Origin of the sequence: Arthrobacter sp. HS15c (genome assembly GCF_040812005.1) — a bacterium.
Classification (GTDB): Bacteria; Actinomycetota; Actinomycetes; order Actinomycetales; family Micrococcaceae; genus Arthrobacter.
The window spans coordinates 287,229-401,861 of record NZ_JBFOHM010000001.1; the positions used below are offsets into that span (position 1 = coordinate 287,229).

A 114,633-nucleotide genomic window follows, 5' to 3' on the forward strand; every position below is an offset into this window, starting at 1 on the left:
CGGCCGGCAGGAACACGGGTGCGTTGAGGTTCCCGGCACTTTCGTCGGTGCTCTTGCCTACGGGCCCGGCCGTTGGTATGCGTGCACAGCCGGAGACCACCAGTGCGAGAAGCACCAGCAGCACGGCTGCCTTTTGGCGCCAGCGCCGCTGCGGTCCTGTCATGACGGCTCCTTGGGCGGCACGTGCACCGCGGTCTTCGACGATGGGGACACTTCGCTGCGAATTTTTCCGGCCGTGGCGGGCTGGGCGGCAGGGCCCGGGTCGAGGACCAGGACATTCCGTTCTTCCGGTACCCCCGGCAGCACGATGTCCTCCGGTTCAAGCTGGACGGGAGACCTATCGATCTCGTCGCCCTGCCGGAGGGGGACGGTCAGCCGGAAGTTGGCTCCGCTCCCCTTGTTTCCCCACGCCTGCAGCCAGCCGTTGTGAAGTTTGGTGTCCTCCATGGCAATGGACAACCCCAGGCCGCTGCCGCCCGTGGTCCGCGCACGGGCGGGGTCTGCGCGCCAGAACCTGTCGAAAACACGCGCGGCTTCCGCCGGCGTCATGCCGATGCCCTGGTCCCTGACAGCAATCCCGACGGCGGTCTGGTTGGCAGCCACCGTAATGGTCACCGGCTTTCCCTCCCCGTGTTCCACTGCGTTGAGGATCAGGTTACGAAGGATCCTGTCGATCCGGCGGGAATCCATCTCCACCACAATCCCGCCTGCCGGTCCCCGCAGGATGATGTCGGACCCGTACTCGGCGGCCACGGGAGCCGCGCCTTCGATGACGTGGGCGATAACCTGCATGATGTCCTCCGGCTCCGCGTCGAGCATGGCAACCCCGGCATCAAAACGGGAAATCTCCAGGAGGTCGGACAGCAGGGACTGGAACCGCTCCACCTGGTTGTAGAGAAGTTCAGCGGAGCGCTTGTTGATGGGATCGAAGTCGTGGCGTGCGTCGAACAGCACTTCGGCAGCCATCCGGACGGTGGTCAGCGGCGTCCGCAGTTCGTGGGAAACGTCCGAGACGAACCGTTGCTGCATCTGGGAAAGGGTGGCCAGCTGGGTGATCTGTTCCTGCAGGCTGGCTGCCATGTGGTTGAAGGACGCGCCAAGGCGTGCCACCTCGTCCTCACCTTTAACCACCATGCGCTCCTGCAGCTGGCCCGCGGCCAGTTTTTCCGAGACGACGGCGGCATGGCTGACCGGGCTGACAACGTTGCGGGTGACGTACCAGGCGATGGCGCCGATCATCAAGACCAGGACGGCGCCGCCGGCCCAGAGCACGCTTTGGATTTCGTCGAGGGTCTGCTGCGCGGTGTTCAGGTCGTAGATCAGGTAGAGCTCATACACCGTTCCGTTAAAGGTCACTTTGTTGCCGACGGCGATGCCGGGCCGGTCTTCGGTTCCCACCGGAATGACCGTTGAAGCCCAGTACTGGTCCTTGCCGGACTCCTGGACCGCTTTGCGCAGGTCCGGCGGGATGACACTGACGGTCAGTTGGTCGGACGCCCGGGATTCCACCCAGCGGTTGCGGGGTTTGGTCTGCTGCGGCATGGCCTCAAAAACATACCGCCGCTGGATCACCGATCCCCTGCCCTCCACGGCGTTGAGGGTGTCGTAGACCAGGGTGATGACGCTGGACTGGTCCGTGACCTGGGCGCCGTCGAAAGTGTCCTGGACCTGCTTGACGTTGTAGCGGGTCTCGGATTCTGCCTGCGTCAGGCGTTCCTGGAACAGGTTGTTGGCAATCTGGTTCGAGAGGTATGCGCCCACCACGGCGAACGACGTCACGGCGAGCAGCAGGGTTGTCAGTACCGTCCGGAACTGCAGCGACCGGCGCCACCGGCGGTGAAGTGATTGCGCGATGTAGCGCAGTGCGGGGAAAAACCTGCGGACTCCGGTGCTGACCAGGCGTGCAACACGCAGACTGACAATAACTGCCCTGCGCTTCCAGATGCGGGCCCGGAAGGGCAGCTGCTCCAGGCTTGCTGCCAGGGCGTCCGTATGCTCCGGGGCAACGTGATGTTCCTCCGGACGTGCAGCGTGTTCCGCTGCGGGTCCATCCGGAGCACGCCCGCCGTCTGCTCCTGAGGGGTCAGGAACCTGCTTTGTAGCCGACACCACGAACCGTCAATACTACTTCCGGGGCTTCCGGATCCCGTTCGATCTTGGACCGGAGGCGCTGCACATGGACGTTCACGAGCCTTGTGTCCGCCGCGTGGCGGTAGCCCCAGACCTGCTCAAGCAGCAGCTCGCGGGTAAATACCTGCCACGGTTTCCGCGCAAGGGCAACGAGCAGGTCGAACTCCAGCGGCGTCAGGGAGATGCGTTCGTTTCCGCGGCTCACTGTGTGGCCGGCCACGTCAATGGTGACATCGGCGATCCGGAGCGTTTCCGGCGCCTTCTGGTCGCCCGGCCTCAGCCGCGCCCGGACCCGCGCCACCAGCTCGGCCGGCTTGAACGGTTTGGGGACGTAATCGTCGGCGCCGGACTCAAGCCCGCGGACGACGTCGGAAGTGTCCGACTTGGCGGTGAGCATCACGATGGGAACGTCCGATTCGGAACGGATCTGCCGGCAGACTTCAATGCCATCCACGCCGGGAAGCATCAGGTCGAGCAGCACGAGGTCCGGCTTCGATGAACGGAACACATCCAGCGCCTGGCCGCCGTCTGCGCAGAAGACCGGCTCGAAGCCGTCATTGCGCAGAACAATTCCGATCATTTCGGCCAGCGCTTCGTCATCGTCAACTACCAGAATGCGTGCCTTCATAGTTATATATTCCCTTATTGCCCACCCTTTGTCCTGTTGATCGCCGCCACGGCATGGCGCAGCGCTATGACGCCCGACGCCTGAACTATAGGCTGGGAGCGTGCCGGCCTTGCCGGACGCCCTCGCCGCTGAACTGCGGCAATGGCGCCCGACTGCAAGCGTCCGGTTCCATCCGGGGGAAGGAACAGGTTGTCACAACAGGATCCGAACATGCAGCGGCCGCCCGACGGCGGCGGGCCGTCATGGCAGCCACAGCCTGGTTCCGGCCAGCCCCAGTGGGGCGCCCAGCCCGTATGGGGTCCGCCCGCCGGCCCGGCGCATCAGCAGCCGTGGGGACAGCCGCCCTACAACCCGTACGGCGGTCCGCCACCCTACCGGCAGCCGCAATACGTTGCCCCGCCCAAGCCCGGCATCATTCCCTTGCGGCCGTTGATGTTCGGCGAAATCATCGACGGCTCCTTCCAGACCATCAGGCGCAACGCCCGCGCAATGTTGGGAGCGGCGCTGCTGGCGCAGTCCCTGGCGGTAGTCCTTACGGCCGTCCTCACCGCAGGTTCCGTCGCCTCGGCGGCTTCCCTGGAAACCTGGATCGAAAGCCTCAACGAACAGGACATGGTCTCCGTGGGTTTCACCGTCCTTGCCGCAGTCCTTCTGGTGGCGGTGCTGACCGTGTTCCTTGCGGCAGTCCTGCAGGGCGCCATGGTGGTGCCGGTGGCCCGTTCTGTACTGAACCGCACTACAGGCTTCCGGCAGATGTGGGCGCTGGCCCGGTCACGTGCCGGTGCCCTGGTCAGGCTGGCCTGCCTGATGGTCCTGGGCTGGCTCGTAGGCGTGGCCCTGTTTGTGGGCCTGATGGTCCTCGTCATCGCTGCCTTGGGCGGAACCGGCGCCCTGATCCTAATCCCGCTCGGCCTTGGCGGCATCGCCCTGGCCGTTTGGATCTACATCAAGATCCTGGTGGCCCCCGCCGCGGTGGTGATCGAGGAGCTGGGCGCCGTGGACGGACTCCGCAGGTCGTGGCAGCTGACGCGGGGCAACTGGTGGCGGATCCTGGGAATCACCCTGGTGGTTTCAATCATGGTCGCCATCATCGCGCAGGTGGTGACCATCCCCGTAAGCCTGCTTCCGGCGTTCTATACATCCGTAGTTTCACCCCACGGCGGCCCCGACGAGGCAATCGCGGCAGGAGTGGCCATCGCCCTCGCAACCGCGGTCATCAGCGCCCTTGTCGGCGCCGTCGGTTATGCCTTCCAGACAGCGGTGATGGCATTGCTGTACCTGGACCTGCGGATGAGGAAGGACGGTCTGGACATCGCGCTCCTGCGCCTGATGGAATCCGGAACCGACCCCGACGGGGTTCCCGGCCGGGGCATTCCGGTATACGGCGGGCCTGCACAGGGCGGCCCGGCCCACAGCGCCGGCCCCGCTTACCGTGCCTGGCCCGATGTCCGCTGAACCTCCTGTCCTGCCCGACGCCGACGAAGCCCGCCGCTGGGCCGCCGAAGAGTTGGCCAAGCCCGAGTACCAAAGCGCCGGGCCTGGCTGGGTGGATGAACTCTGGCGCGGCTTCCTGGACTGGCTGGCCTCACTGGAAGGCCCGACCGGTGTTGAAGGAAATGTGGCAGCGCCGCTGACCGGGATGGTCATCGCCGTGCTGATCGCCGCCGCCATCATCGTGGCCCGTCCCCGCCTGAACGCCCGGACGAAGAATGCGGCAGAGGTGTTCGACGACGACACATCCGTGAGTGCCGCGGACTACCGGGGAAGCGCCGCAGCCGCAGCGGACCGGGGAGACTGGGGCACCGCCGTCGTGCACTGCTTCCGCGCGCTGGTCCGCGCGGCCGAGGACCGGAACATCCTGGACGTCCGGCCGGGCAGGACTGCGGATGAAGTGGCCCGCGAACTTGCCGGCGTTTTTGTTCCCGAGGCCCGGCGGCTGGACCGGGCCGCCAGGACGTTCGACCGGATCCGCTACGGGCACGGCACGGCCGGTCGCGCCGACTACGACGCCATGACGGCTCTCGATGCTTCGCTGCAGTCCCTTAAACCCGGCAGCGCCCCGGCCCACCCAGCGGTCGCCCCATGACGACGGGCCTCGGTACCGCGTCCGGTGATGCGCCCACAGCGCCACTGCCCGCCAGGCCGTCGGGCTGGCTCCGGCGCCACCGCGGCCCGGCAGTGGCGGCAGCCGTGTTCGCAGTCGCCATGGCGGTCACCATCTTTACCCAGCTGGCCCCTAAAGGTGATTCGGTTCCGCTGTCCGTCCGCAATGCAGGGCCCGATGGCGGCAGGGCGGTGAGCGAGATCCTGGGCCGGCACGGGGTGAAGGTGGACAGCGCCGATTCGTTTGGTGCCGCACTTGCTGCCCTCCAGGCCAGCCGCGATTCAACGCTGCTGCTGTACGACCGGAACGGCTTCCTCGACGTGTCCCAGCTGGAACGGTTGGCCGTCGAGGCCACACGTGTAGTGCTGGTCACGCCGCGGCTCAACACCCTCAGAGCGCTGGACGCCGGAATCAGCCAGGCAGGCGTCGTGCCGGAGACGTCCCCAACCCTGGAGCCGGGCTGTTGGAACGACGATGCCGAAACAGCCGGAACAGTTTCCGGGGAGTCCGGATTCCTGTACGGCGACGAGGGCGATGGGACCGTTTGCTACCGGCCACCAGGTTCAGAAGCCGGCCTGCTTGCGTCCACCGAAGACGGCACACTGACAGTCCTGGGAAGCACTGCACTGATCAGCAATGCCGGACTCGCCGAGCATGGACATTCAGCCCTTGTGCTCCGGACGTTGGGCGGTTCCGGGGACCTGGTCTGGTACCTGCCCGGCCTCGGCGACGTAAATGGTGCCGGGTCCCCGCAAACGCTCAGCGAACTCGCTCCCGGCTGGGTGCCGTTCCTCGGACCGTGGTTGGTGTTCGTCGCCGTCCTGGCCATGGTCTGGCGCGGCCGCCGCTTTGGTCCACTGGTCTTTGAACCGCTGCCCGTGGTGGTCAAGGCCGCGGAAACGGCCGAGGGCCGGGCACGGCTCTACCACGATTCCCACGCGGTGGACCGGGCCCGGGACAACCTCCGGGCAGGCACCCTGGTCAGACTGGCGAAGGAACTCAGGCTGGGACCTGACGCATCCGCCGACGACGTTGCCCGGGCCGTGGCGCGCCTTGTGAACCGGCCGGAGGACAGCATCGGGGAACTGATCAATGAACGGCCCCCGAACGAAGCCAGGCTCGTGCGATGGTCCCAGGAGCTGGACGAACTAGAGAATGAGGTAAGGACCCGATGAACGAACAGCTCCGCGACCCGCAGATCCTGGAACCCATGCACCACGATCCCGCACGGCAGGCTCTCCTCGATGTCCGGAACGAAGTGGCCAAGGCGGTGGTTGGCCAAGACGCCACCGTCACCGGGATGCTGATAGCCCTGCTCGCCCAGGGACATGTGCTGCTCGAGGGTGTGCCGGGTGTGGCCAAAACGCTGCTGGTGCGTGCCCTCTCCGCATCGCTGAGCCTGGACACCAAACGGGTGCAGTTCACACCTGACCTGATGCCCGGCGATGTCACCGGATCGCTGGTGTATGACTCGCACACCTCCGGGTTCAGCTTCCGCGAAGGGCCGGTCTTTACCAATATCCTGCTCGCGGACGAAATCAACCGCACACCCCCCAAAACGCAGGCGTCGCTGCTGGAAGCCATGGAAGAGCGGCAGGTCTCGGTGGACGGAGTGTCACGGCCGCTACCCGCACCGTTCATGGTGGCGGCAACTCAGAATCCGGTGGAATACGAGGGAACGTACCCGCTCCCTGAAGCCCAGCTGGACCGCTTCCTGCTCAAGCTCACCATGCCTCTTCCGAACCGTACGGAGGAGATGGAGGTCATCCGCCGGCACGCAACAGGGTTCAGCCCCCGGGACCTGGCCGGCGCCGGTGTCCGGGCAGTCGCCGGCGCGCAGGACCTTGAGCGAGCGCGGCAGGCCGTCGCCAACGTTGCCGTCGAACCCGAAATCATCGGCTACATTGTGGACCTCGTCCGTGCCACCAGGTCTGCGCCTTCATTCCAGCTGGGCGTATCTCCCCGTGGTGCCACAGCCCTCCTGAACACTTCGCGGGCCTGGGCCTGGCTTTCCGGCCGGAGCTTCATCACCCCGGACGACGTCAAGGCACTGGCGTTGCCCTGCCTGCGGCACCGGGTGGCACTGCATCCTGAAGCCCAGATGGACGGCGTCCGGGCGGATGACGTCCTGACCAGCATCCTGGCCTCAGTGCCCGTCCCCCGCTGACCGGGATGGCACTGTCCGGGCGTTTTGTGGTCTTGGCCCTGCTGGGGCTGGTGCCGGTGCTGCTGCTGCCCGCGTGGTGGACAGTACTGGGCGTCATCGCGGTGCTGGCGGCGCTTTTGGGCATCGAACTCGGCCTGGCGGCATCCCTGCGCACCATCGAGGTCCAGCGCGCGGATCCTGGCCATGTGGCCCTCAACGGCACAGCCCACTCGGTCCTGACGGTCAGCAACCAGGGCGGGCGCCGGCTCCGCGGGCTCATCCGGGATGCCTGGCAGCCCTCGGCCGGGGCGCAGAACGTTGTCCGGCCGTTGGACATCCCGGCCGGCGAGCGCCGCCGCGCGGACGTGACACTCCGCCCGGTCCGGCGGGGCGATTTGAAGGCCCCGCACGTCACGCTCCGTTCCTACGGGCCGCTGCGGCTCGCGGCCCGCCAGCGCACGGTACCGTGCCCGGGCACCCTCCGCGTCCTGCCCCCGTTCCACTCCCGCCGGCACCTGCCGTCCAAACTGCGGAAACTGCGGGAACTCGACGGCAAAGCGGCCGTACAGATCCGGGGCGCAGGCACCGAGTTCGATTCGCTTCGGGACTATGTCCGCGGTGACGACGTCCGCTCGATTGACTGGCGGGCAACCGCCCGGCGTTCCGCCGTCGTGGTCCGGACCTGGCGGCCGGAACGCGACCGGCGCGTGGTCATTGTGCTGGACACGTCGCGCACTTCGGCGGCACGGATCGACGACGAGCCACGCCTGGACACCGGGATGGAGGCCGCCCTGCTGCTGGCCGTCCTGGCCGAACGCGGCGGTGACCGGGTTGATTTCCTGGCCTTCGACCGGCGCCCCCGGGCGCGGGCGGGATCGGCTGCGTCGGGGAACCTCCTGAGCCAGCTGGTGCAGGCGATGGCCCCGCTCGAAGCCGAACTGATCGAAATGGACTGGCAGGGCATCCCGGGCCAGGTCAGGGCCGTCTCGGCGCACCGGTCGCTGGTGGTCCTGCTGACGTCCCTCGACGGCGGCGCCCCGGAGGAAGGGCTTATCCCCGTGGCCACCCGGCTGGCCCGCCAGCACGTTGTGGTGGTGGCAGCTGTGCGTGATCCGCTGCTGGCACAAATGCTCACGGAACGGGATACCGCCGCCGGGGTGTTCCGGGCCGCTGCCGCCGAACGGGCCCTGCTGGAGCGCGAAGCCATCAGCGTCCAGCTCCGCCAGCACGGCGTGGAAGTGGTGGACGCGGAACCGCTGCAGCTGCCGCCGCGGCTGGCGGACATGTACATCCGGCTGAAGGCTGCAGGTAGATTATGAGATCACGCGGACAGCGCCGGCGCCCGTCCAGCCATCAGGAGGTCAGGATGAATGTTCCCATCTACCGGCAGGCCCTGGGTGCGGATTTCGAACGGCTGCAGCCTGAACTCCAGGACTACTTTTCCCTGGTGCCCGGGTCTGGGCAGTACGGCATCGGGGAAGGCGTGTTCGACGTCGTCGGCTGCAGGCAGCGCTGGCTGCAGCCGCTGCTGAAACTGACTTCCGGGGAGGAAGCGTTCTTCCCCGAGTACGGCGAGCGCGTTCCGTTCCGGATCGAAAACCATGCCCACGAGGATCCCTTCGGGCGCTCCAGCCTGACGGCCCGGCGCGAGATCCGATTCCCTGGCCGGACCCGGATCTTCCAGGACACCACCAGCGTGGCCGATACAACGGACGGCCCCCGACTGGTGGACTACGTGGGCAGGTTCCGCAGGCTGGTGACCGACCTGAACCTCAGCGTCACGCCGGCGGGCAGGCTCAGGGGTGTCTCTGAAGCCTCCCGGCTGTTCCTCGGCGCGCTCCGGATCCCGCTTCCCGAGGCACTCGACGCCAAGGCGTACGCCGAACAGTGGTGGGACCCGGCGGGCGGGGAACACGGCAAGCACCGGATCCAGGTGAAAGTCATCCAGCCGCAGATCGGCCTGGTCCTGGTGTACGCGGGCAGCTTCGACTACCGGCTGCGCCCCTACTCAGGCGGCAGCTCCGCGCGGAGCTTCCTGCCCCGCTACGCTCACCCTGAGCGCTGGGAGGCCCGGACCTGACAGGCGGGCCGTCCGTCAGACGCCGGCCTGTTGCCTAGCCCAGCGCCAGCTGGTTCAGCCCGTCGGCCACCTGGGTAAGGCGGGTGAGCACGGCGGTGGCAGACGCCGGAGATTGTCCGGCGAGGCCAGTGGATGGCGTGACCCGCAAGGTGCGCAAGGACGACGCCGGCAGGCCCAGTTGGTGCCACGGCCTCGAAACGGATTCGACGACGTCGGCAACACGGGGCAGGGTGCCGCGGCTGATGTCCAAGGCGCCGGCCCAAAGACGTTTGCCGCCCTCAACGGCGCCGGCGAGCTGCTCCCACTGGCGCGATGTCAGGGCTTTGAGGGGCACGGCAATGCCGTCCGCGCCGGCGGCGAGGATCCGGTCGAACGGGGCTTCAATCTCCGGTACGGCCACAATGATCTCCGCGGCACCGGCTTCCCGAAGGGCAGAAACCACCAGGCCCCACGACTCCGTGGCCTCCCGCCCGGCCACTGCACGCAGGGTGCGGTAGCCGCTGGAGGTCGGAATGGTGCCGGCCAGCACGGCAGCGATGTCGGGCTCGTCGAGCTGGACCACCAGCCGGGCCCCGGGCACGGCCGAGGAAACCCGGGACAGGTAGCTTCCCACCCCGGCGGCCAGGGAGGCTGCCACATCGCGGCGGGCGCCGTAGTCAAGGAGTGCGCGTTCGCCGTTATGCAGGTGGATGCCTGCTGCGAGCGTCATCGGCCCCACCAGCTGTACCTTCAGCTCACCGGCCGGGGTGTCTTCAGCCCCGGCGACGTCCGCAAGGACATTGATATCCGTGGACAGCGCTGACGCGGCCCGCCGGAAGTCCTTGCCGGGACGGTCCACCAGCCGCCAGCCGAAGGGCTGGACATCCACGGCCATCTCTACCAGGAGCGAGGCCGTCCGGCCCAGCGCATCGGAGCCCACCCCGCGGTCCGGGAGTTCGGCGAGGAACGGAAGGTGCGGGCTGCCGAGTTCCCCGCGGATGATGCGCGCGGCCTCGGCAGGGTCCTCTCCCGGCCAGGCACCCAGCCCGGTAGCCGTGACCTCCGTCGGTCCCGCGTCCGCGGGGTTCGGATCCGGTTCGTTCGGGCTTGGTTCCTGCCGGCTGGTTACCCTCACGCTACGACGGAAGCCTGGGGCCCGGACGGGATGCCGGCCTGACGGGAGGCCTGAGGTGCCGGATCGGCTTCCTGGTTTCCGGCGGCTGCCTGGTGGTCCTCGGCGATGGCTTCGTGGTGGCGGATGACTTCGCCGATGATGAAGTTCAGGAACTTCTCTGCGAAGGCCGGATCGAGGTGGGCGTCCTCGGCCAGGCGCCGCAGCCGGGAAATCTGGGCCGTTTCCCGGCCGGGATCGCCTGCGGGGAGGCGGTGGGCGGCCTTCAGGAAACCAACTTTCTGGGTGGCCTTGAACCGCTCCGCGAGCAGGTAGACCAGGGTGGCATCGATGTTGTCGATGCTGGAGCGGATGGACAGCAGTTCCGCCATCACCGAGTTGTCCACCTGTCCGGCCAGCGAGCTGGCGGCGGCGTCGTAGGTTTCGGAATCAGGAACGTCGTGGTTGTGCTGCGTCATGGTCCAAGTCTATGGGCAGGCGCGGAAAACCCCTGCGGTGTTAAGCACCCGCCGCAGCCATCCCGCCGTCGGCCTTCCGTGCGGCGGACGGACACCCCGGCATTCCCCCGGCCGGGTGTCCGTCCGCGTCCGCGGATTGTCAGATTCCGAGAAGTGCCCTGTGTTCTTCGCGTCGCCGGGCCTGCTCGTCCGGGTCAGGGACCGGAAGGGACGCGATGAGCCGTTTGGTGTAATCGTGCTGCGGCGCCCCCATGATCTGGCCGCCGATCCCCTGTTCCACGAGTTTGCCTTTGTACAAGACACCCACCCAATGGGACAGGATGTCCACGACGGCAAGATCGTGGCTGATGAAGAGCGCCGCGAAGCCGAATTCCGCCTGGATTTCCTTGAACAGTTCCAGGACCTTGGCCTGCACCGAGACGTCCAGGGCCGACGTCGGTTCGTCCGCGATCAGCAGCTTGGGGTTCAGGATGAGCGCCCGCGCGAGGGAGGCCCGCTGGCGCTGGCCGCCTGAGAGCTCATGCGGATACCTTGCCGCGTACGACGCCGGCAACTGGACTGACTCGAGCAGCTCAGCGACGCGTTTGCGCGCCTGCGCGGGACTCGGGCTTGTGTGGATGATCATCGGTTCCGCCACACAGTCGCCGATGGTCAACTGGGGGTTAAAGGACGCGGCAGGATCCTGGAAAACGAAGCCGATATCCTTCCGCAGCGGCTTGAACGTACGCTCCTTCAGATTCAGCATTTCGTAACCCAGCACCTTCAGGCTGCCGCCCGTGGTCCGGTTCAGCCCCGCAATGGCCCGGCCGATGGTGGTTTTTCCGGAACCCGACTCGCCCACAAGCCCGAAAACTTCGCCTTCGGACACGGTGAAGCTGACGCTGTCAACGGCTTTGAAGGAGGGAGTCCCCAGCCGGCCCGGGTACTCGATGGTCAGGTCCTTCGCCTCCACCAGGACCTTGGCTTTTTGGTGGGCGCGTTCCGTCATGCCTTCCGACGCGGAGTTGCGTCCCAGGTGGGGCACCGCCGCCAGCAACTTCCTGGTGTAATCCTGCTTGGGCTCGGCAAACAGCACGCGGGCCGGCGCCTCCTCCACGACGTCACCCTGGTACATCACCACGACGCGGTCGGCCAGGTCAGCCACCACACCCATGTTGTGCGTGATCAGCACAATGGAGGTCCCGTACTTGTCCCGCAGGTCCCGCAGCAACTGCAGGATCTCTGCCTGGACGGTAACGTCCAGGGCAGTGGTGGGTTCGTCGGCCACAATCAGCCCCGGGTTCAGTGCAAGCGCGGCGGCGATCACGACGCGCTGCTTCTGGCCACCGGAGAACTGGTGGGGATAGTAGTTCACCCTGTGCTCAGGATCCGGGATCCCCACTTTGCGCAGCGCCTCGATGGCACGGGCCTTCGCCTCTTTGCCGGAGACGCGCTTCCCGCCGTGGCCGCCAGCGTGGGCACGGATGCCCTCGGCAATCTGCCAGCCCACGGTGAATACGGGGTTCAGTGCCGTTGACGGTTCCTGGAACACCATGGCCACATCGCGGCCCCGGATCTGCCGCAGCTTGGCTGCGCTGACGCTGATGACGTTGTTGCCGTTGATCAGGACGGCGCCGCCGCTGGTGGCAGTTTCGGGGAGCAGCCCAAGAATGGTTTTCGCGGTCACCGTCTTGCCGGAGCCTGATTCACCGACGATGGCCAGCACTTCACCGGCATTCACTTGCAGGCTGACGTCCTTGACGGCATGGACATCGCCCCCGTCCGTAGCGAAAGTTACTTTGAGGTGGTCTATTTCCAGGACGGGCTGGCCCGCCGGGCTGCGCCTGTCCCCTACGGAACCAAGATTGATGGTCAAAATCCTCTCACTTCCACTTCGATGGCGGCCTGCGCACCTGGGGTCGAGTCCGGGCTGCCCTTGCCGCCGGCGGCTTTCCGTCCGCGAAGTCGGGGGTCGTTCAGGTCATTAATGCTTTCTCCCACCAGGGTCAGGCCAACGACTGTCAGGACGATGGCGAGGCCCGGGAAGAGGCCTGTCCACCAGATCCCCGACGTGGTGTCTGCCAGTGCCTTGTTGAGGTCATAACCCCATTCGGCAGCGGAGCTCGGTTCGATGCCGAAGCCCAGGAAGCCGAGCGCGGCCAGGGTGAGGATGGCTTCGGAGGCGTTGAGGGTGAAGATCAGCGGGAGCGTGCGGGTGGCGTTTTTGTAGATGTGCCGGCCCATGATGCGGATGTTGGATGCCCCCACTACTTTGGCGGACTCGACGAAAGGCTCGGCTTTCAGCCTGACTGCCTCGGCCCGGATCACTCGAAAGTACTGCGGAATGAAGACCATCGTGATGGCGGTTCCGGCAGCGAAGATGCCGCCGATCAGGCTGGATTGTCCGCCACTGATGACGATGGCCATCACAATGGCGACCAGGAGCGACGGAAAAGCGTAGACGGCGTCGGCGATGACGACGAGGATCCGGTCCAGCCAGCCGCCGAGGTACCCACTGACGAGTCCAAGGACCACACCGATGACAATGGACATCAGGACCGCCACCACAATCACCAGGACGGCGGTCTGGGCCCCCCAAACTACCCGGGAGAAAACGTCATATCCTCCCACCGTTGTGCCCAGCAGATGCTGGCCGCCAGGGGCTTGCTGGGTGGAGAAATTGCCGGCCTCATCCGAGAGCTGTGAATAGCCGAAGGGAGCAATCAGCGGTGCGAACAGGGCTGTGAGCAGGAACAGGCCCGTCAGGACCAGGCCGGCCACCAGCATCCCGCGCTGCAGGCCGACGCTTTTGTTGAAGTGGGAAATAACGGGAAGCCGTTTGTAGAACGCCGCCCGGGGGTTGACGAGGGGCTCGGGCCCTGGTGTGACGCTCATGTCAGTACCTCACGCGGGGGTCGATCAGCGCGGCCACAATGTCCACGATGAAGTTGGTGATGGCGACGATGATTGCCAGCAGGACCACGATGGCCTGCACGGCGACGAAGTCGCGGGCTGTCAGGTAGTTGGCCAGCTGGAATCCGAGGCCCTTCCATTCAAAGGTCTTTTCTGTCAGCACTGCTCCGCCGAGCATCACGGCGATTTGCAGGCCCATCACCGTGATGATGGGAATCAGCGCCGGCTTGTACGCGTGCTTCGTGACGAGCCGGAATTCACTCACTCCGCGTGAGCGGCCGGCCTCGACGTAGTCTTTGCCCAGGGTCCCGATCACATTGGTGCGGACCAGTCTCAGGAAGATGCCTGCGGTCAACAGACCCAGCGCCACGGCAGGCAGGACGGCGTGGGCGGCCACATCTCCGAGTGCTGCCATGTTTCCGCTCCGCAGCGCATCCAGCCAGTAGATTCCAGTGGGTGCCTGAAGGGACGTCAGGGCCAGCTCGCTGGACGTCTTTGCCCTGCCGGCGACCGGCAGCCAGCCAAGCCAGACGGAAAAAGTGAGCTTGAGCAACATGCCGGCGAAGAAGACCGGTGTTGCATAGCAGAGGATCGCGAAGACCCGCAGGACCGCGTCGGGTGCGTGGTCACGCCGGTGCGCTGCAATCATGCCGAGCGGGATTCCCACCAGCAGCGCGATCAACAGGGCGTTGATGGACAGCTCGAGGGTTGCCGATCCATAGGTTGTCAGCATTTCCGATACGGCGCGGTTGTCACTGAGGGTCCGGCCGAAGTTGCCGGTGGCGATCTGCCCGAGATATTCGAAGTACTGGACCAGGATCGGACGGTCGTAGCCGGCGTTGTGGATCCGTTCCTGGAGCTGGTCTTCCGGAAGCCGTCCGCCCATGGCTGTGGTAATCGGGTCACCGGTGATCCGCATCAGGAAGAACACCATGGTGACCAGGATGAAGATGGTGGGAAAGATCAGCAGGAACCGGATCAGGATGTATTGCCCGAGCCCCCCGCCTGAGGACTTCTTGGTGGACGGCAGGATGCCGTCTGCGTCGCTGGGCGGCGCGTCAATCAAAGTTGTCATTGGTACCTAAATTTGTGGTGGCCTGGGCCGGCAGCTCCCCCAGTGGCGCTGGCCTTGACCAGCAAGGAGGCGGGACGCCGGCAGGCGCCCCGCCTTTTGCATGTCAGAGCCGGGTGGCTTGGGGACCTACTTGGACATCACGCCAAGCCGGGTCTTGAACGAGGCGTCCAGCGTCTTCTCAACGCCCTTGACGTCCGTTCCGGCGACCATTACTTGGGCGCCCTGCAGCAAAGGCAGCGTGGAGAGGTCCTTGGCAATGGCTTCCTGGGCTTCGCCCAGCAGCTTGCTGCGTTCGGTCTTGTCCGCTGTGACCAGCTGCTTGTTCACAATCTCGGTGACCTTGGAGTTTTCGTAGTGGTTGCCGAGGAAGTTGCCCGGGATGAAGAAGGGCGTGAGGTAGTTGTCGGCGTCGGAGTAGTCCGGGAACCAGCCGAGCTGGTAGACGGGGTAGGCGTCCGCCCGGCGTTCCTTGGTGTAGGTGGTCCACTCGGTGGACTTGAGGTCCACGGTGAACAGCCCCGACTTCTCAAGCTGTCCCTTGACCAGGGCGTATTCGTCCGCAGCGGACGTGCCGTAGCGGTCGGTGTACTGCAGCTTCAGGTCCACTGCCGACGTGATGCCGGCATCCGCAAGCACCTTCTTTGCCTTGTCCAGGCTGGGCTTGCCGCTGCCGTCGCCATAGAGGCTCTTCAAGGGCTCTGTGGCCCCTTCAAATTCCTTCGGCACGTAGGAGTACACGGGGGTGTAGGTGTTCTTGAAGACCTGTGAGGCGATGACATCCCGGTCCACGAGGTGCGCGATGGCCTGGCGCACAGCCAGGGACTTCGCCGGATTGGCGTCGGGGGTTTTTGCCCCGAACGGCATGGTGTCGAAGTTGAAGACCATGTACCGCAGTTCGCCGCCGGGCCCCTTATGGACCTTGACCTTGGAGTCCTTCTCGAGGTCAGCGATGTCGGTGGCCGTCAGGATCCTGCCTGCGACGTCAATGTTGCCCTGCTGGACGTCAAGCTTGAGGTTGTTGGCGTCGGCGTAGTGCTTGAGCGTCGCGCCGTCGTTGGCCGCCTTGCCCAGCATGCCCTGGTAGCCGGCGTTGGGTTTGAAGCTGACGAGCTCGTTCTTTTTGTAGCTTTCGATCGTGTACTGGCCGGCGAACGGCTTCGCGGCGACGATCGCGTCGTCGTCCATCACCTTGTCGGCCGGGAACACCTGCTCGTCTACGATCGGTCCCGGGTTGGAGGCGAGCACACCCGGAAAGACCTGGTCGTTGGCGGCCTTGAGGGTGAACACCACGGTGTCGGGATCTTTCGCTTCGACCTTCTCCATGTTCGCCAGCAGGGAGGCAGGACCGTTGGGATCGTCGATTTTCCTGACCCGATTGAACGAAAACACGACGTCGGACGAGTCGAGAGTATTGCCGTTCGCGAATTTCAGGCCGGACTTCAGCTTCACGGTGTATTCCGTGGGGCTGGTGAAGGAAGCCGATTCCGCGATGTCGGGGCTGGCTTCGGCTGTGCCGGGCTTGTAATTGAGCAGGAACGGATAGATCTGGTTCATCACCATAAAGGATCCGCCGTCGTAGGAACCGGCGGGATCGAGCGTGACCACTTTGTCAGTCGTTCCGTAGGTGATGGCGCCGCCACCGGCACTCTCGGTGGACGTTCCGCCGCCACCTGATGGGCCCGTGCAGGCAGTCAGTGCGAAGGCGGAGATGCCTGCCAGCGCGATAGCGCCGTGCAGGGTTTTGGTGCTCTTAGTCATCTGTGAACTTTCTGTTCGATGAGTACGCGCCTGCCGCCCGCTTAGGGGTGTATTGGCTGAGCGGGCAGCGCGCTGTCCTGATGCCTCGATTCAATCAGACCAAAATACGGTGAATCGTTTCATCCTGTGAGTTGAGACACAAAATTTACCTGATTGGGTTGCTGCTCTCACTTTTGTGCCGCAGCCGGAGGGCAGGGCCACACAAAAACGGCGCGAGCGAACAGTTGAGGCCCCAACCGACGGGACGGTTTGAGGCCTCAACTGTACGTTCGCGCTGTCTGCAGGGCACCAGGGACGGGCTGTTAAAGCTCCGCGCGCTGCAGGGAACGGGCGGCGTCTATGGTGGCCTGGCCAAGCACGCGGCTGCCTTGGTACAGGACCACGGTCTGGCCCGGGGCGACGCCGCGGAGCGGGTCGGTCAGCGTCACCACCAGCTGGCCGGCAGCACCATCCGCCGACGGGGTTTCCATCCGTGCCGTCGCGGGGACGGGGTCGCCGTGCGCGCGGACCTGGGCGTAGCAGTCGAAGTCCTCTCCCGTGGCGATTTCGGCGATGGGAAGGCCGGCCCACGACACCTTGATGCCGCGGATTTCGTCAATGGCCAGCAGGGCCTCCGGACCCACCACCACCTTGTTTTCCTTCGGCCGGATTTCCAGCACAAAGCGGGGCTTTCCATCCGCCGCGGGGGTGCCCAGCTTCAGTCCCCTGCGCTGTCCCACCGTAAAAGCGTTGGCACCGGGGTGCTCCCCCACTTTGGTTCCGGTTTCATCGACAATGTCGCCGGTGGTCATATCGATCTTCTCGGCCAGCCAGCCGGCGGTGTCGCCGTCCGGGATGAAGCAGATGTCGTGGCTGTCCGGCTTGTTCGCCACGGACAGCCCGCGGCGTTCGGCTTCCGCGCGGACTTCGGCCTTCGAAGGGGTGTCGGCCAGCGGGAACATGGAGTGCTTGAGCTGTTCGTGGGTGAGGACACCCAGGACGTAGCTCTGGTCCTTGGCCCAGTCCGCGGCGCGGTGAAGTTCGGGGTTGCCCTCGGCGTCCGTGATCACCTTGGCGTAGTGCCCGGTACAGACGGCGTCAAAGCCCAGCGCGATGGCCTTCTCCAGCAATGCCGCGAACTTGATGCGCTCGTTGCAGCGCATGCACGGATTCGGTGTGCGGCCGGCAGCGTACTCGTCAATGAAGTCCTGGACCACGTCCTCCTTGAAGCGCTCGGAGAAATCCCACACGTAGTACGGGATTCCGAGGACATCGCACGCACGCCAGGCGTCACGGGAGTCTTCGATGGTGCAGCAGCCGCGGCTGCCTGTCCGCAGCGTGCCGGGCATCCGGGACAGCGCAAGGTGGACCCCGACGACGTCGTGTCCCGCCTCGACGGCACGTGCTGCGGCAACGGCGGAATCGACGCCGCCGCTCATGGCTGCTAGAACTCGCATGCTGGCTTTCCGTTTGGTGGAAGTGGGTTTGGGATTGTGTGGGCCTTGTGAGCCTGGCTGCATCGTTAGGGAACACAATGCACGCCTATCTATTCTAATGCCTGCCGCGTTCGGCCATAGTTGAGCTACGGATCCCCGGGAGGCGCACGCACCATGGCAGCAGAACAAGTTGCAGGAAACATCGTCATCGTGGGGGCAGGCCTGGCCGGCGCCACGGCTGCACGGACCCTGCGCTCGGAGGGTCATACCGGTCCCGTCATCCTGGTTGGCAGCGAGCGCCACAACCCATATATTCGCCCGCCCCTCTCGAAGGACTACCTGCTGGGCAGGGAAGGCGAAGACAAAGCCGAGGTGGTGCCGCGGGGCTGGTATGAGGAGAACGACGTCGACCTCCGCCTTGGCGTGTCAGTCACCGGCATACGGCCGGACGCAGGCACGGTGCTGCTGAACGACGGAACGTCACTGCCTTACCACTCGCTGCTGCTGGCCACCGGCGCGGTCCCCCGGACCATTCCGCTGCCGGGGAGCGAGTTGTCAGGGGTCACCACGTTCCGCACCCTTGATGACAGCCGCGGGCTGCGGAAGTCCCTGGAACACGGCGGAAAGAACGTGGTGATGATCGGCTCCGGCTGGATAGGCATGGAACTGGCAGCGGCCGCGGCGACTTATCGCAACAACGTCACGTTGCTCGGCCTGGAAGACATTCCGCTGGCCGCCGCGATCGGCCCGGAACTGGGCCGCTTCTTCCGCTCGCTGCACGAAGCCCACGGCGTGGACTTCAGGCTACCGGCGTCAGCCCACGAACTCACTGGTACCGACGGTGCCGTCTCTGCAGTCGTCACCGACAGCGGGGAAGTCCTCCCGGCCGATGTTGTGGTGATTGCCGTGGGAGTTGAACCCGCCGTCGGCCTCGCACACACCGCGGGACTGGAGGTGGGCAACGGCATCCTCACCGACGCTTCCCTGCGGACCAGTGTGCCCGGGATCTTCGCCGCGGGCGACGTGGCCAACGCCCTGCACCCGTTCACCGGCAAGCACTACCGCAGCGAACACTGGTCCAACGCCCTCAACGGAGGCAAGGTGGCAGCCAAGGCGATGCTTGGCCAGGACGCCACCCTCAGCACCATCCCCTATTTCTACACGGACCAGTACGACGTCAGCATGGAGTACTCGGGGTTCCCCGATTTAGCGTCCGGAACGGAACCGGTGATCCGCGGTTCACTGGAGCGCAAGGAGTTCATTGCCTTCTGGCAGCGCGACTCCCGGGTGGTGGCCGGCATGAGCGTCAATTGGCCCCGCACGGCGGGCCCAAGTGCGCAGAAGGTCATCAAGGCCCTCATCTCGGGCCGCTCCACGGTCAGTGCCGACCGCCTCGCGGACGGGTCCGCCGGGCTTGATCAGCTCCTGCCGGAGGCCTGACGCGCCACCGTTCCGGCGGTCTGGATGGAGGATTCGTGCCCGGCCATCCCGGCAGCGCGTGCCCTGGAGTACGCATCAGGAAGGGCAGCGAGGAGGGCGTCGACGTCGGCTTCGGTTGACGTATGGCCGAGGCTGAAGCGCTGGGCACCGCGAGCGGTTTCCTCGTCCAGTCCCATGGCAAGGAGCACGTGTGAAGGCCGGGGCACGCCGGCGGTGCACGCAGAACCGGTGGATGATTCAACCCCGGCCAGGTCCAACAGGAACAGCAGGGAGTCGCCTTCGCAGCCGGGGAAGGTGAAGTGCGCGCTGCCGGGGAGGCGTCCTGCGCCGTCGGCTCCACGGAGGACGGCCTCCGGGATGACCTGTCGCACGCCGTCGACCAGCCGGTCCCGAAGGGCTGAGATCCTGGCTGACTCGGCGGGAAGGCTTGCCGTGACTGCCCCGGCCGCTGCGGCAAAGCCGGCGATGGAGGCCGTGTCCAGGGTTCCGGACCGGACGTCCCGTTCCTGGCCGCCGCCGTGCTGAACGGGGGTCAGCTTCACCGCGCGGCCCAGCAGCAGCGCCCCGACTCCCACCGGACCGCCAATCTTGTGTCCGGAAACGCTCATCGCGTCCAGTCCGGAGGCCTTGAAGTTAATGGGCAGCGAGCCGAAGGCCTGGACCGCGTCTGAATGCACCGGCACACCGGCCGCGTGGGCCAGCTGAACAATTTCGGTGATCGGCTGGATGCTGCCCACCTCGTTGTTGGCCCACATCACGCTCACCAGGGCGATGGTTTCCGGGGACCGCGCAAGTTCGGCCGCCAGGACGGCGAGGTCGACGACGCCTTCGCTGTCCACCGGGAGCCAGGTGACCTCTGCACCTTCGTGCCGCTCCAGCCACTCCACGGTGTCCAGCACTGCATGGTGTTCGACGGCGGAGCAGAGGATGCGCCGCCGGGCAGGGTTCCCGGCGGTCCGGGACCAGAACAGGCCTTTCACGGCCAGGTTGTCAGCTTCCGTGCCGCCGGACGTAAAAATGACTTCGGAGGGGTGCGCCCCGGCTGCGGCCGCAATCGTTTCGCGTGCATCCTCCACCGAGCGGCGGGCACGGCGGCCGGAACCGTGCAGGGACGACGGGTTGCCGGTGCGGACCAGCTCGCGGGTCAGGGCAGCCAGCGCCTCGGCTGAGAGAGGCGTGGTTGCTGCATGATCCAGGTAAACAGGCACCCACCAATTCTAGCCGCCGGCGGTGGTATAGGTTCGAGCGGTGAAAGCTTCCCTCTACCTGGTGCTGGCCACCCTTTTCTGGTCCGGAAATTTTGTGGTGGGACAGGCAGCCGTGGCGTCGATGACTCCCGTCGAGCTGACGTTCTGGCGCTGGGCGATCGCGGCGCTGCCGCTGCTGGCCCTGGCCCAACTGGTGGACCGGCCGGATTGGCGGGCCGTCCTGCGTTCCTGGCCCGCGTTGTTGCTCCTTAGTTTCCTGGGCATGGGCGGCTACACCCTGCTCCTGTACACCGCCCTGCAGCACACATCCGCGCTGAACGCCTCGCTTATTACGGCGGCCAACCCTGCGCTGATTGTTGTCCTCGCAATTGCGATGCTGGGCGACCGGCCGGGCGCCCTCGGCTGGGCAGGCATCGGGCTGGGGCTTTCCGGGGTCCTGACGGTCCTGACCGGCGGGGACTTCCAGAGGGTGCTGAGGTTTTCCTTCAACCTGGGCGAACTCCTGATGCTGGCTGCCATTGCCGTCTGGAGCCTCTACACCATCATTGCCCGCCGCCTGGCAGTCCCTGCCGTCACCGCCACGGCGGTCCAGGTTGCCATGGCCACGGTGGTCCTCATTCCGGTGGCGGTGGCCACGGGAGCGCATCTGCCCCAGACAGCGGCGGGCGGTTGGTCACTGGCCTACATCGTGGTCTTCCCGTCCCTGGGTGCGTACCTGCTGTGGAACCTGGCACTCAAAACAACCGCACCGGGAACCGCGGGCAATTACCTGAACCTCATGGTGGTCTTTACAGCCGCCATAACCTTCCTGCTGGGGACGTCGATCAGTGTGCCCCAGATCCTGGGCGGGCTGCTGGTGGTGGGCGGTGTCCTGCTCACCAGCGTGCGCCGGACCGGAAAATCCCCCGGCATCGGAGCAAGAGATCAGATTGGGCTCAGGCCGAGGGCGGAACGATGACCAGGCGCTCAGCCACGTCCTGCCGCGCCGCAGCGAGGGTGGCCGGATCCGGGCACGAGACAGTGATGTAGATGGACGATTCGGGAACGCTGAACAGGCGGGCCATAACAGCCGTCGACCTGGCTCCCGCCGGGGAAGCCTGTTCCAGTACCAGCACCTCCACACGCGGGCCAGGCTTATCCGAGGTTCCGCCCCAACGCAGGGTTTCCGTCTTGAGGTATTTGGGGAGGATGCTGGGGTCGAGGTAGGTAAAGAGCCCCACGGAGGAGGCGCGGTCGTCAGCAAGGGCCAGCGGCGTCTGGTTGGTCCGGACTTTGGTGGCCACGAGGCAGCCGTCGGTCTTCACGTACTGGTTCTCGCCCGCCACGTTTTCCTTCACCGGCTTCCAGCCCGGCGCTTCCTTCAGCCCGTCGGAAATACCCACCGGAACTCCCGGCGCAAGTGCGCCCCCGGCAGTGAACGGCAGGTCCTTGGCCGCCACCGCCTCTGCGTCATGGCCGGGCGTGATGGTGGGAGTGGCAAGCCCGGAAGCAGACTGCTCCACGGTTGGAGCCGACGGGTCCGGCACGTCAATGCTGCAGCCTCCCAGCAGGCCGGCGCCAATCAGAATTCCAGTGAGCAGCGTCCCGGACGTTGCCCCAGTCCCCCGTAATTTCATTCCACCCCAATGCCTTGCCGGCTGTCCGGCGCCACTGGCCAGGGTTCCGCCCGGCCCATCAAAGAGTCTAGACGCCCCATGCCCGACGGCGGGTCCCCGGCCTTGTTCCTACGCCAGGATGCGCACGGCGCCGGGTACAACCTCCACGGTGAGCGGCAGCGGCCCGATCCTCTCGCCGTCGGCATACGCCACGACGTTGAGCGCGGACAGCCGCACCTTCCGTACACGGCGGATCTCAACTGCCGGATGCCCGATATGCCGTCCTGAGAACACTTTCGGGAAAACGGCCAGAAAGCGGACCCTGGGCAACGGCCTGACAACAAAGAGGTCAAGCAGTCCGTCATCCGGCAGGGCGTCCGGCGTAATCCGCATCCCGCCTCCAATTGACTGCCCGTTTGCTACCGAAATGAGCATTGCCCCCTGATGCCAGGTGTCGCCGTCGTCCGTTTCCGTATAGTCCGTGACCGTGTACTCAATGGCCCGGAACGCCACCAGTTCCCTGAGCATCGCCAGGTTGTAGCGGGCTTTGCCGCGCGGCCAGCGCCACCCGTTCGCGCGGTCGTTGACGGCGGCGTCGAAGCCGGCCGACAGCACCCCGGCGAACCAGCGGCAGTCACCGTCCGCCGTGATCCGGCCAAGGTCAACGGGACGCCCTCCTGACGCGATGCCGCCCGTGATCCGCCTGCAGGCGGCCGCCACGTCGTTCAGCGGCAGTCCCAGGGTCCGGGCAAAGTCGTTTCCGGTCCCGTTGGGCACGATGCCCAGCGGGATCGTGGACGCCGCCGTCCCTCCGGAGCCCGCCAACGCGTTCACACCGAGGTGCACCATGCCGTCTCCACCCACCACAACAAGGGCATCCACGCCATCCGCGAGCGCCCGCTCCACGGCTGATGCCAGCTGGGCGAAGCTCGCCTCCCGCAACTCCACAACGTCCGCCCCCGCAGCCCGGAAGTAGTCCACCGTCTGCGCGCCGGCATGCGTCCGGGATCCAAAGGACGCCCTGGGGTTGATGGCGACGGCGATCCTCATGGGCTGAATTATGCCAGCCGCGGGAACCCAGGCTGCCGGCACGCACGTTGTCAGAATGGGCCGTTAAGCTTGGCCTACCTGGCTATGGGCCCTCCATGCCGCCGTGGACCGGCCACACCAACCGAAGGACAAGTGCTTGACCGAGAGCAGCAACTCCCATTACCAGGTGCTCCGTGTCGCCGTGACGGCCACCGAGAAGGAGATCAAAGTTGCTTACCGCCGTGCTGCCCGCCAGGCGCATCCTGATCATGGCGGGGACGCCGCCGCATTCCGGCGCGTAACGGCGGCCTACGAGACGCTCATCGATCCCAAGCGCAGAAGCGCCTACGACCGCTCCTACGCTGCCGGCACAGGGGGCGGTGCCGGCAACGGCGATGCCGGTCCGCATTTTGACGCGCCCGCCGCCGGTAGCCACGCGTCCGCCACGGTGCACCGCCCCAACACTCCCCGCAACACCGCCGGCGACCCGCCGGTCTACGATCCGCCCTATGACCTGGCTGCATTCGAGGCGGCCGGCGTGGTGCCGTTGATCCCGCTCGCCCAGGCCAGCCAACAGGTTCACGGCCTGCCCCGGAAACGCGGGATTTTCGGGGCCGAGGCGCGCATCCAGCGCGAAATGCGGACTGTGCAGCTGGTCAGCAGGCAGATCCTGCCAGCCATTCCGGCCGCGCGGCTGATCAACGGGCTGCAGTCACCGGCGGACAACAGCCACATCGACCACGCGCTGCTGTCCGGCTACCGCCTGGCCATCATCGGGTCCATGCTCCTGCCCAAGGGCGCCTACGCCTGGGACGGCAGCACGCTCAACCACGGCGGACGTTCCATCCCACCGCCGCAACTGGCACACGTGGTCCGCGCCATGCAGGACATCTTCCCCGAACTGAACGTCACCGGCTGGACAGTGGTGCACAGCCCCGACGGGAACCTGCACGAGCCCGTGATCGACCGGCACCGACGGTCCACCGGTGCCCACGAAACCGTCCAGGTGGTCAACGCGGCCGGGCTGGTCCGCGGCCTCAAGCAGTTCCTCTCCTCGGGCCCGGCACCCAACACTGTCAACGTATCCGTGCTAGCCCGGCTCTTGCGGGGCATGCACTGACGGCATTGGCCACGGTCGGTATTGACTAGGATGGGATGGTGTTCCGCATCCTCTTCCACTCCCCCGAAATTCCGGGCAACACCGGCAACGCCATCCGGCTGGCAGCCATTACCGGCGCCGAGCTGCACCTGGTGGAACCTTTGGGCTTCGATTTTTCCGATGCCAAGCTCCGGCGGGCAGGCCTGGACTATCACGACCTCGCCGTGGTGACGGTGCATAAAAGCATCGACGACGCCTGGAACGCCCTCAAGCCGGAGCGTGTGTACGCATTCACCTCTGACGGAACCGCCAGCTACACGGACATCGCCTACCAGCCCGGCGATGTCCTGATGTTCGGCCAGGAATCCGTGGGGCTGCCGGAGGAACTCAAACGGGATCCACACGTCACCTCCACGGTCCGGCTCCCAATGCTCCCGGCCCTGCGGTCACTGAACCTTGCGAATGCGGCCTCCATCGCCGTGTACGAGGCGTGGCGGCAGCAGGGATTCGCGGGCGCCAAAACCTGACCCGCCCTGCTTGCCGGTTCCCCGGCGTCCGGTCAAGCCAGGGAGAGAAATTTCCCACGCCGCCAATCCGCACCCGCACCTGCACCGAATCACTCCTGAGAACAGCCACGGCGGACAAGGAGCGGCAGGTGCGAGCACTGGAGACAGCAAGGCCCACGGACCGCTCCGGTTCATCCCCTGCCTGCGGCAATCCCGGCAGGGCTGCTCCTGAAGCAACCCGCAGACACCTATGCTTGGAAGTGATGGAAACTCCCAACGCGCCAAACTACGAGGCCCCGGCCGCAGTGACAGATTCACCAGCCGACATAAGCCAACGCCTCGCCGCCCTCCTGGGCCGCATTGCCCAGGGCGACCAGGCTGCGTTCGCGGAGTTCTACCAGCTGACATCCCGCCGTGTATTCGGCATGGCCCGCCGGGTCCTGATCGATCCCGAACTCAGTGAGGACACCACCCAGGAAGTCTTCCTCCAGGTCTGGCAGAACGCGGCGAAGTTCAATCCGGACGCCGGCAGCCCGCTGTCGTGGCTGATGACCATCTCGCACCGCCGTGCCGTGGACAAGGTAAGGTCCTCGCAGTCGTCCACGGACCGGGAAGCCCGGTACGGGGCCAGCAGCCAGGACATCGACCACGACTCCGTTTCCGATGAAGTTGGCAGCAGGCTTGAGGCCGAGGCGGTGGTCCGGTGCCTGGAAACACTGACCGATACACAGCAGGAATCCGTCCGGCTCGCCTACTACGGCGGCCTCACCTACAGGGAGGTTGCGGAACGGCTGAACGCAGCAGTGCCCACCATCAAGTCCCGCATCCGCGACGGCCTGATCCGCTTGAAGACATGTCTGGGGGTGAGTTGAGATGACAGAAATGAACAATCAGGGAAACAGCCGCCGCGGCACTTTCGGCGACACCGTATCGGCGGACCTTGCCTCGGGCCGTGCAGTGGACCTGGCCGAGGTGTACGCCTTGGATGCTGTAACTGACGCGGAGCGCTCGGTCATCGACCACTACATCTCCTCCGCCCCGGAGGCCGAGCGCGCGACGTTCCACGAACGTGTGCGCCAGGCCAGGGAAACGCTGGCCGAGACGTTCACCGCCGAGGAGGAGCCGCCGTCGGACCTCTTTGCCCGCATCGTTGCCCAGCTCCCGGCCCAGGGTTCCGAACATGCCCACGCGACGGACGCGGCTCCGGCGGCGCCCGTCCATCAGCCCGCCCCTGTGACCGGCGGCGACGAGATTGCCGCAGCCCGTCAGCGCCGGGAAGAACGACGCCGGCCCGCCGGTGTGCGCCGTTGGCTCGCCGGCGTCGCGGCGGCGGCTGTGATCGCGCTCGGCGGAGTGGGCGTCGGCGCCTACGTCGCGGACCAGAATGATCCGTTGAACCAGGTGATCCGGGCCGATGATGTCCGCGAGGCGTCAGTGCCGGTGTCCGCCGGCGGAACCGCGACGGTCCTGATTTCGTCCTCCAGGGACGCCGTGGTGGTCAAGATGAACGATGTGCCCGCACCGCCGGCCGGCAAGGTCTACCAGATGTGGCTGATCCCGAAGGACGGTTCGGCGCCCGTATCCCAGGGCCTGATGGACGAAGCTGCGCTGTCAAAGCCTGCCGTGGTGAAGGGGATCGCTTCCGCTGCAGCCCTCGGCATCACGGTGGAGCCTGTGGGTGGCTCGGCCTCCCCGACGTTCCCCACAGTTGCTGCCGCTCCGCTCAGCACCTAAGCCCTCCCCTGGCTTCGAGCGGCCTGAAGACAAAGTAACCCGCGGCGCCCTCCACAGGAGGGCACCGCGGGTTTTTCGTGTCTGCGTTTGCCGGAGCAGGTTTGTGCCGCGCAGGTGCTAAAAGCCGGCGATTGTTCCCGGTCCGTTGACCGCGACAACGTGGAAGGCCTCGGCACTGCGGTCCGCCGGCAGTCCTGCCCGCCCGGCGTTGAGGTGCATCCCGTTGCGAACGGCCGCCTCCATCGCCTCAACATCCGGATGCTGGCTGACATGGACGTTGATGGCCTTCAGTTTGCTGTCCACGTGGTCCGTGACGTCCACGAAGTGGTTCTCCCGCTCTTCCGGGCCGGCGTAGAGCCAGAGCCACGGGAGCTTATAGGCCTCCAGCCCGGCCTCGGCAAGCTCCGGATACGCGAACGGATTCTCCACGGCAGGGTAGATGGCGCGCGTGACGGCCTCACCGACGGCCAGGTGGTCGGGGTGGCTTTTCTGGATCCGCTTCCAGTTGCGTTCCGGATGCATGGCGAGCACCACATCGGGCCGCAACTGCCTGATGAGCCTGACCACGCCCTTCATCACTTCGTGCGACGGTTCCAGGTAGCCGTCCCGCTCGTGCAGATAGTGGATATCCGAAACGCCGACGAGTTCCGCTGCCCGGAGCTGTTCGGCCGCGCGCAGGGCAATGATTCCGGCACGGTCGGCGGCATCGAAGCCGCCGGCATCGCCGTCGGTCATGATGCAGTAGCTGACCTGCACCCCCGCCGCCGTCCAGGCAGCGATGGTGCCGGCAGCGCCGAAGTCGATGTCGTCAGGATGGGCCGCGAAACAGAGCACCCGCCCAACCCGGTGCGTTGCCGGGTTGAACGGGCTCTGTGCTGAAACAGCAGGAGTGGTCAAGGGTCAGCCTTTTCGCTTCTTGATTTCTTCCGTGGCCTGCGGCAGGACGTCGAAGAGGTCGCCGATGATGCCGAAGTCGGCGATCTCGAAGACCGGAGACTCGGCGTCCTTGTTGACGGCCACGATGACCTTGGCCGTCTGCATGCCGGCCTTCTGCTGGATGGCGCCGGAGATTCCCGCTGAAATGTACAGCTGCGGCGATACCGTCTTGCCGGTCTGGCCCACCTGGGCGTCGTGGCTGATCCAGCCGGCGTCCGTGGCGGCCCGGGAGGCTCCGACGGCAGCCCCGAGGGCGTCAGCCAGCTGCTCAACAGGACCGAAGTCACCGTCAACGCCGCGTCCGCCGGCCACCACGATGCGCGCATCGGTGAGGTCGGGGCGGCCGCTGGCCACCTTCTGCTCGCGTGCGGTGACGCGCGCGGCGGCGGAGGTGGCGTCCGCGGGGACCTCAACCATGGCAACGTCCGGAGCGCTGGGGCCGGCCGCAGGCTCAGGGGTGACGTTGTTGGCCTTGACGGTCAGCACCGAGACGGGCGTGGTGGTCTTCGCAGCGGTGGTGTACGAACCGGCGAGGACGGACTTGTGCGCGGTGCCGTCCTGGTCCACGGCCACCACATCGGTAACGACGCCGGCGGAAAGCCGGATGCTAACGCGCGCGGCAATTTCCTTGCCTTCCGGCGAGTTGTCCAGGAGCACCGTGGTGGCACCGGCAGCCTGTACCGCAGCCGCAACGTAGGCGGCCTTCGCTGCGACGAGGTAGTCGTCGAGGTCGTTGGCGGAGGGGCGGTAGACGCTGCTGACGCCGTACTCGGCGAAGGCCGCCGAAACGCCGTCGCTGAGGTCACCGTTCACTGCCACGGCTGTGTCGCCGAGGGAGCGGCCCAGGGTCAGCAGTTCGAGGCTGCTTTTCTTCAGGGCCGCGCCCGGGTTGTCAATAAAAATAAGTACGTTTGCCATGTCTGTGATCCCTCTTAGAGCAGCTTCTGGGCGGCCAGGAAGTCCACCAGCTTGATGCCGGCGTCGCCTTCGTCGGTGATGATGGTGCCCGCGGTGCGTGGCGGGCGCTCTTCTGCCGACGTCACCGTGGTCCAGGATCCCGCGTGGCCCACCTGCGCCGGATCAACTCCGATGTCCGAGAGTGACAGTGTGGTGATGCTCTTGCGCTTGGCCGCGATGATGCCCTTGAAGTTGGGGTAGCGGGGCTCGTTGATCTGGTCGGTCACGGACACTACGGCCGGCAGGGACGCTTCGACGGTCTCGGAGTACGTGTCGGCGTCGCGGCGCGCGGTGAGCCGTCCGCCGTCGACTTCGAGTGTCGACGCAAACGTGATCTGCGGCAGTCCCAGGCGTTCGGCCAGCTGCGCCGGAACCAGGGACGTCTCGCCGTCGGTGGAGGCCATGCCGGTGAGCACGAGGTCCACGGGGGCGCCGGCGCCGAGGTGGCGGATGGCGGCGGCCAGGGCCAGCGAAGTGGCGGCGGCATCCGAGCCGGACAGGGCGTCGTCAGTGAGGTGGACACCTTCGGTGGCGCCCATCTGCAGCGACTTCTTGACGGCATTGACCGCGCCGGAGGGGCCCATGCTGAGCGCGATGACCTGGTTTCCGGCCTTGCTGCCGCCACGGGCTTCAGCGAGCTGCAGGGCCGCTTCGAGCGCGTATTCGTCCAGCTCGGACAGGATGCTTTCGTCGCGGTCCGTGGTGTAGCCCTCCCCGTTGAGGTGACGGTCGAACTGCGCGTCCGGCACATGCTTGACCAGGACGATGATCTTCAATGTCTCTTCCACTGTATTTACAGCAGCCTTCCATGCTTGTGGATAGCCAGCCGGGTGAGGTCATGGCCGCGGAACGCCCGGGGTACGGGTAGCTCCTAGCTAACCATATAGAAGTACCCCGGTGACGTCGCGTTAACGCCTGTGTCAGCCGGCTTGCACGTGGCGTGGAAATGACGACGGCGGGGCCCCCTTTCGGGGGACACCCGCCGTCGTCCGGACTTCCTTAGGCAGAACCGGTGCCGTGGCTTACTGCTCCGCTGCGGCACCGAGCGTGACGTCCAGGGTCTGTTCCTGGCCGTTCCGCGTGACCGTGATCTTGACCTTGGCACCAGCGGCCTGTTCGCGGACAGCCGCCGTCAGCTGGTTCGGTTCGCTGATGGTCAGGTCGTTGAAGCGGGTGATCACGTCGCCCACCTTGATGCCTGCGTTTGCGGCAGCCGATCCTGATTCGACCGTGGCGACGTCGGCACCGACGGAGAAGCTGGAGGACGAGCTGGTGGACGACTTGTCCTTGACGCTGACGCCCAGCTGGCCGTGGGAAACTTTGCCGGTATCGATGATCTCTTGGGCGACGCGCTTGGCGTGGTTGATCGGGATGCTGAAGCCCACGCCGATGTTGCCGCTTGATGAGCTGGACGAGGAGTCGGACCCGGCTGAGGCGATGGCAACGTTGACGCCGATGATCTCACCTTTGCTGTTGACCAGCGCACCGCCCGAGTTGCCGGGGTTGATGGCCGCGTCGGTCTGGATCACGTTGATGGAGATGGAACCCTGTCCCGTCGTCTGCTGGCTCTGGCCGCCGCCCGGAGGCGCGAACTGGAAGCCCTGATCGCCGCCCTGGGAAGTGTCGCCTTCCTTGGGTGCTGCCGAGGATGCCACGCTGATGGTCCGGTTCAGGGTGGAGACGATGCCGTCCGTCACGGTTCCGGTGAGGCCCAGCGGGGAGCCGATGGCGATGGCCGTGTCCCCCACGTTGAGCTTGCCGGAGTCACCGAGGGTGGCGGCGGTGAGGCCCGAGGCGTCGTCCACCTTGATGACGGCAAGGTCGGAGAGCGGGTCAGTGCCCACGAGCTTGGCCGTGAGGACGCGGCCGTCGCTGGTACGGATTTCCAGCGCCGCGTTTGCCGTCGCTCCGTCCAGGGTGACCACGTGCGTGTTGGTGAGGATGTGGCCTTCGTCGTCGAGGATGATGCCGGAGCCGGTACCGCCTGAGCTGCCGCTGGTGGCGCTGATGGTCACCACGCTCGGGGACGCCTTCAGTGCTGCCGCGGTGATGGCATTGACGTCGTCCTTGTTGTTGACGATGACCGTTTCAGGCTGGCTGCTGCTGACGGCGCCGGAGTTCCCGCCGTCGAAGAGGTTGCCTGAACCGACGGTGGCCACTCCGCCGCCTACCAGGCCGGCGGCGAGGATGCTGGCCACGAGAGTGCCGACGCCGAAGCTGGGCTTGCGGCGGGGAGCGTCGGCCGGGTTGGGGGCCAGCGCTACTCCGCCTGGAGCAGCCGCGTGCGCTCCGTGTTGCCCGTACTGGGGCTGTCCGTACTGGTGCTGGCCCTGACTGTACGGGCCGCCGGAGTTGTGGCCGCCGGCGTTGTGGCCGGGCTGGTGGTTCTGCTGGCCATAGAAAGGCTCACGCGGCGGGTAGACCGGGCGTGGGGCTCCCGGGAGCTGTTCGGTGGGATTCGCTCCGGCGCCGGAGTCCACGTGCAGGGCTTCGGTTGCCTGCTGGTCCCCCTGCGCCGCAGCCGCGGGATCGTGCAGCGGCGCTGGAGTGCGACCGGCCGGCGGTGCCGGCTGCGGAGCTTCCGGCTGCCGCGGATCCCGGGGTTCCGGTGCTGCACCTGGCGTTGGGTTCTCAGTCATTGGACTTCCTTTCATCCTCGTCTGCCATTAACTATGAACCTCTTGGCTGGAACAAATGCGGACGTTGGCTGGGAGCTTCCTGAATGCCTGCGCCTGGCCCTTCCCTAGCTCCGAAGTCCGTTTCGCTGGTGGCATATTCGGCCTTGTGGACGCCCTTATAGGTGCACCATAGAATCAAGAGGAATTGCCACAGCGACCTGCGGCTTTACACCACGCGTGGGGGCGCTGCTGCATTCTGAGACGACTGATTCGTCCCGAATCGGTGTCAGGCGTGCTGAAGGGTTGCACATGCGGTCAAAGTTCAAACGTATCCTCGCCGTGATCGGCCTGACGGGCTTGTTGGCGGTTCCCGCCGGCGCGGCCTGGGCTGAGCCACCAGTGACGCTGGATCCAGTGACGAAGATTGTCGATTCCGCCGGCGTTCTTGGCAGCGGCAAAGCCGAGGTCGAAGCTGCCATCAAAAAGCTTGGCACCGACCACGCGATGGTGCTCCACGTCGTCACCGTCAAGAAGTTCGAAAGCCCGACGGATCGGGAAGCCTGGTCAGACCAGGTGGCCGAAAAGGCCAGCCTTGGTTCCAATGCCCTGATTTTTGCCGTGGCCACCGACACCCGGCAGTACGTCCTGAATAAGGGCGGCAGCAAAATCACCAACGCCCAAATCGAGAACATCAAGAGCAAAGCCATCGGCCCGCAGCTGGCGAATAACGATTACGCCAAAGCGGCCGTCAATGCCGCCGCCGCCATCGGCGACGCAGCGGGAGGCGGGAGCGGCAATGTCCCGTCCGAAAATGGTGCGGGCACCGCAATCCTTGTTGGTACGGGAGTGGTGGCTGCCGGCGGTGCCGGCGCCTACCTGTACTTCCGCAACAGGCGGAAGAAGGCAGGGCAGGCGTCCAGCGCCAGCTACGGCCCGCAGGGCGCCGAACTGGATCCGCTGGCCTCGCTTAGCGTGGAGGATCTCCGCCGCAAGAGCGGGTCGCTGCTCATTGAAGCCGATGACGCCATCAAGTCCAGCGAGCAGGAGCTGATGTTCGCGCAGGCCCAGTACGGTGATTCCGCCGTCGGCAACTTCACCAAGGCGCTGCAGGAAGCCAAAGGACACCTTTCCGAGTCCTTCAAGCTCCAGCAGCAGCTGGACGACCACATTCCCGATACCGAAGAGCAGCAGCGCAGCTGGCTGGGTGAGATCATCCGCCGTTCTGAGGCAGCCCTTGCTTCGCTGCAGGAACAGAAGGCCGACTTCGATTCCCTGCGCGAGCTGGAAAAGAACGCACCCCAGGCCCTCGCCGCGGTCAACGCCGGGGCACGGGACGCTGACGCGAAGATCGCCAACGCAGAGCAGTCGCTTACTACCCTCCGCGCCAAATACGCCGACAGCGCGCTGGTACAGGTGACTGACAACATCACGCAGGCCAAGGAGAGGCTGGCGTTCGTCCAGAACGCCACGGCAACTGCCGAGCAGAAACTGGCTGAGGGTGAAGGCAGCCTGGCGGCGGTGGCCGTGCGCGCCTCCGAAGAAAGCCTGCACCAGACGAACGTGCTCCTCGACGCGATTTCCAAGGTCTCCACCAGCCTGGACGAAGCCCGGACCGGCCTGGAGGCCGCCGTCGTGGATACGTCCCAGGACCTTGCCCAGGCACGGGCAATGATCCAGTCCGGGGCCCACCCGGAACTCGCCGGTCCGGTGGCCGGGGTTGAGTCTGCCCTCGGCCAGGTGAAGGCTGAGATCCAGGGCGGGAAAATCGATCCCATTGCAACACTGCAGCGCGTGGAAACCGCGCACCAGTCCCTGGACCAGGCGCTCACCGGGATCCGTGACCAGCAGGAACAGGCCCGTCGGGCCCAGGCTTCGCTGCAGCAGACCATCATGTCGGCCCAGGCCCAGATCAGCGCCACGTCGGACTACATCACAGCGCGCCGTGGCGGAGTAGGCACGGAAGCCCGCACCCGCCTGGCTGAGTCGCAGCGGAACCTGGACTACGCCCTCTCTATCTCCCGCAACGATCCGGTCACAGCCCTCACGTACGCCCAACAGGCACACGCACTTGCGGCCCAGGCGGCCCAGCTCGCCCAGGCCGACGTGGACAACTTCGGCGGCTACGCCAACCCGGGCTACGGCGGCGGTGGCATGTTCGGCGGCGGCGGTGGTGGCGGCCTGGGCGGTGCCATCCTCGGCGGCATCCTCATCAACTCCATCCTCAACGGCGGCAGCGGCGGCGGTTGGGGCGGCGGGCACAGCGACGGCGGCGGTTGGGGCGGCGATTCCGGCGGTGGCTTCGGCGGTGGCGACTCCGGCGGCGGCTGGGGCGGCGATTCCGGCGGCGGCGGGGACTTCTAAGCCCGAAAGACTAGGCGCCGGGCGGAACGAGCCGCCCGGCGTATAGATAGCGGTACAACAACAGTTCACTGATTTCAGTGGCCACCACTGAGCAGGACGAAAGGTAACACCATGGTTAAGCAGTCCATTTTCGGCCGCATCGCGCAGCTTGCAAAGGCAAACATCAACTCCTTGCTGGACAACGCTGAGGATCCGCAGAAGATGCTGGACCAGATGGTCCGGGACTACACCAACAACATCGCCGAGGCTGAGTCAGCCGTGGCGCAGACCATCGGCAACCTGCGCATGCTCGAGGACGACTACAACGAAGACGTGAAGAACGCCCGCGACTGGGGTAACAAGGCCCTCGCCGCGTCGCGCAAGGCCGACGAGTACCGGGGCAGCGGGCACGCCGCGGACGCCGAAAAGTTCGACAACCTGGCCAAGGTGGCCCTGCAGCGCCAGATGTCAGCCGAGAATGAGGCCAAGGGCGCAGAGCCAAGCATCTCCTCGCAGCGGGAAGTGGTGGACAAGCTCAAGACCGGCCTTGGCCAGATGAAGGGCAAGCTCAACGAGCTCACCAGCAAGCGCAATGAACTCGTAGCCCGCTCCAAGACAGCTGCAGCCCAGTCACAGGTCCACGACGCAATCAAGAGCATCGACTTCATGGACCCCACCTCCGAGGTGGGACGGTTCGAGGAAAAGATCCGCCGGGAAGAGGCGAAGGTCAGGGGCCAGCAGGAACTTGCCGAGTCCAGCCTGGACGCACAGTTCAACCAGCTTGAAGACCTCGGCGAACAGGTCGAGATCGAAGCGCGCCTTGCGGCGCTGAAGTCCGGCGGCGCCGCCAAGCCCGCTATCGGCGCCTCAGCTGCGGGAGCCGGTGCTGAGTCAACGGTGGACGAAGCCGACTTCGACAAGCTGTAAACACCACGTGCCCGGACTCGCCGGGCTGGCTCAAGGCCGGGGTTCAGGATGAACCCCGGCCTTCGCCGTCCGAGAAAGCCGGCCAACCAGCCCACGCGGCTCCGGGTGGATGTGTGTAGCGTGGAAGCCATGTCCTCCCCCGCCGCAACGTCCATCGTCTGGCTCCGTGATGATCTTCGCCTCGACGACAATCCAGCGCTGACCCGGGCCGCAGAACTCGGCCTGCCCCTGACAGTCGTGTACATCCTCGACGAAGAATCGGACGGCATCCGGCCCCTCGGAGGCGCAGTCCGCTGGTGGCTCCACCACTCCCTGGCATCCCTTGCCGCCGACCTGGAGCATGCCGGATCCACCCTGGTCCTCCGTCGGGGACCAGCAACGAGGATCATCCGGGACCTGGTCAACGAAACCGGCGCGTCCCATGTCCTCTGGAACCGCCGTTACGGCGGTCCGGAGCGGGCTGTGGATGCCGGCATCAAGGAATGGGCCGCCGGCGCAGGCATCGAGGCCGCCAGCTTCCAGGCAAGCCTGCTCTTCGAGCCCTGGACCATCACCACCGGCAGCGGCGGCCCCTACAAGGTCTTCACGCCCTTCTGGCGCGCCTGCCTCGCCTCCGGTGAACCCCGGTTGCCGCTCGACGCGCCGTCCAGGCTGCCCTCCCCTGCTCAAGCAGGCCGAAAAAAGCATGCCGACAGTGAACCGCTGGCGTCCTGGTCTCTGCTGCCGGATTCGCCCGACTGGAGCGGAGGCCTGGCGGAAACCTGGGAACCAGGCGAAGCCGGCGCGCACGGCCGCCTGGAGGACTTCCTGGATGGGCCGGTGGCGGACTACGGAACCGGCAGGGACGTGCCCGGCGTCGAGGGAACCAGCAGGCTGTCCCCCCACCTCCGCTTCGGCGAGATCAGCCCGTTCCGCGTGTGGCATGCGCTCCGTCAGCGGTTTCCGCACCAGACGCCTGCCGACGTCGGAATTTTCCGGTCCGAGATTGGCTGGCGGGAATTCTGCTGGCAGCTGCTCTACGTGAATCCGCAGCTGGCAACACGCAACTACCGCCCGGAGTTCGACCTTTTTGCCTGGGAGGAGCCATCCCAGGCCGAGCTCGGCGCCTGGCAGCAAGGGAGGACAGGCTATCCCCTCGTGGATGCCGGGATGCGCCAGCTCTGGAGGACTGGCTGGATGCACAACCGGGTCCGGATGGCGGCCGCGTCATTCCTGGTCAAAAACATGCTGGCGGACTGGCGCCTGGGCGAGGAGTGGTTCTGGGACACCCTGGTGGACGCCGACGCCGCCAGCAACCCGGCGAACTGGCAGTGGGTGGCCGGGTCAGGGGCGGATGCCTCCCCGTATTTCCGGATCTTCAATCCGGTCACGCAGAGCAAGAAGTTCGACGCCGGCGGACGCTACCTGCGGCAGTACGTCCCGGAGATCGCCGGCCTCAGCGACAAGGCCATCCATGAACCGTGGAAGAGCGGCGAGGCGGCAGGCGGCTACCCGCCGCCGCTGGTGTCCTTGCCGGAGTCCCGGGAACGTGCACTGGAGACCTACCAGAGGCTCAAGGACGGCCAGTAGCCCACTCCTTTTGGCTGGCGGGGCCCCCGGCCTCCCTGACCGGCCTTAGCGGCTGACCTTGCCCATCAGGGACGCAATGGGGCGCAGGAAGATGGGCCGGGCGAGGAACCATGCCGCCACCATCACGGCCACAGACATGAGGAAGATCCAGAAACCCAGCCAGCCGTCGCCGTCTGACACGGCGTACATGTGGTTCAGGTTCCGCAGGGCGCCGGTGGTGAGCACGAGGAATACATGCACCACGATGAACGCCACGAAGTAGATCATGACCGGGAAATGGATGGCCCGCGCCAGTTCGATCGGGTACGCCTTGTTCAGCGCGGCAGCCTTCTTGGGCCAGGCGGAGGACGTCCGGATGCCCGAGATGAAGGCAAGCGGCGCGGCGATGAAGACGGTGAGGAAGTAGGTCAGCAGCTGCAGGGCGTTGTAGTTGATCCAGCCGTTTTCGGTGGGCCAGTTCAGGGATGCGTACTGCAGGGCTGCGGACAGCGCGTTCGGAAAAACATCCCAGCTGGTGGGGACGATCCTCGTCCACTGTCCTGTCGCGAACAGGAGAACGGCAAACACCAGTCCGTTGATGATCCACAAGGCGTCCAGCGTGAGGTGGAACCAGAGCTCAAGCGTGATCTTGGTGGGCGGTGTCTTGGTTTTGATGAGGCCTTTGTTGTTGCGGGTCCAATGACCGCTCGGCCGGGTGGTGGTCCGCACCTGCCAGCCGGTCCGGATGATCAGCAGCAGGAAGAACCCGTTGAGGAAATGCTGCCACGCAAGCCAGGCAGGGAATCCGACGGGAGCGCCGTCAGGGAGCTCTGAATGGCCCGGGTAGTCCGCCAGGAACGACGCGACCGCCGGGAGCTCCCTCAGCCACCTGGCGAACAGCACCACCAGCACCAGCGCCACCAAGGCAGCAGGAACACCCCAGTAGAGTCTGTTCCGCTTGCCCGTCGCAGTACCGGACTTTTTGGTGGGTGTGGACATCGAACAACATTCCTCTCGAGAATGACTGGCCCCTGGCGCAAATTTCTGAGGCTCTGCGAAAGAGAATACTAGGAACTACCAGCAATCAAAGAAAAAGAAGACCCCGGGCGGCATATCTGCCGGCCGGGGCCTTCACTTGGTTGCGGGGACAGGATTTGAACCTGTGACCTCTGGGTTATGAGCCCAGCGAGCTACCGAACTGCTCCACCCCGCGTCGCTTGATCAACACTACCCTAGTTTCGGCGGCGCAAAATCCACACCCAATATCCGGCCCTTTTTGCCACGCCATCCGACGCCTAGCCACGCCAAAAGCCCGGGCGGCGCTTAAACCAGAAAGTCCGGAACCGTTTCCAGTTCCGGACTTTCCGTCAGTTGCGGGGACAGGATTTGAACCTGTGACCTCTGGGTTATGAGCCCAGCGAGCTACCGAACTGCTCCACCCCGCGTCGCAAGAACAACTCTACCGCCGGGTGAACAGGAGGCCAAATCGAGATGGCGTGATCTGCGTCTCGGCCGCCCTCCGGCGCCCTGCGGACGCTGCCGGGATGACGCCCTTTGCCGTTAACGCCGCCGGCCCGGCCACCCTCCCTGCGGAGAATGCGACCGGGCCGGCGGAGCCAGTCAGGTGCCCGTCAGTTGCTTGCCGTGGGTGACGGCGTGGGGCTGCCGGACGGGGTGGCAGTGGGCGACGGCACCGGCTCAGGCGCTGTCACCGGAATCTTGGCCTCCGCGTCCACGGCCTTCTGCAGGGCTGCAGCTATCTTCTTCTGCTGCTCACCATAGGCTGCGAAGTCGCCGGCCGCGAGGGCTGCCTGGCCAGCCTGGATGGCGGCCCGTGCCTCATCCAGGGCGGCCTTGAGCTCTGCCTTCGCGTCGGCACCCGCCGGCGGCGTGGTACCTGGTGTCGGCGGGGTCTGACCGTTGTTGTCGGAGTCGCCGGCGGAAGCACCGGAGTCCCCGCCGAACAGCTGCTTCAGGGCCGCGTCCAGGGTCGGCGCAAAACCGACCTTGTCACCGAAGGCCACCAGCACACGCTGCAGCGTGGGATACGACGTTTCACCCGTGGACTTCAGGTAGACCGGCTGGACGTACAGGATTCCGCCGCCCACCGGGAGCGTCAGGAGGTTGCCGTTCAACACATCCGAGGCGCCCTGGCGCAGCAGGTTCAGGGCCTGCGAGACCGTGGGATCCGAGTTGAACTTGTTCTGCGCCTGGCCCGGGCCGGGGACCTGCGTCTCCGGCGGAATCTGGAGCAGCCGCAGCTGGCCGTAACTGTCAGCCTTGACCCCGGCTTGGTTGCCGGCGTCGGAATCCGCGGCCAGGAAGCCGTAGAGGACGTTACGGGCATTTCCGTTGACGATCTGCGGGATAAAGGAGGACGTCAGCTGGAACGCCGGCTTGTCCTGGTCCGGCATCTGCAGGGACATGTAGAACGGCGGCTGCTTGACGTCCGTATCCACGGTCGGGTCGGCCGGCACGCTCCAGGCATCGTTGGTCTTGTAGAAGCTGGACGGATCCGTCACGTGGTACTTGCCCAGCAGCTGACGCTGGACCTTGAACAGGTCCTCGGGATAGCGGACATGGCTCATGACGTCGCCGGACATCTCCGAGAACGGCTTCAACGACGTCGGGAAAACCTTCTGCCAGGACTTCAGCAGCGGGTCTTGGTCATCCCACGCGTACAGCGTTACCGACCCGTCATAGGCATCCACGGTGGCCTTGACTGAGTTCCGGATGTAGTTGACAGTGCTGTTGGGCAGTGCGACGGCGCGGCCGGACGTGGTCTGGGTGTCAGCGGTGGCGTCCGAGAGCTGCTCCTGCTGCGAGTACGGGTAGTACTGGCTGGTGGTGTAGCCGTCCACGATCCACTTGACCCGGCCATCCACTACTGCCGGATAGGCGTTGCCGTCCACGGTCAGGTAAGGCGCGACTTTCTCCACGCGCTCGCGCGGGCTGCGGTCGTAAAGGATCTGCGATTCCTCGTTCACGCCGTCCGAAAGCAGCAGGTCCGAGGACTGGAACTTGATGGAGTAGAGCACCTTGTTGAAGAAGCTGCCCACGTTGGGGCCGCCGTTGCCCTGGAACGTGTACTGGGTTTCCCCATCCCCCTCGCGACCGGACGGCCTGTCCTGTTCACGGTTCGGGGAGCCGTCCGGAGCACCCACAATGGAGTACTCGGGCGAGCTTTCGCCGAAGTAGATGCGCGGCTCGTACGTGGAGTCGTTGCCGAGGACACCGGTGGACGGAATACCCGACTGAAGGAAATCAGGCTTGCCGTCCACGGTGAACTTGTTGCCCTTCGCTGCAACCACGCCGTATCCGTGGGTGTACACAACGTGCTGGTTCAGCCAGCTCTGCTGGTTCTCGGCCACATTCTGCGGGTTCAGTTCGCGGACCGCGATGACGGTGTCCTGGACTTTGCCGTCCACTTCGTAGCGGTCGACGTTCAGGGCCTCGGGGAACTGGTAGTACGGGCGGTACTGTTCCAGCTGCGAGAAGGCGTCCGAGATCAGGTTCGGATCGAGGAGCCTGATATTGGCCGTCGTCTGCGCGTCCGGAGCGAGCGCCCCGGTGGTGGCGGTGTTGGTGGCGTCGTACCGGTCCACCTGGATCTTGTCCAGGCCATAGGCGGCGCGCGTGTTCTGGATATTGCGCTGAATGAACTCCTTCTCCAGCGTCTCTTCCGAGGGCCGGACCTGGAACTGCTGGATCACCCACGGGTACACGCCGCCGGCCAGGATGGAGGTGATGATCAGCATCGCGGTGCCGATCACCGGCAGGCGCCAGCGGCCGATGACCGCGGCGACGATGAACAGGATGGCCACGAGCGCGGCCGCCACCGCAAGGATGGCCTTCGTGGGAATCACGGCGCTGACGTCGGTGTACAGCGCACCGGCCCACCGTCCTCCGTTGCTCTGCAGCGCGGCGAACCTGTCCAGCCAGAAGTTGGTTCCCAGCAGCAGGAGGAAGGCAGCGCCGGTGACTGCGAGGTGGATCTGCGCCGCGCGGCTGGTGAAGACGCCGCGCTCCATCAGGCGGATGCTTCCGTAGAGGTAGTGGGTGAGGATCCCGGCGATGCCGGCCACCACAACAACGCTGATCAGGAACCCGGTGATAAATCCCAGGAACGGGAGCGTCATCAGGTAGAAGCTGAGGTCCATTCCGAATTCCGGGTCAGCCTGGCCGAAAGGTTCCTGGTTGAAGAACAGCAGGACTTTCTGCCACTGGCTGGCCGCGGCGCTGCCGGCAAAGAGGCCAAAGAGAATCGGAAGTCCGAGCATAACCACGCGGCGGACCGGTTCAAGCTGAGCCTGGTAGCGGTTCAGGTTGTCCCGGATCTCGGAGTCCGGCGCATAGACCGGCCGCGCGTGGTACGCAATCCGTATTGCGAAGAACACCGCGGCGAACATGATGGCGAAACCGGCGACAAAGATACCGATCCGCGCCAGGTTCTCCGTCAGGAACACTTCGAAGAAGCCAAGCTGCCGGTACCACAAAACATCAGTCCACACATTGGCGAAGAAAATGAAACCCACCACCACGAGGGCGACAACAACGAGCGTGGGTGTCAGGGCACCTCGTCTTGAGGGGGGTCTTCCGGGCGGGATGGGGCTGGCAGGACGGGACAAACTCGGTACCTCATAGCTGGTCGTCAGATTAACATTCGAAGCGTGCGTGCGAGCGACGTCCGGTACCGGTCAAGCGAATGGCAACGTCCGTCATATCTGCCACGAGTGGCAGTAAAGCTTAGTTCCTGCCTCAGTCTAGTTGCTGGTACAGGCCGCAAGACCGGAGGTGTCCTGCCCCGACGCGGCGAGTTCGACGGCGTCACGCGCCTCGGCGAGATTCTCCACCTTTACTACCTGCAAACCGTCGGGAATGTGCCCGGTGACGTCGTCGCAGTTGGCGGCGGGCGCCAGGAACAGGGTGGCCCCGGCGGACCTTGCGCCCTGCATCTTCTGGGCGATTCCACCGATGGGTCCCACCTTGCCGTCCGGAGTGATCTCGCCGGTGCCGGCCACATGCCTGCCGCCCGTGAGGTCCCCGGGCGTCAGCTTGTCGATAATGCCGAGGGAGAACATCATCCCGGCGCTGGGGCCGCCGACCTTGTCAAGGGAGATCTTCACGTCAAAGGGGAAAGTGAATTTGTACTTAAGCATCACGCCCAGGATGTAGCGGCCCTCACCGTTGTCCATCGGCGTGATGGCCTGGGTCACCTCGTCCCCTCCCCTGTCCAGGACCACGGTGGCCGGTGCGCCTTTGCCGGCGGCTAGCTCATCCTGGATGACGGAGAGCGCGGTGATGGGCTTTCCGTTGATCGACCGGAAGACATCGCCCTGCTCGATCTTCCCTTCGGATGGTGAGCCGGTTGAAAGTCCCGCCGCCTGCAGTTCCTGGCTGAAGGAAATGTCCAGCTCGTTGAGCGCCGATGCAACAGCGTTCTCCTGGGACGTGGTCATGGCCACGGAGCTCTGCTCCTCGGCCTGCTCCCTGGTGGTGCCGACGGGGTAGATCAGTTCCTGCGGATACACCGACCTGGACGGGTCCAGCCACGCTGCAAACGCACCGAAGATACTGACCGGGCCGTTAGGGCCGCCGTCGACGTAGACGGTGGTCAGGTCCAGGTTCCCGGCGGCCGGATAGGTTTCGCGCCCAGTCACGCTGATGACCGGTGCGCCCTGGGCATCGCCCAGCGTGTTGAATGTGGGGCCGGGTTTTTCCACAACGTACGGCACCGGCAGCGTTCCGGCAGCGAGGCCAAGGCCCAGCGCCGCCACCCCTGAGACCATCATCAGGGATACCTTCTTGCCACCGCGCCTTGGACGGAGCGAAAGCATGGGGTCCTCAGGTTCTGGAACCTCGTCCGGAGCTTGATCGGTAGGCCCTGTGCCGGCGTCGAGCTCGGTTGCACGGTCCTCGGGTGGATGGTCGCCACGGGTCGTAGTCACCCATCCAACATTACGCGTCCCGGCAGCCCGCAAGCTCTTTGCCTACAGCGAACGTCGACGCTGCGCGGCAGACAGCCGCCCCTGCCCGGGGTACCGTGAAGTTGATCAACAGTCACACCGACGATCGGCGTAATCATGACCTCCAACCCACTCAATCCGTCCAACGGCGATGACGCTCCCAAGGATCCGCTGACAGAAATGCTGCAGAACCTCATGGGCGGCAAGGGCATGGAAAACATCGACCCCGCCGAACTCGCGAAGGCCGCCGGCCTGCCTGACGACCCCAACCTCCTGGCCCAGATGTTCTCCCAGGTCCAGGCCATGATGAGCGCGCCCTCCGAGGGCCCCGTCAACTGGCAGCTGGCCCATGAGAACGCCCGCCGGGTTGCTGCCAGCAGCGCGGATCCGTCCGTGACATCGCTGCAGTCACGTGAGGTGGACGAGGCCCTGCGCCTCGCCGAGCTCTGGCTCGACCCGGTGACGGACCTGCCGGCCACCGGCCTGATCGGCCGGGCATGGTCGCGCGCCGAATGGGTGGAAGCAACCCTCGGCACCTGGAAGCGGCTCACGGAGCCTGTCGCCAACAGCATCGCCAACGCCCTGTCCAATGCCATGACGGAACAGATGCCGGAGGAGATGAAATCCATGATGGGCGGCGCCTCCTCCATGCTGCAGAACATGGGCGGAGCGATCTTCGGCATGCAGCTGGGGCAGGCCATCGGCGCCCTCTCCGCTGAAGTGGTCAGCTCCACCGACATCGGGGTTCCGCTCGCGGACCTGGAAATGGCCCTGCTTCCGGCCAACGTGGCAAAGTTCGGCGAAGGCCTCAGCCTGCCGGAGAACGACATCCGGCTGTTCCTGGCCGTCCGTGAAGCGGCCCACGCGCGCCTCTTCGTCCAGGTTCCCTGGCTGCGCGGCCACCTGCTTGGCGCGATTGAGGCCTACGCCCGCGGCATCCACATCGACACGTCCAGGATTGAAGAGCTGGCCCGGGACCTGGACCCCAGCAACCCCGAAGGCATCCAGGAAGCCCTGTCGCAGGGCGTGTTCATGCCCCAGCGGACGCCCGCCCAGGAACAGGCCCTGGAAAAGCTCGAGACAGCCCTTGCGCTGGTTGAGGGCTGGGTGGATGAACTTACCGCCGCCGCCACGGAGAAACTCCTGCCGTCAGCGGGCGCCCTCAGGGAAACCGTCCGCCGGCGCCGCGCCACCGGAGGTCCCGCCGAACATGCGTTCTCGTCCCTGGTGGGCCTGGAACTGCGTCCGCGCCGCCTGCGCGAAGCCGCCACGCTGTGGGCGGCCCTCAAGAAGGAACGCGGCATCGAAGGACGGGACGCCATCTGGCACCACCCCGATCTCCTTCCCACCGCCGAGGACCTCGACGATCCCTTGGGATTCAGTGCCCGCCGCAAGCTGGCGGAGGCCAGCGACAGCGAAGTCGACGACGCCCTCCAGAAGCTGCTCAGCGGAGGCTTCGACACCGCACCGGAACAGGGCACGGATGAGGCCGGAAACGGTACGGAAACCGACGGCTCCGGTACCAGCGCGACGGAAAGCAGCCCCGACGGCGGAACTGACGAGGACCAGCCGAAAGGCTAAATAGCCCGGTCCAAGGTGACCTTGGGGCGGCCGGATCTAGTCGGCGTCTCCGGGCCACAGTGCGGGCTGGCCTGGAGCGCCGCTCCCTGGGCCGTCCGGTCCGCCGTCAGGACCGGCGGCCATGCCGCGGGATGTTGCGAACGAGACGCCTTCAAGGAATGCCTTGGCCCGCGCCGTGTCCGGATACGCCTCCAGCAGCTTCCAGAACGCGGCATTATGCCCGGCCACCAACAGGTGGGCCAGCTCATGAAGCAGGACGTAATCGATGACCCACTGGGGCATGGGCCGCAGTTTGTCGGAGAGCCGGATGGTGCCTTCGGACGGCGTCGCGGATCCCCAGCGGGAGTTTTGGTTGCTGACCCAGCGGACCGACGCCGGCACTGCCCTGCCGCCGAAGTAGCGGGCGGACAGCTCGGCGGCGTGCGCCGCGAGCCCGGCGTCTGTTGCCGGCTGTTGCCGGCGTTTTTGCGCGCGGCGGCTGCCCTGGCGATGAAGCTTCTCCAGCATGCGGTGCACCCACTCGGATTCCTGGGCCGCCGTAAAGCGGGCCGGGATCGCCACCACCGCCGTGCCGTTCTCCCAGAAGGCCGCCACCGTCCGCGTGCGTCGGGCGGACCGCCTCACCTCCACCGGGGCGCCGTCGGCCGTGGTCAGCTGCGGCCCTTTCCGCCCTTCGGCCCGGGGAGTCACAGCGTGGTGCTTTCGACGAGGACCCGGAGGACGTCCTCACCGTAGCGTTCAAGTTTGGACGGCCCCACGCCGGCGAGAGTTGCGAGCTCCTCCAGCGACGACGGCCGGGCCTCGGCAATGGCCGTCAGGGTGGCATCGGTGAACACCACAAAGGCCGGGACCTCGGCCGAAAGCGCAACTTCCTTGCGCCAGGTGCGGAGCGCGTCGAAGGTCTGTTCCTCGTAGCTGGGCGGACAATCGTTGCAGCGGCCCACCTTGCGCTCGGCGCCGCTGGCCAGCATGGTGCCGCAGACCCTGCACGTGGCAGGTTTGGCAGCTTTGCGGCGTGGCGCCGGTCCCTTGCCGCGGGCAGTGGAGCTGGCCACCGAGTCCGGCCGCAGGCCGTCAAGGAAACGGGACGGCTTCCGGTTCGCCCGGCCGCCGGGAGTCCGGGCCGTGGACCAGGACAGGGAGAGGTGCTCGCGGGCGCGGGTGATTCCGACGTACAGGAGCCGCCGCTCCTCATCCACCGACTCGGGAGTATCGGCAAAGGAGATCGGCATCAGCCCTTCGCTGAGTCCAACAAGGAACACGGCGTCCCATTCGAGGCCCTTGGCCGCGTGCAGCGAGGCGAGGGTAACGCCCTGGACCGTGGGGGCATGCTGCGCCAGGGAGCGTTCCTGAAGCTCATTGACGAAGTCCGCGAGGCTGAACTGGTCCCCGCGTACCTGGACCAGTTCGTCGGCGAGGGCCACCAGTGCCGCCAGCGATTCCCAGCGTTCCCGCAGGGCACCACCGTTGTGCGGCGGAGAATCGGTGTAGCCGAGCGACGCCACGATGTCCCGGACCAGCTGTCCCAGCGGTTCCGGCGTGGCAGTCTCCGCCACTGCCCTCGTGGCAGCGCGGAGCTGAAGTATGGCGTCCCTGACTTCCTTGCGGGCGAAAAACCGCTCACCGCCGCGCAACTGGTAGCCAATGCCGGCGGCGGCCAGGGCCTGCTCGTAGGCTTCGGACTGGCCGTTGGTGCGGAAGAGGACGGCTACCTGGCTTGCCGGCGTGCCGCCGTCGAGCAGTCCCTGGATCTTGAGCGCCACGGTGGCGGCTTCCGCCTCGTCGTCTGAACACTCCGTGAACTGGGGAACCGGTCCTGCCGGACGCTGGGCCACCAGCTGCAGGGGTGCCGCCCACGCGGCGTCCGCCACGGGTCCGCCGCTTCGGCGCGCGCCGAGGAGATCGTTGGCGAGCTTGACCACCTGGGGTGTGGAGCGGTAATCCCGGATCAGCTTTACCACGTTGGCTTCGGGATACCTGGCCTTGAAGCCCAGCAGGTGCTTCGGGGACGCGCCGGTAAACGAATAGATGGTCTGGCTGGCGTCACCCACCACACACAGTTCGTCGCGGCCGCCAAGCCACAGCTCAAGGAGCCGTTGCTGCAGCGGGGAAACGTCCTGGTATTCGTCGACCACAAAATGGCGGTACTGTTCGCGCACCGTGGCTGCCACTTTCTGGTCCTCCTGCAGGATGCCCACCGTGATCAGCAGGACGTCTTCGAAGTCGATGACGTTGCGGTCGGTTTTGACGTCCTCGTACGACTGGAAGACCCGGGCCACGGCGGTGAGGTCGAAGCCACCGGGCGTGCCCCGGTCATCGGCATTTTCCAGGTAGTTGGCCGGGGTCAGCATGGAGACCTTGGCCCACTCGATTTCCGAGGCAAGGTCACGGATGGAGGCCCGGTCCGTGCTGAGCCGCAGGCGGCGGGCGGCCTCGGCAATCATCTGGGCCTTGTGGTCCAGGAGGTTGGGAAGGGTGCCGCCGACGGCCTGGGGCCAGAAAAACTGGAGCTGCCGCAGGGCGGCCGCGTGGAACGTGCGGGCCTGGACGTTGCCCACGCCGAGGTCACGCAGCCTGCTCCGCATTTCCGCGGCCGCGCGGGCGGTGAACGTCACTGCCAGAAGCCGTTGCGGGCTGTAGACCCCCGAGTGCACGCCATAGGCGATCCGGTGTGTGATGGCACGCGTTTTGCCGGTGCCGGCGCCGGCCAGCACACACAGCGGGCCGTTCAGGGTGCTGGCAACTTCCCGCTGTTCGGCGTCCAGGCCGCCAAGAATGCGGTCCTCGAGGGACACTGCACTGTCAAAATTCTCTGTAGTCACTCTGCTGCTCTGTTGTCTCGACTACCTGGTGCTGGAGTCTGGTCGGTGATGATGCCTGAGGTTCAGGTGTCGGTGCGGTCCAGGATTCGTCCGCCGTACCAGTGCTCAATCAACGAGCGGGCAATGGACAGCCGGCTGGAGATGGTGATCTCCCCGGTGAGCACTGCCTCCTGGAGTTCCTCCCGGCTGAACCAGCGCGCCCTGGTGACTTCCACGCCGTCGGGCGTTGCTTCGGTGTCCGCGGTGATGGCAGTAAATCCAAGCATAAGGGAGGCGGGGAACGGCCAGGGCTGCGAACCCAGGTACTGGCACCCCGAAACACGGACGCCGACTTCCTCATGGATTTCCCTGACCACGGCCTGCTCGAGTGACTCCCCCGGTTCAACGAACCCTGCGAGGGTGGAATAGTTCCTGGCGTCGACCGGTCCCCCGCCGCCGAGCAGCAGCCTGCCGTCAGGACCCACTACGGTGACGATGATTGCCGGATCCGTGCGCGGATAGTGTTCGGAGTTGTCCTGCGGGCAGCGTCGCACCCATCCCCCGGACTCCACAACCGTGGGAGTGCCGCAGCGTGGACAGTGCGTGTGCCCGGCGTGCCAGTTGGTGATCGCGCTTGCCTCAACGAACAGCGCCGTATCCGTGGGGTTGAGGACCCCGGCGATGTCCCGGAAGCCCGTCCAGGTGGCGTCACCGGGGATGCCCGCCGTGCCCGGTTCCAGGGCATCCGGCAGCACCAGCAGGAGCAGCTCCGTGCCCGCAGGCAGGTCTGAACCGTCCAGGGCTGTCCCCAGGTAGATCACGTGGTCGGGAGTGTTTCCGACGCCCTGAAGGCTTTCGACAAAACGTGCCGCGCCGGTCAGGAAAAGGCTGTTTCCGGTGACGAGGGCCTGCCGCCCGGACAGGACCACGGCAAGGGTGGCGTCGCGTCCCAGCAGTTCATCCACCATGCCCGGGCGAGTGCGGACGGCAGAGCCCCGGTCCACCAGCGCGGGACGCACGGGAAGCACGGTATCGAACAGGTGGTTGGCCGGCAGCTGGACTGCCTGCGTCCGGTAGGCCGGTGTAGCGGACTCCGCATGACTCATGTGTCCACCGTACTGACTCGGACCGACAATTGACATTTTGGGCGGCCAGGCACGGGGTGCGGTGGCGACAGGCGGAGATTTGCCGCATATCTGGAGACTCGCCGCCGCCGCACCGTTGTCTTGGCCGTCAGTCAATCTACCGTGGAACGGTGAGAAGAAAACCGATCGAACTGGCAGCCGTTGCAACCGCGGCAGTCCCCGGGCTGACCCCCACCGCCGTCAGCTCCGCCCCGGATGATGCCGCCGACTTCGACAGCGCGCTGCTCCTCGATTCGGAAGGAAAACGCTGGAGGGTCCGATCGCCCCGTCACGCCGAAGCCAGCGCCCGGCTGGAGACGGAATTCCTGGTCCTGCGGGCGTTCGCTCCCGGCATCAGGGCCGAGTTGCCCTTCCTGATGCCCACAGTGGCCGGCAGCGTCCGCCTGGGCGCACTCAGCACGTTCGTTTACTCCCACCTGGCCGGAACCACCCGCAGCGTCGAGGAACTGACCGCCGGCCCGGACCAGCTCGCCCGTGAAATCGGAGTGGCACTGGCTGCGATCCACGACCTGCCCCATGCGCTGGTCAGCAACGCCGACCTCCCCAGCTACACGCCGAACGAATTCCGCCAGCGCCGCCTGAACGAACTGGACCAGGCCGCCACCACCGGCAAGATTCCGCCGTCCCTCCTGCGCCGCTGGGAGCACGCGCTCGAAGACGTGTCACTGTGGCGGTTCAACCCCTGCGTGGTCCACGGGGACCTGCACGAAGACAACCTGCTGGTCGACGGCCACCGCGTGACCGCCGTTACCGGTTGGACGGACCTGCGGATCGGTGACCCCGCCGATGACTTCGCCTGGCTGGTGGCCTCCAACGAGCAGGACTTTGTGGACACTGTCCTGAGCAGCTACACGGAAAGCCGCCGGGACGCGCCGGACAAGCATCTGCTCCGCAGGGCCGCCCTGTCCGCCGAGTTCGCCCTGGCGCAGTACCTTGTCAAAGGCATTGCAGCCGGCGATGACGCGATGATCTCCGAAGCGGAGGGCATGCTGGAAACCCTCGCCAGCGACATCGCCGAGCACGGCGGGCAGGCCATCAGCGTTGAACCGCTGCCGTCCGCCTCGGCTCCTGGTGGCGCGGCTTCTGGTGGCGCGGTTCCGGCCGGCACCGCCTCGGCAGGGCAGGAAGCGGACGACGGCGGCGCGGGGCACAGTGCGGCAGCTCCTGCCAGCGCACAGGGCTACCCGGCCGCGGACCCGGGAATTGCCGGTGTGACCCCCCTGGTTGTCCAGCCCGTGACAGTAGTCCCGATTCCGGCGCCCGTCTTACCTGCAGTCCAGGTGACGCCGATCCCGGCTGACGAGCCTGCGCCGGAAGACGGGCACGCCGGGGCTGACTCGCCGTCGGATGTTCCATCGGCTGACGACACGTCCACCGCCGCCATCACCATCATCGACGTCAAGAGCTGACCGAGTAGGACTCCGACACCAGCTCCTCCAGCTCTGCAGCTGACGCGAGGTCGTGCGGGCGGACCACCTGGTTGTCAGCCACATAGAAGAACGCGGCCCGCACGTCCTCGACTGCGATGCCTTTGAGCCGGGCCCAGGCAAGCCGGTACGCGGCAAGCTGCACCGCCCTGGCCTTCAGCCGGCCGGCGTCAGGGCGGCGGCCCGTTTTCCAGTCCACCAGGTCCCAGCGGCCGTCAGCATCACGGAAAACCGCGTCGATCCGGCCGCGGACCACCACGTCACCCACCCGGGTCTCCACGGGAACCTCAATGAACGCCGGGGAGCGGTGGGCCCATTCCGACGCCCGGAACGTAGCGACCATGTCCTCGAGGTCGTACGCGGCATCGATGTGATCGTCCGCTCCCGGCGCCTCGCCGAGGTCGAGCATTCCGGCGGCTCCGAAGTATTCCTCCACCCAGGAATGGAAGGCGGTTCCCTTCCTGGCAGACATGCCCGGTTCCCGGGGAACGGGCCTCCGAAGGCGTGCCAGCACAGCTGCCGGGTCCTCGCCGAGATCAACCAGTGTGGACGCCGAGATGTGGCTGGGCAGGTGGACGTCCTGGCCGCGTGCCCTGGTGGAGCGCCGTTCCAGCAGCAGGGAGGCCTCCTCAGCCCACCCTGCAGCGGGACCGCGAAGCCCGCGGCTGTCGTTGCGGGTGTCGGCGGAATCGGGTCCGCCGGCATGGATTTCGTCACCGGCAGGACCGCCACCGCCGGGAGCGGGGTCGTTGGTGCGGTGGTCAAGGCTTGCCAGCACCTGCGCGGCAGCCTTTTCCATTGCTGCGCGCCGGCCCGGGAAGAGGCGAAGGCGCTGGCCTGTCCGGGGATCCACTGGCCCTTCGAGGGGGTCGTAGGGCCACTCGGCCACCTCCGTTTCCAGGGTCAGTGGACTTTTTTCCGGAAGGGAGGCTTCATCCACCGAGGCAGGATGGACCAGTGCGGCGTTGCCGTCCGCTCCGGCCGTGGCCGCCATGGGCTCGAGCTCGGCCAGGAACGGGGACATCTCCGCCCGGCCTGCCCGCGAACCCACCCAGGCGGCGCTCGAGACCCACAGGACATGCTTGGCGCGCGTGTACGCGACGTAGGCCAGGCGCCGTTCCTCCGACTCGCCGTGGGCCTGCACTGCCGACTTGAATTCCTTCTCGGCATCAAGCCAGCCCTTCTGGTCGGGCTGGTCGATGTCCCACTGGGGCAGGTCCGCCCGGTCACCCCTCAGCGGCCAGGGAAGTGCCGCAGCTCCACTGCTCCACCGTGAATCACGGCTGCTGGGGAAGGCGCCGGCGTTGAGGCCCGGCACAAAAACCACGTCCCATTCCAGTCCCTTGGACGCGTGGACCGTCAGGAGCTGCACGGCTTCGCGGTTAACATCCGGAGCCGGTGCGTCGAGGCCGTTTTCCTCCGCCGCGGCAGCCTCCAGCCACGCCAGGAAGGCCAGGATGTCCACCCGCTGGGATGTCCTCAGGAAGCCGGCCGCGGCGTCCTGGAAGGCGTCAAGGTTGCGGCGGGCCTGGTGGATGCTGACACCAGGGCGCGCGGCCACCTCAATGTCCAGCAGCATGGCGCGTTCCACTTCGCCAAGGAGCGTGGTCAGGTCATCGCCGAGGTAGCCGCGGAGCTGCCTGAGTTCGACGGACAGCCGGCGGAGCCGCTCCCTCGCTTCCGCGCTCAAGGCTCGTCCGTGCGACGATGTCCAGCCTTCGCGCGGAAGCCAGTCCAAAGCCTCCACCAGGCTGGAGCCGTCCGTGAGGTCGGTCTCAACCATGGCCTCGTCGTCGGGCGCTGCGGCATCCCCGGTCCCTGGTTCCGTGTCATTCCCGGCGGCGGCCTGCCCGCGCCTGCGGGCCAACTGGCTGGACCAGTCGCGGAAGGCCATCAGGTCAGCCGGGCCGATGCGCCACCGGGCGCCGGCGAGGAGGCGCATCAGGGAATCAGACCGTCCCGGATCGGCCAGGACCCTCAGGGTGGAAACGAGGTCAATGATTTCGGGGGTGTCCAGCAGGCCGCCGAGTCCCACGATCTCGTAGGGAATCCCCCGTGCGTCCAGCTGACGGCTGATGGTCTCCATCTGGGCACGACGGCGGCACAGGACAGCGAGCGCCGGCGGCACCGGGGTGCCGTCAGCCTTGCGCTCAAAGTCGGTGACCCGGTATTTCAGGATGTCTTCGGCAAGCGCCGCAGCTTCCTCGACGTCGGTGCCGAAGCGGCCAAGCACCACGCGTCCGTCCGCTGCGTAGGGGCTCGGCTGCAGCGGCGGCACTTTCGTGGCCGGCTCCCCGTGGGCGCCGGCCGGTTCGCGGTGCGCGGCTGCCCTGCCCAGGGATTCTGACATCACGTTGGCGGCCTCAAGGATGGACCGGCCGTTACGCCACGCGGTGGTCAGATAGGAAGTGGGGGCAGGGCTGAAGTTCTCCTCTTCCTGCGGGCCTGGAGTCCGGACGGGGAATTCCCGGACGAAGTGGAACAGCTGCCCTGCGGACGCCCCGCGGAAGCCGTAGATGGACTGGTTGGGGTCTCCCACCGCGGTGACTGCATGGCCGCCGCCGAAGAGCCGCGAAAAGAGGACCAGCTGGGCGTAGGAGGTGTCCTGGAATTCGTCCAGGAGCACCACCTTGTAGCGTTGGCGTTCCATCTCCGCAGCAAGCGGGACCTCCCGTGCCACCCGTGCGGCCAGTGCCACCAGGTCACCGAAATCGAGAGCTCCGCGGGCGCGTTTCGCCGCCGAATAGCGGCCCACCATGTCTGCGACGCTGGCCCTGGTCCGCAGCATGGCGGCGAGTTCCGCTGCCGCCTGGGTGGGGTTCTTCTTGCCGTCGGCCACATAGGGCAGGGTCTCAAACTCTGCGATCCGTGCCATCAGCCAGGATTCGACGTCCACAGGTTCCTGGAGGTGTTCCGCACATTCCCCCGCAAGCTGGATCACGGCCTTCACCAGCGTGGACTTCGCCGCGCTGAAGTGGCCGTACTCGCCGTCGAACGCCTCTACCACCTCGCTGGCGAGCTGCCAGGCCTGGGCGCCGCCGAGCAGAACGACGTCACGTTCCACTCCGAGCCTCAGCCCATAGTCGGACACGATGCCGCTGGCGAAGGAGTGGTACGTGGAGACCTTCGGTTCGAGGGCGTCGCTGCTGAGCAGTCCTTCGGGGAACACGGTGTGCCCGGTGTCCTGCGCCGCGATGCGCTGCAGCACCGCCAGCTTGGCCCTGATCCGGGTGGCGAGCTCGCCGGCGGCCTTCCTGGTGAACGTGACCCCGAGGACTTGTTCAGGCCTGACCCACCCGTTGGCGACCAGCCAGACCACGCGGTCGGCCATCGTGGCTGTCTTGCCCGATCCGGCGCCGGCAATAACCAGCCTGGGCGTCAGCGGCGAGGAGATGATGGCGGACTGCTCGGCCGTGGGCAGGTTCTTCTCACCCAGCAGTCCGGACAGCTCTTCGGGGGTGAACCGGGGCTCGGGGAGTCCTGGCTGGGTCATTCTGTTACCTGCTTTCCACGGACACAGAGGGGGCAGACTTCGGGAAGCCTGCAGCCGTGACCGCCGTGGCCGCCCTTCGCGGGGTCGTGCCGGGCTTCGAAGACACTTCCTGCCATGAGCGCTGCAGCGCCGTTCACCATCTCCAGGGCCCAGTTGTCCTGCGGATCAAGGGTGTCCTGCTGCTGGACGCCCGGGCCTTTGGTTCCCGTCCCCAGCTGCGCGAGCACGGCACCGCCCGGGGTGGCCTCTGCGGGCAGGCCCGGGGCATCCCCGAAGCCGCCTGCCAGGACTGCGGCCTGATAGGCGCCAAGCTGGGGATGGCGGGAAAGCTCGGTCTTGCCGGGCTGCCTTTTCCCGGTCTTCAGGTCCACGACCACCAGCCGGCCTTCGGAATCGATCTCAAGCCGGTCAACCTGGCCGCGAAGGACAGCCGACCGGACGGGGATCTCCGGGCCGGCCCCGTCGATGCCCGCCGCGGGAGTGAGGTCCGGAATCTGGACAACAAAATCCTGCTCCACCCCCACCAGGCTGCGCCCTTCGCTCCGCATCACCAATACGTACTGCGCGAGTTTGCGGACCATGGCTTCGGCGCGCTGGAAATCGAGCCTGCCTTCCCAGTTGTCCTTCATACCGAGGGCCGGCCAACGCCTGACCAGTTCCGCGACGTATTCTCCGCCTGAGGCCTCCGGCAGGTCCTGCGCGATGGCGTGGACCAGGGTGCCCAGGCTTCGGGCGAAGTCGGTGGCGGCTTCGCCGCCCGCTGCCTGCACAAACCAGTCCAGGGGCGATTTCTGGACGGCTTCGACTTTCGACGGCGAAACATAGACCGTTCCACCGGGAGGCACCACAGCGTCAGTGGTTGTCAACGCAGCCAAGCCCCACCAGGTGCCCGGATGGGCACCGGGCACGGGGGGTTCGGCTTCGGCCAGGCGTGTCAGGACGCTGACGGCTTCCGCGGCTTCAGGGGCGTATCTGCCGTCGAGCTGGGCGTACTGCCGGAGTTCCGCCACGAGGGCGCGGAGGGTCATGGGCCTCTCCACCGGGGTGAAGCCGCGGCCATCCTGGCCGGGCCCCAGTGGTGCCACGTAGTCCAGGAACGAGGAGGGCTGGTCGTCCTCGGAGGAGACGGCAGTGCAGATCAGCAGGTCGCGGGCCCTGGAGACTGCGGTGGAGAAGCTTCGAAGTTCGTCATAGCGGATGTCCCGCAGGCGGCTCAGCGGGTCAAGCTGCAGCGCGTATTCCACACCGTGCTCCACGGCGTCGGCATACAGGGTGCTGCCCAGCAGCTCGCCCCGGAGCCGGGTGTTGGGCCACACGCCTTCCTGGAGCCCCGCAACGATCACCACGGGCCATTCCCTGCCGGCAGCACTGGCAGGGGTCATGAGTTCGACGGCGTCGTCCACCTGGGCCCTGGCGGCCAGCGTGTCCATGGGGAGTTCCTGGTTCAGGAGGTACTCCAGGAACTGTTCAGGACCGGCACCGGGCATCTGGTCCACGTAGCGCTCGGCGGTGTGGAAGAGGGCCATCATGGCATCGAGGTCCCGGTCGGCGCGGGCGCCGTGGGGACCACCTGCCAGGGCAGTTTCTGTCCAGGCGTTCGCCAGCCCGGTGGAGTGCCACAAGGCCCAGAGCACGGACTCGGCGTTGGCTCCGGGTTCGACTGCAGCAACCCGTCCTGCCTGGATCATGCGGGCGGTGCGCCTCGCCGACCGGCCTTCCAAACCCAACGTGGCCAGCGCACCGGGCTCGAGCAGCGCTTCGACCAGCAAGGCGTCGCTGGTCCGCCCGCCGCCGCCCAGGAGTTCTTCACGCCGAAGCGACTGCCTGAGCCTGCGCAGCTCAATCGACGTCGCACCGCCGATCCGCGACGTGAGCAGGGAAACAGCAGACTCAGGCGTCAGCAGCGCCGGGTCCAAGGCAACCGCATAGGCGTCCAGAAGCGGGCGGACGGCAACTTCATCACGGACCGCGGATTCGGCCACCGGAACGCGGACGGGGATTCCCTGGCCGGAGAGGTAGCGCTGGAGCTCGCTGAGCTGCCCACCGTTCCGGACAATAACGGCGATGTCGGCGAGGTCACGGCTGTGGTTGATGTGCTGGTCCAGGATCCGCTGGGCAACATAGCGCAGTTCATGGACCGGCGAAGGTACAAGGTGGGCTTCGACAGCGCCGTGATGCTGTGTGGACACGGTTTCGTGATCGTGCCGCTCCAGACGGCGTGCCAGCTGGCCGCCGGCACGCTGCGAGATCCGGCCGGCAACCCCGAGCCAGGCCTCTGCGACGGCGGGCGCGTGGCGGTGTGTGTGCCATAGGGGCCGCTCCAGGACGGCTGTGCCGGCGGACAGCAGCCGGGGAAGTTCGGCAACGAGATCCGGCCTGGCGCCGCGGAAGCCCTGGACGACGGTGTCCGGGGAGGATGTCACGTAGCAGTCCTTGCCCGCCGCAATGTCGGCAAGGAGTTCAAAAACAGCAGGGTTTGCTTCCTGGATGTCATCCACCAGTAGAAGCTGCAGACGGTCCCGTTCGGCGTCCAGGAAGTCGGGTGCGTCCTGGAAAATTTGCCGGGCAGCGGTGATGATCCCGGCGGGGTCGAAGGCCTCGGGCATGCGGAGGTCCAGCACGTCCCTGTATTCGGCATAGAGCGCCGCGGCGGCGATCCAGTCCTCCCTGCCGCAGCGGCGGCCAAGGTCTTCAAGGTCTTCGGCCGTCCGGCCCGATTCGATGATCCGGTCGAACAGCTGGCGGACTTCGTGCCGGAATCCCCTGGTCTCCAGCGCGGCGCCCAGGTCAGCGGGCCATGGCAGCTGCAGGCCGGGAAGTGCATGGCCCTCCAGCAGCTCCTTGATGATGAGGTCCTGCTCGGGTCCGGAAAGGAGGCGCGGCGGCCGTGGCAGCGGCAGGATGCCTTCAGCCTTGGCCCGCCGGATCAGGTCGAAGGCATATGACGCCCAGGTCCTTGCCGGGGTAGTGCTCAGGCTCCTGTCCAGCCTGGCCGTGAAGCGGTCCCGAAGCGAGTCTGCCGCCAGCCGGCCCGGGGCAAGGATCAGGATCCGCTCCGGGTCGACGCCGTCGTGGAAGGCCCGGCGCACGGCGGCTTCGATCAGGACGGTGGACTTGCCGGTCCCGGGCGCACCCGGAACGAGGACAGGTCCGGAACCATGCGGGACCTCCACAGCCTCCCGCTGGTCAGCTGAGAGCACGGGGACGGAGTCCTGCAGGCGCCGGGGCGGCAGCAGCCGAAGGCCGGTCCCGTTGGCACTCCGGCCGCGTGCACCGGCGTCGCCCGCCAAGGCATGCGCGTCATCAAGGTCGTCGAGAGGGGGGTCGGGCAGGAGGTCCGTCTGGAGGCTTGTTAACGTCACACGGACATTTCATCATCGGCCACGGACAATTTATGAAGCCCACGCTCCAGCCGGTCCGCAATTGCGTCCAGCTGGTCGAATTCTGCGTCTGTCGGCGCCCACCGTGCCGCAGCCAGGTCCACGCGCCAGCGGCCCTCGCCGGTGCGAAGGAATTCGTCAGGGCTGCCCAGGAGCGGCGTGCCCTCGTCCAGGTAGTGGCGCAGGGCTTCGGCGTCGTGGCCTTCGGGCGGCTGTCCGCTGGCTTTAAGGATCCGCCACCACGGCACATCACTGCCGTAATGGCTCATGACCGCGCCGACCTGCCGTGGTCCGCCGGCTCCCAGGAGCTCGGCGACATCGCCATAGGCGACGGCAGTACCCGGGGGTACCAGCTCCACCACGGCCAGCACCGCCTCGACATACTCCGTCCGCATGGATCCAGCGTAGCCGGTATCGGCGCACCGCCCGGTCCTCAGGGAAGGAAGAATCCTGACCCGCCGACGGGGCTGCCGGAGACTGTCGGTGCCTCCAGGTAGCGTGGAAACATGACCACTTGGAACACCCTCCCCCGCGCAGCGTTCGACCTCGAGACCACTGGCCGCAACTCCCGCGCGGCACGTATTGTCACGGCGTCGGTGACTGTGGTGGACCACCAGGGGGATGTCATCACGGAACATGAATGGCTGGCCGATCCTGGTGTCGAGATTCCCACGGAAGCAAGCGATATCCACGGCGTCACCACCGAGCAGGCCAGGCGCGAGGGCCGCCCCGCCCATGAGGTGACGCGGGAGCTTGCCACCGTCCTGCAGGAGCTCTTTGATGCCGGCGTTCCCGTGATTGCGTTCAATGCCAGCTACGATTTCACCGTGCTGGCCGCGGAATCGGCGCGGTACGGCGTCAAGCAGCTGAGCCGGTTTCCAGTCCTTGATCCGTACATCATGAACAAGCAGGTGGACCGGTACCGGAAAGGCAAACGAACGCTCACCGCCCTGTGCGAGGAATACGGCGTCAGCCTGGACAACGCCCACACCTCCGCCGCGGACGCCCTCGCCACGGTCCGGGTCCTGGACGCGATGGCGGGCAAGTTTCCCAAGCTCAGGATGCCGGCCAGCCAGCTTCACCAGCTCCAGGTGGACTGGGCCGTCAGCCAGGCAGCCGACTTCCAGGGCTACCTGAGGAAAACCAAGCCTGCCGCGGTGATCGAAGGCGACTGGCCGGTCCTGCCGCCCGAAGACGCAAGCCGGGGCGACTTCTAGCTGCGAGCTAACTCACACTTATTCGGCCGCCCGTGCGCGCGGGTTCAGATCATGCGCCGATTCGGCAATGGGGGCGCCGTCGGGCCGGGCCGGAGCGGCCCCATGGCCTGGGCCGAGCAATATTCGGCCTACGCCCCTATCGGCTACTACTTTCTTCGTCTATCCGCAGCAATAGGCCTAAGTGAGATGATTAAGTTTTGCGGTCCCTGTCCTGAACGTCAGTTCCCATGGTGTGGCAGGCCCCCGGCTCCACGTATGCAGCATTACGGCCGGGATGAACTTATGACTCAGATGAAAGTGACTACCTGATGAAATCGAAAGCCATGAAGTGGCTGACCAGCGTTCCTGTGGCTATTGCCCTGGCCGCCTCCCTCGCAGCCTGCGGCGGGGCTTCCCAGCCCACCGGCACGCCGACGGACGCCCTGGCCGGCAGCGATCAGCAGACGCTGGACAAGTACACCACCGCTGAGGTCACCCCGCTCGACAAGATCGACAAGTCCAAGCTGGGCCTGATCACGGACGGCACCCTGCGCGTCGGCACCCTGTCCGATGCCCCGCCGAATATCTTCATCGATCCCTCCGGCAAGTTCACCGGCTACGACAACGAGCTCCTGCGTGCCATCGGTGACAAGCTGGGACTGAAGGTCGAATTCGCCTCCACCGACTTCTCCGCCCTGCTCTCGCAGGTGTCGAACAAGCAGTTCGACGTCGGATCCTCCTCGATCTCGACCACCGACGCCCGCCGCAAGACGGTCGGCTTCACCAACGGCTACGACTTTGGCTACATGGCCGTCGTGACCAAGAACGACGCCAAGGTGACCGGCTTTGCCGACCTGAAGGAAGGCGTCCGCATCGGCGTCGTCCAGGGCACCGTCCAGGATGACTACGTCACCAACACGTTGAAGCTCGAACCCGTCCGTTTTCCTGACTACAACACCGTCTACGGAAATGTGAAGAACGGTCAGATCGACGCCTGGGTTGCCCCGTCGCAGCAGGCCTCCGGCCAGGTGAAGGAAGGCGACAACACCAAGATCGCCGAGAAGGTTGTCAACACGCAGAACTTCACCGCATACGCCGTGAACAAGGACAACCAGCCCCTGCTCGATGCCCTGAACGCAGGCCTGGACGCCGTTATTGCTGACGGCACCTGGACCAAGCTCACGTCGGAGTGGTACACCGACCGCACCACCGCGGCTGAGCAGACCCCGCAGGGTTGGAAGCCCGGCAGCAAGGCCGTCCAGATCCCCGCTAAGTAACCCGGCGTTCCATGGATATCCTCAAGCAGCTCTCTGACACCTTCCTTGATTGGGAGGCCATGGGCCAGGTCATTCCCAAAATGTTCGCCGTGGGCCTGCCGAACACGCTCGTCCTCGCGGTCATTTCAGGCATCATCGGCACAATGCTCGGGATGGCTCTGGCCCTGATGGGGATCTCCCGGAACGCCGCCGCCCGCTGGATTGCCCGGATCTACACGGACGTCCTCCGCGGGCTCCCTCCGGTCCTGACCATCCTGGTCATCGGATTCGGGTTCGGCCCCATCATCCGTGAGCTGACCGGCTCCACCAGTCCCTACCCCATGGCCATCGCGGCGCTGTCCCTGATGTCGGGTGCCTACATTGGCGAAATCTTCCGCTCGGGCATCCAGAGCGTGGACAAGGGACAACTCGAGGCATCCCGTGCCCTGGGGTTCGGCTACGGCTCTTCCATGCGCCTGGTAGTTGTTCCCCAGGGCATCCGCCGGGTCCTGCCCGCGCTGGTCAACCAGTTCATCGCCCTGATCAAGGAATCCTCGCTCGTCTTCCTCCTGGGCCTGCTGGCCACGGAGCGCGAGATCTTCCAGATCGGCAAGGACGCTGCGGCAACCAGCGGCAACCTCTCACCCTATGTAGCCGCGGCGATCTTCTACCTGGTGCTGACCATCCCGCTGACGCATTTCGTGAACTGGATTGACGCCCGGCTTCGTTCGGGCCGGCCGGAAAAGAAGGAACCGGACGAGGCCGCAGCTGTCGTCGGAAAGGGAGCACAGGCATGAGCGAATTCGCATCCGGAACGCTGACCGCAAAGAACATCCACTTGTCCTTCGGCAGCAACCACGTCCTCCGCGGCATCGACCTCCATGTCGAGAAGGGCACCACGGCTTCAGTCATCGGGCCTTCCGGCTCAGGCAAGTCGACGCTGCTGCGCGTGATGAACCGCCTCATCGAGCCGGACCAGGGCGACATCCTGCTGGATGGCCGTTCTGTCCTGAAAGACAACCCGGACGAGCTGCGCCGGCGGATCGGCATGGTGTTCCAGCAGTTCAACCTGTTCCCGCACAAGACGGTGGCGGAAAACATCTCGCTGGCACTGCGCAAGCTCCGGAAGCTGCCGAAGGACCAGGCACACGCCGAGGCGCTGGAGCAGCTGGACCTCGTGGGCCTGAAGCACAAGGCTGATGCCCGTCCGGCCAACCTTTCCGGCGGCCAGCAGCAGCGTGTGGCGATCGCCCGTGCGCTGGCCATGAAGCCTGAGGTGATGTTCTTCGACGAAGCCACTTCTGCCCTGGACCCCGAGCTTGTCAAGGGCGTCCTGTCGCTGATGGCGGACCTCGCCAAGGGCGGCATGACCATGGTGGTCGTGACCCACGAGATGGGCTTCTCCCGCAACGTCTCGGACACCGTGACGTTTATGGACGCCGGCGTGGTAGTGGAGTCGGGTCCGCCCGAGCAGATCTTCACTTCCCCGGCCACGGACCGGCTGAAGGGCTTCCTTTCGGACGTCCTCTAGGCGCCAACACAAAATCCCCGCCTCCTGGACATTTCCCCCTTGCATGCAGGGGGGATTCGTCCGGGAGGCGGGGATTTCCCGGTTTAAGGAACGACGCCGGAGCTAGCGTTGCGCGGCGGCTGCTGCCTTCGCGGCGGCCGGGAGGGCGTCGAAGATCCGGTTCATGGCGGCGTCGTCGTGGGCGGCGGACAGGAACCAGGCCTCGAAGACGGACGGCGGCAGGTAAACCCCGGCTTCCAGCATCGAGTGGAAGAACGGCGCATACCGGAACGTCTCCTGGGCCTGGGCATCCGCGTAGTTGTGGACGCCGTTGGCCGATGTTCCGAACGCAACCGAGAACAGGTTTCCGGCGAACTGGATGGAGTGGTCCACACCGGCCGAGTCCAGCGCCGCGGACAGCGCCGACGAGAGTTCCAGCGACCGGGCATCAATGAACGAGTAGACGTCACGGGTCGCGTGGGTCAGCGTGGCAACCCCGGCGGCCATGGCCACGGGGTTCCCGGACAGGGTGCCGGCCTGGTACACGGGGCCAAGCGGCGCGAGGTAGTCCATGACGTCGGCACGCCCGCCGAGGGCCGCCGTCGGCATTCCACCACCGATGACCTTTCCGAAGGTGAGCAGGTCAGGGGTCCACGGGTCCGCTGCGTCGGGTGCGCCGCCGGTGAGGCCCCAATAGCCGGAGTAGCCCGTGCGGAATCCGGTCAGCACCTCGTCAACGATCAGCAGCGCCCCGTGTTCGCGGGTGATGCGGGACAGCCCGAGGTTGAACCCTTCGGCGGGGGTCACCACGCCCATGTTGGCCGGGGCGGCTTCGGTGATGACGGCCGCGATGTTGGCGCCGTGGGCGGCGAAGGCGGCTTCGACCGCTGCGAGGTCGTTGTACGGCAGGACAAGGGTTTCGGCGGCGGTGGCTTCCGTGACGCCGGCCGAACCGGGCAGGGCCAGGGTGGCGACGCCAGAACCGGCCGCGGCCAGCAGCCCGTCCAGGTGGCCGTGGTAGCAGCCGGCGAACTTGATGATCAGGTTGCGTCCGGTGAATCCGCGGGCCAGCCGGACGGCCGTCATGGTGGCCTCGGTGCCGGTGGACACCATCCGGACGCGTTCCGCGGCGGGGACGCGTTCCTGCACGATGGCTGCCAGGTTGGCCTCATCAGGCGTGGATGCGCCGAACGAGAGGCCACGGTCCACGGCCGTGTGGACGGCGTCCAGGACGGCGGGGTGGGCGTGGCCCAGCAGGGCGGGGCCCCAGGAGCAGACCAGGTCGACGTATTCCTTCCCGTCGGCATCCGTGAGGTACGGTCCCTGGGCGGACACCATAAAACGTGGCGTTCCACCCACGGAGCCGAACGCCCGGACAGGAGAGTTCACGCCGCCGGGCATCAGCCGGCGGGCGCGGTCGAAGAGTTCCTCGTTGCGAGGGTTGCTGGAAGTCATGGTTCCTATTCTTTCAGTTGGCCGGCCCGTCAGTTACCGAGCAGTTCCGCCACCTTGGGCGCCACCGCCGTGCCCATCAGCTCGATGGAGCGCATCATGGCCGAGTGCGGCAACGGGCCGCTGCTGTATTTGAGGTCAAAACGGTCCACGCCCAGGTCAGCCTTGAGCCGGGCGATCTTCCGGGCCACGGTGTCCGGGGAACCGACATACAGGGCACCGTCCGGGGCGCAGAGGGCGTCGAATTCAGGGCGCCCGGCCGGTCCCCAGCCACGTTCTGCGCCGATCCGGTTCCGCAGCTTCAGCCAGTGCGGGAAGAACTCCTCGCGGGCCTGTTCATCAGTTGCAGCCACGTGCCCGGGCGAATGGGTCGCGACCTGCTGCAGGGGATGTCCGTACTGGGCCATGGCTTCCCGGTAGAGGTCTGCGAGCGGCCCGAAGGCGCGGGGCTGCCCGCCGATGATGGCAAAGATGATGGGGTACCCGTACTGCGCGCAGCGGAGGACCGATTCCGTGGTCCCGCCCACGCCGATCCAGGCGGGCAGCAGGTGGTGTTCCAGCGGCGGGTAAACGCTCAGGCCGTGCAGCGCCGGCCGGGTGCGGCCTTCCCAGTGCACGGGTTTCTGCGACCGCACCTTGTCGAACAGCTCGAGCTTCTCCTCGAACAGGACCTCGTAGTCGGCCAGGTCCAGCCCGAACAGCGGGAACGACTCGACAAAGGATCCGCGGCCGAGCATAACTTCCGCCCGGCCGTTGGAGAGCGCGTCCACTGTGGCGAAGCGCTGGAACACCCTGATGGGATCATCCGAGCTCAGCACTGTCACAGCCGAGCCGAGCCGGATCTGGCGGGTGCGGGCCGCGGCGGCGGCGAGGAAAACCTCCGGGGCGGAGACTGCGAAGTCCTTGCGGTGGTGCTCCCCCACGCCAAACGCATGAAGTCCGACGGCGTCAGCCAGTTCCGCCTGTTCAAGCAGCTGGCGGAGCACCTGGGCATGCGGCTGCGGGCTTCCGTCCGGGTTCTCACCGACGTCGCCGAAGGTGTTCAGGCCCAGCAGGATTTGGTCCGCGGCTACCGGCGCAGTGGGGCTTGCGGCTGCGGAAGCTGCAGGCTCCGAAGCCGGCTGCGCGGTCATCGGGATTCCCTCAGCCAGCCGGCGAGCTCGGCAGCCCAGTACGTCAGCACCATGTCCGCACCGGCGCGGCGGATGCCCAGTACGGACTCGGTGATGGCGGCGCGGCGGTCGATCCAGCCGTTGGCTGCCGCCGCCTCGATCATCGCGTACTCACCGGAGATCTGGTAGGCGGCAACGGGGACCGGGCTCATGGCGGCGACATCGGCCACGATGTCCAGGTAGCTCATGGCGGGTTTCACCATCACGATGTCAGCACCTTCGGCCAGGTCCAGCTCCACTTCCCGGATGGCCTCGCGGCGGTTTCCGGCGTCCATCTGGTACGTTCGCCGGTCGCCTTTCAGCTGGGAGTCCACGGCTTCGCGGAACGGGCCGTAGAAGGCCGAGGCGTACTTGGCTGCGTAGGCAACTACGGACGTGGTGGTGTGTCCGGCGTCGTCCAGCGCCTTGCGGATGGCGGCGATCTGGCCGTCCATCATCCCGGACGGGCCCAGCATGTGGGCGCCGGCATCGGCCTGGGCCACGGCCATCCTGGCGTAGATCTCCACGGTGCGGTCGTTGTCCACGTACCCGTCGGCGTCGAGCACGCCGCAGTGCCCGTGGTCGGTGAACTCGTCCAGGCAGACGTCGCTCATGATGACCAGGTCGTCGCCCACTTCGGCGCGGACGTCGCGGATGGCCTTGTTGAGCACGCCGTCCGGATCCAGGGAAGCGGTGCCTTCGGCGTCCCGGACCGCCGGGATGCCAAAGAGCATGATGCCGCCGATGCCCAGTTCAACGGCTTCTGCGGCGGCGCGCTTGAGCGTATCGGTGGTGTGTTGGAGCACGCCCGGCATGGACGTGATGGGGTTGGGCTCGGTGAGCCCCTCCCGGATGAAGGCCGGCAGGATGAGCTCGGCCGGGGCCAGCCGCGTTTCGGCCGTGAGCCTGCGCATCGCCGGAGTGGTGCGCAGGCGGCGGGGACGTTGGTTGGGGAAACTCATGGTGTGTCCTTCACAGGTGGTCCGGGTGGGGTCGGGGAATCCAGGGCTTCGCGCACCGCCGCCACGAGCCCGGCGGGGGTGGGCTCAGCCGCGACCGCAGCTACGCCCAGGCCGAGCGCTGCGGCCTCGTCCGCCGTCGAACGTCCGATCGCGACGAGGCGGCAGTCCTTCAGCGGGGCAAGCAGGGCGTTGATGCGCCGTGCGGCGCTGGGTGATGCGGCCACGACGGCGTGCAGCCGGCCGGCGGCGATCTCAGCCTGCGCGCCTTCCGCAGTCAGCAGCGCGTACGACGGCGGCGCGGCCACGGGGGCAGCGCCGCCGGTTTCCCCCCGGTCGGTTGCCAGCGGTTCGACGGCGAGACGACGCTCCGCATCGGCCGGAAAGTCGACAGTCCGGTAGGCGGTGACAACAGTGACGGAGGCCCCGGACGCCGTCAGCCCTTCGGCCAGGAGCGGCGCCGCGATGTCGGCCTGCGGCAGGAGCACCCGGCCGGCGCCTGCGGGCCAGGCGTCAAGCAGCCCGGCAGCCGACTGAGAGGCCTCAGGGACGAGCGTGACGGAGACTCCCGCGGATTCGAGCATTCCCCTTGAGGCCTGGCCGATGGCGGCCACCCGGGTCGTGGCGGGCAGCCAGTCCCCGAGGGCCAGTCCACGCTCGGCGGCCTTGTCGCCCAGGACGTGGACCGTTGTGGCGCTGCTGACCACCAGCCAGTCGAATGCCCCGGCCGCCAGGGCATCGCAGGCCACGTCCAGGGAATGCTGGTCCGCGGCCCGCTCAAAATCGATCAGCGGCAGCAGCAGTGCCTGCGCACCGGCCTGCTCAAGTGCTGAAATGAGGGAAAGCGACCGCTCCGGGCTGCGGGTGATCAGGACCCGGGTGTGCGCGAGCGGCCGCTTGTCCTGCTGGAAGCTGTTGTCCTGGCCCGCCATGTCAGGACGCCCCGGGGCGCGTGTCCACGGGCCCGGTCAGGATGCCTGGAGGTCTGCGATGTCGGCGGCGCCGCCGGCAAGGAGGACCTCCGCCAGTTCGATGCCAAGGAGCGTGGCCCCTACCTCGGTCAGCCCGTCGGTGGCGCGTTTGTCGCGGACCGATGCTGTCCCGTCCACGGCACAGACCACGGCTTCGAGGTGCAGCATGCTGCCCTTGCGGTAGGCGTAGGCGCCCACGGGGGCAGCGCAGCCGGCCTCAAGACGGGCCAGCAGGGCCCGTTCGGCGGTCACGGCGAGCCTGGTGTCAGGATCGTCGAGTGCCGCCAGGGCCTGGGCCAGGACGCCCTGCGAGCCTTCTGTTGATCCGGCCTTGCGGGGAGCGTCGGCGGTGCGGCATTCAATAGCCAGCGACCCCTGCCCCGCGGCCGGCAGCATTACGTCGGTTTCGAGGAACTCGGTGACGGCGTCGAGCCGGCTGATCCGCTCCAGGCCGGCGGCGGCGAGGACGACGGCGTCGAGGTCGCAGGACTTGCCTGGCACCACCTGGTCCGTCGCGTTGCCCGGAAGCCCCGGCACGCGGCCAAGGCGAGTATCCACGTTGCCGCGGATGTCCAGGATCTGCAGGTCCGGACGTGCGGCGCGGAGCTGGGCGGCGCGCCGCGGTGAGCCGGTGCCCACGGTGGCGCCCTGCGGCAGGTCGGCCAGCTTCAGGCCGTCGCGGGCGCAAAGGACATCGCGGACGTCAACGCGGCGGGGTGTAGCCGCCAGCGTCAGGCCAACGGCTGCGCCGGTGGGCAGGTCTTTCAGCGAGTGCACTGCCACGTCGCACTCGTTGCGCAGGAGCGCTTCGCGGAGGGCGACAACAAAAACGCCGGTGCCGCCCATCTGGGACAACGAACCGGTGAGGACGTCGCCGTCGGTCCTGATGTGCACCAGTTCCACGGGGAATCCGCCGACGGCGGCAAGCTGGTCCGCGGTCTGCTGCGTCTGGGTCAGGGCGAGCTTGCTGGCCCTGGTTCCGATCCGGACGGTCACTGGGCGCCTTCTCCCCCGGCCGGCACTGCGGTCGCGTCCGGGTAGGGGTCGTGCCCGGTTCCAACCGTGGTGTCCGCGCCGGCGATGGTGGGCTTTTCGCCGCGGAAGTTGGCGCAGCAGCCGGGCCGGCAGACGTCGTACCAGGGGCCCAGGCCGGTCACGGCGGGACGGTCGGCGATATTGTTGGCGCGGGTCCGCTCGGAGATGAGGTCCACCAGCCCGTTGACGAATTTGCGGTGCGTGCCGGGGGTGGGCACCCGGGTGGCGGCCAGGCCCAGGGTGCGGCAGGTCTCCAGCGCTTCGGTGTCCAGGTCCCAGACAACCTCCATGTGGTCGCTGACGAAGCCCAGCGGAACAATCACGATGCCCTTGATGCCCTGGGCGGCCAGTTCCTCGATGGCGTCGTTGATATCCGGTTCCAGCCACGGCACGTGCGGGGCACCTGAACGCGACTGGTAGACGAGGGACCAGGGTGCGGTGAGGCCTGATTCGGCCTCAACGCGGCTGATCACGGCGGCGCCGGTGGCGAGGTGCTGCGCGACGTATGCGGAACCTTCCTCGAAGTCGCGCGGCTCGGCGTCGGACCGTCCTGCGGCGTCGGCGTCGCGGGTGGGAATGGAGTGCGTGGCGAACAGGATGTGCACGGGCGCGTCCGGGTTGCCGGCCTCAGCGAGCTGGGCGCGGACGTCGGCCAGGCCGGCGGCGGTCCCTTCAACAAAGGGCTCCACAAAGCCAGGGTGGTCGAAGTACTGGCGCACCTTGTCCACCTCGAGCCGGCCGTCCAGGCCGGTCTCGGCAAGCGCCATGCCGATGTCCTCGCGGTACTGGCGGCAGCTGGAGTAGCAGGAGTAGGCACTCGTGGTGATCATCAGCAGCTTGCGGTGGCCGGCGTCGTACGCGTCCTGCAGGGTCTGCGGGATGTAGGGGTCCCAGTTGCGGTTTCCCCAGAGCACCGGCAGCCCGATGCCGCGGGCGGACAGCTCAGCCTCGAGGGCGGCCTTGAGCTCGCGGTTCTGCTGGTTGATGGGGCTGATGCCGCCGTTGGCCCGGTAGTGGTGGGAGACCTCTTCGAGCCGCTCGTCCGGGATGCCGCGGCCGCGGGTGACGTTGCGGAGGAACGGCAGGACGTCGTCCTGGCCCTCGGGGCCGCCGAAGGAGGCGAGCAGCACGGCGTCGTAGTCCTTGGGCGCCATCCGGCCGGCTTCGGTGACGGGGTTGACGGCAGTCAGCGTGGAGCCCGGTTGGGGATCCGCCGGGTTCATGCGAGGACCTCTGCGATCTCCGCTGCACTGATCCGGCGTCCGGTGTAGAACGGGATCTCCTCGCGGACGTGGTTGCGTGCCTCAGTGGCGCGCAGGTGCCGCATCAGGTCCACGAGGTCAACCAGCTCCGGCGCTTCCAGGCCCAGGATCCATTCCCAGTCGCCCAGGGCAAAGGAAGACACGGTGTTGGAGATGACCTGTGGGAAGTCGCGGCCCAGCATGCCGTGATCGCGCAGCATCTTGCCGCGCTCGGCCTCGGGCAGGATGTACCACTCGTAGGAGCGCACGAACGGGTAGACGCACAGCCACTCTGCCGGCGCTACGCCGCGTGAGTAGGCAGGCGTGTGGTTTTTGGCGAATTCAGCCTCGCGGTGCACACCCATGGCGGACCAGACAATCTCCGTTCCGGCGAACAGCTTGCTGCGGCGGATATCGCGGATCGCCCGCTGCAGTTCTTCGGGCTTGGGGCCATGGAGCCACACCATCACGTCGGCATCGGCGCGCATGGCGGAGACATCGTAGTTTCCGCGGTGGGTCACCCCGGCCTCGCCCAGGCGGGACAGCAGCGCATCGAAGTCGTCGGCAGCGTCAGCGCTGCGCAGGACATCAGCTGACCGCTTGAATACAGTCCAGAGGGTAAAAAACTGCTCGGCTGATTCTTCGGTTTTAGTGACAGATTCGGCAGAAGTGTGGCTCATGGTTACCAGTTTGCCCCTTCCCCTTCGCCAAGTCGAAACCGAAGAGTTCTACAAGACGTAGAAGTGTTGAATGTCACATCATGCGCCACAGGCATAGCGCTTCCGACCATCGGGAGCCGGCCTTAGAACCGGCGGATCCGGGTGAAGACCAGTCCGGCTGCCCCCGCTGACCCGACAAGCCCGACGCCGAGCCACACCTTGGCGGCCTCGGCCGCCGGTTCCGTCTGGGCAGTCATCTCGTGGCGGCTTTGGGCGGCGCCGCCGACTGCCTGGGGAACGCCGGTGCGCGTGGCCGTCGGGCCAGACGTGCTGGTTGGCTCTGATGTGGCGGATGCTGCCGCACTGTCCCCGGCGGCAGGCTGGTCGGCGGCCGGGGTGCCCGCTTCGCTGCCGGCCACCCCTGGCTCGGCCCCTGCTGTCGTGGACGCTGCGTCCGGCTGGCCGGCCGCAGGCTGCGGGAGCGGCACGGCGGTACCTCCCAGAGGAGACGGGGCGGGCACGGGCGTTGCAGTACCCGTTGCCGCAGCGCTGGTGGTGGGCGGCGGCGAAGCCGTGGTGGGCGCGGGGACCGGCGACGGGGAAACGGTGGTCGCTTCGGGGACCGGAGTGGGCTGGGGCGAGGCAGTGGCGGAGCCGAGCACGCCCTTCAGGAGTCCTCCGACTACGGGCAACTGCGCGCTGCCGCTGACCTGGACTTCCGGCTCGTCAGCGCCGGAAACTCCGTCTGCCTGGGACGCGGGAACACCCGCAGTAAGGACCAGTACCGCCCCGATTGCGGCAGCTGCACTGCCCCTTCGGAATCCCCCATGGATACCGGTCCGGGAACGTGAAAATTCGGACCTGTAGTCAACCATAGTCATCCACCCTAGCCACCGTGGCGGGTCAATTGAAAGTCGGCAAGAGCACTTGACTGGCCTTGTAAACGCGCTGACAACAGGCTGAATTGGGGCGATGCTCAGCTCAGGAAGCTTCGAAGCTGTTCCCTGGTATCGGCCACGACAGCAGCCAGTCCGTTGCCAGCCACCCAGCCTCCGACGACCGCGAGGCCTTCCTGCTGCGCACAGATCTGCCTGATGTCCGCAACGCGCGCCTTGTGTCCGACAGCGGCGAACGGCAGCGCCCCCTGCCACCGGACGACGTCCCAGCCGATGATGTCCTCCTGCCGGATGGGGACATCGAGCAGGGCGGACGCGTCACGCAGGGAAGAGGCCAGGAGCTCGTTGTCGGATGCAGGACCGCCTCCGCCGGCTGCCGAACCGTCAATGCGGCCGTAGGACAACCGCAGGACGTGGGTTCCCGGGCCGGCAGCTGCCGCCAGCCAGTCCCATTTCGCCGTTGCATGCGTCAGTGCCTTGGCTTCAATGCCCGGGGTCTGCGGCGCCACCAGGATGCCCGTCCCCCGGGGCCGCCGGTCCAGTTCGGGAACATCCACCACCAGGGTGACAAGCCGGACATCGGGACCGCTGTCGGGCTGCTTGCCGGCAAGGCCGGGGACCGCTGCTTCCAGAAGCCCGACGGCGGCCGGACCGTCGAGTGCCACCACCAGCAGTCCGGCGTCGTAAGCGGTTGGCCCGGCAGTGACGCGCCAGCCGTCCTGCGTCCTGGCGGCGCCGTCCGCGCGGGCGCCGTGCACCAGTGCCACGCCGCGGGCCCGGAGGTCCGACAGCAACGCCGTGACGAGGGTGTGCATGCCCCCGTCCAGTCCGGCGACGGCGGAACCCGCCTTGGCAACGGGCTGCGGCCCGGAGGCCGGCGCCACAGAGGGTCCGGGGCCGGACGCCGCAGGGCCAGGGCCGCGCCGTTGCGCGGAGACGGCGGCCGCGAGCGAACCGTGCCGGCGAAGCCCGGCACGCAGTCCGGGCGCCACCATATCAACGTCAAGCAGGCCCGGGTCGGCGGAGTGCACCCCGCCCACCACCGGGGCGACCAGGCGGTCAAGGACGCGGCGGCCCATCCGGGACCGAACCAGCGAGGACACGCTTGTCACGTTGGCTGACGCGCCGACGAACGCGGGCAGGAACCTGTCCAGCGAGGCGCGCAGGGAGCCCAGGAAGCCGAGCGAGCGCCGGACCTCCGGGTCCCAGGGGTTGGCGGGGATGCCCAGGACACCCGTCTTGGGGAGTTCCCGGGGCCCGTCGGGCAGCTGCACCCAGGCGCCGCCCGGCCGCGGCGCGACGATTTTTCCGGCCAGCCCCAGCTCGGTGGCGAGGTCGGCTACGGCGGTGGAACGCGTGGCGAAGGACTCGGCACCACTGTCGAGCAGGAGGCCCGCCACAACGTGGCTTCCCACGCAGCCGCCCCAGCGGTCCGTGGCCTCCAGGACGGTGACTGCGCGGCCGGCCGCTGCCAGTTCCCGGGCGGCCAGGAGGCCGGAGATCCCGCCGCCCACCACCAGAGCCGGGGCCAGGAACGCCTCGGCCTGATCGCCCGGCTGTTGTCCGGAATCCGCTGCCTTGCCCACGGAACTACTCCGGGGAAATGGAGTGGATGAGCTCAACAACCCGGGTCAGGACGGCTGGATCGGTCTCGGGAGGCACGCCGTGGCCGAGGTTGAGCACGTGCCCGGGTGCTGCGGAGCCGGCCCGGATGACTTCGCGCACGTGGGCTTCCAGCACCTCCCAGGGAGCTGACAACAGTGCCGGATCGATGTTCCCCTGCAGGGGCACCGTGCCGCCCAGCCTTCGGTTGGCCTCATCCAGCGGAAGGCGGTAGTCGACGCCGACCACGTCCACGCCGACGTCGCGCATGGCGACAAGCAGTTCCGAGGTGCCGGTACCGAAGTGGATCAGCGGCGCGCCGAGGTGCCGGACGTGGTCCAGCGCCCGGGCGGAGGCCGGTGCCACGTACTTCAAGTAGTCCGCCAGGCCCAGCGACCCGGCCCAGGAATCGAACAGCTGTCCGGCGGAGGCGCCGGCTTCAAGCTGGGCGCGGAGGAACATCCCCGAGGCATCCGCGGCCCAATTGGCCAGTGCAGTCCAGGTCTCCGGATCGGCGTGCATCATGGTGCGCGGGCCGAGGTGGTCCCGTGACGGCTTGCCCTCAACCATGTAGGCGGCGAGGGTGAACGGGGCGCCGGCGAAACCGATCAGCGGGGTCTTGCCCAGCTCAGCGACGGTCAGGCGCACGGCTTCCCGGATGGGTTCCAGGGCTTCCCACGTCAGCTGCGGCAGGGCCGCAACGTCGTCAGCCGTTCGCACCGGCTTGTCCAGCACCGGGCCCACGCCGGGAACGATGTCCACGCCGACGCCTGCAAGCTTGAGCGGAATCACAATGTCGGAGAAGAAGATGGCTGCGTCAACGTCGTGCCGGCGCACGGGCTGCAGGGTGATCTCGGACGCCAGTTCCGGCCGGAGGCAGGAGTCGAGCATGGCCACGCCTTCGCGGACTTTCAGGTACTCCGGCAGCGACCGACCGGCCTGCCGCATGAACCACACGGGCCTGCGCGACGGCTTGCCGCCCCGGTAAGCCGTGATGAGCGGGGAATCTGCGGTGCGGCCGTCCATCAGTGGATGGCCGGCAGCCAGGGCGCTGTCGCTCGACAGGGCACTGGACACGGCATTGGACACGGCGGAGCTGGAAGTCATGCCTCGATTGTCCCCAAAATCGGGCACAAAAGATAACGACAGCCTGTCACCCTTCGCGGCCGCAAAGCCGCCGTGGCAGGAATCACGGCCCCGCGCCGGGCGTCCCTGCGCTGCGGGTTGTTCTACCGAGGCACGAAAAAGCTATGATTGATCTGCTGTGGTTCTTTTTTCATTGGTGGCTACACACGCCGACATCGACCTTGAGACCGTTGCTCAGTTGAGCAACGGTGCTTCCGGTATCGCCACATCCGCACTCTCCGGATCGCCGGCAGTGACGGGTGCGGTGGTGCTTGCCACTTGCAACCGCTACGAAATCTACGGTGAGGCACCCCACGCCGATGACGTGGAGGCAGCCCGCGCGGCGCTCGTGTCCCAGATCAGCGGACTCAGCGGCCTCAACGAACAGCTCGTCTCCCGCTCCTTCAGCACCCGGACCGGCCCCGAAGTCAGCCAGCACCTTTTTGCCGTCAGCGCCGGGCTGGATTCAGCCGTGGTGGGCGAGCGTGAAATTGCCGGGCAGGTCCGCCGCGCACTGATCACCGCACAGCACGAAGGCACAGCAAGCCCCGGCCTCGTCCGGCTGTTCCAGGCCGCGTCCAAGACGGCCAAGGACGTCGGGGCGCAGACCGCCCTCGGCTCCCGGGGCCTGTCCATCGTCTCCGTAGCCCTGGACCTGGCCACCGATCTCTCCGAAAACCCGGACTGGTCCGCCAAGAAGGTCGTGGTGTTCGGCACCGGCGCCTACGCCGGCGCCACCATGGCACTGCTCCGCGAGCGGGGCTGCGCCGACATCTCGGTCTTCTCGTCTTCCGGCCGCGCCGAAGGCTTCGTGGCCACCCGCGGCGGTACAGCGCTGGACAGCGAATCCCTGCCCGCAGCGGTAGCGGCGGCCGATGTCATGATCGGCTGCAGCGGTTCGGACACCCGCGTCGAGGCGGACGAACTTGCCCAGGTCCGCGCTGGATCCACCCAGCCGCTGATCGCCATCGACCTCGCCCTCACCCATGATTTTGACCCGGAAGTCGGCGAACTCGACAGCGTCGAACTGCTGACCCTGGAGTCCGTGCGCCTCGCCGCACCGCAGGAACAGGCCGAGTCCCTCACCCAGGCCAGCGGCATTGTGTCCGGTGCGGCCAAGGCTTTCGAACAGGAGCGGGAGGCACGCTCAGTGGACACCGCGATCGTGGCATTGCGCAGGCACACCATGAACGTCCTGGACGCCGAAATGGAGAAGGTCCGTGCCCGGCACGGCTGCACCGCGGCGGCCGAGGAAGTGGAGTTCGCCCTCCGCCGGATGGTCAAGCAGCTGCTGCATGTCCCCACTGTCCGCGCCCGGGAGCTGGCGGCGAACGGCCAACAGGACGACTACGTCACGGCCCTCGAAACCCTCTACGGCATCACCGTGGAGCAGCCTGCCGCCGCGGCGCAGGCCGAATGCCCGGTGGACCACCAAGGCCTCGAAAGCGCCTGAACCAGACGCTCTCTCACTTTCCTGCAGCTTTTTCAACGATGCTCTCTCACTCCTTTCAGGAGAGTGAGAGAGCATCGTCGAAAAAAGCGCGAAAAGTGATAGAGCGTCGTGGGAGGGCAACCGTCTAGTAGACGGGCTTCTGCGGCTCCACGTCGCGCACCCAGGCCAGGATTCCGCCGTCGAGATGGCTGACCCGCTGGTAGCCTGCCTTCCGGGCCGCTTCCAGGACGTTCGCCGACCGGGTCCCTGCCTTGCAGTGGAACACAATGTCCTTGTCCTGCGGCAGTTCCGCCCAGGCTTCCCCCGCCAGAATCCGTCCCTGCGGGATCAGCACCGACCCGTCGATGCTGACGATGTCGTGCTCACCGGTTTCGCGGACGTCCACCAGGTCAAAGTCCTTCAGTCCGGCCTTCCGGGACGCCAGCATGGTGGCCAGCTGGGTGGCTGTGATGGTGTGCTCCGTGTCGGCCGGGGCAGCCGGAGCGATGCCGCAGAAAGCCTCGTAGTCCGTCAGTTCTGTAATCGGTTCCGCCGCGGGGTCCTTGGAGACACGGATCTCGCGCCAGCTGCCGCCGAGCGCGTCGAACAGTGCCACGCGGCCCAGCAGTGAACGCCCGACGCCGGTAATCAGCTTCACTGCCTCCGTGACCATCAGCGAGCCGACGGCGGCGCAAAGCATGCCGAACACGCCGCCCTCCCCGCAGGACGGCACGGACCCCGCCGGCGGCGCCTCCGGGTACAGGTCGCGGTAGGTGGGGCCGTACTGTTCCCAGAACACGCTCACCTGGCCGTCGAAGCGGAAGATCGAGCCCCACACGTAGGGTTTGCCCAGGATGGCGGCGGCGTCGTTCACGAGGTACCGGGTGGCGAAGTTGTCCGCCCCGTCCAGGATCAGGTCGTAGTCCGCGAAGAGCTCCAGCGCGTTGGAGGCGTCCAGCCTCACGTTGTGCAGCCGGACGTCCACCAGCGGGTTCAGGGCGGCGATTGCGTCGCGCGCCGATTCGATCTTGGGCCGTCCCACATCGGCCACACCGTGGATCACCTGGCGCTGCAGGTTGCTGAGGTCAACGTCGTCGTCGTCGATGATTCCCAGCGTTCCCACGCCCGCCGCCGCGAGGTACAGCAGGGCCGGCGAACCCAGTCCCCCGGCACCAATGACCAGGACCTTGGCGTTCTTGAGCCGCCGCTGTCCCATGGCGCCAATCTCGGGAATGATGAGGTGCCGCGAATAACGCTCCACTTCGGCGGGAGTCAAATCCCCTGCCGGCTCCACCAGGGGTTCAAGGGAAACGGAGGAAACATTTGCGGTGAATGTCGAAGCCATACTTCAATGTATGCCCCGAGATACCGCGAGGTCATATTACCCCGCAGTAAAGTGGAGGTAACTGCAATGGAAAGTAGGGCAACTGTGGTCCACGAAGCACGGGCTGACCGGGCGTCCGGCGGCGAACCGCCTGCACCTCAACGCACCGCAGGCCAGCGGTCCGCCCGACTTCCCCGGGACGAGCGCCGGGCCCAGCTCCTCGCTGCGGCCCAGGAGGTTTTTGTCGCCAACGGATACCATGGCGCCGCGATGGACGAGATCGCCGAGACGGCGCATGTGAGCAAACCCGTGCTGTACCAGCATTTTCCGTCCAAACGCGAACTGTACCTGGCCCTGCTGGACAGCCATCTCGCGTCGCTGACGGACCTGATGCTCGGTGCACTAAGCTCCACCACCGACAACGACGAACGCGTCCAGGCCGTGATGCGGGCGTACTACCGCTTTATCGCCAGCGACGACCAGGCCCACCGCCTGGTCTTCGAATCGGACCTGATCAACGATCCGGACGTCAGTTCACGCCTCGAGACATTCAACAAAACATTCGCCGACGCCGTCGCCCGGGTCATTGCCGAGGACACCAAGCTGCCCCATCTGGAGGCGCAGCTGCTGGGGCGCGGGCTGGCGGGAATGGCCCAGGTCAGCGCCCGGTACTGGCTGGAAACCGACGGAAACCTTGACCTCGATGTGGCCAGCGACCTCATCTACCGTTTAGCTTGGCGCGGAATCTCTCGCTTCCCCAAAGAGACCTAGACTACAAATAAGAGAACCCAAGAAACTTTGATTGGCTGGGAGGCCCCCTTTTGGAAATTAAGATTGGCATTCAGAATATTGGCCGCGAAATCGTGCTGGAATCAGCGCAGGACGCAGACGCCGTGGCTACGGTCGTTGAAGAAGCCATCACCAAGGGCACCGAGCTCCGTCTGAAGGACGACAAGGGCCGTATCATCATCGTTCCCGGCAACGCCCTGGGCTACGTCGAAATCGGCGCGGAAGAGGCCCGCAAAGTCGGCTTCGGCCAGTTCTAGCAGGCCGCCGGCCAACCCGCCCTCCGCGGGCGGGCATCCGTTGCGTTTTGAGGAGATTCAATGCTTTCGCTGACGATTGTTGTGCTGGTGACCGTGGCCGCAGGTTTTATTGTCTGGGCTAACGACAAACGGCACGCCAAATACGGCATGGGGCTTCCCGCTGGGGTCGCCACTGCGGTCGGCGCGTTGAGCTGGATCATCTTTATGGCCGCGGGCTTTGGCTACCAGCCAGGCCTGACCTGGATTCCGTGGGTCCTGCCCATGGTGCTGGGGACCGTGGCTGCCGCGGGTGCTGCTGTCTACCTCGGACGCACCAGGGCGCACTATGACACGCTCCGGCTGACGTCGGCGCTCAAGCTGTAACCGGCTCAATCCGCCGGCCGATGTCCTGCCTCCGTGCAAAGGCAGAGCCTGTTCCCTTGTGAATCCGTGACCACCACCCAGTCGGGTGCGTGGTCACGGTCCATTAAGGCGCCGGTGGCCCCGGTCTTGTCGAGGACGGCCGCAGACTCGGCCTGGCTTCGATGGATGTCGAGGTGGATGCGGCTGGTGTGTGGCGTGGGTGTCTCCTGGAACCACACCGAAGGGCCCCGGCCGTACGGATCCGCCAGATCCGTGCCGGGGCCTTTCTTGTAGCCGAGGGCAACGCGCCAAACTTCGGAGATCTCGGCGGCGTCCGTGGTGTCAACGCCCACCTCGACGGTACGGTGCAGTCCCGGTTCCGCTGTTGCTCCGACGTCCGCTGCAGCCGTACTTGCGGCAGCCGCTGCCGCCACGTCCCGTGAGGTGACCTCGCCGCCGACGTCATGGGAGGTGTACCGCAGGAACACGCGGTTGTAGCGCCAGTCGAGGTCAGGGTGGTGGTTTTGCTCTTCGGCGAGGCGTCCGACGGCGGCCATCAGCTGCAGTGCGGCGGCCGCCGTCGGCGTTTTGTAGACCGTCACCAGTCCGCCGAGGCGGTACCGCCAGTCCGGGAGGCCGCCCAGCGTATCATCGATGCCGGACCTGGTGAGTTTCTCTTGGCTGCCGGTCACGGCTGTCTCCCTCGCGTCGTCCTGTAGGAGCGGCACCGCGCTGGCCCGCGGCGGGGAGATGGTCAGAGGAACTCTGCCCGGCCTTCCATGGCCGACGACGCCAGGGCGTGCTCACGGCGCGGTATCCGCCCGGCCGCTTTCGCCAGCCTACCGGCGATGACCGCGTGCTTGAAGGCCTCTCCCATAACGGCCGGGTTCTGGGCACGGGTAACCGCCGTGGCCAGCAGGACGGCGTCGCAGCCCAGCTCCATGGCGAGCGCAGCGTCCGAGGCCGTGCCGATCCCGGCGTCGAGCACTACGGGCACCGAAGCGCGGGACACGATGAGCTCAATGTTGTGCGGGTTGAGGATGCCCAGTCCGGTGCCGATGGGCGATCCCAGCGGCATGACCGCCGTTGCACCGAGGTTTTCGAGCCGCAGGGCCAGGACGGGGTCGTCATTGGTGTAGGCGAACACTTTGAAGCCCCGGTTCACGAGCTGTTCAGTGGCGTCCACCAGTTCAACGGCGTCGGGAAGGAGGGTGTGCTCGTCGGCGATGACCTCCAGCTTGACCCAGTCCGTTTCCAGCGCTTCGCGGGCCAGTTCGGCCGTCATGACGGCGTCGCGGGCCGTGAAGCAGCCCGCCGTGTTGGGCAGGACGCGGATGCCGTGGTCCACCAGGAGCTGGAACAGCGAGCCGGTCTCGGCAGGCGAGTACCGCCGCATGGCCACGGTGGTCAGTTCCGTCCCGGAGGCCAGCAGGGCCGCGCCGAGTCCGTCGAGGCTCGGTGCTCCGCCGGTGCCCATGATCAGGCGCGACCCGAGCTCCACGCCGTCGATGATCAGCGGGTCCGGGTGTCCGGTCTGGTTGGTGGTGTTGATGGTTTCCGTCATGCTTCAGCCTCCCTGGACTGCGGTGACCAGTTCGACGTCGTCACCGTCGGCGAGCGCCGTGACGTACCACTGGCTTCGGGGTACTACTTCGGAGTTGTGGGCGACGGCGACACCCAGTTTCTGACCGTCGGTCGCCTGTCCGTTGGCGGCAAGGGGCCTGCCGGTGATCTGGCTGACCAGCGTGGTGATGGAGGTGCCGTCGGACACGGCGTGCTGCGTGCCGTTGAGGGTGATGTTCATGCGTGTTCCTTGGTGGGTTGAACGGTGGAAGGGCGTTGGCCGGAGAACCTGGCCGGGCTGAACGGGAGCCAGCGCGGATCCGTCCGCCCGTCCATGAGGTCCCGGCAGATGGTGGCCGCCGCGGGCGTCAACAGCACCCCGTGGCGGAAGAAGCCGGTGGCCACTATGAGGCCGGCCACGTGTCCGCCGCTTTCAGGGAAGTGGACCCGGCCCAGCAGCGGCGCGTTGTCCGGGGTGGCAGGGCGGGCCCTGGCCGTGCTTTCCAGCAGCTCCAGCTCGGCGACGGCCGGTACCAGCACCTGGGCGTCGCGGAGCAGCTGGTAGACGCCGCCCGCCGACACGCCGGCGGCGCCTCCGCCGTGCTGCTGGCCGGACGCAGCCAGGGCATCCTCACGCTGGGTGGCCCCGATAACCACCGTGCCGTCTCGCCGCGGAACGATGTACACCGGCACGCCCCGGACCATGCCCCGGACGGTGGCCGTCACCAGGGGGCGGAGGTGTTCCGGGACGCGCAGCCGGAGGATATCCCCGTGCACCGGACGCAGCGGCAACCGGAGCCCGGCCGGTAACGCCCCCAGGGAGGCCGCGTGCAGCCCGTTGGCCACCACGGTTTCCCCGGCGGTCACCAGTCCCCCGCCCGCCAGCCTGGCGCCGGTAACCCGGCCGTCCTCCCACACCAGGGACGACGCGCGGTCGGCGACAATGAAACCGTCGAGCGCACCCGTGACTGCGGAACGTGAATCTTTGCAGTGGCTGGCCAACGCCTGACGCAGGCACGCCACGAGCTTGCGCGGATCCACCTGATGGTCAGCGGGAATGTCCAGGGCGCAGGAGATCGCCGGGCTCAGGAGCGGCTCGCGGCTCCTGGCTTCACGGACCGTCAGCGGTTCAACGTCCAGCCCGTGGGCCTGCTGCACGGCCCGCAGGTCCATCAGGGCCCGGCGGTCGGCGGCGTCCGCGCCGATGGCGAGCGTGGGTGTGGCCAGGTAGCCGGCGTCAGCCGGGGCGTCGCGGGCCAGGTCCGCCGCGAACGCCGGCCACTGACCCGAGGATTCAAGCATCAGCTCCAGGAGGTCTTCCTCCTGGTAGTGCAGCTCACTCACGGGGGCGAGCATGCCGGCGGCAGCCCAGCTGGCGCCGGAACCGGGGGCGTCATCAATGACCACCACCGAGCGGCCCGAGCGCCTGGCCTCCCGGGCGATGCCGTGGCCGATCACGCCTCCCCCGATGACGGCGACGTCGGCATGAAGGTCGGCGCGAGCCGCAGCGGGCGGACTGCCGGTTGGGGGGACCATGTGTTTCCTTCCCTACGCCGGTACTAGCCGGATCAGGTCAAGCGGTCGGCTCTGACGCCCTCTCAGCCCGGCCGCTTTATGACAGCTGCCACGGGCTCCCGCAGTACGTGCCCAGTTTAGAGGAACTACTCTGGTTTCCATGAACCACGCCCTTTCCAACAGCACAGCCCTTTCCAACAGCGCACTCCGGTCCGACGCCCTCAGCAGCGCCCGGCTGTACTTGTGCACGGATGCGCGAAAGGACCGCGGCGACTTCGCCGGGTTTGTGGATGCGGCCTTCGCCGGCGGCGTGGACATCATCCAGCTCCGCGACAAGACCATCGAGGCAGCCGAGGAACTTGAGCTGCTGGAAGTGCTGAAAGAGGCGGCCGAGCGCCACGGGCGGCTGTGGGCCGTGAACGACCGCGCCGACGTTGCGGTGCTGTCGGGGGCGCCGGTCTTCCATGTGGGCCAAAAGGACCTTCCGCTTGCCGCAGCCCGATCGCTCGTCCGGGACGCCGGCGTCATCGGGCTGTCCACCCACACCACCGGGCAGATCGACGCCGCCATCACCGGGTCCGCGGCCGCCACCGGCCCCGGCGGACTCGACTATTTCTGTGTTGGCCCCGTCTGGGCCACACCCACCAAACCCGGCCGGGCCGCCGTCGGGCTAGATCTCGTGAAGTATGCGGCGGAAGCCGCGAGGCAGGCCGCGTCCGTTTCAGTCGGGGCAACTGTGCCCTGGTTCGCCATCGGGGGCGTTGACCTGGGCAACGTGGAGCAGGTCGTGGAAGCGGGTGCCAGCAGGGTTGTGGTGGTCCGGGCCATCACCGAAGCCGCGGACCCCGCCGCGGCGGCGGCGGCGCTCCTTGCGGCCCTGGACGCCGCCAACTCCTAGGACTGCGGGCCGGGGGGACCGATTGCGTGCATTATCGGCGAAAATCGGGCTACCCTGATTTTCGTGTCACATCATCGGTTGGCCCCAAATGTCCACGAGCACAACAATGCCCTCGAGGAGGCACTGGGCGCGCTGCGGACCGAGCTGGAATTGCCGGGCGCCTATCCGGCGGACGCCGTCCGCGATGCCGAGGCCGCCGTCGCCTCCCGGACACTTCCGGACGCCGACCTGACCGGCGTTGACTTCCTCACCATCGATCCGGAGTCGTCCACCGACCTTGACCAGGCCCTGTTCATAGAGCCTGCCGGCACTGGCTATCGGGTTCTCTACGCCATCGCCGACGTTCCCGCTTTCGTCGAGCCAGGCGGCCCGCTGGACGCCGAGACGCGCCGCCGGGGACAGACGTTCTATGCGCCGGACGGCCGAATCCCGCTGCATCCGGAGGTCATCAGCGAGCGGGCCGGCAGCCTGCTGGCAGGCCAGCTCTGCTCCGCCTTTGTCTGGGACTTCCAGCTGGACCAGGCCGCCCAGGTAACCACCGTGGCCGTCCAAAGGGCGCGCGTCCGCAGCCGGGCCAAACTCAGCTACAAGGGGGCGCAGGCGGAACTCGACGCCGGAACAGCTTCACCGGTCCTTCAGCTCCTGAAGGAAGTGGGCCTCAAACGCGTTGAACTGGAACGGGAACGCGACGGCGCCAGCCTGAACATGCCAGAGCAGGAGATCGTCCAGCTTCCCGACGGCGGCTACCGGATTGCCGCGGCTCCGCAGCTCCCGGTGGAGGACTGGAACGCCCAGATCTCGTTGATGACCGGAATGGCCGCCGCCACGCTGATGCTCGAGGGCAAAGTCGGCATCCTGCGGACCATGCCGGCACCTGACGAACGGTCCCTGCGGCACTTCCGGCTGCAGACCGAGGCGCTGGGCAAACCGTGGGACGGGAAGGCCGGCTACGGGGAGTACCTCCGCACCCTCGACCCCACCGACCCCCGGCAACTTGCCATCATGCACTCGGCCGGGATGCTTTTCCGGGGGGCCAGCTACACGGCGTTCGACGGCGGGATCCCGGACGACGCCATCCAGTCCGCGATCGGGGCGGCCTATGCCCACACCACAGCTCCGCTCCGCCGCCTGGTGGACCGTTTCGTGCTGGTGATCTGCGACGCCCTCAGTAACGGCAGGCCGGTCCCGGGCTGGGCACGCGAGGCTCTGCCTTCGCTTCCGGGGATCATGGCCGGATCCGACCAGCTGGCCGCCCGGATGGAGCGGCTGGCCCTGGACACCGTGGAAGCTGCCCTGCTGGTCAACCACGTCGGACAGGAATTCGACGCGATCGTCATTTCCGGGTCCAAGCCGCAGAAGGACGGGAATGAAAAGAGTGGCGGCAACGGCTCCAACGGGAATGGCAACGGCAACGGAAGGAACGGGAACGGCCCGTCCGGGATCATCCAGATAGCCGAACCCGCAGTCACCGCCCGCTGCGCCGGAGACCTCGAATCAGGCACCAAGGTCCGTGTCCGGCTTCTCTCCTCAGACATCGCCACGCGGGAAGTCCATTTCGAGCTGGTCAGTTAGCCGCGGGGCTGCCGAAGGGGCAAAGCCGGGATTAGGAGTCCTTGCCGGTAGACTGAAGAAGTAGATATGGATGCCCGGTCGTTGATTTCCTTGATTTTGAATTCAACAAGCCCGCCCCTACGCGATCTTGAGATAGACCCGCTGGTCACCAGTGCCAGCAATTAGATAGCCCGCGATCGGCTTCCACTGGATTTGCTTGCGCGCTTCGAGCGTGCTCCGGAACGGCCACGTTGGCCGGCCCGTTGAGCAGGCAGCGCCAATGCCCAAATGAATAAGGAAACTCCCCTGTGAGTGAATTGCATACCCACCAACTCCTGACTGACGACTCCGGCACCGAGACCATCGAGCCGGAAGAAACCATTATCTCGGACGAAAAGCCGCACGAGATCGAGGAGAAATCCTTCGCCGACTTCAACGTCCGCGCCGATATCGTGGAGTCCCTGGCCGACGCCGGGATCACCCACCCGTTCCCCATCCAGGCCATGACCCTGCCGGTGGCGCTCTCGGGCCACGACATCATCGGACAGGCCAAGACTGGCACAGGCAAAACCCTGGGCTTCGGCATCCCCGCGCTGCAACGCGTTGTGGGCCGCGACGACCCCGGTTTCGATAAGCTCGCCGTCCCGGGCGCCCCGCAGGCGCTGGTGATCGTCCCTACCCGCGAACTTGCCGTGCAGGTCGCCAACGACCTCCAGACCGCCTCCCGCAAGCGCAATGCCCGGATCGCCACCATCTACGGCGGCCGCGCGTACGAGCCCCAGGTGGAGGCCCTGCAGAACGGCGTCGAAGTGGTCGTCGGCACCCCCGGCCGCCTGATCGACCTTTACAAGCAGAAGCACCTGAGCCTGAAGAACGTCAAGATCGTCATCCTGGACGAAGCCGACGAGATGCTCGACCTCGGGTTCCTGCCGGACGTCGAAACTCTGATCGCCGGCACTCCTGCGGTACGCCAGACGCTCCTCTTCTCCGCCACCATGCCCGGCCCGGTCATCGCCATGGCCCGCCGCTACATGACCCAGCCCACCCACATCCGTGCGGCCGACCCCGACGACGAGGGCCTGACCAAGCGCGACATCCGCCAGCTCATCTACCGTGCCCACAGCATGGACAAGATCGAGGTAGTCGCCCGCATCCTGCAGGCCCGGGGCCGTGGCCGGACCATCATCTTCACCAAGACCAAGCGGACCGCCGCGAAGGTGGCCGAGGAGCTGGTGGACCGCGGGTTCGCGGCTGCCGCCATCCACGGTGACCTGGGCCAGGGCGCCCGCGAGCAGGCACTCCGGGCCTTCCGCAACAACAAAGTCGACGTCCTGGTGGCCACAGACGTCGCCGCCCGCGGCATCGACGTCGACGACGTCACGCACGTCATCAACTACCAGTGCGTCGAGGACGAAAAGATCTACCTGCACCGCGTGGGCCGCACCGGCCGCGCCGGCAACAAGGGCACCGCCGTCACGTTTGTGGACTGGGACGACATGCCCCGCTGGGGCCTCATCAACAAGGCATTGGGCCTGAGCGTCCCAGAGCCGGTTGAGACGTACTCCTCCTCCCCGCACCTTTACGAAGAGCTGGACATTCCGGAGGGAACCAAGGGCCGCCTGCCCCGCAACAAGCGCACCCTCGCCGGTGTTGACGCCGAAGTCCTTGAGGACCTGGGCGAGACTGGCAAGAAGAACTCCCGCTCCGGCGGACGGGACAGCGCGAAGGACGCCGGGCGCGACGCCGGACGTGACGGCAGCCGCGACCGCGCACGGTCATCCAGCCGCCGCGCAGGGTCGGAAACGGCATCCCGCTCGGGTGAGCGCCGCCGTCGTACCTCCGACGCGGCGACTGCCGGCACCGGTCCCGCCGCGGAACCGGCGGCATCAGCCCCGGCCGACGGCGACCAGTCACGCACGCGCCGCAGCCGGACCCGCACCCGCCGCCGCAACGGCGAAGTGGTGGCCGGCGGCGACAACGGCACGCAGCCGGGCAGCGCCGAGGCCTAAAAGCCTCAATGACTGAATCTGTCTGGGCGCCGGACGGCAGCAACCTGGTGGTACACGCGGACAACGCGGAATTCCTCCCCTCGCTGCCGGACGGCGCCTTCACACTCATTTACGTGGACCCGCCGTTCAACACGGGACGGGCCCAGCAGCGCCAGGAAACGCGGATGGTGGTCAACGCCGAAGGATCCGGGGACCGCGTGGGCTTCAAGGGGCGGTCCTACGACACCATCAAGGGCGCCCTGCACCGGTACGACGACGCGTTCAGCGATTACTGGTCGTTCCTGGAGCCCCGGCTCGTGGAGGCCTGGCGCCTGCTCGCGGACGACGGCACCCTCTACCTCCACCTGGACTACCGTGAGGTCCACTACGCCAAGGTGATGCTGGATGCCATTTTCGGCCGGGAGTGCTTCCTGAACGAGATCATCTGGGCCTACGACTACGGCGCCCGCGCCAAGTACCGCTGGCCCACCAAACACGACAACATCCTCGTATACGTCAAGAATCCGGCGAAATACCATTTCGACAGCGCCGAGGTGGACCGCGAGCCGTACATGGCACCCGGCCTGGTGACGCCTGCCAAACGGGAACTCGGGAAGCTGCCCACCGATGTCTGGTGGCACACCATCGTCTCACCCACGGGCAAGGAAAAGACCGGCTACCCCACGCAGAAGCCCGAGGGCCTTGTCCGCCGGGTGGTGGCCGCTTCGAGCCGGCCCGGGGACTGGTGCCTGGACTTCTTCGCGGGTTCGGGAACCCTCGGCGCCGTGGCAGCCAAACTGGACCGGAAGTTCGTGTGCGTGGACCAGAACCAGCCGGCCATCGACGTGATGGCCAAGCGGCTTGGCGCCAAGGCAACGTTTACCTCATACCCGCCCAACTGAGTCGCAGTATTACTTTCGTCGGTGGTTTCTACGGGCAGCCTTCCATCAGCTGGATCCCGTGGTCGGTCTGCCGGTGCACTAGGACCGATCCCTGCGAATCGCAGATGGCGTTGACCAGCAGTGCGAAGCCCTGGCCGTTCTGATAGTTGCCCTTCTGGCCGATGGGCGCCGTTGGATCAATCACTTTGAGCGATCCGGGTGGGACAAATGCCCAGACTTCAGCAGCGCCGGGGAAGACACTGGGAAGCCACGCCCAGTTGCCGTTCAGGATCGGGCCGTCCGTGCAGACGGCTCCGCACGCAGCGGGCGGCCTGCTGGCGTTGTAACAGTCCAACGCGTTGGCTGTGGCGGGAACAAACATAAAAGCTGCGGCAAGGCCAGCCGCGGCGAGTGATTTCCTAAACATGGTTTCTCTCCGTCTACCGTTAGAAATGTTGCATGGCGACGAGACCTTTTTTTGGGGTTCCAAACCACCCTCAGTAAGCGCAACATTACTCAGCCGGAACTGTCCGTCAAGACGCTGTGGAAGTTCCGCGAACCACCGGCGTGCCCGTCCCCAGCTCCTCGATCCGGCCCAGCACTTCCGGCGCTGTCAGGTTCTCTCCCAACAGGTTTGGCTTGCCTGTCCCGTGGTAGTCGGACGAACCCGTAATCAGCAGTCCATGCTTCGAAGCAAGGTCCCGGAGGAATTTCCGACCCTCCTCCGGATTGTCCCGGTGGTCGATCTCCAGGCCAACCAGGCCGGCGTCGATCATCTCCCGGTACGTGCGCTCCCCCACGATCCTGCCCCGCGCGGAAGCGACCGGGTGGGCAAACACGGGGACACCACCTGCGGCACGGACCAGTTCGACGGCGGTGGCCGGGTCGGGTGCGTAGTGCTGGACGAAGTAGCGCGAATGGGATGTCAGGATGGACGTGAATGCCTCCGACCTGTCAGCCACGACGCCGGCCGCCACCAGGGCGTCCGCGATGTGGGGCCGCCCCAGCGTTGCGCCGGGCGCCACATGGTGGATCACGTCGTCCCATGTCAGCGGGTAGTCCTCCGCGAGCAGGGTAACCATGCGCTCCGCCCGGGTGAGGCGGGCGTCCTTGGCTTTGGTGATCTCCTCCAGCAGCCCCGGGTGGTCCGGATCGTGCAGGTAGCTCAGCAGGTGCACGCTGATGCCCTGCTCAGTCCGGCAGGAAACCTCCATGCCGGGAACAAGCGCGACGCCGAATTGCACGGCTGCCAGCGACGCTTCGGCCCAGCCGTCCGTGGAGTCATGGTCGGTCAGCGCCACCGCGTCCAGCCCCGCCCGCGCAGCGGAGGCCATCACATCGGCGGGGGTTTCCGTGCCGTCGGAAACATTGGAGTGGGCATGCAGGTCGATCCTCACCTGCCCAGCCTAGTTGACCGCGTTCGCGCCGGTATTCGTCCAAGGCTCAGTGCTGGTGAGACGATGGTGCCGTGAACGATGCCGAAAACACCCTGAACTCTGCTTCCCAGCCCCTCGACGAGCGCGTCAACAACCGCTCGCAGCGGCCCAGTTCCGACGCCTTCAAGGCCTTTATGGCCAGCAACTGGGCGCCTTCCAGCCAGGAACTGCCCACCCGCGACGCCGTCGCCAGCTTCGCCGCGACCCGGCGAAAGGCCATCTCCGACCAGTTCAAAGGCGAACGCCTGGTCATTCCCGCGGGCCCGCTGAAGGTCCGCTCCAACGACTGCGACTACCGGTTCCGTCCGCACTCCGGATTCGCGCACCTCACCGGCCTGGGCCTGGACCATGAGCCGGACGCCGTGCTCATCCTGGAACCGGCCGGCGAAGGAAAGGGCGACGACGGCGGGCACCACCACGCCACGCTGTACTTCCGCCCGCTGGCCGGCCGGGACACAGAGCAGTTCTACGCCGACTCACGGTCCGGCGAATTCTGGATCGGCGCCCGCCCCACGCTCGCCGAGTTTGAAGCCCGCCTGGGCCTGCCCACCGCGCACATCGATGCGCTCGAATCTGCGATCACCAAGAACGTGGGGGCCCCCGAGATCGGCGGCATCTCCATCCGCCTGGTCCGCAAGGTGGATGAGAACATCGACGCCCTGGTGGACACGGCCCGCTACAACACGGCCAAGGACCCGGACAACCTGGACCTCGCCGTCCTCGATGCACTGGATGAAAAACTGTCCGAAGCCCTGTCCGAACTCCGTCTCCTGAAGGACGAGTGGGAGATCGAGCAGATGAAGATTGCCGTGGCGGCGACGGTGGAGGGCTTCGTGGAGGTGGTCAAGTCACTTCCCCGCGCCCTGACCCATGCCCGCGGCGAACGGGTTGTGGAAGGCGCCTTCTTCGCCCGTGCCCGCGAGGTGGGCAACGAACTGGGTTACGACACCATTGCGGCCTCAGGCAACAACGCCACCGTGCTGCACTGGACCCGCAACACCGGGAGCATCAACGCCGGTGAGTTGCTGCTCCTCGACGCCGGTGTGGAAGCCGACTCCCTGTACACCGCCGACGTCACCAGGACCCTGCCGGCCAACGGCACGTTCACCGACGTTCAGCGGAAGGTCTACGAAGCGGTCCTGGACGCCGCCGACGCCGGATTCGCCGCGGCCCGGCCCGGAACCAAGTTCCGGGACATCCACACGGCCGCCACCACTGTGCTGGCCGAACGCCTCGCGGAGTGGGGCCTGCTCCCCGTGAGCGTGGAGGAAGCTGTCAGCCATGAGGGCCAGCAACACCGCCGCTGGATGCCGCACGGCACCAGCCACCACCTGGGGCTGGATGTGCACGACTGTGCCCAGGCCAAGCGGGAGCTGTACCTTGATGGCGTCCTCACCGAAGGCATGGTCTTCACCATCGAACCGGGCCTGTACTTCAAGAACGAGGACCTGGGCATTCCGGCGGAGTACCGCGGCATCGGCGTCCGGATTGAGGACGACATCCTGATGACTGCCGACGGCCCGGTCAACCTCAGCGCCGCGCTGCCCCGCAAGGCCGACGACGTCGAGTCCTGGATGGCGGGCATCTACCGGGAAGCCAACGGCGAAGGCAGCCAGCACTCCCCCGCCTAGCCGCCCTCTTAAAGCGCGAACGGACGCTTAAGCCCCTGGGCTTAAGCGTCCGTTCGCGCTTAACGAGTCTGCGCTGAGTGTGGCGGGGCGGGCCGGCTACGAGCCTGCTTCGTCCCGGCTACGCTCAGGTGCCACTTCGGGCTGCCGCGCCGGCTGTGCGGCGTCCTGGCGTTCGTCACCCGGAGCTGCATTGTCGCCGGCGGGGGCGGGTGCAGGGTTGTCGCTGACACGGACACCGTACTGCGGCCGGCCGTCGGGCAGGTCCGGGTAACGGACCGCTGCCGCCGGTGCCGGAGCCGGCTGCGCCGGGCTTTCGGCGGGCGGGCCGGGCTGCGCGGCTGCAGCCGGGGCGCCCTGCGTGCCGGGACCCTGCTGGCCGTAGGGATCGTTCCAGCTGGCCGGCCGCACGGGGGGCTGGCCCTGCTGCGGGCCCGGCTGCTGCCCGGGCTGCTGGTACGGCTGGTTGTAGTAGTCGGCCTGGGCATGCGGCCTGGGGCCGGCAGCCGCATCGGACCGCGTCATCGGCAACTGCTGGAGCAGGCGCCGGGCCTCGTGGGCTGCCTCGACCGACACCACGACGTCATAGTTGGTGGCCACCACCTGGCTGGTGGAGGTGAAGTCGCGCTTTCCCCGCTGCATGGCATAGGTGACGATGCCGAACAGCATAAAGAACGCGGCACCCATCAGGACGGAGGTCAGGATGGAGAAATATCCCGGCGAAGGAGCGAAGAACGACAGCATCACGCCGACGAACAGACCGAACCACATGCCGCTCAGCGCCCCGGACAAGGCAACGCGGGGGTAGCTGAGGCGTCCCGTGACACGCTCCACCATCTTGAGCTCATTGCCCACGATCGACACCATCTGGACCGGGAACTGCTGGTCAGCGAGGTAGTCCACAGCCTTCTGGGCATCCAGGTAGGACGTGTACGAACCGACGGTGTCACCGGTGGGGACGGTGCGGGACTCGTCCACGCCGTTGGGCCCGCCGGCCTTGGGAGCACCAAAAATGTTTGACATAACACCATTCTTGCCCATCAGCATGTGTGCCGCCTGTAAATTCAGCTAAAAGAGAGCAGACTCGGTAGCCTGTAGACGTGAGCACAAATCTTTCGCGCGTCTTTGTGGCGCGCCTTCTGGGTCTTGACGTCTTCGACCCGCTGGGCGACCGTCTGGGACGGTTGCGCGATGTTGTGGTGCTCTCCCGTGGAAGCCGGGGTGCCCCCCACGTTGTGGGTATCGTCGTCGAAGTTCCGGGAAAGAAGCGCGTCTTTGTGCCAATGACGCGCATTACCTCGATCGACCAGACCCAGATCATCTGCACTGGCCTGGTCAACCTCCGTCGCTTTGAGCAGCGGGGTGCCGAGACGCTGGTGGTCGCTGAGATGTTTGACCGCCGGGTGACCCTCAGGGACGGCAGCGGAGACGCCACCATCGAGGACATCGCCATGGACCAGCACCGTTCCCGGGACTGGTTCGTCAGCAAGCTGTTCGTCCGCCGCGGCCATTCGCTGTCGCCGCTCAGCCGCCTGCGCCGCAACGAGACCATGATCATTGACTGGGCGGACGCCCTGCAGGGAGCCCGCACCGAGCCCCAGGCCGCCACCCAGTTCGTCGCCAACCACGAGGACCTGAAGCCCGCCGACTTCGCCGAGGCCCTGCAGGAAATGAGCGACAAGCGCCGCTTCGAGGTGGCCAGCGAGCTCCAGGACGAACGGCTCGCCGACGTCCTGCAGGAACTCCCCGAGGACGACCAAGTGGAAATCCTCTCGGCCCTTGACGTCCAGCGCGCCGCCGATGTCCTGGAAGAAATGGACCCCGATGACGCCGCCGACCTCCTCGGCGAACTGCCCACCGCACAGGCCGAGGAACTGCTGCAGCTCATGGAGCCCGAAGGCGCCGAGGACGTCCGCCGCCTGCTCGAATACGACGAGGACACCGCAGGCGGCCTGATGACGCCAGTGCCAGTGATCCTGCCCCCTGAGGCGACGGTGGCCGAGGCGCTGGCCCACGTCCGGCGCGAGGAACTCTCGCCTGCCCTCGCTTCCTCCATCTTCATCGCCAGGCCTCCGCTTGAGACCCCGACCGGCCGCTTCCTGGGCGTGGTGCACATCCAGCAGCTGCTGCGCTTCCCGCCGTTCGAGCCGCTGGGCAACCTGGTGGACAAGAACCTTGAGCCGTTGTCGGACCAGGCCCACATCAGCGAGGTTGCCAGGACCCTTGCTACGTACAACCTGAACTCCCTCCCCGTGGTCAATGACGACGGCCGGCTTGTGGGGGCGGTGACTGTTGATGACGTTTTGGATCATCTGTTGCCGGATGATTGGCGCGCCCATGATGGCGAAGCCCCGATAAGAAGGCTCGGTGGCCGCATTGGCTGACAACAGTCCTCCCAAAAACCCCGGCCAGCGCGGCCCGGCAAAGACGGCAACCAAGGGGAGCCTCGACACCCCCCTGAGCGGCCGCAAGCGGATCCTGCCCAAGTTCTCCCCGGACCCCGACGCCTTCGGCCACGCCACCGAGGGTTTTGCCCGGTTCATGGGCACGCCCCAGTTCCTCGTCTACATGACCATCTTCGTAGTCATCTGGCTGGTCTGGAACACCTGGGCACCCCTTGAATGGCAGTTCGACTCCCGCGCCCTCGGCTACACCCTGCTGACCCTGATGCTCTCCCTGCAGGCGTCCTATGCCGCGCCGCTGCTGCTGCTCGCCCAGAACCGCCAGGACGACCGCGACCGCGTATCACTGCAGCAGGACCGCCAGCGCGCGGAACGCAACCTGTCCGACACCGAATACCTGACCCGTGAACTCGCCTCGCTGCGGATCGCGCTCCGCGAAGTGGCCACGCGCGACTACGTCCGGGCCGAGCTGCGGTCCCTGCTGGAGGACATGCTGGAGGCGCAGGAGGAGCTGCGGACCCACGACCCGTCGGGTACCGGCAGCCACGAATCGCCGCGCGACAAGATCAAGGAGAAGCTGAAGGAGAAGAGGGACCGGCAACGGAATCCCCGTACTCAGCAGATCCCCCGGGTCAAGCCCAGCCATGTTGCGCAGAACCCCGGCGTGCCGCCGCAACCTGCACCCCCCGAAACCCGTACAACCCCGGAAGCCGAGTAACGCCTGCATGACTGAAAACCTCCACCAGGCGGTTAACGCTGCCCTGGCCACCGTCATCGATCCCGAGCTGCGCCGCCCCATCACGGAGCTGGGCATGGTTGATTCGGTGGAGATTTCCGACGACGGGCGTGTCCGCCTTGCGGTGCTGCTCACCATCGCCGGTTGTCCCCTGCGGGACACGATTACAGCCGATTCGGAAAAGGCGCTGTCCTCGGTTCCCGGCGTCACCGCCGTCGACGTTGAACTGAAGGTCATGAGCCAGGCCCAGCGCGATGCCCTCAAGGAACAGCTCCGCGGCGCAGGGGGCCAGCGCGGCATCCCCTTTAATCAGCCCGGTTCGCTGACCAAGGTTTTTGCCGTGGCCAGCGGCAAGGGCGGCGTCGGGAAGTCGTCCGTCACCGTCAACCTGGCCTGCGCCCTCGCAGCGCAGGGGCTCAGGGTAGGGATCGTCGATGCCGACGTCTACGGCTTCTCGGTTCCGGCGCTGATGGGCATCACCCAGGCTCCCACGCGCGTGGACGACATGATCCTGCCCCCGGTGGCCTACGGAGTCAAAGTCATTTCCATCGGAATGTTCGTCACGGGGAACCAGCCGGTCGCCTGGCGCGGTCCCATGCTCCACCGTGCGCTGGAGCAGTTCCTCACCGACGTCTACTTCGGCGACCTGGACGCGCTCTTCCTTGACCTTCCGCCCGGCACCGGCGACATCGCCATCTCGGTGGCCCAGCTCCTGCCGAAGGCGGAAATCCTGGTGGTCACCACCCCCCAGGCCGCCGCAGCCGACGTTGCCGAGCGCGCCGGCGCCATCGCCACCCAGACTGGCCAGTCAGTCGCCGGCGTGATCGAGAATATGTCTTACCTGGAAATGCCCGACGGCGGCAGGATGGAACTGTTCGGAAGCGGCGGCGGGGCGGTCCTCGCCGAGCGGCTGACGGCGACGGTAGGTTCGGACGTGCCGCTGCTGGGCCAGATACCGCTGGACATCCTGCTACGGGAGGGCGGCGACGCCGGCTCACCGATCGTCCTCGGCCAGCCGGACACGCCGGCGGCCGTGGCACTCGTTGAGATTGCGGGCAAGCTGGCGGCAAAGCCGCGTGGACTGACCGGGATGAAACTGGGGCTGCAGCCGCGCTGACAGCCTTGGGGTGTTCCTAGGTGGCCTCAGTGTCAAAAGGCGCAGCTTCGCCGGCAGGCAGCTGCTGCACAACGCGCTCCGGGCGGAAGGCGCGCGTTGACGTGCTGGCAGCGGCCGCTGCGGTTCCGGCCACGGCTGCCACGGCGGGCGCCCCCGCGCTGACCGGCTTGGTGTCGTCGTCGAGCAGCGCTTCCTTGATGATGCGGCGTGGATCGTACTGGCGGGGGTCGTACTTCTTCCAGTCGACCTCGTCGATGTCGATCCCCACCTCCTCCTTGATCTGCTCGCGCGCGCCGGAGGCCATGCGTCGGACTTCCTTCACCAGGTTCGCTAGTTTCTGGGTGTATTCGGGCAGCCGTTTGGGGCCGATCACCAGGATGCCGATGATCAGCAGAAGGAAGAACTCCGGGCCGTTGATTCCAAACACTTTAGGAAGATTACCCTCTCCGGGGTCGTGCTGACGATTCCCGCAGGCGGGGGGCGGAATCGGCCAGGTTTAAGGCGTCAGAATACGGGCTATTTTGTCCAGGCCCCGCTGCAGCCGTGCACTGAACGGCTCGACGGGTCCGCTGCCGGCCGCCGGCGGCTCCTGCGCGACTCCTGCCGTGATTCCCGCGGTGGCCAGCGCACTGAGCCGTTGCAGGACAGGGACGGCGTCGTCGGCGCGGTCTGCCGGCAGATCGGACTCGTAGGTGATGGTGCTCCCGGCGGACTGGAAGACCGCTGTCCAGGGAGCAGAACTCCGGATCGACACGTCCCCGCCGTCGGTGGTGGTGCCGCCGTGCTGTTCGAGGACTATGGCATAGTGCTCGCCGTCCGACAGCTTCATCTCCACGGCCGGGACGCCGTCCATGGTGGTTGCCCTGGCCGAGAGGACACGGAAGCCCATGGACTCCAGCCCAGGACACACCCAGCCCTCCGTGCGGAGCCCTGCCAGCTGTTCTGCGCTCAGCTCGCGCCCGTCGGCCGGGACGTGGGCGGACTGCTGGACGAAAGAGCCCGCCGCAGCATTTGCAGCCATCGGCAGCGGGTCACCGGCCAGTGCGAAGGCGCCCGCGGCAAGGACCCCGGCAGCCGCCGCTGTCCCGCCGGCGGCGAGGGCAATGATCTTCGCTCCCCGGTGTGGACTTCGTAACGGCTCGCAGGGGGCCATGGCCAGCACATGGGTCTGCTGCAGGAGGCGGGCGGTCAGATCCTGGCTGGCAGGCGGGATGGCCGCTTCACGGAGCCGTTCTATGTACTGCCGTTCGCGGTGCACCGCGGAGGTGCATTCCGGGCAGGTCCTGACATGGCTGTCGCTCCGGGGATGCCTTCGGAATAGCGGGTTGTCGGAAGTCATGGGGCCGATCAGAGAATGCTGGCGATGCGGGGCAGCGAAAGCTTCGGCTTGCGTGAGTGCTGCGGCCGGGGATCCCGGTGCGCCAACTTCTCCCGCAGCATGGTCCGGCCGCGGTGGATGCGTGACCGCACGGTGCCCAGCTTGACGCCGAGTGCCGCTGCCACCTCGTCGTACGACAGGCCCTCGAGGTCGCACAGCACAACCGCCGCGCGGAAGTCCGGCGGGAGTTCCTCCAGTGCGGCCTGCACGTCGAGGTCGAGGTTGTTCAGTTCGAAACTCTGCTCAGGCCCCGGTTCACGGCCCGGGATGCGGGACTCCGCGTCCTCGGCCAGCGCGTCGAAACGGATGCGGCTCTTCCGCCGCGCCTGGTCCAGGAACAGGTTGGTGGTGATCCGGTGCAGCCAGCCGTCCAGCGTCCCGGGCTTGAAGTTTTCCAGTGACCTGAAGACCCGGACAAAGACCTCCTGGGTCAGGTCCTCGGCGTCGAACTTGTTTCCGGTCAGGCGGTAGGCCAGCCTGTAGACCTTCGCGGAATGGTTGGCAACCACTTCTTCCCAGGTGGGCCGGACCCATTCAACTGCGGAATCTTGTGACGCAGGGACAGGTGCCACAACTGATGCTGACATCGTCCACTCCCCTCGTGGATAAGCTAACGCCCGGATACTGTTGACATCTCTGGTTCGGCGCCGATCACCGTATGGATGAGCGGATCTCCATCATTTCAAAGTTGGCTGGGAATTTCCTGATTGGCCGGCGTCTTCTGCCAAAGGCGCAACCCCGGCATCCGGCAGCGGCGCCTCCGGACACAGTAGGCTGTATCCAACACTCCCCTGCCGCCCAGAAAGCGAAATCATCCATGAGCGCCGACAAGTCCACGAGCTGGTCCTATGCAGAAGATCTGCCCGCAGAGGATGAAGTCATGCTTCGTGCACGCGAGCGCTCCTTTGAGCTGGGAGTAACCCCGATCGGGCGCGGCGTAGGAGCTGTACTGACGGTGCTGGCGGCATCTTCCAAGGCGCAGACCGCCGTCGAAATTGGTACCGGTGCCGGCGTCTCCGGCGTCTGCATCCTGCGCGGCCTGGGACCCCAGTCGGTACTGACCACCATCGATGTGGACGTCGAACACCTGAAAGCGGCCCGCGAGGCCTTCGCCGAAGCGGGCAGCCCGGCCAACCGGACGCGAACCATCTCCGGGCGAGCCGGCGACGTCCTGCCGCGGCTGACCGACGCCGCCTACGACCTCGTCTTTATCGACGCTGACAAGCCGGGCCTGCCGGGTTACGTGGACCAGGCCATCCGTCTGCTGAAGTCCCGGGGGCTGCTGATCATCAACGACGCCCTGGACAAAGACCGTGTGGCCAACCCCGCGAACAGGGATGCCACCACCGTGGTGCTCCGCCAGGTGGGCAAAACCATCCGTGACGACGAGCGGCTCGCAACCACCATGCTTCCCACGGGCGACGGTCTGCTGGTAGCGGTCAAGAAATAGACACCGCCACGTAGACACCGCCGAAAATAGGCCCGGCCTTCAAAAAGGCCAGGGTCCGCAGCCCGGAGGCTGCGGACCCTGGCCCAGTGCGATTATTCGGTAACGCCTACGAGGCATTCCTTGAGGTTTGCCGCTTCCGCTGCATTGAGTTCAACAACAAGCCGTCCGCCGCCTTCGAGCGGCACACGCATAATCAGGCTGCGGCCCTCCTTGGTGACTTCCATAGGGCCGTCGCCGGTGCGTGGTTTCATAGCCGCCATGAGGAATTTCCCCTCCAATTAGTCCCAGGACTTACCAGCCCGGACGGGCTGTGTCCGCATGGTCAATCAAGCCGCTATGGCGGCACGTGTGGGCACCGCCATGGCTGAACATCTTCTGAATGCTTTTGTCCTTGCTTACTTACTATTATCCCGTAATTACCCGCACGTAGCTAATCGATGGACATTTCCGGCCGCGTCGCATTCCTGCACTTCGGTGCCCCGCGGCGCAGGCAATCACGGCGGATAGTCGCCGCCGCCGGGCAGTTGCGCCCACGCCCACAGCCAGACAATCCAAACAATCTGCAAAAGAATAAACATCACAATTACCGCACCGCGGTAGGCCCGTGAACGGGACATCACAGCAGCGCCGAGTGCCAGCGGGAACAGCGGAAGCAGCATCCTGAACGTGCTGGTCTGGGGATGAAGGAACAGCAGCAGGTATGCCATGTAGCAGGCGCACCATAAGCGCAGTTCAACCCCGAGCTTCGCCGCCGGAGGGCTGAACAGCATCAGGGCGAACAGCCCGGCGAAGACGAACGGCGCCAACACGCCCACAACGGGACCGAACAGCTGGATGCCGGTATCGAACCACGGCTTGAACGGCACCAGGTCGTGTCCCCGCCAGACAGTTTCCGTCTTGGTGTAGGCCTCGATATCACCTGTCGTGGCCCACGCCGCCGCCGGCCAGATCAGCGCGGCGGCCCCGCTGAGGGCGGTAAGGGCTGCGAGGCCACCCAGCTCCCGCGGGCTGTGGACCTGGGGGCCGCTTCCGCGGCTGCGCTGCACCAGCCGGTAAACAAACAGCAGCCCCACCAGCGCGGCGAACGGCACTCCCACAGGCCTGGAAAGGCACATCAGCAGCACCACTGGCATCGCCACGTAGTACTGCCGCCGGATGACCAGGAGCAGCGCGGCAGACAGGAGGAGGATCGTTAGCGGCTCGGCGTAGGGCACCTGCAGTATGCCGGAAACGGGGAACGTCGCAAAGAAGGCAACCGCCCACATGGCCGTACCGTGCTGCGCCTTATGGCGAAACAGGCTGTAGATCACCAGGGCGGCCCCCAGCCCGGAGAGCATGGCGACGATTGTCAGCGAAGCCGCCGGGGCAACGCCTGTCAGTGTCGATAGGGCCCGGCCCAGGAAAGGGAACAGCGGATAGAACGCCCAGGCGTTTTCCTGGACGTTTCCGGCGGCATCGACCGGCAGGGCCGCCGGGTAGCCGTTGCTGATGACTTCGCCGTACCACCGCGCGTCCCAGATATTGATGAAGTTCCAGTAGTCAGGCTTGGCGGGGAACCAGGGGTTCGTGCCCTGCTGCAGGGCTGCGGCCATGAAGATGCACGCGCTGGCCAGCCTGGCCAGCACGTAGAGGGCTGAAACCTGGAGCCACCAGGGCCACCGGCGCATTGCGTCACCGGCGCGCACGGCAAGGACGCTGATCGAGCCGGCGGGTCCCGGCCTGCTCCCGGTGTCAGTAGTCAAGCCCCCGCCTCCGACTCGCCCCGGTCCTGGCCTTGCGGAAGGTGCTCCGGGTCCGCCGGATTCTGCGGCGGATGCTGGGCTTCGGACAGCTGCGCCTTTAAGTGCTCCACTTCCTCGCGCTTGGCGGCCAGTTGGTCGCGGAGATCATCAAGCACCTGGTCCACCTGATCCATGCGGTAGCCGCGCAGGCCAAGGGAAAAGCGGACACGGTCGACGTCGGCCGGCGCCGCGTCAGCGGGGAGCAGGACCGGAGGAAGGTTGGCTACCGGCTGTTCGAAGCCGCTGTCGAAGAGCCCGCTTTCCCGGACCCCACCCGGGCGGCCGCGCCAGGACACGCCGCTTTTGGCACCGGCACCCGCCCACACGACGGCGCCTACCAGCGCGATGGCAAGGAAAACCAGAAAAAAGCTCACAGCATCAATCGTGCCAGATCAGAGGTCACCTGCTATTCGGGCCGCTGCTCCCCGTTGGACGGTGCCCGGACAGTGCCATGGAGCACCCGGTCCACTGCATCGGCCGGATCATCAACCACCTGGATCAGGTCCAGGTCCTTCTCCGAAACCATGCCCTCGGCCACCAGTGTGCCCTTGATCCACTCGATCATGGGGCCCCAGAAGGCAACACCGAGCAGGACGATGGGGAACGAAGTGACTTTCCGTGTCTGGACAAGCACCATCGCTTCAAACAGTTCGTCCAGCGTGCCCAGCCCGCCGGGGAGGACGATGAAGCCCTGGGCATACTTCACGAACATGGTCTTCCGCGCAAAGAAGTAACGGAAGTTGATGCCCAGGTCCACCCACTGGTTGAGGCCCTGTTCAAAGGGAAGCTCAATGCCAAGCCCTACCGAAACGCCGTTTCCTTCCACGGTCCCCCGGTTGGCGGCCTCCATGGAGCCGGGTCCGCCTCCGGTAATCACCGCCACGCCGGCTTCCGCCAGGTGGCGGCCAACGGCTACGCCCATCTCGTAATATGGGCTCCCCGGCTTGGTCCGGGCCGAACCGAAGACACTGACCGCCGGGCCGAGGTCCGCCAATGCGCCAAAGCCTTCAACGAACTCGCTCTGGATCCTCAACACACGCCACGGATCGCTGTGGACGAACTGGCCGGCGCCTTTGGTGTCAAGCAAATGCTGGTCAGACATTTCCACGGCCGCCTGCTTGCGGCGAAGTTCAAGGGGCCCCTTACGGCGCGGCTGGGTGGTTTTGGCCGGATCTGCGTTGATGCTCATCCCCCAAGGCTAGCGCCACGGCCGGTCCACAAGCGGCAGGTATCTCTTGAATCACGATCCGCATGAACTTGGCGTGATTCCCGTCATATCCAGTCTTTGTTCGCTAGATTCTTCTTATGACTACTCATGTGCCCGGCGATGCGCTCGTCTCCCTGAACGGTGTGAATAAGCATTACGGTCAGCTGCACGTCCTCAAGGACATCAACCTCCACGTCCGCAAGGGCGAAGTGGTTGTTGTCATTGGTCCGTCAGGCTCCGGCAAGTCCACATTGTGCCGTGCCATCAACCGCCTGGAAACGATTGAGGGCGGCACCATCAGCATTGATGGGAAGGTGCTGCCGGAGGAGGGGAAGGAACTGGCCCAGCTCCGCGCCGACGTCGGCATGGTTTTCCAGTCCTTCAACCTGTTTGCGCACAAGACCATCCTCGAGAATGTGACGCTTGGGCCCATCAAGGTCAAGGGCGTGGCCAAGGCCCAGGCCGACAAGGAGGCCATGGCTTTGCTTGAGCGCGTGGGCGTGGGACACCAGGCACCCAAACTCCCGGCGCAGCTTTCCGGCGGCCAGCAGCAGCGTGTGGCCATCGCCCGCGCACTGGCCATGAAACCGAAGGTCATGCTCTTTGACGAGCCCACCTCGGCTCTCGACCCCGAGATGATCAACGAAGTCCTTGACGTCATGATCCAGCTGGCCAAGGAAGGCATGACCATGGTGGTGGTCACCCACGAAATGGGCTTTGCCCGGAAGGCCGCAGACCGCGTGGTCTTCATGGCAGACGGCCAGATCGTCGAAGATGCCAAGCCGGAAGAATTCTTCACCAACCCCAAGAGCGACCGCGCCAAGGACTTCCTGTCCAAGCTGCTGACGCACTGATTTCCACCTACGAACGCACACACTCCAGTTCGCACCCAGGCCGTGACCCACGGCCGACCAATGAAAGGAATGTCATGAAGGCATTTATGACCCGGCGCAAGTCGTTCCTCGTGGCGGCTACCGCTGCCCTGGCGCTGTCCCTGAGCGCATGTGGCGGCTCCACCCCGGGCACCAGCAATCCCACCGTTGCCGAGAAGCCGACATTCGCTGCAGGCACCACCATGGCGAAGCTTTCCTCTGCCGGCACCATCAAGATCGGCACCAAGTACGACCAGCCGCTCTTCGGCCAGGTGGGCCTGGACGGCAAGCCTGTTGGCTTCGACGTCGAGATGGGCAAGCTGATTGCCGCCAAGCTCGGCATCGCCGCGGACAAGATCGAATGGTCTGAGACCGTTTCCGCCAACCGCGAGCCGTTCATCGAGCAGGGCAAGGTTGACCTTGTCATCGCCACCTACACCATCAACGACAAGCGCAAGCAGGTTGTCAGCTTCGCGGGTCCCTATTACGAGGCCGGCCAGGCCCTGATGGTCAACAAGGACAATGACTCGATCAAGAAGCCTGAAGACGTCAAGGGCAAGAAGGTCTGCTCCGTGACCGGCTCCACCCCTGCTGCGACGATCGTGGACAAGTACGGCGCCGAACTGGTTCCGGCTGCTACCTACTCCGCCTGCCTGGAACCGCTGCGCAACAAGCAGGTTGAAGCCATCACCACCGACAACGTCATCCTTGCCGGTTTCGTGGACAAGGAGCCTGACGCCTTCAAACTGGCCTCTGATGAAACCTTCACCAAGGAGCCCTACGGCATCGGCCTGAAGAAGGACGACACCGAGTTCCGCAACTGGATCAACGACCAGCTGGAAGCATTCGACAAGGACGGGTCCTACAAGAAGGCCTGGGAAGCAACCGCAGGCACGGTCATCAAGACGGCACCTGCCCTTCCGGCCATCAACCGTTACTAGGTAACAACGGCGGTTTTCCGGGGGATTCGTTCAATAGCGGATCCCCCGGAAACCGCCACCTCCTTTTTCGACCGCCTACGCCCAGAGCCGAAGGATCCTATGGAAGTCATCATTGAAAACCTCCCGCTGTATTGGGAAGGCCTTCTCCGCACTCTTTTCCTGTCTGTCGTCTCCGGGATCATCGCGCTTATCGTCGGAACACTCCTGGCAGCAGCCCGTGTCTCCCCCGTTGCCGCACTCCGCGGATTCAGCACCGTGTATGTGGAAGTCCTCCGGAACACCCCACTGACTATTGCCTTCTTCTTCGCGGCGATCGTCCTGCCCCGCCTCGGCGTCACGTTCCAGCAGTTTGAGGTGGCAGCCATCATCGCCCTCAGCGCCTACACAGCGGCCTTCATCGCCGAAGCCGTCCGCTCAGGCGTGAACAGTGTCCCCCTTGGCCAGGCGGAAGCTGCACGCAGCATCGGCATGAAGTTCGGCCAGGTGCTGTCCCTCATTATCCTGCCGCAGGCTCTGCGGACGGTGATCCCGCCACTGATCAACATCCTGATTGCCCTCGTGAAGAACTCCTCCGTAGCCGGTGCCTTCTTTGTCCTTGAACTGTTCGGCTACGGCCGCCAGATGGCCAATGCCAACGGTGACCAGGTCATGGCCGTGCTTCTGGGCGTGGCGTTCTTCTATCTGCTCCTCACCATTCCGCTGGGCGTCCTGGCCAGCACGGTGGAACGAAAGGTGGCGATTGCCCGATGACTTCAGTCCTCTACGACGTTCCCGGGCCCAAGGCCCGCCGGGTTTCGCTGATCGGTTCCGTCATCGGAACCGTGCTGATTCTCGGGCTACTCGCCTTTATCGTCATGACCTTGGCGCAGCAGGGCATTTTTGAAGGACGCCGCTGGGCGATCTTCACCCGGGCCGATGTCTGGACCCTGCTCGGAAACGGCATCGGCGCCACGCTCAGCGCGGCCGCCATCGCCGCGGTCATCGCATTCCCGCTCGGCCTGATGCTCTGCCTGCTGCGGATCTCCCTCGTCGCCTGGATCCGGATCCCCACCCGTGTGGTCCTGGAGTTCCTGCGTGGCATGCCGGTTGTGCTGATGATGCTGTTCGTCCTGCTGGTGTTCGGTACCAGTTCCTTCATCGCCGTGATTGCCGGGCTCGTCCTGTACAACGCCGCCATCTTCGCCGAGATCATCCGGGCAGGCATCCAGTCCCTGCCCAAGGGACAGCGGGAGGCGGGACTGACCATCGGCCTGACCAGCTTCCAGTCCCGGATGCTGATCGAACTGCCGCAAGCCGTCCGCCGGATGATGCCGTCGCTGGTTGCCCAGCTCGTGGTGCTCCTCAAGGACACCTCGCTTGGGTACATCGTGGCTTACGGCGAGCTCCTCCGGGCCGTCCAGGTCATGGCCGACTTCCTGGGTAACGCGTTCCTGTTCCCCATCTTCTTTGTCGCCGCAGCCATCTACATTGCGATCAACATCTGCGTGTCCCGGCTCGCGGTCTGGATCGAGCGCCGCGGCTCCAAAAAGGCCGCCGGCGGCGTTGCCAAGGCACCAACCGCCGTCGTGGCACCGGAACTGCCGGACGCAACCGAACTCAAGTAACCACATCCACTGCATACGCAGAAGGGTCCGCAGCCTGCAGGCTGCGGACCCTTCCGTTTTGCCGTTAGGCCGAGAGCCAGCTGCGCAATGCCCGCAGGCACTCCCGGATCGCGTCCGCGTCGACGTGCTCGTTGTCCTTGTGCGCCAGCAGGGGGTCGCCGGGACCGAAGTTCACTGCCGGGATGCCCAGTTCGCTGAAACGGGCGACGTCGGTCCAGCCGTATTTCGGTTTCGGCTCGGCCCCGACGGCGGCCACGAAGGACGCGGCAGCGGGATGGTTCAGGCCCGGCCGCGCGCCGGCCGCAGCGTCAGTTCGGACGACGTCGAAACCGTCTAGCAGTTCGCGGACATGCGCCTCTGCCTGGTCCGGGGACTTGTCGGGCGCGAAGCGGTAGTTGATTTCCACCACGCAGCGGTCAGGGATGACGTTGCCGGCCGTGCCGCCATTGATCTTCACGGCATTGAGGCTCTCACGGTAGTCGAGGCCGTCCACGTTGACGGTCTGCGGTTCGTAGGCGGCAAGCCTGGCGAGGATCGGCGCCGCGGCGTGGATGGCATTGCTGCCCATCCAGGCGCGGGCGGAGTGTGCAGCCTCCCCTGATGTGGTGGCTTCGAAGCGGCTGGTGCCGTTGCAGCCACCCTCCACCGTTCCATGGGTTGGCTCCAGGAGGATGGCGAAATCGCCGTCCAGGAGCCCACCGTGGTTGCGGACCAGGCGGCCCAGCCCGCTCTTGACCGCTTCCACTTCCTCGTGGTCGTAAAAGACAAAGGTGACGTCGCGCCCGGGTTCCGCGCCGCCGTCGAACATGGTGGCTGCCAGCGCGAGCTGGACTGCGACGCCGCCCTTCATGTCCGTGGCTCCCCGCCCGTACAGGACCCCCTCGCCCGGAATGCCGGATTCCCACGTTGACGGGACGGTGCCCCGGGCCCCCTCGGTGACCGGCAGCGGAACGGTGTCCAGGTGCCCGGCCAGGATGACGCGTTCCGGCCGTCCCAGTTCCGTACGGGCAATCAGGGAGTCGCCGTCACGCACGATGCGCAACCCGGGAATGGTACGGAGGGCGGCTTCTACGGCGTCGGCCAACGCCGTCTCGTTCCCGGACACGCTGTTGATGTCCATGATCGCGGCGGTGAGCAGGGAGACGTCCTGGCGGAGGTCAAGTGGCAGTACGGAGGCAACGGGTGCGGTTTCGGCAGTCACGTTGCCAGTCTAGTTCGAACCCGGGGCCCCGCTCTCGATAGACTGGGGCCATGACTGAGACCGCTACTTCTGCCGTGCCCGAAAACCAGAACGCAACCGCTGATGCCCGCTCCGCCTATGGCTTCGGGCTTGCCACCATCGCCACCGCCAATGGTGACGCCACCGTCCTGGATGTCTGGTTCCCGGCGCCTGCCCTTGGAGTTGCTGCGGAGAGCCTGCGTGCCGTGGAGAACGCGGACCCGGCCCTCGCCACCATCGCGGCGGACGGAGCCGACGCGGACCGCGGTACCGAGCAGAAAGTGGTTTTCGTCCAGATCAACCTGGATGAGGCACCGGCTGATACGGCCGATGCGTACCTGCGGCTGCACCTGCTTTCACACCGCCTGGTGCGACCGAACTCCATCAACCTGGACGGCATCTTCGGCAAGCTGCCCAACGTGGTCTGGACCAACTTCGGCCCGGCCGCCGTGGACGGCTTCGAACTGACCCGCGCCAAGCTGCGCAAGCGCGGCGCCGTCACCGTTTACGGCGTCGACAAGTTCCCGCGCATGGTGGACTACGTGGTGCCCGCCGGAGTCAGGATCGCCGACGCCGACCGCGTCCGCCTCGGTGCCCACCTCGCCGAAGGTACCACTGTGATGCATGAGGGCTTTGTGAACTTCAACGCCGGCACCCTGGGGACGTCCATGGTGGAGGGCCGCATTTCCGCCGGTGTCGTGGCCGGTGACGGCAGCGACGTCGGTGGCGGAGCGTCCATCATGGGCACCCTGTCCGGCGGCGGCAAGGAAAAGATCGCCATTGGCGAGCGCGTCCTGCTGGGCGCCAACTCCGGCGTCGGGATCAGCATCGGCGATGACTCCGTCGTCGAGGCCGGCCTGTATGTCACCGCCGGCACCCGCGTGCGCGTGGTCGGCCCGAAGGATGCCGACGGCGAGGACACCACCAAGGTCGTCAAGGCCGTGGAACTGTCCGGCGTCCCGAACCTCCTGTTCCGCCGCAACTCCACCACCGGCGCTGTGGAGGTCCTCCCCCGCAAGGGCCAGACGGTGGAACTCAACGACGCCCTGCACGCCAACTGAGCCGGGCGGCTCATCCTTCAGTGGCACGTCGACGTGGCCTCCACCGGCCCCTGGTGCTGATCCTCACCCTGGCACTGGTAGGAGGCGGCGTCTACACGGCCGTGTCCTTCCTGCAGCGCTCCGAGACCCTCGTGTCGGAGCGCTGCACGGCCGTGGTTGGTTCCCAGACGGCGGAGCTGGCCACGGACCAGGCGGTGAATGCCTCGCTGATCACGGCCGTCGCTGTCCAGCGCGGGCTGCCGCCACGGGCCGCGACCATCGCCCTTGCCACCGCCATGCAGGAATCCAAGCTGCGCAACATCGGCCACGGCGACCAGGCCGGGCCCGATTCGCGGGGCCTGTTCCAGCAACGGCCCTCGCAGGGGTGGGGTACGGAGGCCCAGGTCATGGACCCGTACTACGCGGCCAACGCGTTCTACGACGCCCTGGTCAAGATCCCTGCCTACGAGTCCCTGGAAATCACCGACGCCGCCCAGCGCGTGCAGCGCTCCGCCTACCCTGAGGCGTACGCCCAGCACGAGGAGATGGGCCGGTTTTTCGCGTCGGGATTGTCAGGCCAAACGCCCGAGGCCGTGCACTGCACGTTGCGCTCCCCCGACGCTCCGGGCGACACCGCCCAGGTCGCCACTGAACTCTCCCAGGCCTACGGTCCGCTGGCCGCCACGGCCGACGGGCAGACGCTGACCATTGAAGCCAGTGGTGCCCAGGCCTGGTCGGTTGCACAGTGGGCTGTCGCCAATGCCAAGGGCCTTGCCGTCACCGACGTGGCTGTTGCCGGGCGTAGCTGGAGCCGCGCTGCGGATGAAGGGTGGCAGGTTTCCGATGCCGCCGACGGCGAAGTCAGGATCACTGTCTCGGCCGCCGTCGAAGGCTGATGCTTCCCTTGCGTGCTGGTCGGCCCTTGGCCGAACGTGCTCAGACGAGCATTTCCACCACTGGCTGGACGTAGCTGCGGAAGAGCTCGGGCTGGGACATCAGCTCATGGCTCATGATGATCTTGTCCGGTTCGAGGTACCACGCCCGCTGCTCGTTCAGGGGCAGTTCGATGATGGTCAGGTTGAAGTCCCGGGAACCCCGGCCTACCTCCATCAGGCGGTCGTCAACCATGTCATCGAGCAACTGGTCGGAGCCGCTGGCCACTCTCTCTGCCTCCAACTCCGCATACTCGCTGCGGCGCTCCCGCGCCCATGTCAGGGCTGCACCAAAGTGCGCCTGCAGGACCCGCTGCAGGGCCGGCGAGTTACCGAAGGCCTCGAAGTCGGGCGGAGTGAGCTCCGGCAACATCTGGGGATGGGACTTGAGCAGCTGGTCCCACCAGGCTTCCCATTCAGTCTTGAGGGCGCTGAGTCCGCCTACTTCGGCCGTCAGATGGGTGTGGTCCGCATGGCGGATCTTCGGGGCGGCGTGGGACAGTGCGGGACGGCCGGCGCCGTCCAGTCCGGCGGCATCACGCACATACAGGGCGATCATCATTGGACCCGATGTGTCCATGGTTATCTGCCAACCGGAACCGCCTGTGTGGTGCATCCCTTGTCCTTCCGTGGCGTGCGCTGTACCGGCCTGATGTCCGGATCTGCCTCCCCCGGCTCCCAGTCTATTCCCGAAGCTGCCCGACGTTAACGGCCTGACCAGCGGACATGCCCGCAAGGTGCCGCTCCAGGACGTCACGGCACATCTGCGCGGTCATCCACTCGGGCTGCAGCAAGGCGTGCATGCACAGCCCGTCGATTGTGGCCAGGAGCCGTTCCGCCTCGATAACCAGGGCCTGCTGCCCGCTGCCGTTGTCCGGCACAAGTGCCGTGACCAGCTGGCCGACGACGGCGGCTACCCCGCGGTGGCTCCGGTCAGCCTCGGCAGCCAGGAAAGGCTTGATGCGTGCCGCGTTTTTGAAGGCCATCCACACGCATGCGTCCACCGCACGTTCCTCGTCCAGCGGCAACATTTCACCCAGCAGTGTTAATACAGCCTCGTGGTACCCCGGCGCACCCGGCGGCAGCGCTTCCAGTTTCGCCAGGGCGTCGGAGAGGCGGAGGATGATCCGGTCCACGACGGTGGCGAAGGAGTAGCTCAGGAGCTCCTCGCTGCTTGCGAAATAGTGCCGGACGGACCCCACCGCCAGTCCCGCCTCATCGGCTACTTCACGGAGCGAGGCCCTCTCCAGGCCGTCCACTGCAATGATCCGGAAAACGGCGTCGACAACTTCCCCGCGCCGGACTTCGGCATCTACGATTTTTGGCACGCCTCCTTTTTAACACAGTTGTGCTTCAAAGATGGTTTTCTGTCGCGGCGTTTCCGGCCCGGACCGTGACCGGCATCCGGAATGGCCGGGCGACGCGGACCGTAGTGGGATAGCTTTGAGGCATGAAAATTCTGGTCACAGGTGGCACCGGCTACATCGGCTCCCACACAGTTCTGTCCCTGCAGGAAGCCGGCCATGACGTGGTGGTGATCGACAACCTGGTGAACTCCAGTGAGGAGTCGCTGCGCAGGGTTGCCGAGCTCAGCGGAAAAACCGCCGAGTTCCACAACGTGGACCTGGTGGACGAGGCCGCAGTGGAAGCAGTGTTCGCCAACGGCGGGATCGACGCCGTCATCCACTTCGCCGGCCTCAAGGCGGTCGGGGAATCGGTCCGCGAACCGCTGAAGTACTACTACAACAACCTCGTGGGCACACTGAACCTCATCCGGGTCATGGACCGGCACAACGTCCGCTCCCTCGTCTTCAGCTCCTCCGCCACCGTCTACGGCGAGCACAACCCCATCCCATACGTGGAGAAGATGGAAATCGGCGCCAACAACCCCTACGGCCGGACCAAGGAACAGATCGAGGACATCCTCTCCGACCTCGGCGACGCCGACCCGCGCTGGCACATCGCCCTGCTCCGCTACTTCAACCCCGTCGGCGCACACCCCTCCGGCCGCATCGGCGAGGACCCCCAGGGCATCCCCAACAACCTCGTCCCCTTCATCGCCCAGGTCGCCGTCGGGCGCCGCGAAAAACTCATGGTCTTCGGCGGCGACTACGACACCCCGGACGGCACCTGCCTGCGCGACTACATCCACGTCGTGGACCTCGCCGAAGGCCACGTCGCAGCCCTGAACCACGTCGCCGACCGCACCGGAGTGTTCCGCTGGAACCTCGGCTCCGGCAAAGGCTCCTCCGTCCTGGAAGTCCTGCGCTCCTTCGAAAAAGCCGTAGGCCAGCCCATCCCCTACGAGATCACCGGCCGCCGCGCCGGGGACCTGCCCGCCTTCTGGGCCGACGCCACCTCCGCCCTGGCCGACCTCAGCTGGTCCACCACCAAAACCGTCGACCAAATGTGCGAAGACCACTGGCGCTGGCAAAAGAACAACCCGAATGGCTACAACAGCTGATCGGTCCGGTGGTTGAGCTTGTCGAAACCCTGATCTCGACAAGCTCGATCACCGGCAGCACGAAAAGCGGCCGCACACCTCTCACGAGGTGGGCGGCCGCCGTCGTATTTCAGGGGATCTAGCGGACCGGGTAGTCGCGCTCGGGCTCGCCGATGTACAGCTGCCGCGGGCGGCCGATCTTGGTGTTGGGGTCGCTGATCATTTCACGCCACTGCGCGATCCAGCCCGGAAGGCGGCCGATCGCGAAGAGCACGGTGAACATCTTCTCGGGGAAGCCCATGGCCTTGTAGATCAGGCCGGTGTAGAAGTCCACGTTCGGGTAGAGCTTGCGCTGGATGAAGTAGTCATCATTCAGTGCCTTCTCTTCCAGGCGCATGGCGATGTCCAGCAGTTCGTCGTTGCCGCCGAGCTTGCTGAGGATCTCGTGCGCCGTCGCCTTGACGATCTTGGCGCGCGGATCGTAGTTCTTGTAGACGCGGTGTCCGAAGCCCATGAGGCGGACGCCGTCTTCCTTGTTCTTGACCTTTTCCATGTAGTCCTCGGGCTTGGTGCCGTCGGCCTGGATCTGGCGCAGCATCTTCAGAACGGCTTCGTTGGCGCCGCCGTGGGCCGGGCCGAAGAGGGCGTTGATGCCTGCCGAGACTGATGCGAAGAGGTTGGCGTTGGAGGAACCCACCAGGCGCACCGTGGAGGTGGAACAGTTCTGCTCGTGGTCGGCATGCAGGATCAGGAGGAGATCCAGCGCCTTGGCGATGACCGGGTCCACCTCGTACTGCTCGGCCGGAAGGCCAAAGCTCAGGCGCAAGAAGTTTTCCACGAGGTTGTGGGAGTTGTCCGGGTACAGCATGGGCTGGCCGATGCTCTTCTTCAGGGCGTAGGCGGCTATGACCGGCATCTTGGCCAGCAGCCGGTACGTGGAGACCTCAACCTGCTCGGCGTTGAACGGATCCAGCGAGTCCTGGTAGAACGTGGACAACGCCGACACGGCCGAAGAGAGCACAGGCATCGGGTGTGCATCACGCGGGAAGCCGCTAAAGAAGCCCTTGAGCTCTTCGTGCAGCAGCGTGTGGTGACGGATTCGCTGGTCGAAGGCTTCCAGTTCAGTGGGGCTGGGGAGGTTGCCGTAGATCAGCAGGTAGGACACCTCGAGGAAGCTGGAGTGCTGCGCCAGCTGTTCGATGGGGTACCCGCGATAACGCAGGATGCCGGCATCGCCGTCGATGTAGGTAATAGCGGACGCGGTTGCTGCGGTGTTCATGAAGCCGGGGTCAAAGGTGACTGCGCCCGTCTGCTTGAGCAGCTTGGAAACGTCGTAACCTTCGTTTCCTTCAACAACCTGGATGCGCGGGAGCTTGAGCTCGCCTCCTGCATGGTGCAGGGTTGCGCTGTTGGTCTCAGTCATGGAGTCCCCTTCATGAGGCGCGTGGGCCTCTGTCGAAAGCTTGATCCAACATCCGGTGAGCCGTGGCACTGATCCTGTTCATCCAGGAATCCAACACCCGGGCTGCCTTCTTGTAGAAAGCCACCATTGATAGTCACTTAAAAAGTACCGCTCCTTGGCGGGTGTCACTAATCGGGGACGTTCGGAAATGCCCTAAAATGGTCCCGTTGTGGCGCGAGTCACACGATTGTTACGCGGCCCCGGCGAGCCGCGACACCGCCGCGTCGATGCGTTCGTCGGCGGCAGTCAGCGCTACTCGCACGAATCCGTTGCCGGCCTCGCCGTAGAAAACGCCCGGGCCCACCACAATCCCGCGGTCCGCCAGGCGGCCCACGGTGTCCCAGGTGCCCTCACCGGCACTGGACCAGAGGTACAGCCCGGCTTCGGATTCCTTGATCTCCAGGCCGAACTGCTGCAGCGCCGGCACCAGCCGTTCCCGGCGTCCGCGGTAGAGATCCTTCTGGGCCACGACATGTGCGTCGTCGCCCAACGCCACGCGCATGGCTTCCTGCACGGGATAAGGCACGATCATGCCTGCGTGCTTGCGGCTGTTGACCAGGTTGGCCATGATCTCCGGATCGCCGGCCACAAAGGCTGCCCGGTAGCCGGCCACGTTGGATTGCTTGCTCAGCGAGTACACGGCCAGCAGTCCGTCGTGCGACCCGCCGGCAACGCGGGGGTCCAGGATGCTGGGCACCGGTTCGCCTCCGCGCTGGACGTCCCAGGCGCCCCAGCCGAGCTCGGCGTAGCATTCATCCGATGCGACGACGGCTCCCAGTTCCCTGGCCTGCTCCACCAGCGCCCGCAGGGACTCAACGTCCCTGACGCTCCCGGTGGGGTTGCCGGGGGAATTCACCCAGATCAACCGCACCCTGGAGCGGGTGGTTTCATCCAGCTCGTCGAGGTTGTCCGTGGCGACCGACGTGACGCCGGCGAAGGTGGCACCGATGTCATAGGTCGGGTAGGCCACCTTGGGACGGACGACGACGTCACCCGGTTTGAGTCCCAGCAGCAGGGGCAGCCACGCAACAAGTTCCTTGGAACCGACGGTGGGCATGATGTTCTTGGGGTCCAGGCCCGGAACGCCGCGGCGCCGGTCGAACCAGGCGGCGATGGCTTCCCGCAGCGGGATGGTGCCGTGCACGGTCGGGTAGCCGGGGGCGTCCGCGGCCGCCTTGAGGGCCTCCTGGATCAGCGCGGGCGTCGGGTCAACGGGAGTGCCGATCGAGAGATTGACGGCCCCGCCGGGGTGCTCCGCAGCCCTGGCCAGGTACGGCGCCATGGCCTCCCACGGGTAGTCGGGCAGGCTTAGGCCAAAACTGTTCACCGCTGCGGTCACCGGGGCGTCCCGGCTCAGTGGTCTTGGTTCTGCGGAGGCAGGGCCGCGATCATCGGGTGGTCCTTGCCCGTGTTGCCGATCTTTGCGGCGCCGCCGGGCGAGCCGAGGTCGTCGAAGAATTCGACGTTCGCCTTGTAGTAGTCGGCCCACTCATCGGGGGTGTCGTCTTCGTAGTAGATGGCCTCCACCGGGCATACCGGTTCACAGGCACCACAGTCGACGCACTCATCCGGATGGATGTACAGCGAACGCTCACCCTCATAGATGCAGTCGACCGGGCATTCCTCAATGCATGCCTTGTCCTTGACATCTACACACGGCTGCGCGATTACGTACGTCACGTCCCTTGCCTCTCCACGTTGTTTCCGGCGAAGGCCGGCAGTTGCATCCGGCGCACTGGCCGGACTCTTGACTTCTGAGCCTATTATCTCCCAGCCCGTTCCTGCGAACCTAGCGGGGCCCATAGTATGAAGTGGTGAGACCCACCCAGCCTACGCCCCAAGAGTTTTTGGCAGCCGCCGCACCCGGGACCAGGGTGGTGGTCCGCTACCGGATCGCCGGCGGGGGCCTCACTGACGCACTGGGCCACCTGGTGGACACTGACGACGGCGACTGCACCGTGCGTACGCGGCAGGCCGACGTCGTGATCCCCCTGGAGCTCGTGGTGGCGGCGAAGGAAGTTCCGCCCGCCCCGCCGCGGCGCCCGGCGCGCACCAGCGACTGAGCGCAGGCGGCAACGGACTCAAAACAAAACTGCCGGTACGACGGCGGGGTTCCCGCCTGCCGTACCGGCAGTTTCAGTTAGCGCTGTTTGTGACTAGACCTTCGCGCGGGCGCGGTTGGCCTTGGCACGCTCGTTGGTGTCCAGGATGACCTTGCGGATGCGGATGGACTCCGGGGTCACCTCGACGCACTCGTCCTCGCGGGCGAATTCGAGGGACTCTTCGAGGGTCAGGTCGCGCGGCGGCGTCAGGTTCTCGAAGGTGTCCGAGGAAGCGGCACGCATGTTGGTGAGCTTCTTTTCCTTGGTGATGTTCACGTCCATGTCGTCGGCGCGCGAGTTCTCGCCCACGATCATGCCTTCGTAGACCTCGGAGGTGGGCTTCACGAAGAAGGAGCCACGTTCCTGCAGGTTGATCATGGCGAACGGCGTCACAACACCGGCGCGGTCAGCGATCATCGAACCGTTGGTGCGGTACTCGATCGGACCGGCCCAGGGCTCGTAGCCCTCGGAGATGGATGCCGCGATGCCTGCGCCGCGGGTGTCCGTGAGGAACTTGGTGCGGAAGCCGATCAGGCCACGGGCGGGAACGATGAACTCCATGCGGCACCAGCCGGTACCGTGGTTGGCCATGTTGGTCATGCGGCCCTTGCGGGCTGCCATCAGCTGGGTAACGGCGCCGAGGTATTCCTCCGGTACGTCGATGGTCATGTGTTCCATCGGCTCGTGGATCTTGCCGTCGACGGTCCTGGTGACAACCTGCGGCTTGCCGACGGTCAGTTCGAAGCCTTCACGACGCATCTGCTCAACGAGGATGGCCAGTGCCAGCTCGCCACGGCCCTGGACTTCCCAGGCGTCGGGACGCTCGGTGGGGAGAACCTTGATGGAGACGTTACCGATCAGTTCCTTATCCAGGCGGTCCTTCACCTGGCGGGCGGTGACCTTGGCGCCCTTGACCTTGCCGGCCAGCGGCGAGGTGTTGATACCGATCGTCATGGAGATCGCGGGATCGTCCACGGTGATCAGCGGCAGCGGCTGCGGGTTCTCGGCGTCGGTCAGGGTCTCACCGATGGTGATCTCCTCGATGCCGGCGACGGCGACGATCTCGCCCGGTCCGGCGGACTCGGCCGGAACGCGCTCCAGTGCCTTGGTGGCGAGGAGTTCGGTGATCTTAACGTTCTTGAGCTCACCGTTGGCACGGGCCCAGGCAACGGTCTGGCCCTTGCGCAGGGTGCCGTTGTAGATGCGAAGCAGCGCGAGGCGGCCCAGGAACGGGGAGGCGTCCAGGTTGGTGACGTGGGCCTGGAGGACACCGTTCGGGTTGTACGTGGGGGCCGGGATGTGCTCGATGATGGTCTTGAACAGCGGCTCCAGGTCTTCGTTCTCCGGAGCGGTGCCGTCTGCAGGCTGCTCGAGGGAGGCGCGGCCTACCTTGGCGGCTGCGTAGACAACGGGAACGTTGAGGATTTTGTCCAGGTCCAGGTCCGGAACTTCGTCTGCGAGGTCGGAGGCGAGGCCCAGGAGCAGGTCCATGGACTCGTGGACGACTTCCTCGATGCGGGCGTCGGGGCGGTCGGTCTTGTTGACCAGCAGGATGACGGGCAGGTGCGCGGCCAGGGCCTTGCGCAGCACGAAGCGGGTCTGGGGCAGCGGGCCCTCGGAAGCGTCAACGAGCAGGACAACACCGTCAACCATGGAAAGGCCGCGCTCGACCTCGCCGCCGAAGTCGGCGTGGCCGGGGGTGTCGATCACGTTGATGGTGATGGTCTCGCCCTGGGAGGACGGTCCGTTGTAGGCCACGGTGGTGTTCTTGGCCAGGATGGTGATGCCCTTTTCGCGCTCCAGGTCACCTGAGTCCATCACTCGGTCTTCGAGGTGGTTGTGCTCGGCAAAGGAGTTGGTCTGCTTGAGCATGGCGTCGACCAGCGTGGTCTTGCCGTGGTCAACGTGGGCCACGATCGCGACGTTGCGCAGGTCACTGCGCGATGCAGTGGCTACCGCAGTGTTGGTGGTGGTTTCAGACATGCGTAATGGCTCGATTCAGTGGGTCAGCTGTAAGGTATCGCAACATTTCCAACTGGAACGCACGACGGATTAGTCCCTTAGCACAGGGCACCTTCCCCCATTCTAGCCGCTGAGCCTTTTATTGGCCTAAAAACTCCGGACAGTCTTTGCGGACAGGCGGCCGCAGAACCGGCACCGACACGCATTTTTTGTGAGAAATATCACTGGCTTTATTTGACTTGATAGACCATCATGGCTGTGATACTTCAAGCAAGTCCGGAGAACCACTGATGCGAAAAGCCTCGGCTCTGTGCCGCTTCGTCGCATCCGGAGTCGCTGCAGGCGTCCTCCTTTGCGGCTGCAGCCAGCCCCCTGCTCCCCCCGCTGCGTCCACAGTGCAGGCTCCCGCGTCCGGAAGGTATGCGGCCCGGGGCGTTGATCCGGCCAATCTTCCTGCCGGTACCATTTACCGGAATCCCGCCAGCGGCCGGGACGAAGTGGTGGTCCCGGACATCAGCCGCACGGCACTCCTGATTGGTGACTCCCAGTCTGAACCGGCGGACGGCTGGCCCCGCCTTGCGCTGGCCGCAATCGGATACAAGGTCCACTTTTGTGGGCTGGGCGGCACGGGCTTTGTGGCCGCCAACGGTAAAACGGGAAACTACATTGATGCCCTCGAGCGGGGCGACTGGAAGCTTCCTTACGCCACTCCACCGCTGATAGTCATCCAGGGCGGCGGCAACGACGCCGGCAAGGGCGCCACGGACGCACAGATCGTGGCCAACGCGGACCGCCTTATCGCAGCCCTCCAACAGCGGTATCCGGGTGTCCCGCAGGTGCTGATCGGCACGCTCGGGCGCGGCGCGAACTATGGCGGTGGCCGCCGCAGCCAGGTGGATGCCCTGCTTGGCACCGTGGCAGCAAGGCATGGCATGCCGTTTGTGGGCGTCGGCGACTGGCTGACCAAGTACGGCCTCGCCAAGGACCTGAGTGACGCCGTCCATATGAACGCCTCCGGCCGCCGGTCACTGGGCACCCTCCTCGAAGCCAGGCTGCGGGCGCTGGGCATAACGGCTCCGACCGGCGACGGGGCAGGCTCCGCGACCGTGACCGAACAGTTTGCGACCGATCCCCAATAGTCCTTAAACGGGTGGAGCCGGCGCCCACCAGGGCACCGGCTCCATCAGCCATCCGCTTGTCAGGCCACCTCGGGCGGAAGCATCAGCTTCGCTCCCGGGATGGCGTTGAGCAGCGCCTGGGTGTATTCCTGCTGCGGGGACTCGAAGACATCGTCCGTTGACCCTGTCTCCACCAGCTTGCCCTTTTCCATGACGCAGACGTGGTCTGCGATCTGCCGAACGACCGCCAGGTCATGGGTGATGAAGAGGTAGGTGAGTCCCAGGTTGGACTGCAGGTCAGCCAGCAGGTTAAGTACCTGCGCCTGGACCAGTACGTCGAGCGCGGACACCGCTTCGTCGCAGATGATCACTTCCGGATCCAGTGCCAAAGCACGCGCGATTGCGACGCGCTGGCGCTGGCCGCCCGAAAGCTCGTTGGGGAACCGCTGCATGCTTGATTGCGGGAGCGCCACCTGGTCGAGCAGCTGGCGGACCTTCTTCTCGCGGCTCGCCCTGTCTCCGATCTTGTGGACGCGCAACGGCTCCTCGATGGTACGGAAGATGTTGTACATCGGGTCCAACGACCCGTACGGATCCTGGAAAATAGGTTGCACCCGCCGCCGGAATTTGAAGAGTTCCGAGGCTTTCAGCACCGACGTGTCGACGCCGTCGAAAAGGATCTTCCCGTCCGTAGGCTTCTCCAGCTGCAGGACCATTTTTGCCACGGTGGACTTGCCGGAGCCTGACTCCCCCACAATCGCAGTGGTGGTCCCCCTCGCCACGTCGAAGCTGACACCGTCCACGGCTGCGAAATCCGTCGATTTACCCAGCCCTTGCCGCAGCTTGTAGACCTTTCGGAGGTCCTGGATCTCCAGGACATGGTCCGCTGCGGCCACCTCCGCATCAGGGGCGAGCAGATCAGACGCTTCCACGCCCTGTTCCTTGGCAACCTGGATCCGGCGGCTGGCCAGTGATGGCGCGGACTCAACCAGCCGTTTGGTGTAAGGGTGCCGCGGATTCTGGAGCAACGCGAGTGAAGGCCCAGCCTCCACCACCTGCCCTTTGTACATGACAACAACCTTGTCCGCACGCTCGGCGGCCAGCCCCAGATCATGGGTGATGAGCAGCACAGCGGTACCAAGTTCGGTAGTCATGGTGTCCAAGTGATCCAGGATCTGCCGCTGGACCGTGACGTCCAATGCCGAAGTTGGCTCGTCCGCGATCAAGAGCCGCGGTTGGCAGGACAACCCGATGGCGATAAGTGCCCTCTGGCGCATGCCGCCGGAGAACTCGTGTGGGTACTGGTTTGCCCGCCGATGGGCGTCCGGAAGTCCTGCCTGAGCCAGAACCTTCGCGATGTCATCCGGCCCGCTGGGCCGGCCGTTCGCGCGAAGGGTCTCCTTGACCTGATAGCCGATCTTCCAGACCGGGTTCAGGTTGGACATCGGGTCCTGCGGAACCATACCAATCGTGTTGCCACGGAGTTCGATCATCCGCTTCTCGGTGGCATGGGCGATGTCCTCGCCATCAAGAAAGATTTGCCCTCCGGACACCGCGCCGTTGTTTGGGAGAAGGCCGATTGCGGCTAAAGCCGTGGTGGATTTGCCCGATCCGGACTCACCCACGATGGCCACGGTTTCTCCGGGCATGATGGTCAGGTGGGCGTTGCGGACTGCCTGAACCTCGCCACTGCTGGACTGGAACGTAATGGCCAGGTCTCGGATTTCCAGGAGCGGTTTGGTTCCTGAATAGCCCGCTTCGTCGACGTGGACGTCGGGAATTGTCATCTTGTTTTCTCTCATCGCTGCCGGCTTTTCGGGTCGAGGGCGTCACGCACGGCGTCACCCAACATGATGAAGCTCAGGACCGTGATGGACAAGGCTGCCGCCGGATAAAGCATGATCTCCGGCTTGGTCCTGATAGACGACTGTGCTCCCGCGATGTCGTTGCCCCAGGACATGATGCTTTGCGGCAGCCCAATACCCAGGAATGACAATGTGGCCTCCAGAACAATGAAGATGCCCAAATCCAAAGTCGCAAGGACGATGATCGGCGCCAGGGCGTTCGGCAGGACATGGCGCAAGAGTGCCCCAACCTTCGATACACCCAGAGCGCGGGCGGCTGTTACAAAATCAGCATTCCGGACCTCGATGACAGCGCCGCGCGCGATGCGTGCCATTTGCGGCCACGCCAACAATGCAATGATCACCACTACAGTCCAGACACTCTTGTTGTCCCGGAAGGCGGGCAGCTGGGTGATAACCAGAGCGCCAAGGACCAACGGCAAAGCGAAGAAAATATCACCGAGTCTAGCCAGTACGGAATCAACCCAGCCGCCGTAGTACCCCGCGATGGCACCAATCGTCACACCGATGATCACGACGCACAGCACCGAAAGGACGCCTACAGAAAGAGAAGCCTGCGTTCCGTGGACAACCCTCGAGTAGATGTCGCAGCCCTGGAAGGTGAATCCGAAGGGGTGTCCGCCCGTGGGCCCGGCCTCGGAATTGCCGAGTTGGCAGTCGTCGTTGGGCGGGACCGTCGACAGGAGGCCAGGGAACAACGCGATGATGATCAAAGCCAGGATCAAAAGCGACGAAATGATGAACAACGGACGACGGCGAAGCTTGCGCCAGGCGTCAGCCCAAAGACTCAGTGGTGCCTGATCCGTCGTCAGGGCATC

Annotated in this window: 103 protein-coding genes, 2 tRNA genes and 1 riboswitch (2 of these 106 running past the window's edge); of the genes, 43 read left to right on the plus strand and 62 right to left on the minus strand. The window is 66.2% G+C overall.

Annotation, left to right across the window (positions count from 1 at the left end):
• The 3 genes in view from ABV518_RS01305 to mtrA are tightly spaced (each overlapping or abutting the next) and all read right to left on the minus strand, a layout consistent with a single transcriptional unit that may run on beyond the window.
• Positions 1-163, minus strand: the 5' portion of a protein-coding gene (locus ABV518_RS01305; RefSeq protein ID WP_367765049.1) for an LpqB family beta-propeller domain-containing protein. The gene continues 1,556 nt to the left of window position 1, outside the view; 163 of the gene's 1,719 nt are visible here — the first part of the coding sequence; its start codon is at positions 161-163; its stop codon lies off the left edge, out of view.
• Positions 160-2,112, minus strand: a complete 1,953-nt coding sequence (gene mtrB, locus ABV518_RS01310) for an MtrAB system histidine kinase MtrB (RefSeq protein ID WP_367765050.1) — start codon at positions 2,110-2,112, stop codon at positions 160-162. Before mtrB ends, ABV518_RS01305 begins: the two co-directional genes overlap by 4 nt.
• Positions 2,084-2,758, minus strand: a complete 675-nt coding sequence (gene mtrA, locus ABV518_RS01315; protein ID WP_066292768.1) for an MtrAB system response regulator MtrA — start codon at positions 2,756-2,758, stop codon at positions 2,084-2,086. Before mtrA ends, mtrB begins: the two co-directional genes overlap by 29 nt.
• A gap of 210 nt (positions 2,759-2,968) precedes the next feature.
• Between mtrA and ABV518_RS01320 the strand changes: the two genes are divergently transcribed.
• The 6 genes from ABV518_RS01320 to ABV518_RS01345 are packed head-to-tail and all read left to right on the plus strand — an operon-like array spanning position 2,969 to position 9,088.
• A complete protein-coding gene (locus ABV518_RS01320; protein ID WP_367765051.1) occupies positions 2,969-4,213 on the plus strand; it encodes a hypothetical protein in 1,245 nt (414 codons plus the stop codon).
• A complete protein-coding gene (locus ABV518_RS01325) occupies positions 4,203-4,844 on the plus strand; it encodes a DUF4129 domain-containing protein (protein WP_367765052.1) in 642 nt (213 codons plus the stop codon). The genes ABV518_RS01320 and ABV518_RS01325 overlap by 11 nt, the downstream gene beginning before the upstream one ends.
• Positions 4,841-6,037 carry a DUF4350 domain-containing protein gene (locus tag ABV518_RS01330; RefSeq protein WP_367765053.1) on the plus strand — a complete coding sequence of 399 codons (1,197 nt, stop codon included), beginning with the start codon at positions 4,841-4,843 and terminating at the stop codon, positions 6,035-6,037. The genes ABV518_RS01325 and ABV518_RS01330 overlap by 4 nt, the downstream gene beginning before the upstream one ends.
• Positions 6,034-7,029, plus strand: coding sequence for an AAA family ATPase (locus ABV518_RS01335; RefSeq protein WP_367765054.1), 996 nt, complete (start codon positions 6,034-6,036; stop codon positions 7,027-7,029). The genes ABV518_RS01330 and ABV518_RS01335 overlap by 4 nt, the downstream gene beginning before the upstream one ends.
• Positions 7,030-7,034: 5 nt before the next feature.
• A complete protein-coding gene (locus tag ABV518_RS01340; RefSeq protein ID WP_367765055.1) occupies positions 7,035-8,327 on the plus strand; it encodes a DUF58 domain-containing protein in 1,293 nt (430 codons plus the stop codon).
• Positions 8,328-8,374: 47 nt separating this feature from the next.
• A complete protein-coding gene (locus ABV518_RS01345; RefSeq protein WP_367765056.1) occupies positions 8,375-9,088 on the plus strand; it encodes a DUF4166 domain-containing protein in 714 nt (237 codons plus the stop codon).
• Positions 9,089-9,122: 34 nt separating this feature from the next.
• Here ABV518_RS01345 and ABV518_RS01350 read toward each other — a convergent pair whose 3' ends face one another.
• The 7 genes from ABV518_RS01350 to mnmA form a co-directional block, all read right to left on the minus strand.
• The gene (locus tag ABV518_RS01350) at positions 9,123-10,112 is read right to left on the minus strand and encodes a hypothetical protein (protein WP_367765320.1); all 990 of its coding nucleotides are present in this window, start codon (positions 10,110-10,112) and stop codon (positions 9,123-9,125) included.
• An 86-nt stretch (positions 10,113-10,198) separates the two neighbouring features.
• On the minus strand, positions 10,199-10,657 hold the full coding sequence (locus tag ABV518_RS01355; protein WP_367765057.1) for a chorismate mutase: 459 nt from the start codon (positions 10,655-10,657) through the stop codon (positions 10,199-10,201).
• 139 nt (positions 10,658-10,796) lie between these two features.
• Positions 10,797-12,512: an ABC transporter ATP-binding protein gene (locus tag ABV518_RS01360; RefSeq protein ID WP_367765058.1), complete on the minus strand. Its 1,716-nt coding sequence runs from the start codon at positions 12,510-12,512 to the stop codon at positions 10,797-10,799.
• Positions 12,509-13,531 (minus strand): ABC transporter permease, encoded by a 1,023-nt coding sequence (locus ABV518_RS01365; RefSeq protein ID WP_367765059.1) that lies wholly within the window; start codon positions 13,529-13,531, stop codon positions 12,509-12,511. Before ABV518_RS01365 ends, ABV518_RS01360 begins: the two co-directional genes overlap by 4 nt.
• A gap of 1 nt (position 13,532) precedes the next feature.
• The gene (locus ABV518_RS01370; RefSeq protein WP_367765060.1) at positions 13,533-14,624 is read right to left on the minus strand and encodes an ABC transporter permease; all 1,092 of its coding nucleotides are present in this window, start codon (positions 14,622-14,624) and stop codon (positions 13,533-13,535) included.
• Positions 14,625-14,750: 126 nt separating this feature from the next.
• Positions 14,751-16,382, minus strand: coding sequence for an ABC transporter substrate-binding protein (locus ABV518_RS01375; RefSeq protein WP_367765061.1), 1,632 nt, complete (start codon positions 16,380-16,382; stop codon positions 14,751-14,753).
• A 302-nt stretch (positions 16,383-16,684) separates the two neighbouring features.
• The gene (mnmA, locus tag ABV518_RS01380; RefSeq protein WP_367765062.1) at positions 16,685-17,818 is read right to left on the minus strand and encodes a tRNA 2-thiouridine(34) synthase MnmA; all 1,134 of its coding nucleotides are present in this window, start codon (positions 17,816-17,818) and stop codon (positions 16,685-16,687) included.
• 153 nt (positions 17,819-17,971) lie between these two features.
• Here mnmA and ABV518_RS01385 point away from each other — a divergent pair, with 153 nt between their 5' ends.
• Positions 17,972-19,237 (plus strand): NAD(P)/FAD-dependent oxidoreductase, encoded by a 1,266-nt coding sequence (locus ABV518_RS01385; RefSeq protein ID WP_367765063.1) that lies wholly within the window; start codon positions 17,972-17,974, stop codon positions 19,235-19,237.
• On the opposite strand, the gene ABV518_RS01390 is transcribed toward ABV518_RS01385, so the two are convergent.
• Positions 19,216-20,445 carry a cysteine desulfurase family protein gene (locus ABV518_RS01390; RefSeq protein WP_367765064.1) on the minus strand — a complete coding sequence of 410 codons (1,230 nt, stop codon included), beginning with the start codon at positions 20,443-20,445 and terminating at the stop codon, positions 19,216-19,218. The genes ABV518_RS01385 and ABV518_RS01390 overlap by 22 nt on opposite strands.
• 40 nt (positions 20,446-20,485) lie before the next feature.
• On the opposite strand from ABV518_RS01390, the gene ABV518_RS01395 reads away from it, so the two are divergent.
• On the plus strand, positions 20,486-21,403 hold the full coding sequence (locus ABV518_RS01395; protein WP_367765065.1) for a DMT family transporter: 918 nt from the start codon (positions 20,486-20,488) through the stop codon (positions 21,401-21,403).
• Here ABV518_RS01395 and ABV518_RS01400 read toward each other — a convergent pair.
• Both ABV518_RS01400 and ABV518_RS01405 read right to left on the minus strand, forming a co-directional pair.
• Complete coding sequence (locus tag ABV518_RS01400) at positions 21,381-21,947, minus strand: hypothetical protein (protein WP_367765066.1); 567 nt, start codon at positions 21,945-21,947, stop codon at positions 21,381-21,383. The two genes, ABV518_RS01395 and ABV518_RS01400, sit on opposite strands and share 23 nt — an antisense overlap.
• 222 nt (positions 21,948-22,169) lie before the next feature.
• Positions 22,170-23,090: a diacylglycerol kinase family protein gene (locus ABV518_RS01405; RefSeq protein ID WP_367765067.1), complete on the minus strand. Its 921-nt coding sequence runs from the start codon at positions 23,088-23,090 to the stop codon at positions 22,170-22,172.
• Positions 23,091-23,226: 136 nt separating this feature from the next.
• Between ABV518_RS01405 and ABV518_RS01410 the strand changes: the two genes are divergently transcribed.
• The 4 genes from ABV518_RS01410 (at position 23,227) to ABV518_RS01425 (ending at position 26,408) form a co-directional block, all read left to right on the plus strand.
• The gene (locus ABV518_RS01410; protein WP_367765068.1) at positions 23,227-24,189 is read left to right on the plus strand and encodes a J domain-containing protein; all 963 of its coding nucleotides are present in this window, start codon (positions 23,227-23,229) and stop codon (positions 24,187-24,189) included.
• A gap of 38 nt (positions 24,190-24,227) precedes the next feature.
• Positions 24,228-24,695 carry a tRNA (cytidine(34)-2'-O)-methyltransferase gene (locus tag ABV518_RS01415; protein ID WP_131131886.1) on the plus strand — a complete coding sequence of 156 codons (468 nt, stop codon included), beginning with the start codon at positions 24,228-24,230 and terminating at the stop codon, positions 24,693-24,695.
• A gap of 242 nt (positions 24,696-24,937) precedes the next feature.
• Complete coding sequence (locus ABV518_RS01420; protein WP_367765069.1) at positions 24,938-25,546, plus strand: sigma-70 family RNA polymerase sigma factor; 609 nt, start codon at positions 24,938-24,940, stop codon at positions 25,544-25,546.
• A gap of 10 nt (positions 25,547-25,556) precedes the next feature.
• Complete coding sequence (locus ABV518_RS01425; protein WP_367765070.1) at positions 25,557-26,408, plus strand: anti-sigma factor; 852 nt, start codon at positions 25,557-25,559, stop codon at positions 26,406-26,408.
• Between the two features lie 117 nt (positions 26,409-26,525).
• Here ABV518_RS01425 and ABV518_RS01430 read toward each other — a convergent pair whose 3' ends face one another.
• The 4 genes from ABV518_RS01430 to ABV518_RS01445 form a co-directional block, all read right to left on the minus strand.
• Positions 26,526-27,305, minus strand: a complete 780-nt coding sequence (locus ABV518_RS01430; protein WP_367765071.1) for a PIG-L deacetylase family protein — start codon at positions 27,303-27,305, stop codon at positions 26,526-26,528.
• 3 nt (positions 27,306-27,308) lie between these two features.
• A complete protein-coding gene (locus ABV518_RS01435; RefSeq protein WP_367765072.1) occupies positions 27,309-28,262 on the minus strand; it encodes an electron transfer flavoprotein subunit alpha/FixB family protein in 954 nt (317 codons plus the stop codon).
• Between the two features lie 14 nt (positions 28,263-28,276).
• Positions 28,277-29,077 (minus strand): electron transfer flavoprotein subunit beta, encoded by an 801-nt coding sequence (locus ABV518_RS01440; protein WP_367765321.1) that lies wholly within the window; start codon positions 29,075-29,077, stop codon positions 28,277-28,279.
• Between the two features lie 246 nt (positions 29,078-29,323).
• Positions 29,324-30,940, minus strand: a complete 1,617-nt coding sequence (locus tag ABV518_RS01445) for a trypsin-like peptidase domain-containing protein (protein WP_367765073.1) — start codon at positions 30,938-30,940, stop codon at positions 29,324-29,326.
• Positions 30,941-31,228: 288 nt separating this feature from the next.
• On the opposite strand from ABV518_RS01445, the gene ABV518_RS01450 reads away from it, so the two are divergent.
• From ABV518_RS01450 to ABV518_RS01460, 3 genes are all read left to right on the plus strand, one after another.
• The gene (locus ABV518_RS01450) at positions 31,229-33,280 is read left to right on the plus strand and encodes a TPM domain-containing protein (RefSeq protein WP_367765074.1); all 2,052 of its coding nucleotides are present in this window, start codon (positions 31,229-31,231) and stop codon (positions 33,278-33,280) included.
• A gap of 111 nt (positions 33,281-33,391) precedes the next feature.
• Positions 33,392-34,186 carry a PspA/IM30 family protein gene (locus ABV518_RS01455; RefSeq protein WP_367765075.1) on the plus strand — a complete coding sequence of 265 codons (795 nt, stop codon included), beginning with the start codon at positions 33,392-33,394 and terminating at the stop codon, positions 34,184-34,186.
• 129 nt (positions 34,187-34,315) lie between these two features.
• Entirely contained in the window at positions 34,316-35,755 is a 1,440-nt protein-coding gene (locus ABV518_RS01460) for a deoxyribodipyrimidine photo-lyase (protein WP_367765076.1), read from the plus strand.
• Between the two features lie 45 nt (positions 35,756-35,800).
• Here ABV518_RS01460 and ABV518_RS01465 read toward each other — a convergent pair whose 3' ends face one another.
• From ABV518_RS01465 to ABV518_RS01485, 5 genes are all read right to left on the minus strand, one after another.
• On the minus strand, positions 35,801-36,733 hold the full coding sequence (locus ABV518_RS01465; protein ID WP_367765077.1) for a cytochrome b/b6 domain-containing protein: 933 nt from the start codon (positions 36,731-36,733) through the stop codon (positions 35,801-35,803).
• 137 nt (positions 36,734-36,870) lie between these two features.
• Positions 36,871-36,947: transfer RNA gene (locus ABV518_RS01470), tRNA-Met, on the minus strand.
• Between the two features lie 158 nt (positions 36,948-37,105).
• A tRNA-Met gene (locus ABV518_RS01475) sits at positions 37,106-37,179 on the minus strand.
• 186 nt (positions 37,180-37,365) lie between these two features.
• Positions 37,366-40,362, minus strand: a complete 2,997-nt coding sequence (locus tag ABV518_RS01480; protein WP_367765078.1) for a UPF0182 family protein — start codon at positions 40,360-40,362, stop codon at positions 37,366-37,368.
• Positions 40,363-40,497: 135 nt separating this feature from the next.
• Complete coding sequence (locus ABV518_RS01485; RefSeq protein WP_367765322.1) at positions 40,498-41,571, minus strand: PDZ domain-containing protein; 1,074 nt, start codon at positions 41,569-41,571, stop codon at positions 40,498-40,500.
• Positions 41,572-41,817: 246 nt separating this feature from the next.
• On the opposite strand from ABV518_RS01485, the gene ABV518_RS01490 reads away from it, so the two are divergent.
• The gene (locus ABV518_RS01490; protein ID WP_367765079.1) at positions 41,818-43,281 is read left to right on the plus strand and encodes a zinc-dependent metalloprotease; all 1,464 of its coding nucleotides are present in this window, start codon (positions 41,818-41,820) and stop codon (positions 43,279-43,281) included.
• Between the two features lie 36 nt (positions 43,282-43,317).
• Here ABV518_RS01490 and ABV518_RS01495 read toward each other — a convergent pair whose 3' ends face one another.
• The 3 genes from ABV518_RS01495 to nudC all read right to left on the minus strand — a co-directional run bounded on the left by ABV518_RS01495 (position 43,318) and on the right by nudC (position 47,188).
• On the minus strand, positions 43,318-43,971 hold the full coding sequence (locus ABV518_RS01495) for a YgjP-like metallopeptidase domain-containing protein (protein WP_367765080.1): 654 nt from the start codon (positions 43,969-43,971) through the stop codon (positions 43,318-43,320).
• Positions 43,968-46,103, minus strand: a complete 2,136-nt coding sequence (locus ABV518_RS01500; protein WP_367765081.1) for an ATP-dependent DNA helicase UvrD2 — start codon at positions 46,101-46,103, stop codon at positions 43,968-43,970. Before ABV518_RS01500 ends, ABV518_RS01495 begins: the two co-directional genes overlap by 4 nt.
• A 62-nt stretch (positions 46,104-46,165) precedes the next feature.
• Positions 46,166-47,188, minus strand: a complete 1,023-nt coding sequence (gene nudC, locus ABV518_RS01505) for an NAD(+) diphosphatase (RefSeq protein ID WP_367765082.1) — start codon at positions 47,186-47,188, stop codon at positions 46,166-46,168.
• Between the two features lie 149 nt (positions 47,189-47,337).
• Between nudC and ABV518_RS01510 the strand changes: the two genes are divergently transcribed.
• Positions 47,338-48,636, plus strand: a complete 1,299-nt coding sequence (locus tag ABV518_RS01510) for a phosphotransferase (protein WP_367765083.1) — start codon at positions 47,338-47,340, stop codon at positions 48,634-48,636.
• Here the strand turns inward: ABV518_RS01510 and ABV518_RS01515 are convergent.
• The 3 genes from ABV518_RS01515 to ABV518_RS01525 form a co-directional block, all read right to left on the minus strand.
• Positions 48,626-52,147, minus strand: a complete 3,522-nt coding sequence (locus tag ABV518_RS01515; RefSeq protein ID WP_367765084.1) for an ATP-dependent helicase — start codon at positions 52,145-52,147, stop codon at positions 48,626-48,628. The two genes, ABV518_RS01510 and ABV518_RS01515, sit on opposite strands and share 11 nt — an antisense overlap.
• Positions 52,144-55,437, minus strand: a complete 3,294-nt coding sequence (locus ABV518_RS01520; RefSeq protein WP_367765323.1) for an ATP-dependent helicase — start codon at positions 55,435-55,437, stop codon at positions 52,144-52,146. The genes ABV518_RS01515 and ABV518_RS01520 overlap by 4 nt, the downstream gene beginning before the upstream one ends.
• Before the next feature lie 68 nt (positions 55,438-55,505).
• Positions 55,506-55,922, minus strand: coding sequence for an MGMT family protein (locus tag ABV518_RS01525; protein WP_367765085.1), 417 nt, complete (start codon positions 55,920-55,922; stop codon positions 55,506-55,508).
• Between the two features lie 111 nt (positions 55,923-56,033).
• Between ABV518_RS01525 and ABV518_RS01530 the strand changes: the two genes are divergently transcribed.
• The 4 genes from ABV518_RS01530 to ABV518_RS01545 all read left to right on the plus strand — a co-directional run bounded on the left by ABV518_RS01530 (position 56,034) and on the right by ABV518_RS01545 (position 59,510).
• Positions 56,034-56,744, plus strand: coding sequence for a 3'-5' exonuclease (locus tag ABV518_RS01530; RefSeq protein WP_367765086.1), 711 nt, complete (start codon positions 56,034-56,036; stop codon positions 56,742-56,744).
• Positions 56,745-57,052: 308 nt separating this feature from the next.
• A complete protein-coding gene (locus tag ABV518_RS01535; protein ID WP_367765087.1) occupies positions 57,053-58,000 on the plus strand; it encodes an ABC transporter substrate-binding protein in 948 nt (315 codons plus the stop codon).
• A gap of 11 nt (positions 58,001-58,011) precedes the next feature.
• Positions 58,012-58,776 carry an amino acid ABC transporter permease gene (locus ABV518_RS01540; RefSeq protein WP_367765088.1) on the plus strand — a complete coding sequence of 255 codons (765 nt, stop codon included), beginning with the start codon at positions 58,012-58,014 and terminating at the stop codon, positions 58,774-58,776.
• Positions 58,773-59,510 (plus strand): amino acid ABC transporter ATP-binding protein, encoded by a 738-nt coding sequence (locus tag ABV518_RS01545; protein WP_310161563.1) that lies wholly within the window; start codon positions 58,773-58,775, stop codon positions 59,508-59,510. Before ABV518_RS01540 ends, ABV518_RS01545 begins: the two co-directional genes overlap by 4 nt.
• A 102-nt stretch (positions 59,511-59,612) precedes the next feature.
• Here the strand turns inward: ABV518_RS01545 and hemL are convergent, their stop codons facing one another.
• The 10 genes from hemL to hemE form a co-directional block, all read right to left on the minus strand.
• Positions 59,613-60,944, minus strand: a complete 1,332-nt coding sequence (hemL, locus tag ABV518_RS01550; RefSeq protein WP_367765089.1) for a glutamate-1-semialdehyde 2,1-aminomutase — start codon at positions 60,942-60,944, stop codon at positions 59,613-59,615.
• A gap of 29 nt (positions 60,945-60,973) precedes the next feature.
• Complete coding sequence (locus tag ABV518_RS01555) at positions 60,974-62,074, minus strand: LLM class flavin-dependent oxidoreductase (protein WP_367765090.1); 1,101 nt, start codon at positions 62,072-62,074, stop codon at positions 60,974-60,976.
• Complete coding sequence (gene hemB / locus ABV518_RS01560; protein WP_367765091.1) at positions 62,071-63,054, minus strand: porphobilinogen synthase; 984 nt, start codon at positions 63,052-63,054, stop codon at positions 62,071-62,073. The genes ABV518_RS01555 and hemB overlap by 4 nt, the downstream gene beginning before the upstream one ends.
• Positions 63,051-63,983 carry a uroporphyrinogen-III synthase gene (locus tag ABV518_RS01565; protein ID WP_367765092.1) on the minus strand — a complete coding sequence of 311 codons (933 nt, stop codon included), beginning with the start codon at positions 63,981-63,983 and terminating at the stop codon, positions 63,051-63,053. Before ABV518_RS01565 ends, hemB begins: the two co-directional genes overlap by 4 nt.
• A 36-nt stretch (positions 63,984-64,019) precedes the next feature.
• The gene (gene hemC, locus ABV518_RS01570) at positions 64,020-65,018 is read right to left on the minus strand and encodes a hydroxymethylbilane synthase (protein ID WP_367765093.1); all 999 of its coding nucleotides are present in this window, start codon (positions 65,016-65,018) and stop codon (positions 64,020-64,022) included.
• The gene (locus tag ABV518_RS01575) at positions 65,015-66,280 is read right to left on the minus strand and encodes a ferrochelatase (RefSeq protein ID WP_367765094.1); all 1,266 of its coding nucleotides are present in this window, start codon (positions 66,278-66,280) and stop codon (positions 65,015-65,017) included. The genes hemC and ABV518_RS01575 overlap by 4 nt, the downstream gene beginning before the upstream one ends.
• Positions 66,277-66,978 (minus strand): hydrogen peroxide-dependent heme synthase, encoded by a 702-nt coding sequence (hemQ, locus tag ABV518_RS01580; protein ID WP_367765095.1) that lies wholly within the window; start codon positions 66,976-66,978, stop codon positions 66,277-66,279. Before hemQ ends, ABV518_RS01575 begins: the two co-directional genes overlap by 4 nt.
• A gap of 122 nt (positions 66,979-67,100) precedes the next feature.
• A complete protein-coding gene (locus ABV518_RS01585) occupies positions 67,101-67,832 on the minus strand; it encodes a hypothetical protein (protein ID WP_367765096.1) in 732 nt (243 codons plus the stop codon).
• Between the two features lie 101 nt (positions 67,833-67,933).
• Positions 67,934-69,373, minus strand: a complete 1,440-nt coding sequence (gene hemG / locus ABV518_RS01590) for a protoporphyrinogen oxidase (protein WP_367765324.1) — start codon at positions 69,371-69,373, stop codon at positions 67,934-67,936.
• 70 nt (positions 69,374-69,443) lie between these two features.
• Positions 69,444-70,562, minus strand: a complete 1,119-nt coding sequence (gene hemE / locus ABV518_RS01595) for a uroporphyrinogen decarboxylase (RefSeq protein ID WP_367765097.1) — start codon at positions 70,560-70,562, stop codon at positions 69,444-69,446.
• A 157-nt stretch (positions 70,563-70,719) separates the two neighbouring features.
• On the opposite strand from hemE, the gene ABV518_RS01600 reads away from it, so the two are divergent.
• A complete protein-coding gene (locus ABV518_RS01600; RefSeq protein ID WP_367765098.1) occupies positions 70,720-72,033 on the plus strand; it encodes a glutamyl-tRNA reductase in 1,314 nt (437 codons plus the stop codon).
• A 124-nt stretch (positions 72,034-72,157) separates the two neighbouring features.
• Here the strand turns inward: ABV518_RS01600 and moeB are convergent, their stop codons facing one another.
• Positions 72,158-73,357, minus strand: coding sequence for a molybdopterin-synthase adenylyltransferase MoeB (moeB, locus tag ABV518_RS01605; protein ID WP_367765099.1), 1,200 nt, complete (start codon positions 73,355-73,357; stop codon positions 72,158-72,160).
• An 84-nt stretch (positions 73,358-73,441) separates the two neighbouring features.
• Here moeB and ABV518_RS01610 point away from each other — a divergent pair, with 84 nt between their 5' ends.
• The 3 genes from ABV518_RS01610 to ABV518_RS01620 are packed head-to-tail and all read left to right on the plus strand — an operon-like array spanning position 73,442 to position 74,745.
• Complete coding sequence (locus ABV518_RS01610) at positions 73,442-74,107, plus strand: TetR/AcrR family transcriptional regulator (RefSeq protein WP_367765325.1); 666 nt, start codon at positions 73,442-73,444, stop codon at positions 74,105-74,107.
• Positions 74,108-74,157: 50 nt separating this feature from the next.
• Positions 74,158-74,382 carry a DUF3107 domain-containing protein gene (locus ABV518_RS01615; RefSeq protein ID WP_056343932.1) on the plus strand — a complete coding sequence of 75 codons (225 nt, stop codon included), beginning with the start codon at positions 74,158-74,160 and terminating at the stop codon, positions 74,380-74,382.
• 60 nt (positions 74,383-74,442) lie between these two features.
• A complete protein-coding gene (locus ABV518_RS01620) occupies positions 74,443-74,745 on the plus strand; it encodes a hypothetical protein (protein ID WP_367765100.1) in 303 nt (100 codons plus the stop codon).
• Between the two features lie 5 nt (positions 74,746-74,750).
• Here ABV518_RS01620 and ABV518_RS01625 read toward each other — a convergent pair whose 3' ends face one another.
• The 4 genes from ABV518_RS01625 to thiO form a co-directional block, all read right to left on the minus strand.
• Positions 74,751-75,416, minus strand: a complete 666-nt coding sequence (locus ABV518_RS01625) for a 4a-hydroxytetrahydrobiopterin dehydratase (RefSeq protein ID WP_367765101.1) — start codon at positions 75,414-75,416, stop codon at positions 74,751-74,753.
• A 62-nt stretch (positions 75,417-75,478) separates the two neighbouring features.
• Positions 75,479-76,288 (minus strand): thiazole synthase, encoded by an 810-nt coding sequence (locus ABV518_RS01630; RefSeq protein WP_367765102.1) that lies wholly within the window; start codon positions 76,286-76,288, stop codon positions 75,479-75,481.
• A gap of 3 nt (positions 76,289-76,291) precedes the next feature.
• A complete protein-coding gene (gene thiS, locus ABV518_RS01635) occupies positions 76,292-76,528 on the minus strand; it encodes a sulfur carrier protein ThiS (protein WP_367765103.1) in 237 nt (78 codons plus the stop codon).
• Entirely contained in the window at positions 76,525-77,823 is a 1,299-nt protein-coding gene (gene thiO, locus ABV518_RS01640; protein WP_367765104.1) for a glycine oxidase ThiO, read from the minus strand. Before thiO ends, thiS begins: the two co-directional genes overlap by 4 nt.
• Positions 77,816-77,935: riboswitch (TPP riboswitch) on the minus strand. Its footprint overlaps the gene before it by 8 nt.
• 27 nt (positions 77,936-77,962) lie before the next feature.
• Here thiO and thiE point away from each other — a divergent pair.
• From thiE to ABV518_RS01660, 4 genes are all read left to right on the plus strand, one after another.
• Entirely contained in the window at positions 77,963-78,700 is a 738-nt protein-coding gene (gene thiE / locus ABV518_RS01645; protein WP_367765105.1) for a thiamine phosphate synthase, read from the plus strand.
• Between the two features lie 63 nt (positions 78,701-78,763).
• Positions 78,764-80,272 carry an RNB domain-containing ribonuclease gene (locus tag ABV518_RS01650; protein ID WP_367765106.1) on the plus strand — a complete coding sequence of 503 codons (1,509 nt, stop codon included), beginning with the start codon at positions 78,764-78,766 and terminating at the stop codon, positions 80,270-80,272.
• Between the two features lie 287 nt (positions 80,273-80,559).
• A complete protein-coding gene (locus tag ABV518_RS01655; protein WP_367765107.1) occupies positions 80,560-82,260 on the plus strand; it encodes a DEAD/DEAH box helicase in 1,701 nt (566 codons plus the stop codon).
• An 8-nt stretch (positions 82,261-82,268) separates the two neighbouring features.
• Positions 82,269-83,141 (plus strand): site-specific DNA-methyltransferase, encoded by an 873-nt coding sequence (locus ABV518_RS01660; protein WP_367765108.1) that lies wholly within the window; start codon positions 82,269-82,271, stop codon positions 83,139-83,141.
• A 28-nt stretch (positions 83,142-83,169) separates the two neighbouring features.
• Here ABV518_RS01660 and ABV518_RS01665 read toward each other — a convergent pair whose 3' ends face one another.
• Positions 83,170-83,547 carry a hypothetical protein gene (locus tag ABV518_RS01665; RefSeq protein ID WP_367765109.1) on the minus strand — a complete coding sequence of 126 codons (378 nt, stop codon included), beginning with the start codon at positions 83,545-83,547 and terminating at the stop codon, positions 83,170-83,172.
• A 106-nt stretch (positions 83,548-83,653) separates the two neighbouring features.
• Complete coding sequence (locus ABV518_RS01670; protein WP_367765110.1) at positions 83,654-84,517, minus strand: PHP domain-containing protein; 864 nt, start codon at positions 84,515-84,517, stop codon at positions 83,654-83,656.
• Between the two features lie 71 nt (positions 84,518-84,588).
• Between ABV518_RS01670 and ABV518_RS01675 the strand changes: the two genes are divergently transcribed.
• On the plus strand, positions 84,589-86,187 hold the full coding sequence (locus tag ABV518_RS01675; RefSeq protein WP_367765111.1) for an aminopeptidase P family protein: 1,599 nt from the start codon (positions 84,589-84,591) through the stop codon (positions 86,185-86,187).
• Between the two features lie 96 nt (positions 86,188-86,283).
• Here ABV518_RS01675 and ABV518_RS01680 read toward each other — a convergent pair whose 3' ends face one another.
• A complete protein-coding gene (locus ABV518_RS01680) occupies positions 86,284-87,207 on the minus strand; it encodes a general stress protein (protein WP_367765112.1) in 924 nt (307 codons plus the stop codon).
• A gap of 77 nt (positions 87,208-87,284) precedes the next feature.
• Here ABV518_RS01680 and ABV518_RS01685 point away from each other — a divergent pair, with 77 nt between their 5' ends.
• Genes ABV518_RS01685 through ABV518_RS01695 form a run of 3 tightly spaced genes read left to right on the plus strand, consistent with a single transcriptional unit; the run spans position 87,285 to position 90,439 of the window.
• Complete coding sequence (locus tag ABV518_RS01685; RefSeq protein ID WP_131131437.1) at positions 87,285-88,568, plus strand: CBS domain-containing protein; 1,284 nt, start codon at positions 87,285-87,287, stop codon at positions 88,566-88,568.
• The gene (locus ABV518_RS01690; RefSeq protein ID WP_367765113.1) at positions 88,552-89,304 is read left to right on the plus strand and encodes a DUF1003 domain-containing protein; all 753 of its coding nucleotides are present in this window, start codon (positions 88,552-88,554) and stop codon (positions 89,302-89,304) included. The genes ABV518_RS01685 and ABV518_RS01690 overlap by 17 nt, the downstream gene beginning before the upstream one ends.
• A gap of 7 nt (positions 89,305-89,311) precedes the next feature.
• Entirely contained in the window at positions 89,312-90,439 is a 1,128-nt protein-coding gene (locus ABV518_RS01695) for an Mrp/NBP35 family ATP-binding protein (protein WP_367765114.1), read from the plus strand.
• 16 nt (positions 90,440-90,455) lie between these two features.
• Here the strand turns inward: ABV518_RS01695 and ABV518_RS01700 are convergent, their stop codons facing one another.
• The 3 genes from ABV518_RS01700 to sigE all read right to left on the minus strand — a co-directional run bounded on the left by ABV518_RS01700 (position 90,456) and on the right by sigE (position 92,404).
• Positions 90,456-90,866 (minus strand): Sec-independent protein translocase TatB, encoded by a 411-nt coding sequence (locus ABV518_RS01700; protein ID WP_367765115.1) that lies wholly within the window; start codon positions 90,864-90,866, stop codon positions 90,456-90,458.
• Between the two features lie 69 nt (positions 90,867-90,935).
• Entirely contained in the window at positions 90,936-91,778 is an 843-nt protein-coding gene (locus ABV518_RS01705) for an anti-sigma factor (protein ID WP_367765116.1), read from the minus strand.
• Between the two features lie 8 nt (positions 91,779-91,786).
• Positions 91,787-92,404 carry an RNA polymerase sigma factor SigE gene (sigE, locus tag ABV518_RS01710; protein ID WP_367765117.1) on the minus strand — a complete coding sequence of 206 codons (618 nt, stop codon included), beginning with the start codon at positions 92,402-92,404 and terminating at the stop codon, positions 91,787-91,789.
• A gap of 230 nt (positions 92,405-92,634) precedes the next feature.
• On the opposite strand from sigE, the gene ABV518_RS01715 reads away from it, so the two are divergent.
• Complete coding sequence (locus tag ABV518_RS01715) at positions 92,635-93,267, plus strand: O-methyltransferase (protein WP_131131433.1); 633 nt, start codon at positions 92,635-92,637, stop codon at positions 93,265-93,267.
• Between the two features lie 92 nt (positions 93,268-93,359).
• Here the strand turns inward: ABV518_RS01715 and ABV518_RS01720 are convergent, their stop codons facing one another.
• The 4 genes from ABV518_RS01720 to ABV518_RS01735 form a co-directional block, all read right to left on the minus strand.
• Positions 93,360-93,527 (minus strand): DUF3117 domain-containing protein, encoded by a 168-nt coding sequence (locus ABV518_RS01720; RefSeq protein ID WP_009357720.1) that lies wholly within the window; start codon positions 93,525-93,527, stop codon positions 93,360-93,362.
• A gap of 234 nt (positions 93,528-93,761) precedes the next feature.
• On the minus strand, positions 93,762-94,934 hold the full coding sequence (locus ABV518_RS01725) for a hypothetical protein (protein ID WP_367765326.1): 1,173 nt from the start codon (positions 94,932-94,934) through the stop codon (positions 93,762-93,764).
• A gap of 71 nt (positions 94,935-95,005) precedes the next feature.
• The gene (locus tag ABV518_RS01730) at positions 95,006-95,422 is read right to left on the minus strand and encodes a DivIVA domain-containing protein (protein WP_367765118.1); all 417 of its coding nucleotides are present in this window, start codon (positions 95,420-95,422) and stop codon (positions 95,006-95,008) included.
• 32 nt (positions 95,423-95,454) lie between these two features.
• The gene (locus ABV518_RS01735; RefSeq protein ID WP_310161499.1) at positions 95,455-96,237 is read right to left on the minus strand and encodes a TIGR00730 family Rossman fold protein; all 783 of its coding nucleotides are present in this window, start codon (positions 96,235-96,237) and stop codon (positions 95,455-95,457) included.
• 116 nt (positions 96,238-96,353) lie between these two features.
• Between ABV518_RS01735 and ABV518_RS01740 the strand changes: the two genes are divergently transcribed.
• The 4 genes from ABV518_RS01740 (at position 96,354) to ABV518_RS01755 (ending at position 99,672) form a co-directional block, all read left to right on the plus strand.
• Positions 96,354-97,109 (plus strand): amino acid ABC transporter ATP-binding protein, encoded by a 756-nt coding sequence (locus ABV518_RS01740; protein WP_104062136.1) that lies wholly within the window; start codon positions 96,354-96,356, stop codon positions 97,107-97,109.
• Between the two features lie 74 nt (positions 97,110-97,183).
• The gene (locus ABV518_RS01745; RefSeq protein WP_367765119.1) at positions 97,184-98,068 is read left to right on the plus strand and encodes a glutamate ABC transporter substrate-binding protein; all 885 of its coding nucleotides are present in this window, start codon (positions 97,184-97,186) and stop codon (positions 98,066-98,068) included.
• Between the two features lie 99 nt (positions 98,069-98,167).
• Positions 98,168-98,818, plus strand: a complete 651-nt coding sequence (locus tag ABV518_RS01750) for an amino acid ABC transporter permease (RefSeq protein ID WP_310161490.1) — start codon at positions 98,168-98,170, stop codon at positions 98,816-98,818.
• On the plus strand, positions 98,815-99,672 hold the full coding sequence (locus ABV518_RS01755; protein ID WP_367765120.1) for an amino acid ABC transporter permease: 858 nt from the start codon (positions 98,815-98,817) through the stop codon (positions 99,670-99,672). Before ABV518_RS01750 ends, ABV518_RS01755 begins: the two co-directional genes overlap by 4 nt.
• Positions 99,673-99,736: 64 nt before the next feature.
• Here the strand turns inward: ABV518_RS01755 and dapE are convergent, their stop codons facing one another.
• Positions 99,737-100,873 (minus strand): succinyl-diaminopimelate desuccinylase, encoded by a 1,137-nt coding sequence (gene dapE, locus ABV518_RS01760; RefSeq protein ID WP_367765121.1) that lies wholly within the window; start codon positions 100,871-100,873, stop codon positions 99,737-99,739.
• 50 nt (positions 100,874-100,923) lie between these two features.
• Here dapE and dapD point away from each other — a divergent pair, with 50 nt between their 5' ends.
• Positions 100,924-101,952 carry a 2,3,4,5-tetrahydropyridine-2,6-dicarboxylate N-succinyltransferase gene (gene dapD / locus ABV518_RS01765; protein ID WP_367765122.1) on the plus strand — a complete coding sequence of 343 codons (1,029 nt, stop codon included), beginning with the start codon at positions 100,924-100,926 and terminating at the stop codon, positions 101,950-101,952.
• Between the two features lie 20 nt (positions 101,953-101,972).
• On the plus strand, positions 101,973-102,827 hold the full coding sequence (locus tag ABV518_RS01770; RefSeq protein WP_367765123.1) for a hypothetical protein: 855 nt from the start codon (positions 101,973-101,975) through the stop codon (positions 102,825-102,827).
• Between the two features lie 40 nt (positions 102,828-102,867).
• Here the strand turns inward: ABV518_RS01770 and ABV518_RS01775 are convergent, their stop codons facing one another.
• Together ABV518_RS01775 and ABV518_RS01780 are read right to left on the minus strand one after the other, a co-directional pair.
• A complete protein-coding gene (locus ABV518_RS01775; protein ID WP_131131424.1) occupies positions 102,868-103,479 on the minus strand; it encodes a hypothetical protein in 612 nt (203 codons plus the stop codon).
• Positions 103,480-103,546: 67 nt separating this feature from the next.
• Entirely contained in the window at positions 103,547-104,191 is a 645-nt protein-coding gene (locus ABV518_RS01780; RefSeq protein ID WP_367765124.1) for a TetR/AcrR family transcriptional regulator, read from the minus strand.
• Positions 104,192-104,313: 122 nt separating this feature from the next.
• On the opposite strand from ABV518_RS01780, the gene galE reads away from it, so the two are divergent.
• On the plus strand, positions 104,314-105,327 hold the full coding sequence (gene galE, locus ABV518_RS01785) for a UDP-glucose 4-epimerase GalE (protein ID WP_367765125.1): 1,014 nt from the start codon (positions 104,314-104,316) through the stop codon (positions 105,325-105,327).
• Positions 105,328-105,445: 118 nt separating this feature from the next.
• Here the strand turns inward: galE and ABV518_RS01790 are convergent, their stop codons facing one another.
• From ABV518_RS01790 to fdxA, 3 genes are all read right to left on the minus strand, one after another.
• The gene (locus tag ABV518_RS01790; RefSeq protein WP_367765126.1) at positions 105,446-106,729 is read right to left on the minus strand and encodes a citrate synthase; all 1,284 of its coding nucleotides are present in this window, start codon (positions 106,727-106,729) and stop codon (positions 105,446-105,448) included.
• Between the two features lie 229 nt (positions 106,730-106,958).
• Complete coding sequence (dapC, locus tag ABV518_RS01795; RefSeq protein WP_367765127.1) at positions 106,959-108,107, minus strand: succinyldiaminopimelate transaminase; 1,149 nt, start codon at positions 108,105-108,107, stop codon at positions 106,959-106,961.
• Between the two features lie 14 nt (positions 108,108-108,121).
• Entirely contained in the window at positions 108,122-108,448 is a 327-nt protein-coding gene (fdxA, locus tag ABV518_RS01800) for a ferredoxin (RefSeq protein WP_009356972.1), read from the minus strand.
• A gap of 131 nt (positions 108,449-108,579) precedes the next feature.
• Between fdxA and ABV518_RS01805 the strand changes: the two genes are divergently transcribed.
• Positions 108,580-108,831: a hypothetical protein gene (locus ABV518_RS01805; RefSeq protein WP_367765128.1), complete on the plus strand. Its 252-nt coding sequence runs from the start codon at positions 108,580-108,582 to the stop codon at positions 108,829-108,831.
• 93 nt (positions 108,832-108,924) lie between these two features.
• On the opposite strand, the gene typA is transcribed toward ABV518_RS01805, so the two are convergent.
• On the minus strand, positions 108,925-110,853 hold the full coding sequence (gene typA / locus ABV518_RS01810; RefSeq protein ID WP_310161460.1) for a translational GTPase TypA: 1,929 nt from the start codon (positions 110,851-110,853) through the stop codon (positions 108,925-108,927).
• A 269-nt stretch (positions 110,854-111,122) separates the two neighbouring features.
• Between typA and ABV518_RS01815 the strand changes: the two genes are divergently transcribed.
• Positions 111,123-111,971: an SGNH/GDSL hydrolase family protein gene (locus ABV518_RS01815; RefSeq protein WP_367765129.1), complete on the plus strand. Its 849-nt coding sequence runs from the start codon at positions 111,123-111,125 to the stop codon at positions 111,969-111,971.
• A gap of 59 nt (positions 111,972-112,030) precedes the next feature.
• Here the strand turns inward: ABV518_RS01815 and ABV518_RS01820 are convergent, their stop codons facing one another.
• Entirely contained in the window at positions 112,031-113,737 is a 1,707-nt protein-coding gene (locus ABV518_RS01820; protein ID WP_367765130.1) for a dipeptide ABC transporter ATP-binding protein, read from the minus strand.
• A gap of 11 nt (positions 113,738-113,748) precedes the next feature.
• Positions 113,749-114,633, minus strand: the 3' portion of a protein-coding gene (locus ABV518_RS01825) for an ABC transporter permease (RefSeq protein WP_367765131.1). It continues 60 nt past the right edge of the window; the window shows 885 of its 945 coding nt (coding positions 61-945); the start codon falls outside the window, past its right edge; the stop codon is at positions 113,749-113,751.

Excerpts from the sequence above, each read along its gene's own strand:
- mtrA (WP_066292768.1), bottom strand. The coding sequence starts at position 2,758 with ATGAAGGCACGCATTCTGGTAGTTGACGATGACGAAGCGCTGGCCGAA.
- ABV518_RS01320 (WP_367765051.1), top strand. The coding sequence starts at position 2,969 with ATGCAGCGGCCGCCCGACGGCGGCGGGCCGTCATGGCAGCCACAGCCT.
- ABV518_RS01325 (WP_367765052.1), top strand. The coding sequence starts at position 4,203 with ATGTCCGCTGAACCTCCTGTCCTGCCCGACGCCGACGAAGCCCGCCGC.
- ABV518_RS01330 (WP_367765053.1), top strand. The coding sequence starts at position 4,841 with ATGACGACGGGCCTCGGTACCGCGTCCGGTGATGCGCCCACAGCGCCA.
- ABV518_RS01335 (WP_367765054.1), top strand. The coding sequence starts at position 6,034 with ATGAACGAACAGCTCCGCGACCCGCAGATCCTGGAACCCATGCACCAC.
- ABV518_RS01340 (WP_367765055.1), top strand. The coding sequence starts at position 7,035 with ATGGCACTGTCCGGGCGTTTTGTGGTCTTGGCCCTGCTGGGGCTGGTG.
- ABV518_RS01345 (WP_367765056.1), top strand. The coding sequence starts at position 8,375 with ATGAATGTTCCCATCTACCGGCAGGCCCTGGGTGCGGATTTCGAACGG.
- ABV518_RS01355 (WP_367765057.1), bottom strand. The coding sequence starts at position 10,657 with ATGACGCAGCACAACCACGACGTTCCTGATTCCGAAACCTACGACGCC.
- ABV518_RS01365 (WP_367765059.1), bottom strand. The coding sequence starts at position 13,531 with ATGAGCGTCACACCAGGGCCCGAGCCCCTCGTCAACCCCCGGGCGGCG.
- ABV518_RS01370 (WP_367765060.1), bottom strand. The coding sequence starts at position 14,624 with ATGACAACTTTGATTGACGCGCCGCCCAGCGACGCAGACGGCATCCTG.
- ABV518_RS01375 (WP_367765061.1), bottom strand. The coding sequence starts at position 16,382 with ATGACTAAGAGCACCAAAACCCTGCACGGCGCTATCGCGCTGGCAGGC.
- mnmA (WP_367765062.1), bottom strand. The coding sequence starts at position 17,818 with ATGCGAGTTCTAGCAGCCATGAGCGGCGGCGTCGATTCCGCCGTTGCC.
- ABV518_RS01385 (WP_367765063.1), top strand. The coding sequence starts at position 17,972 with ATGGCAGCAGAACAAGTTGCAGGAAACATCGTCATCGTGGGGGCAGGC.
- ABV518_RS01405 (WP_367765067.1), bottom strand. The coding sequence starts at position 23,090 with ATGAGGATCGCCGTCGCCATCAACCCCAGGGCGTCCTTTGGATCCCGG.
- ABV518_RS01420 (WP_367765069.1), top strand. The coding sequence starts at position 24,938 with ATGGAAACTCCCAACGCGCCAAACTACGAGGCCCCGGCCGCAGTGACA.
- ABV518_RS01425 (WP_367765070.1), top strand. The coding sequence starts at position 25,557 with ATGAACAATCAGGGAAACAGCCGCCGCGGCACTTTCGGCGACACCGTA.
- ABV518_RS01435 (WP_367765072.1), bottom strand. The coding sequence starts at position 28,262 with ATGGCAAACGTACTTATTTTTATTGACAACCCGGGCGCGGCCCTGAAG.
- ABV518_RS01445 (WP_367765073.1), bottom strand. The coding sequence starts at position 30,940 with ATGACTGAGAACCCAACGCCAGGTGCAGCACCGGAACCCCGGGATCCG.
- ABV518_RS01450 (WP_367765074.1), top strand. The coding sequence starts at position 31,229 with ATGCGGTCAAAGTTCAAACGTATCCTCGCCGTGATCGGCCTGACGGGC.
- ABV518_RS01455 (WP_367765075.1), top strand. The coding sequence starts at position 33,392 with ATGGTTAAGCAGTCCATTTTCGGCCGCATCGCGCAGCTTGCAAAGGCA.
- ABV518_RS01460 (WP_367765076.1), top strand. The coding sequence starts at position 34,316 with ATGTCCTCCCCCGCCGCAACGTCCATCGTCTGGCTCCGTGATGATCTT.
- ABV518_RS01465 (WP_367765077.1), bottom strand. The coding sequence starts at position 36,733 with ATGTCCACACCCACCAAAAAGTCCGGTACTGCGACGGGCAAGCGGAAC.
- ABV518_RS01485 (WP_367765322.1), bottom strand. The coding sequence starts at position 41,571 with ATGCTTTCGCTCCGTCCAAGGCGCGGTGGCAAGAAGGTATCCCTGATG.
- ABV518_RS01490 (WP_367765079.1), top strand. The coding sequence starts at position 41,818 with ATGACCTCCAACCCACTCAATCCGTCCAACGGCGATGACGCTCCCAAG.
- nudC (WP_367765082.1), bottom strand. The coding sequence starts at position 47,188 with ATGAGTCATGCGGAGTCCGCTACACCGGCCTACCGGACGCAGGCAGTC.
- ABV518_RS01515 (WP_367765084.1), bottom strand. The coding sequence starts at position 52,147 with ATGACCCAGCCAGGACTCCCCGAGCCCCGGTTCACCCCCGAAGAGCTG.
- ABV518_RS01525 (WP_367765085.1), bottom strand. The coding sequence starts at position 55,922 with ATGCGGACGGAGTATGTCGAGGCGGTGCTGGCCGTGGTGGAGCTGGTA.
- ABV518_RS01530 (WP_367765086.1), top strand. The coding sequence starts at position 56,034 with ATGACCACTTGGAACACCCTCCCCCGCGCAGCGTTCGACCTCGAGACC.
- ABV518_RS01535 (WP_367765087.1), top strand. The coding sequence starts at position 57,053 with ATGAAATCGAAAGCCATGAAGTGGCTGACCAGCGTTCCTGTGGCTATT.
- ABV518_RS01540 (WP_367765088.1), top strand. The coding sequence starts at position 58,012 with ATGGATATCCTCAAGCAGCTCTCTGACACCTTCCTTGATTGGGAGGCC.
- ABV518_RS01545 (WP_310161563.1), top strand. The coding sequence starts at position 58,773 with ATGAGCGAATTCGCATCCGGAACGCTGACCGCAAAGAACATCCACTTG.
- hemL (WP_367765089.1), bottom strand. The coding sequence starts at position 60,944 with ATGACTTCCAGCAACCCTCGCAACGAGGAACTCTTCGACCGCGCCCGC.
- ABV518_RS01555 (WP_367765090.1), bottom strand. The coding sequence starts at position 62,074 with ATGACCGCGCAGCCGGCTTCGGAGCCTGCAGCTTCCGCAGCCGCAAGC.
- hemB (WP_367765091.1), bottom strand. The coding sequence starts at position 63,054 with ATGAGTTTCCCCAACCAACGTCCCCGCCGCCTGCGCACCACTCCGGCG.
- ABV518_RS01565 (WP_367765092.1), bottom strand. The coding sequence starts at position 63,983 with ATGGCGGGCCAGGACAACAGCTTCCAGCAGGACAAGCGGCCGCTCGCG.
- ABV518_RS01575 (WP_367765094.1), bottom strand. The coding sequence starts at position 66,280 with ATGAACCCGGCGGATCCCCAACCGGGCTCCACGCTGACTGCCGTCAAC.
- hemQ (WP_367765095.1), bottom strand. The coding sequence starts at position 66,978 with ATGAGCCACACTTCTGCCGAATCTGTCACTAAAACCGAAGAATCAGCC.
- ABV518_RS01585 (WP_367765096.1), bottom strand. The coding sequence starts at position 67,832 with ATGGTTGACTACAGGTCCGAATTTTCACGTTCCCGGACCGGTATCCAT.
- hemE (WP_367765097.1), bottom strand. The coding sequence starts at position 70,562 with ATGACTTCCAGCTCCGCCGTGTCCAATGCCGTGTCCAGTGCCCTGTCG.
- moeB (WP_367765099.1), bottom strand. The coding sequence starts at position 73,357 with ATGGCTTCGACATTCACCGCAAATGTTTCCTCCGTTTCCCTTGAACCC.
- ABV518_RS01620 (WP_367765100.1), top strand. The coding sequence starts at position 74,443 with ATGCTTTCGCTGACGATTGTTGTGCTGGTGACCGTGGCCGCAGGTTTT.
- ABV518_RS01630 (WP_367765102.1), bottom strand. The coding sequence starts at position 76,288 with ATGACGGAAACCATCAACACCACCAACCAGACCGGACACCCGGACCCG.
- thiS (WP_367765103.1), bottom strand. The coding sequence starts at position 76,528 with ATGAACATCACCCTCAACGGCACGCAGCACGCCGTGTCCGACGGCACC.
- thiO (WP_367765104.1), bottom strand. The coding sequence starts at position 77,823 with ATGGTCCCCCCAACCGGCAGTCCGCCCGCTGCGGCTCGCGCCGACCTT.
- thiE (WP_367765105.1), top strand. The coding sequence starts at position 77,963 with ATGAACCACGCCCTTTCCAACAGCACAGCCCTTTCCAACAGCGCACTC.
- ABV518_RS01660 (WP_367765108.1), top strand. The coding sequence starts at position 82,269 with ATGACTGAATCTGTCTGGGCGCCGGACGGCAGCAACCTGGTGGTACAC.
- ABV518_RS01665 (WP_367765109.1), bottom strand. The coding sequence starts at position 83,547 with ATGTTTAGGAAATCACTCGCCGCGGCTGGCCTTGCCGCAGCTTTTATG.
- ABV518_RS01680 (WP_367765112.1), bottom strand. The coding sequence starts at position 87,207 with ATGTCAAACATTTTTGGTGCTCCCAAGGCCGGCGGGCCCAACGGCGTG.
- ABV518_RS01695 (WP_367765114.1), top strand. The coding sequence starts at position 89,312 with ATGACTGAAAACCTCCACCAGGCGGTTAACGCTGCCCTGGCCACCGTC.
- ABV518_RS01705 (WP_367765116.1), bottom strand. The coding sequence starts at position 91,778 with ATGACTTCCGACAACCCGCTATTCCGAAGGCATCCCCGGAGCGACAGC.
- sigE (WP_367765117.1), bottom strand. The coding sequence starts at position 92,404 with ATGTCAGCATCAGTTGTGGCACCTGTCCCTGCGTCACAAGATTCCGCA.
- ABV518_RS01715 (WP_131131433.1), top strand. The coding sequence starts at position 92,635 with ATGAGCGCCGACAAGTCCACGAGCTGGTCCTATGCAGAAGATCTGCCC.
- ABV518_RS01720 (WP_009357720.1), bottom strand. The coding sequence starts at position 93,527 with ATGGCGGCTATGAAACCACGCACCGGCGACGGCCCTATGGAAGTCACC.
- ABV518_RS01725 (WP_367765326.1), bottom strand. The coding sequence starts at position 94,934 with ATGCGCCGGTGGCCCTGGTGGCTCCAGGTTTCAGCCCTCTACGTGCTG.
- ABV518_RS01735 (WP_310161499.1), bottom strand. The coding sequence starts at position 96,237 with ATGAGCATCAACGCAGATCCGGCCAAAACCACCCAGCCGCGCCGTAAG.
- ABV518_RS01740 (WP_104062136.1), top strand. The coding sequence starts at position 96,354 with ATGACTACTCATGTGCCCGGCGATGCGCTCGTCTCCCTGAACGGTGTG.
- ABV518_RS01745 (WP_367765119.1), top strand. The coding sequence starts at position 97,184 with ATGAAGGCATTTATGACCCGGCGCAAGTCGTTCCTCGTGGCGGCTACC.
- ABV518_RS01750 (WP_310161490.1), top strand. The coding sequence starts at position 98,168 with ATGGAAGTCATCATTGAAAACCTCCCGCTGTATTGGGAAGGCCTTCTC.
- ABV518_RS01755 (WP_367765120.1), top strand. The coding sequence starts at position 98,815 with ATGACTTCAGTCCTCTACGACGTTCCCGGGCCCAAGGCCCGCCGGGTT.
- dapD (WP_367765122.1), top strand. The coding sequence starts at position 100,924 with ATGACTGAGACCGCTACTTCTGCCGTGCCCGAAAACCAGAACGCAACC.
- ABV518_RS01775 (WP_131131424.1), bottom strand. The coding sequence starts at position 103,479 with ATGCACCACACAGGCGGTTCCGGTTGGCAGATAACCATGGACACATCG.
- galE (WP_367765125.1), top strand. The coding sequence starts at position 104,314 with ATGAAAATTCTGGTCACAGGTGGCACCGGCTACATCGGCTCCCACACA.
- ABV518_RS01790 (WP_367765126.1), bottom strand. The coding sequence starts at position 106,729 with ATGACTGAGACCAACAGCGCAACCCTGCACCATGCAGGAGGCGAGCTC.
- typA (WP_310161460.1), bottom strand. The coding sequence starts at position 110,853 with ATGTCTGAAACCACCACCAACACTGCGGTAGCCACTGCATCGCGCAGT.
- ABV518_RS01815 (WP_367765129.1), top strand. The coding sequence starts at position 111,123 with ATGCGAAAAGCCTCGGCTCTGTGCCGCTTCGTCGCATCCGGAGTCGCT.
- ABV518_RS01820 (WP_367765130.1), bottom strand. The coding sequence starts at position 113,737 with ATGACAATTCCCGACGTCCACGTCGACGAAGCGGGCTATTCAGGAACC.